This is a genomic window from Pseudomonas sp. KUIN-1 (genome assembly GCF_009176725.1).
Taxonomy (GTDB): Bacteria; Pseudomonadota; Gammaproteobacteria; order Pseudomonadales; family Pseudomonadaceae; genus Aquipseudomonas; species Aquipseudomonas fragariae.
The window spans coordinates 340,670-456,012 of record NZ_AP020337.1; the positions used below are offsets into that span (position 1 = coordinate 340,670).

Here is a 115,343-nt window from a genome sequence, read left to right on the forward strand (position 1 = left end):
TCGCTGTTCACTCAGCAGACCGTCGATTCCATGAGCAGCGCCGAAGCGAAGGAAAACATTCGTCAGGAAGCGCTCAAGCAGGTTCAGCGCGTCATGAACGATGAAGAAGGCAAGCCGATTGTCGAAGACTTGCTGTTCAATAACTTCATCGTTCAATAACGGCCGTCAGCGCAATGCCAGGATCGCCGCCCATTGTTCGGCGGTCACCGGCATGAACGAGAGCCGGCTGCCTTTTTGTACCAGAGGCAGTTGCTCCAGCTGGCTTTGTTGCTTGAGATAACCCAGCCCCAGCACGTGTTTGAAGATATCCACGAACTCGACGTCGATGGCACTCCACGGATTCTTTTCCTCCGTGGCCTTGGCGTCGTGATAGTGGCTCTGGGGATCCAGCGCCGTGGGGTCCGGATAAGCTGACCTGGCGACTTTGCCGATACCGGCGATGCCCGGTTCGGGGCAACTGGAGTGATAGAAAAAGAACTTGTCGCCCTCTGCCATGGTTCTCAGAAAATTGCGCGCCTGATAGTTGCGCACTCCGTCCCAGCGCGCTTTGCCCAGTCGTTGCAGGTCGCTGATCGAGAATTCATCAGGCTCGGACTTCATCAGCCAATAGGCCATTGTGCTCACTCCACAGACAAAAGGTTCACGGTGTTTCGAACAGTTTGATGACAAACCGACAATCGGTTCGCGCCACTATTTGCGTACTGGTTCACGTTACCGCAAAATGCCGCCCTTCAAAGTTCCACGCTGTTGCACGGCCTACACAAAACCGATGCTGACATCGTATTGATTTGCCTAAGGAGGGCAGTCAATGAAACGCAAGCCTGATTTACTCTGGATTCTGGTTATTCTGTTTGGCTTGGGTGTCGTGACAACCGGTTATGCACAGAGCTTGTGGTCCACCAAGGACGACGCTCCCGTCGAGATCACTCAGCAGCAGCAAAAAGTCCCCGGCAGGCATTGAGCCCTGCCTGTACTCTGATCGTTGATGGCCTTGTTGGCTGAACGATCAGAGAGTCTGCGTCACATACCAGCCTTTATCCGATAGCGTGCCGTGCAGCGGTACATCCCAACTGGCCTGCGCCAGTCGATCCACTTTCTGACATTCATGAGCCAGCCCGAGTAACAGCGGTTTGCGCCAGGTCTTTCTGCGCGCCAGGTACGCCAGGCTGCGGTCGTAGAAACCTCCGCCCATGCCCAGGCGACCGCCTTCATCATCGAAACCCACCAACGGCATCAGGATCAGGTCGAGCGCCCAGATAGTGCGTTGCCTTGCCCGGTCGATGCGCGGCTCGGGGATGCGGAAACGGTTGGGGATGAATGTCTCGCCGGGACGCACACGCTGAAAAACCATGCGGGTGCGCGGCCAGGCATTGAGCACCGGCAGATACGTTGCCTTGCCGCGGCGCTGTGCTTCGCGCAGCAACAGCCGCGGGTCGATCTCGCCATCCATCGGCAGGTACAGCGAAACATGTCGTGCACGCCGAAACAGCGGGTGCTGCGCGAGTTGACGGTAAATATCCCGTGCGGCTGCGCGTTGCTGGCTTTGACTCAGGGCTTTGCGTGCCTTGCGTAGCTGGCGGCGCAATTGTGGACGTGTGAGTGATTGGGCGCTGATCATGAGCAGGAGGTCATGCAGGCTGATCCGGAAAGGAGGTTGAAGCCGGAGCGGGGTCGTCGTTGCCAGACAACAGGGCTGGCAACTGACCGAATATGGACTCCCCGACGAACCGCTGTCGGTTTAGCCCTTGAACCCGAAAGTTCAAGGTGGAGATTGCAGGAGGTTTTAAGGCTTTCCGTCGAGCGGACATGCACACCAACCCCAACGTGCAACCCCCGTGGTTGTGCGTATCGGCTCAGGGACATGACCGACTGGCAAGCACTCCAGGGAGCAGCGCGAGTATACAGAAATGCCCCGCAATAATCAGCCCCGAGTTGAATCCGGTGTGCCGGGCGTGTCTGTCGCCAGCACCAGATCGACCTTGTCGAGCAGATCGCGGACCTGTTCGCGGGTCGAACCGCTGGTCTGTACGTCAGGCAGATGTTCCTTGTGCAGCAGGTCGTGAGTGATGTTCAGGGCAGCCATCACGGCGATGCGATCCGCACCGATGACTTTGCCGCTGCTGCGGATCTCACGCATCTTGCCATCCAGGTAGCGGGCGGCGCTGACCAGGTTGGTGCGCTCTTCCTGAGGGCAGATGATCGAATATTCCTTGTCCAGGATCTGAACGGTAACGCTGTTGCCATTGCTCATGAGTCTTGCTCCAGGGCTTTAAGGCGCGAAATCATTGACTCGACCTTCTGCCGGGCGATTTCGTTTTTTTCAATCAGTTGGGCACGTTCCTCGCGCCAGGTCTTTTCCTGAGCTAATAAGAGTGCGTTTTGGCCTTTAAGTTGCTCGGCATACTTCAGGAGCAGCTCCACACGTTTCATCAGCGCTTGCAGGTCGGTGTCTTCCATTGTTTTCCACTGAATACTTTCTGATGAATGGCAGGGGGAGCGATGCTTGTGCTCAAGCTCGAACCGCCGTCCGGGTGATCTTGTCGCGCGGATAGTCTAGGATACAAGGCCTTCATTCTAGACATTGCGCCGTTTGGCGACTAGCTACCCATGCCCATTCAGAATTCTCCGTACAAAGCGTTCGCCACTCTGCTCAACAGTGGCGGTCACCAGGTATCTCCTGCCGAGCTGCATGGCCTGTTGCTGGGGCGCAGTTGCGCAGCTGCCGGTTTCGACTACGAAGGCTGGTTCGCCGACGCGTCGCAACTGCTGGAAACCGAGCCGCAAGCCAATATCCGTCAGGCCCTCATCGGCCTGCAAGAGATGGTCAAGGGCGAGCTCACCGGCGACGACATGACCGTCGTGCTGTTGCTGCCGGGCGACGATGAGCCGCTGACCGAGCGTGCTGCTGCGCTGGGCCAATGGTGTCAGGGATTTTTGATGGGCTTCGGTCTGAACATTGGTGACAAGCCGCTGGGCACCGAGGCCAAGGCTGTTCTGGAGGATCTGGCGGCGATTGCCCAGGTTCAGGACGCGCTGGAAGAGTCCGAAGACGGCGAAACCGACTACATGGAAGTCATGGAGTACATGCGTGTAGCGCCGCTGCTGCTGTTCACTGAATTCAACGAGCCGTCCGCGCCGCAACCCAAGCCTTCCCTGCACTGATAGCCGATCACTGCGACACCGGCCAGCGCTTGCCACAGCGCGAGCCGGTGGACTCCATCAGGACGCCCGCTGCCCATGATTCAGATCCCGAAGTCCGAGTACGCCCGCCGCCGCAAGGCTCTGATGGCTCAGATGGAGCCGGACAGCATTGCCATCCTGCCCGCCGCTGCGGTTGCCATTCGCAATCGTGACGTCGAGCACGTCTATCGGCAGGACAGCGACTTTCAGTACCTGAGCGGCTTTCCCGAGCCGGAAGCGGTGGTGGTGCTGATCCCCGGTCGTGAATACGGTGAGTACGTATTGTTCTGCCGCGAGCGCAACCCCGAGCGCGAGCTGTGGGAAGGCCTTCGCGCGGGGCAGGAAGGCGCGATCCGCGAGTACGGTGCGGACGATGCGTTCCCCATCAATGACATCGATGAAATCCTGCCCGGCCTGATCGAAGGCCGGGATCGGGTGTATTCAGCGATGGGCAGCAATCCCGAATTCGACCGGCACCTGATGGACTGGATCAACGTGATTCGCTCCAAGGCGCACCTCGGTGCCCAGCCGCCCAAGGAGTTTGTGGCGCTGGACCATCTGTTGCACGATATGCGCCTGTACAAGTCCGCCGCGGAAATCAAAGTCATGCGTTGCGCGGCGGATATTTCCGCGCGGGCCCATGTGCGGGCGATGCAGGCCTGCCGCGCGGGGTTGCATGAGTTCAGTCTGGAAGCCGAACTGGACTACGAGTTCCGCAAGGGCGGTTCGAAGATGCCTGCCTATGGCTCGATCGTCGCCTCGGGTCGCAACGGTTGCATCCTGCATTACCAGCAGAACGACGCGGTGCTCAGGGACGGTGATCTGGTGTTGATCGACGCGGGCTGCGAAATCGACTGCTATGCCAGCGACATCACCCGTACCTTCCCGGTGAACGGCAGGTTTTCCCCCGAACAGAAAGCCATCTACGAGCTGGTGCTCAAGTCCCAGCAGGCGGCCTTCGCGGCCATCGGGCCTGACAAACACTGGAACCAGGCACACGAGGCGACGGTCAAGGTGATTACCGCCGGGCTGGTCGAGCTGGGCCTGCTGCGCGGCGATGTCGGCGAGCTGATCGAAAGCGAGGCCTACAAGATGTTTTACATGCACCGTGCCGGGCACTGGCTGGGCATGGATGTGCATGACGTCGGCGAATACAAGGTCGGCGGCGAGTGGCGCGTACTGGAGGTTGGCATGACGCTGACCGTTGAACCCGGGATTTACATATCCCCCGACAACCTGGACGTCGCGAAGAAATGGCGAGGTATTGGTGTGCGAATCGAGGATGACGTGGTTGTGACCAGGCAGGGGTGTGAAATTCTGTCCGGCGGCGTGCCCAAGACCGTCGCCGAGATCGAGGCGCTGATGGCGGCTGCACAGGAACAGGTCGTATGAGCCGCTTCAATATCGCCATCGTCGGCGGCGGATTGGTCGGTGCAAGCCTTGCGCTGTCGCTGCAGGCCGGTGCCAAGGCGCGCGGCTGGAAAATCGTGCTCATCGAGCCCTTCGCGCCGGGTGAAGCCTGGCAGCCCAGCTACGATGCGCGTTCTTCGGCACTGTCGTTCGGCTCGCGACGCATCTATGAACGGCTTGGCCTCTGGCAGCAGATTTCCCGACGCGCCGAGCCGATCCTGCAAATCCAGGTGTCGGACCGGGGTCGCTTCGGCGCCACTCGCCTGTCTGCGATCGAAGAGGGCGTTCCGGCGCTTGGCTATGTAGTCGAAAACGCCTGGCTCGGTCAGGCTCTGTGGGCCGGGCTGGACCGTGATGTGGTCAGTTGGCGTGTGCCGGCCGAGGTCAAACACATGCAGCCATTGGCCGATGGTTATCGCCTGAGCCTCAGTGACGACAGCGAACTGGACTGCGACCTGGCCGTGCTGGCCGACGGTGGCCGTTCCAGTCTGCGCGAACAGTTGGGTATCGGGGTGCGGCAACGGCCTTACGACCAGCATGCGCTGATTGCCAATATCACGCCGAGCGAAGCTCACTGCGGGCAGGCGTTTGAACGTTTTACCGAAGACGGGCCGATGGCGCTGCTGCCATTGCCGGATAACCGCTGTGCGTTGGTCTGGACACGTCCGGGCAACGATACCCAGCGTCTGGCCGAGCTGGACGACCGCAGTTTTCTGGAAGAGCTGCAGGGCGTGTTTGGCTATCGCCTGGGCACGCTGCGTCAGGTAGGTGCCCGGCATGTCTACCCCTTGGCACTGATCGAAGCCGAAGAGCAGGTGCGCTCGCATCTGGTGATCCTGGGCAACGCGGCGCACAGTCTGCATCCGGTCGCCGGGCAGGGGTTCAATCTGTCCTTGCGCGACGCCGATGCACTGGCCGAGACGCTGCTGGACAGCGACGCGCCGCCCGGTGCGCTGCCGACGCTGCAGCTCTACCGTGAGCGCCAGCGCCAGGATCAGCAATTGACCGTGGGCTTTTCCGACAAGGTGACGCGCCTGTTCGGCAGCTCCCGGTCGGCGGTTGCCACCGGGCGTAACGTCGGGTTGCTCGGCCTGGACCTGCTGCCTGCCGCCAAGCGCTGGTTTGCCCGCCAGGCCATGGGGTTGGGGACTCGATCCGATGTGTGAATCACCCACTTTAAACACAGGGCTTCGGCCGCAAGCGAGAACGGTTTGACCATGGAAACGCGCGCAGATGTGCTGATTGTCGGAGCCGGAATGGTCGGCAGTGCCCTTGCCTTGGCATTGCAGGACAGCGGCCTTGATGTGCTGGTGGTCGACGGTGGACCGCTGAGCGTCGAACCGTTTGATCAGCAGTCGAGCTTCGAGCCGCGGGTCAGCGCCTTGTCGGCGGCCAGCCAGCGAATCCTCCAGCGGCTGGGCGTGTGGGAAGGCATCGCAGCCCGGCGCATCAGCCCGTATGCGCATATGCAGGTCTGGGACGGCAGCGGCACCGGGCAGATTCACTTCTCGGCCTCCAGCGTGCATGCCGACGTGCTCGGTCACATCATCGAGAATCGTGTGGTGCAGGACGCGTTGCTCGACCGTCTGCATGCCAGCGACATCGGCCTGCTGGCCAATGCGCGGCTTGAACAGATGCGTCACTCCGGCGATGACTGGCTGCTGACTCTGGCTGATGGCCGTCAGCTGCGCGCACCGCTGGTGGTGGCTGCCGACGGTGCCAATTCCGCCGTGCGCCGCCTGACTGAAACGCCGACGCGTGAATGGGATTACCTGCATCACGCGATCGTCACCAGCGTGCGCACCGCCGATCCCCACAGGAAAACCGCCTGGCAGCGTTTCACCGATGACGGGCCGCTGGCCTTTCTGCCGCTGGAGCGCGAGGGCGAGCACTGGTGTTCCATCGTCTGGTCAGTCACACCTGCCGAAGCCGAGCGCCTGATGGTGCTGGAAGATGACCTGTTCTGCCGCGAACTGGAGCAGGCATTCGAAGGACGACTGGGCCAGGTGCTGTCTGCCGATAGCCGCCTGTGTGTGCCGCTGCGTCAGCGTCACGCCAAGCGGTACGTTGCCGGAGGATTGGCACTGATTGGTGATGCGGCCCACACCATTCACCCGCTGGCCGGGCAGGGCGTGAACCTCGGTTTTCTCGACGCCGCAGTGCTGGCGGAAGTCCTGACCCATGCCGCAAGGCGCGGCGAGCGCTGGTCTGACCTGCGTGTGCTGGGCCGCTACGAGCGCCGCCGCATGCCGCACAACCTTGCACTGATGGCCGCGATGGAAGGCTTCGAACGCCTGTTCCAGGCCGACCCGCTGCCCTTGCGCTGGTTGCGCAACACCGGCCTGAAAATGGTCAACCGCATGCCCGAAGCCAAGGCGCTGTTCGTCCGCGAGGCACTGGGTTTGTCGGGGGATCTGCCTGAACTGGCGCGGATCGAAGCACGCTAGAAACCAAAACATACCTACGCGGAGCCCAGGCGCGACGGTGTTCTTGAGAGCACTATCGTTCCTCACGCTTCAGCGTCGCGTGACGCTCTACGTCACATAATCAGGATAGGACGCAGAGCGTCCAGAACGGCATACCCACGCGGAGCATGGGTACGATGGTGTTCTTCAGGGCGCGTTACGCTCGCGATCCCCCGGACACCTATCGTTCCTCACGCTCCAGTGGACTGCCCCCAAGAAGTTGGACACCAATCCGACCTAATGGGGGTGTTCAAATGGCCAAGTATTCAGAGCAATTCAAACTCACCGTCGTCAAAGCGTACCTTGAAGGCAACATCGGCTTTCGTAAGGTGGCCAGTCAGTTCTCGATCGATTTCAGCCTGCTTCGACGCTGGGTCGCCAATTACAAGAGCCATGGGCACACAGGCCATCGCAAGCCTGGTCTTCGGTACAGTAAAGCCTTCAAACGCTCAGTGCTTGAGCACAAGCGCGAGCACGGGCTGTCGCTTCGCCAGACCGCAGCGCATTTTGGTATTGGTGATCCTGGCCAAATAGTCATTTGGGAACAGCAGCATTACAGTGACGGTCTAGCCCCGCGTGTTCCCACAAGAAGAAAGCCTGCTGCCATGCCCAAGAAGCCTTATCCCACCGAACCCGTAACCGCTGACGATACGCACAAGACACGCGACCAGTTAATGGCCGAGCTTGAATACCTGCGCATGGAGAACGCTTACCTAAAAAAGTTGGAAGAGTTGAAGGAGCAGCAACGACGGCAAAAGAAAAAGCCCTGATCGTCAAACAACTGAGGAACCGGTTTCCGATGTGCGCCCTTCTGACGCTGGCGGGCCTGGCGCGCAGCACGTTTTACTATCAGGCTCAGGTGCAATCCAGACCCGATCCAGATGCAGCTCTGAAGCAGGAGATAGAGCGTGTTTATCACGAGGAGAGAGGTCTTTATGGGGCTCGGCGTATCACGGCGGTCATTCGCAACTCAGGCACGTTGGTCAACAAGAAGGTTGTGGAGCGATTGATGGCTGAACTGGGCCTGAGATCAGTTGTGCGACCCAAGAAGTACCGCTCCTATAAGGGCACCGTCGGGAAAATTGCGCCGAATTTGCTGGAGCGCAAGTTCACGGCGCAACGCCCGAACCAGAAATGGGTGACCGATGTGACCGAGTTTAAAGTGGCCAATCGAAAGCTGTACCTCTCGCCCGTGATGGACCTGTACAACGGTGAGATCGTGGCGTACGAAGTGTCTACCAGGCCGTGCTTTGAGCTGGTCACCAATATGCTGGACAAGGCTCTCCAGCAGTTGCAGGACGAGCCGAAGCTTGTGATGCACTCGGATCAGGGCTGGCAGTATCAACACGCGCAGTACCGTCAAAAGCTGGCGGTCAAGGGCGTGAAGCAAAGCATGTCGCGTAAGGGAAATTGCCTGGACAATGCCGCAATGGAAAGCTTCTTTGGTACGCTGAAGTCCGAGTTTTTCTATTTGAAACGATTTGAAAGCATAGAAGAGCTGAAGGCAGGTCTGGATGAGTACATCCGCTACTACAACAATGACCGCATCAAGCTGAAGCTAAACGGCTTGAGCCCCGTAAAATACAGGGCTCAGGCGGCGAGCTAAAACTGTCCAACTTTCGGGGGGCAGTCCACAGCGTGGGAATGCCTGTCGTGACGCTCTGCGTCACATAATCAGGAGAGGACGCAGAGCGTCCAGAACGGCATACCCACGCGGAGCATGGGTACGATGGTGTTCTTCAGAGCACGTTACGCTCGCGATCCCCCGGACACCTATCGTTCCTCACGCTCCAGCGTGGGAATGCCTGTCGTGACGCTCTGCGTCACATAATCAGGAGAGGACGCAGAGCGTCCAGAACGGCATACCCACGCGGAGCATGGGCACGATGGTGTTCTTCAGGGCGCGTTACGCCCGCGATCCCCCGGACACCTATCGTTCCTCACGCTCCAGCGTGGGAATGCCTGTCGTGACGCTCTGCGTCACATAATCAGTAGAGGACGCAAAGCGTCCAGAACGGCATACCCACGCGGAGCATGGGTACGATAGGCGTTGTTCTTGAGAGCACCATCGTTCCTTACGCTCCAGCGTGGGAATGCCCTTCGTGACGCTCCGCGTCACCCATCTGCGCAGCGCCGCTTGATCAAGAGTGGACGCTGAGCATGGGCACGATGGTGTGCCCCCCATCAGCGCACCACGCCGCTACGGTACTGTTCCGGTGTCAGCCCGGTCCAGCGTTTGAAGGCGCGGCTCAGGCAGTCGGTGTCGGAAAAACCCAGCAGGTAGGCGATTTCGCTCAGCGAGCTTTGCTGATCGTTCATGTGCAGCAGCGCCAGGTTCTGGCGGCATTGGTTGAGCAGCAGGTCATAGCAGCAGCCCTCGTCCGCCAGATGACGCTGCAGGCTGCGCGTGCTCAGGTGCAGGGCTTCGGCGATGCTGTGGGCGGTGGGCTCGCCGTCCGGCAGCAGGGTTTCGATGGCCGAGCGTACGCGCTGCTCCCAGATCAGTGACGGTAACGGATCCCCTTGGGATTCCTGGCCGTTCAGCTGCACCGGGCCGTCATCCAGGTGGCTGTCGAATTGATCACCGTCAAACTCCAGCAAGTTCTCCTGCGCCGCAAACATGACCGGTGAGCGAAACAGGTCGTGCCAGGGCCGCGGGTCGTCGGGTGCCGGACGCTGCAGGTGCACGGCAAGCGGCGCATAGCCCCGGCCTAACCGATTGCGGCAGGTGCGTACGTAAATGGCGGCAAATGCATCGAGCAGCTCATGCACCGGTGACTGACAGGAGGGCGGCGTGCCGAAGCGAAATTCATAACGCTCGCCGACTGTCCTGAAGTCCAGCTCCAGAGAGTCCTCGGCCATCGAGCGGTAACGTACGATGCGCTCGAAAACTTCGCGTAGCGAACCGCTGGCGACCAGCGTATAGCCCAGCGCATGAAACGCTGTCGGGCTGACAAAGCGTGAAACACGCAAACCCAGCGCCGGATCAAGGCTGGCTTGCACTGCCCGTTGCCAAAGCGCAGCGGCGACATCCGGCGAGAATTGCGCACCGGGTTCACTGAGCAAATTCAGGTCTATGCCCGCGCTCTGGCACAACGCATCGCTGTCCATACCCAGGGCAGTAAGCTGCTTGCGCAGCGCGGGGGTCCAGCTGGCGAGACTGCTTGGCTCGGGCATGCGCACGCCTCTTCCTGACATGAGGTGACTTCAGCATCAGGCCAGTGCCGGCAGGGCCTCTCCGGACAACTCCCTTGCCTGACGCCGCCTTCAAGAATGAGAGCATTTGTGACAGTTGTGCAAGTGCCAGGACGCATTTCTTGCCGTCTCGCAGAAAATATCCCGCGCTGTAACCGCTGAGCGATGCCCTATAGGCGCAAACGAGCTGCGTACAGACGCTGATTGCAAAGTCGTCGTATGACGCGAAAATGCATCTCCCATTCTCAATGCTCCCCTGACCCATTGCTGAAGCAGGTCATAGCGTTTCTGTCATTTGACACCGGAATGGCAAATGACTATAAGTTCACTATGTTGTACGACAACATAAGACTCGAAAAAAATTACAACCACAAAAATAATTCAAAGAGTAACAACCTCATGACCAGTCTGAATTCTCAGGCCATAAAAGCATGCTTCTCGCACGGAAAATCTGTTTTTACACATGATCGTCGGCAGAAAGCGCCTAAAAGTCTTCTGAAGAAAACGTAATCTGAAGTTACACAAAACCAGCCGCCTCACGGCCTTGGCCGCGGGACGCTCATCGCCAATCTAAAAATAAACAGGGTGAAGAGATGAAGATAAAAGGCATTCGTTGGTGGATGGTGGGGCTGGTCACGGCCGGCCTGGTGGTCAACTACCTGGCACGCAACACACTGTCCGTCGCAGCTCCGACGCTCATGAGCGAGCTGAGCATTTCCACCGAGCAGTACGCGCACATCGTGGTCGCCTGGCAACTGTGCTACGCCATCATGCAACCTGTGGCGGGCTACATCATTGATGCGATCGGCACCAAGATGGGCTTTGCGATTTTCGCCATCGCCTGGTCTGCCGCCTGCGCTGCTGCCGCCTTCGCAACCGGCTGGCAGAGTCTGGCGATCTTCCGCGGCATGCTCGGCCTGACCGAAGCCGCGGGGCTTCCGGCCGGCGTCAAGGCGACCACTGAATGGTTTCCGGCCAAGGAGCGCTCGGTCGCCATCGGCTGGTTCAACATCGGTTCGTCGTTCGGCGCATTGCTTGCGCCGCCGCTGGTGGTCTGGGCCATTCTGCAGAGTGGCTGGGAGCTGGCGTTTCTGATTGTCGGCGGTCTGGGCATTGTGTGGAGCGGCCTGTGGCTGCTGCTGTACAAACACCCGCGCGATCAGAAGCGTCTGGGCGATGCCGAACGTGACTACATCCTCAGCGGCCAGGAAGCGCGTCTGAAGGACGCACCTGCCCAGAAAGGCAGCTGGAAGCGACTGTTCAAAAACCGTAATTTCTACGCGATTGCCTCGGCGCGAATCCTCTCCGAGCCTGCCTGGCAGACCTTCAATGCGTGGATTCCGCTGTACCTGATGACCGAGCGCCACATGAACATCAAGGAAGTCGCGATGTTCGCCTGGCTGCCGTTTCTGGCGGCTGACATCGGCTGCGTACTGGGCGGCTACCTCAGCCCGCTGTTCCACAAGTACTGCAAGGTGTCGCTGTTCACCTCGCGCAAGATGGTCATGCTGTTCGGCTGCTCCTGCATGATCGGGCCAGCGTGCATCGGGCTGGTCGAAAGTCCCTACACCGCTATTGCCTTGTTGTGCATCGGTGGTTTTGCTCACCAGACCCTGTCGGGCGCGCTGTATTCGATCACCTCGGATTCATTCGGCAAAAACGAGGTGGCTACGGCGACCGGGATGGGCGGAATGTTCGGCTTTTTCGGGGCGGCGGCATTCACCATGGTGTTCGGCGTGCTGGTCACCAAAATCGGCTACAGCCCGCTGTTCGTGGTGCTGGCGATTTTCGACATCGTCGCTGCGATTGTGGTGTGGAACGTTGCCCGTGAAGTCCCGCAGCATGACGACACAGTGCCGTTGACTGCGGACGAGCAGGGTCCGCGTACTGTGCCTGCAACCTGAGGCCGTCGTAATCCTGTAACGAAGTGCGGATAATCTTTGCCCTGAAAGTGATTTTTATTAGAGGCCGTTCCTCGAAGGCAGGGAGTGGCCTCTTTTTTTGTCTGTCAGCTGATATTCGTTTTGGGAATTAATAAATAGCTTCTTATTCCTTAGCGAATATAACTTCCATCCCTATACTCGTCTCATGAACGCATACATGCAGGAGGCGAATCCATGCATAACGAGTCGATCCGGTATCTGATCGTGCCAGGCTGGCAAGGGTCTCCTGACGATCATTGGCAGACCCACTGGCAGAACAGCCTGCCCAACAGCACGCGCGTGGAGCAGGCCGACTGGCTCAAGCCACGTCGTGAAGACTGGGTGGGTGAGTTGCAACGCACGATTGCCGCGCATGACACGCCAGTGATCCTGATCGCGCACAGCCTGGGTTGCGTCACGGTCGCGCACTGGGCTCGACTCGCGCCGCTGGAAACCTTGCGTCAGGTGCAGGGCGCACTGCTGGTGGCACCGGCCGACGTCGAGCGTCCGAATTGCCCGCCTGCATTGCGTAATTTCGCGCCGATCCCTACTGATCTATTGCCGTTTCCGACGCAGATCGTCAGCTCTGACAACGACCCTGCGGTCAGCTCCCAGCGTGCCATGGAGATGGCGCGTCATTGGGGCGCCGAGCTAGGTTTTTTGAGTCAGGCCGGGCATATCAACGTCAAGTCTGGCCATCAACGCTGGGAGCAGGGCTTCGCTTACCTGTACCGCCTGCAAAACCGTCTGGAGCAACACGCGCGTCGTCGTGCATGACCGGGCAGCTTGTTTATCGGACTCATCGGGTCCCGTCTTTTTAAACGCTTGAGCCATCGCAAGGGCTCAGGCGGGAGTGTGTCATGAGCCTTCACGAAAACTTCGGCCAGCCGCTGCTGACCTTTCCCGATGCGGAAAAAAGCCCACTGAGCATTCGCGCCAAGGCGCTGGTGTTCATCGATCCACGCTCGCGCCGGTTGCGTGAAGAAATGGAGCAACTGGCTCCCCGTTCTCTTCCGGTACTGATCCGTGGCGAGTCCGGGACCGGCAAGGAATTGCTGGCCCGGCACATTCATCGCGGCAGTGATCGCTCGGGTTTGTTCGTTTCAGTGAACTGCGGTGCCATCAGCCCTACATACGCCGATGCCGAATTGTTCGGCTATGCCGCCGGAGCCCACAGTGGGACGGTCAGCAGCCGCGCGGGATGGTTCGGTTCGGCCAATGGCGGCACCTTGTACCTGGACGAGATCGGCGACCTGCCGTTGCCGATCCAGGTCAAGCTGCTGGCGGCCCTTGAAAATCACGAAGTCACGCGAGTGGGCGCGCAGCAGCCGAGCCCGGTCGATGTGCGTCTGGTCGCCGCCACCAGTATCGATCTGGCGCAGGCCGTGGCTGCCGGGAAATTCCACGAGCGTCTTTATCATTACCTGAGCGAGGGCCGCCTCGATCTGCCTGCATTGCGCGAGCAGCCGGGCAACATCCTGCCGTTGGCCGAATATTTTGTCGGGATCTACAGCCAGCGTCTGAACCTGCCGGTGCAACTGATCAGCGAGGAGGCGCAGCGGACGCTGGAGGCCCACAGCTGGCCCGGCAATACCCGTGAACTGGAGAACGTCATTCACTTCGCCCTGCTGGTCAGCAGCGGTGATGAAATTCGCGCACAGGATATCAATCTGCCGGACATCGCCGATCCGTTGACGCTGATCGAGCGCCAGACGCAGCTATTGCTCAACGGTAGTGATGGCAGGCAGCTTTCCGCGCTCAGGCAATTGCTTGAAACAGTCACCTCGGAGCTGGCGCGGCTACCTGCTTGAGCGCGTCCCGGCGCGGTCTTGATGAGGTACAGTAGCTTCTGGTGCAAAAAAGCATAAGCACTCGATTAAAAAGTATTTTATCGGAATATAAAACACCGGTAATGTCAGCATGATGTCGCAGGGTTCGGATAGCTGTGGCAAATCATTGAATAATAAGGTGTCATTTTCTGGATGACGCTCTCGGATTTCGTTAAGGACATTGCATGAAAAAGACGTTTTTGCTGACCGCTCTGGCGGCTGTGTTCTCCATTGGCCTGGCTCACGCAGGTGAAAAGCTGGTCGTCGGCGCAACGCCCGTACCGCATGCGGAAATCCTCAAACTGATCCAGCCGACGCTGGCCAAGGAAGGTGTGGACCTGGAAATCAAGGTCTTCACTGACTACGTACAACCCAACGTCCAGTTGAGCGAGAAGCGTCTGGATGCCAACTACTTCCAGACCAAGCCTTACCTGGATGGCTTCAACAAGGGTAAAGGCACCAACCTGGTAACCGGCGTTGGCGTGCATGTCGAACCGTTCGGCGGCTACTCGAAAAAGTACAAGAGCGTGAAAGATCTGCCTGAAGGCGCAACCATTGCCATTCCGAACGAAGGCAGCAACGCCGGGCGTGCGCTGATCCTGTTGGACAAGAACGGCCTGATCACCCTGAAGGATCCGAAAAACGCACTGTCCACGCCGAAAGACATCGCCAGCAACCCGAAGAATTTCAAGTTCCGCGAACTGGAGTCGGCTGTACTGCCACGCGCCTTGAGCCAGGTTGACCTCGCGCTGATCAATACCAACTACGCGCTGGAAGCCAAGCTCAATCCGAAGAAAGACGCGCTGATCATCGAGGGTTCGGATTCGCCGTACGTGAACTTCCTCGTGACCCGCGAAGACAACGCCCACACCGACGCCATCGAGAAACTGTCGAAAGCGCTGACCAGCCAGGAAGTGAAAGACTTCATCAACAAGAAGTACGACGGCGCGGTACTGCCTGCGTTCTGACCCACTGACTCTCGTTCCTCCAACTATCATGCGACGCTCCGCGTCGCATGCCGTTCTGAACGCTCCGCGTCCGATCCTGAATGTGCGACGCTGCACAGATTTGTGACGCAGAGCGTCACCCAAGGCATTCCCACGCTGGAGCGTGAGGAACGATAACCTCAACTATCGTGCGACGCTCTTCGTCTCCCCACAATTCCCCGTCATAAGCTCCCCCGAAAATGCTTTCTCGACAAAACGTGTCGAGTCCGGCAGTGAGCCATTCACTGCGCCGGAGTGATCCAGTTGCGGGTAGTAATGCCATTCGATGCGGTCGCCTGCCCTGCACGCGTCCTTGACCAGCGCGATCTGGCTGCGAACAGGTGAGATGACATCCTTGCCCCCGGTACCGATAAATACCGGAATGTCCGACTTTACCGTCGGGTAGTCCGAATGGCGATTGACCTGATCCAGTGCTTTCTCGGGTGAACGTTTGAAACTGTTGTTGAACGTCAGTCCATCCGCGACCACCTTGCGCTCGATGGCTTGCAGGCATTCACGCTGGCTGGTTTCAAACGCGGGCTTCGCGCGGTCGCTCAGGTAATCGGCGGGATGCAGCAACGGGTTGATCAGCGCGGCGGTACTCAATCGCAACAGGTTGTAGGCCAGCGACGGCGAGACCTGATCGCGGAAGTTATCCGATCCCGTATGTTTCTCATGCAATTGAGCCATCGGATACGGCGTCCCGGTCGCAACCACGCCGACAATATTCAGCTCCGGTGCGTAAGTCTTCTTGTAGACCGCCGTCGCAAACGCCGCACGACCGCCCTGCGACTGACCAAACACAACAACCCGCGAAGACAGATTGAAATCCGCCCTCTGAACTGCACGAATGCTGTCCAGAACGCCGTAAGCCAGCGGGCTGCTCAGCCCGAACGGATGCAGCCCCGGCGTCCCCAGTCCCTCATAGTCAGTGGCCACAATCGCGTAACCGCGCCCGAGCCATTCATTCAGATAGCGCGTGTCGCGACCACTGCGCCCGGCAAAAGAAGGCGCGCAGACATCCGCACTACCAACCGTGCCATGCGCCCACGCCATCAACGGCCATCCACCCTTCGGCGGCGTGCCCTTGGGAGTAAACAGTGCGCCGGAGACTACGACTGGCTGGTTGTTGAGCCCATCGGTGGAGGTATACAAAATACGGACATTCTGGCTAGCATTATCAAGGCTCTGAATGGGCGTCAGTGGCTCGGCGCGCAGCATCCGTCCGGGCGTTGACGGCACTTTATCTGTCCATGCGTAAAACGCGGGAACACCGCCTTCGCCTGGCTGGGTAGCGCCGACAGTTTTCGCGCTAGTGCCTGGTGCTCCGCTACAGCCTGTGAGCAGAGCTATCAGCAAGGCGACCAGAGCGGTCGAGGATCCTGGCGACGAGTACATGAATATTTCTCCGCGCGTTCACAGGAGAGGGCGTATCAGTGTCTTCGATAGTAAGCCGATTGAAGTACCCGCGTCACTGAGTGCAGCAGGTTCAGTGCATGAATCGAGCGATGTGAGCAAGCCCGCTATTCTATTCGTACTTTTGAACTAAGACCCTCATATGGATGAATCCTGTCATTCGTCGTTGACAAAATACCGGATCCAATACCTTGATTTTTCTTGACAGGAAATGGGGTTGGGTGTAAATATTTTGCCCGCTGCAATCCGTTTATTAGGCTGTTAAAAATGGATGCGACACGACTCATAATAAAATGGATTTTAAATGATGCCCTATTGTCTTGATCGCCATCTTCTATTCGCGACAGCGCTTCAAAGTCCATAATCTCATTGCTGGTATTTACAGGTCGCGCCGGTAGCGCGAAACAATGTGTTGTACATTGACCTCTAAAATAGGCAGGGAGTTACTATGAGAGTAGTGGACAGTTCCGTTCTGAAAAAGTGGTACGACAGCGAGTACAGTGCGTGCAGTAGTGGTACTTTGTTTGGCGAGTTAAGGGAGGAGTTAAAACGGTTTTTATCAAACTTGCCTGATGGTCCTGGTGACGTGCTGGAGCTTGGCTGCGGAGACGGTCGCAACCTCGCGGCTTTGGCGATTAAAGGCTACAGCCTTAGCGGCGTGGACATGGTTGACAGCACGGTACATAGCCGCCAGCTCAATCCATGGCTAAAGGACATGAATTTTCAGCAAGCGAATATCCTGAACTACACACCCGCACCTGAAGGTTACGACGTACTGGTGTGTTCTGAAGTGCTCCACTTTTTCACTAAAGATGAGCTTCAACAGGTCATGCCGAAAATAATCGGTGCAGTGAAACCCGGCGGGTATATCGTTCTGGACTTGTTGTCCGACTTGACTCGTTTCTTTCAAGCCACGGGAGAGCCGTTTATCTGGGATAAAGAAGCCGGGCTGTCCATCCAGGACAGCGAAGGCTTTTTTGATCGATGGCTTAGTGGCTTCGATATTGTTGATTTCAGTCACTTTTTTGATAATCAAAGTTGGCCACTTACCGACTCCGTCAGCCTGCCAGTAGAGCCTTATACATGGCAAGGTACTTATGTGTCGGTGTGTGCTAAAAAACGTAAGTAATGCCAGGGATGTTTCGCTTAAAAGGAAGTTAAACGATGCAGTTGTTTCATCAGGTTATCGCAGATAACGCCCGTAGATATCCGACCAAGCCGGCCATTATTCTAGACGGGCAGGCGACTTCTTATCGGGAATTGCAACAGCGGGTAGATGACATCGCGTCGTTGCTTGCAACGCTCGGTATCCTCCCTGGCGACCGTGTAGGTCTCTACGCGCCGATCTCCATTGACCTGATCGCAAGCTATCTGGGTATGCTGCAAGCCGGAGTGATCACCGCTGCGACTCATCACACCCTCAGCCGTACCAAGCTGATTCATCAACTCAAGCATTCCGGTGCCCGGGTGCTGATCACCGACTGCACTGATGATTTGCCTGACTTGATCAATGAGGCCGGTCTCGAGCTTGTTTTGCTCACTGTCCCGATTCCAACAGCAATACCTGGGGTTATTCAACTTGCCGAGGCTGTCTCGGGGTACCGCGATGAAGTGAGCGCCGTAGCCTCATTATTGACCGATGACCCTGAACGCCCCACATCGATATTTTATACCTCGGGGTCGACCTTCAATCCGAAAGGCGTACTCGTCAATCACCGCATCATGTTGGCGGCCAGCAGTCGGGTCACTGCTTACCTGGGTAACGAAGCCGATGACCGAATCCTCAGCTACTCAACACTGGCATCGGACTACGGCGTCTATAACGTAATGATGCCGTTGTACGCAGGGGCTACCAGTGTCATTGAGAGCCGGCCTGCAGGTAGCGCAGAAGAAGTACTCGCGGTCGTCGAACGCGAGGCGGTGACCGCAATGCATGTCTTTCCTCCGGTATTTTGCCTGCTGGCCAATGCCGGACCCGAGTGGCAGGCACGGGTACCTGGCTTGCGTTATATCTCCAGCAGCGGACAGGCCCTTCATAGCCGTCACATTCAGCGCATTCGCCAGGCGCTGCCTCAGGTGCAGATTTTCTCCAACTACGGACTCACTGAATGCAAGCGCGTGAGCTACCTGCCCCCCGAGGAAATTGATCGTCGGCCAACGTCTGTAGGCAAACCTCTGCCCGGTGTCAGTCTGTACTTGCTGGACGAGCATGACCGGGTGATCGACCAGCCTGGGCAGGTTGGCGAGTTGCTGGTGACAAGCGACTACCTGATGCTTGAGTACTGGGACATGCCTGAAGCGAACGCCAGAGCCTTTGTTCACAATGCTTTCGGTCACTCGCGGCTGTACCGCACGGGCGATCTGTTCAAGCAGGACGCAGAGGGCTATCTCTACTATGTTGCCCGCAAGGACGACGTATTTGCGCGCAATATCTGGAACGTGAACCCACGGGAGATCGAGCAGTGTCTGGCTTCGCACCCGGCGGTTGCCGAGGTGCTGGTGGTGCCGGTCGCTGACGAGTCGGCCGGGCATGTGCCCAAGGCGTGCATCGTGCTTGATAGCGACCACCGTCAGACCAGCGGACAAACGCTGATCGACTATTGCAAGGCGCATCTGGATTGGCACATGGTCCCGACTCAGTGCGTGTTTCTTGAGGCTCTGCCAAAAACCGATTCGGGCAAGTTTTCCGCCAAAGGACTGATCTGATAGAAGGAGCTATGCCATGAAGACGTTACTCCAGCCAAATGTCGACACGCCCCTCGACCGTGACCTGCAACAGAGTGCGATGCTGAAACTTGCAGGACACTTCCACAGTCTGGCAACAGGTGCCACTCAAGTGCCCTTGCAGTCCCTGGACAGTCATCTACGATGCGATATCCAGGACCCGCAGGTCCTTGATTACCACGATCGACTCATCTCGGGTGCCGGGCCATTATTTTCCCACTTTCTGGCCAGCGTGCCCTACATCCTTGAGGAACTGGCCAGAGTCGGCGTTGCGCTGGCCCGTTTTGCTCAGCTAAATAGCAGGGAAACAGGCCAAACCTTCAGCCTGTTTGAAGTGGACGCCTTTGACGGAAGTAACGGCCGCGCACTCGCGGGTCATTCGCATGGCTTGATTCAAAGCTTTACGTCCTCTCCGAACGCGGCCAATCAGATTACCTTCAATCGGCATGCCGACCCGGCGTTGTCGTTGTTCTTTGCGCAGTCGGTGTTCAAGGTAACAGGCGCTCTGTTGGCGACCCCCGAATACGATCGCTTCAGGGGGGGATTCGACTTCATCTATGAGATGGCCGCATTCCAGTTCTATACCCGTGACCGCGTTGGCCAGATTTCCCACATCAAGCAGTTTCTGAAGCCGGGCGGCCTGGTATTTTTTCTGGAGAAGCTCGATCACCCCGATCCGGAAGAATACCTTTTGCGGGAGCGGATCAAGGATGAGCAGTTCAAGACCCGCTACTTCAGTGAAGAAGAGATACGCTGGAAGCGCCAGCAGATGCTCGAATACATGCAAAACGGTCAAGTCACGCTGGAAGCGCTGGTGAGCGCTCTTTGCGCTCGCTTCAAATGTGTGCACCTGCTATGGAGCAGCAGCAACTTCTGTGAGTTCGTTGCCTCGGACGACCCGCAACAGTTAGAACAGTTTCTGGATCTACTGGGCCCGACAGTCCAGCCAGCGGATTTTTGCTTTGAACGTTCGCGTCTTGGCGCCATAGCTCCTTCGCAAAAAGGTGTTGTGGAGTTTGGCGATGCTTGAGCCTGCCGAGCAAGCGTTCCAGCGCAACGTAGTGTCCTTGATGTGTCAGCGGGCGGTCGCGTATCTGCCTTTGTGGCGAGAGCGGGCTGCTGTGGCCGAAACAAATCGCCGGCTGAGCAGTAGCACATTCGACGAACTGTTTACCGAAGGCTGGCTGGATCTGGTGTCGCCACGCGCGCCTGTCACAGGTACGGGTCACTGGCCCACTCTGGTAGAAAGCGCACGGATTGCGGCTCGGGCGTGTGCCTCCACAGGCTGGATGCTGGCGTTGGTGGGTGGTCACGGCTCAATCGCCCGGCGACTGCCCCCCGCCTGCGTAGACCAGCTTTACAGCCATGGCCCACGACAGTTGTTCGCTTCAGCATCTACCAGTACCGATAGCCTGCTGTCCTTTGAACCAGAAGGTGTTCGGGTTGACGGGCGCTGGCGCTTCAGTTCGGGCATTGAGGATGCTACCTGGTTAATGCTCAACGCCCCCTGCGCTGACCACCCTGAAGCCGCTTGCACCCCGCGCTTTCTGGTGCTGGTCGCCGCCAACGAAGTGGAGAGGCTTCACAATTGGGACAGCTGCGGTATGGCGGCAACCGGTTCTCACGACGTGCTGCTCCGGCGGTTGTTGGTGCCGCATGACCGCGTCTTCGCGCTGCATGAAGTGTTTGCGCAGGACCCGCTTGCATTGGCGTGCGACTACATCGACAGGTTGCCCCTCGTGCCCTATCTGACCACCTCGATCATTGGCCCGCTACTGGGCTGTGCAGAGGGTGCTCTTGCCGCGTTTGTAGCGGCCTTCAACAGTTCATCGGCGGTAAGTGATCCCCGGATCGCCGAACAGGCTGCACACTCGGCCGCACAGCTCTACAGCGTCGAGCTGTTGTATGACTCGTTGATCTCCCGGCTGCACGAGGCGGGACTCAGTGACCGGGTTCTGGACGCAGCGCAATTGTTGCAGCTCAAGCGCGACCGCGCCTATCTGGCGCAACAATGCGTGCAGGCCGTGCACCGGTTAGTGGAAAGGCTCGGTGCGTCTTCCTTGGTTGCCAGTAACCCGCTTCAGCGTCACTGGCGTGATATCCAGGCGATGGCCGCGCACCGAGACGTGACCTGGAACGAAACGATGCAGGCCTGTGGCGACGCGATTCTGCGGCCTGCCACTGACAACGCTCAAAAGAATTGAGTTTTTTCCCGTCGGCCACCTCAGAGAGGTTTCACATGTTTGTTCGCAACAAAACCGATGTCGAGAACACCCCTTATTTCGTCGAATGGGGCGCCGGAACCAGTCACCGTCTGCTCACTGAACGTGATGCTATGGGCTTTACGCTGTGCCACACCATTGTCCGCGCGGGCACAGAGTCGCTCTTGCATTACCGCAATCACCTTGAGGCGTGCTATTGCATTGGAGGTGAAGGCGAAGTCGAGGACATGCAAGGCAACGTATTTCCGATCCGGCCTGGGGATGTGTATGTGCTTGACCAGCACGATCGGCACTTTCTGCGCGGAGGCAAGGAGCAGGACCTGATACTGGTCAGCGTCTTCAATCCGCCTTTGCGTGGGGACGAGCGACATAACCTCAATGACGGTACGGGATCCGCTTACTAATGTTTCTTCTGGCCGCTATGCCACACCGCTTACTGACAGGAGTTCTCCATGCGTAAGGATTACCTCGCTTTTTTTATCTCGCTTTTTCTATCGAGACTGGCGGACCAGATCCTGTTGTTTATCGTGCCGCTGGTGGTATTCCAGACCACCAACAGCGCTTCATGGGCCGGGCTGGCGTTTTTCGTCGAATCGCTGCCGAGGTTTCTCGCGTTTCCGTTGTGCGGTGCCCTCTGCGACAAATACCCGCCAGTCAAAATTCTGCATATCAGCCAGATCTACCGGGCATCGCTGTGCGTGCTGGCGATGGTGCTCTACGCCATCTTTGGCGGTATCGGATGGCTGGTGGTGTTATCGGCACTGTGCGGGGTGCTGACCACGCAAGGCATCATGGCGCGCGAAGTGCTCATGCCGTATATCTTTCAGCACTACAGCTACACCAGAACGCTGTCCTATTCCCAGATCGCCGACCAGTCAGGGCTGGTTCTCGGGCCCTTGGTCGCGGCACTGATGCTTGAAGTGTGGGCCTGGCACTGGGTGGTGCTGTTGACCGCCGGCCTTTTTCTGCTGGCAGACCTGAGCATGCTCGCGTGGCAACGTCTCAGCCGTATCACGCTTGAGGTGTTCGAGCAGCATCAGGACATCTGGCTGCAGCCATTGCGGATTGCCTTCGGGCACATCCGCAGCCTCGCGGAATTGAAAAAGATCATCACGCTGGCGGTAGGCGTCAACCTGATCGTCGGTGTCACGCTGGCGACCTCGGCAGCCATGGTGATCGGTGAGTACAGCGCCGGCAAAGACAGCTATGCCGGGCTGCAGGCGGCGGGCGCGGTGACGACCATCGTGATCCTGTTCTTCCTGGCCCGCGTGGCTCTGCCTATGCGCGTGCTGGGTGGCGTCGGCTTTTCGATGATCGCGACCGGGGCATTCATCAGCGCCCTGAGCCCGAACCTGATTGGCTATGCGTTGGGGTTCCTGTTGATCGTCGGTTTCGACAAGATGTTCAACGTCTACATGCGCACCCTCCGGCAGCGGGTGATACCGCCTCAGGACTTCGGCAAGACGGTGGGCGTGATCACGTTGCTCAACAACCTGTCGCAGCCTCTGGCGGGTTTGCTGGTGGCCCTGCTCGCGGCGCCCTTGGGCATTCGCCAGGTCATCCTGATGCTGGCCGTGCTGACGAGCGTTATCGGAGCGGGTGCCCTGTGGTGGTTTGCAAAGGCACGCAGCCCTTTCCCGACCTCGATTGTTGAGGCTGATCGGGAGGCCGGGAAATGAAAACGAGAGAGCTGGAGTTGGATGAAGTCGAGGGTCAACGCAAGAGCGCTCAGACCCCCTGATAACTTCGGCAGGCTGCTCTCCGCCCCTACAGAGAGCCGCCGCTTCAGCCTTAAAACGCCAACGTCACCCGAGCATTCAGCGACTGATCCGATGCGTCGTTGCTCACCTGACCGTCATAGCTCAGGCCCACGCTCAAGGTATCGCTCAACCCCAGGTCGACACCTGCGCCGAGCACGGCTGCGCTGCGGGCGATGGGGGCGCCGGAGAGTTCGAAGGTGCTGCCGCCGCTGAAGGCCGAGCGGCTTTCCGGGGTGACGTCGCCGTAGGTGCGACGCCAGCCCAGTGTGGCGTTGGGTTTGATCACGACGTTGCCAGCGCTCAAGTGAGTCGCTGCACGCAGGCCCAGGGTGCTGAAGGTGATGTGGTTGTCCTGGGATTTGTTCTGCAGGCTGATGGCGTTGCTGTTCTCGTCGAAGGCGTCGGTGTCCAGGCGTACGTGTGCCAGGTTGGCGAAGGGTTCAAGCTGTGCGTTGCCCATTTCCAGGGTGTAGCCCAGTTCGCCGAAGACCTGATTGGTCGCTGCCTTGTAGTCTTCCTTGAAGTGCTCGGACGAGCCCGGCAGGTCCAGCGTGCGCTTGGCGGTCAGCTCATGCCAGGTGCGTACCGCGCCGAGGCGCAGGCCCAGTTGGCCCCATTTCGCGCCGCCGTAGACACCCAGGTGGTAGTTGTCGCTGTCGGTCGAGCCGGACGCGTGGCGCAGGTCGAAGCTGCTGTTGCTGAAGCCGGCCAATGCACCCACACGCCAGGTGTCGTCGAGCGGTACGTCGGCGCCGAACAGCAGGCCGCTGGTGCGGGTTTCGAGGCCCGAGGCGTCACTGCTGCTGTCGGTCTGACCGGTCGCGCCGATGGCCTGGCTCCACACCACACCGCGCGAGGCATCACCGGCCAGGGTTTGCGTGGTGCTGCCGAATGCCTGTGCGAATTGCGCTTGTTGCATGCGAGCATTCATGGCATTGCGCACCAGCCGACTGTCTTCGATCAGTGCAGATTGGGTCGATGCATGCAGCTCGTTGGACAGCGCGCTGAACGTGGCCTGCGCCGTCGAGGCGTCGTCCTGCACCACCTGACGCCACAGCGCATTGCCTGCCCCCGCGCTGTCCAGACCCTGTGCGACCGCCTTGGCATTGCGCGTGGTCGCCAGGCTGGCGAAGGTTTGTGCGTTGCGATCCAGTGTCAGGCCGACATCGGTCGCGGTGTAGTTCAACGTCGGAGTAAGGAACGCGAAGTTGGTTTGCACGGCGGCAAATGCACCGCTCACGCCACCGGCTGCGGAGAGGATCGAATAACGGCTCGCGGCCAGCCAGTTACCGCCTTCAACCAGTGACAGCGTGCTGTTATTGATCGTCGCGCGACCGCTGGCGACGATGCGGTCGGCTTTGCCACTGGCGTCCGACTCGACCTGATAGACCGAACCCTGAGCCAGGTTGACGTCACCGTTGACGTTCAGTTGCCCGACCGAATTACCCGGCGCGACCACGCCGCCCTGAGCGACGTTGATGCCGCCGACGGTGCCGTTGCCACCCAGCGTCGCGCCTTGCTGCACGCTGACGATGGAGTTACCGAGGTTGCCATTCACTGCCAGGCGACCGGCCTGCACGGTCGTCGCGCCGGACAGGCTGCTGTTGCCGGTCAGGTTCAGTGAACCGACGCCGCGCTTGATCAGCGCGCCGGTGCCCGTGAGGGTGTTGGCGAGGGTGTCGTTGGTGGACTGATCGACCACCAGCGTTGCGTTGTCGGTGATCGTGCCGCTGCCGAAGGCCTGGGCATGGCCGGTCAGGGTGCCGCCGTTGATCAGCGTGCCGCCCGAGTAGGTGTTGTTGCCGGTCAGGATCAGGTTGCCCGTACCGTTCTTGATCAGCGCACCGCTGCCGCTGATGTCGTTGCGCCAGGCGTCGATGGCGTTATAGCCGCCCAGGCTGGCGTTCATGTTGACGGTGACGTTGGAATTGAACGCGCCGTAGCCATCGCCTGCGGCATACAGGTTCAGGCGACCGTAGCCACCTGACTGATCGATCACTGCATAGCCCGATGACAGTTCAGTGGTCGCCAGAATCTCGCGACGCTGGCTGGCGTCGAGGTACGGGAAGCGTGTTTCCAGCAGCACTTCCGCGTTGGTCGGCACGACCGGGGCCAGGTTGGTCGGGCCGACCGGGTCGAAGCCGTAGGTCATGCGCGCGGTGTACAGCGCCTTGTCCTGCGCGTGCTGGGACGTGCGGTCGGTGGCCGGGTCGATGGCCGTCATGCAATTGTTGACGTCGCCGCCGCACTGAGCGGTGAAGTAGGCCAGCGCCTGTGCGCGAGCATCGGCGCGCAATTGCGTGTTGGCGGAATTGGACAGGTTGTCGATGGCGAAATAGGTCGCCGTAATACGCCCGCCCATCACGTCGAAGGGCGAGTGCATGCCCGCTTCGATGCGGTTGTCGCCGATTTCCGAAGCACGCAGCATCAACTCGCTGAACCGCTCGGGGATCGCGTAGGCCAAGGCGTAGGCTGACAGGTAAGCGGCGTTGGTGTGACCGCTGGGGAAACCCGAGTCACTGGCCGGCGTGGTGCTTTCGGCCGGGCGCAGGGAGGGCGCGACGACGAATGCCAGGCTCTGTCCGTCGAGGCTCTGCCGCCATGGTCGTGGATACAGATAGTGGGACTTGGCCGGAGTCGTGGAGGCATCGTTGCGCACCGCGCCGACCAGATCGACCACCTTGCCCAGCGCCGAAGACGAACTGCCTGCGCCATTGCCCTTGTCGTCGTACCTGACGGTTTTGTTGCTGTCGTCGAATTGCGTGATCGTTGTGAACGCGCCCGCGCCGGCTTTATAAGCATCGCTCAGCGAGCCCAGGCCGCTGATGGCGCTGTAGCTCTGGTCGCGGCGGTCATCGAAGTAGGCAGCGGTTTCCTGCGCCAGCGTGCGCGAGTTGGCGCGGTCGACCACGATCTGCAGGTTGCGCCGAAGCAGGCTCTGACCCAGCGCGGTGGGCGTGCCGGTGTCCCAGGTTGCACCGGCTGTCCACAGGGTGTTGAACCCGGAGAGCAGGTCCACACCGTTTATACGATTGTCATTGGCACGGCTCGCTGCCTGAACCGAGACGGCAAGCAGCGACAGTATCAATGACGACACCATTACATGGGCAACCGGTTTATTGGATCGCATAGCGGGCGCTTCACTCAGGTCGAATAAGGCGCCGACCCTAGCAAGGCGGTCTTACACTTGGATGTATCTGTCGTGACACATTTATGCTGGCTGAAGCTACACAGCGAAGCAGTGAAAAATTCAGCACTATCGATATTCCTTAACGGTATTTAAATTCTCTTTCTTATATCTATAGAGTTTCTTCTTTCAGTCACACAGTCCTGGAGTCGGAGTTCTCATGCCAGCAGCCTCCCTCGCTTCATCGTCCGCTCAACCGGCTTCGCAATCGTTCGAAGTGCGTCCATTCACCGAAAAGGTGGGCGCGGAAATCGTTGGGCTGGATCTGTCCAGGCCGTTGAACGATGCCGACTTCGCTCGTTTGCATCAGGCACATCTGGACCATCATGTGGTGGTGTTTCGCGATCAGCAGATCACGCCGCAACAGCAGATCGATTTCAGCCGGCGCTTCGGGGTGCTGCAGATCCATGTGCTCAAGCAGTTTCTGTTGGCCAACCACCCGGAAATCCTGATCGTCTCCAACATTGTCGAGAACGATAAGCCTGTGGGCCTGGGCGATGCCGGTAAATACTGGCATTCGGACCTGTCATACAAAGAGTTGCCGAGCCTGGGCTCGATGCTTTACGCCCAGGAGTTGCCGAGTGAAGGCGGCGATACGCTGTTTGCAGACATGCACCTGGCATGGGAAACGTTGCCGCAACACCTGCGCGATGCCGTCGAGGGGCGTTCAGCGGTGCACAGTTACACCGCACGCTACGCCGAGGGCCATAACGCCGCCAACTGGCGTCCGACCCTGACCGCCGAGCAACTGGCGCAGGTAGTTGAAGTCAGCCATCCGATCGTTCGCACTCACCCTGAAAACGGGCGCAAGGCACTGTTTGTCAGCGAGGGTTTCACTACACGCATCCTCGGTCTGCCGGAAGACGAGAGCCGTCAGATTCTCAACGAGATTTATGCTCACAGCGTGAAGCCCGAGCACATTTATCGGCACCAGTGGCGGGCCAACGACATGGTGTTCTGGGACAACCGTTCCCTGATCCACCTGGCTGCCGGCTGCCCGGCGCATCTGCGCCGCAAACTGCATCGCACGACCATTCAAGGCACCGCGCCATTTTGATCCAGGAGAGCCGTTCATGAATGCTGTCGCGCAAGGCCACACGGCCAGCACCAGCACCCAAGCGCAGCCGGCTGCTCAGCCCAGCGCTGAAGCCTTGTTGCAAGTTCGCGGCGTCAGCCTCGAATACCGCACGCCAGAGCGGGTGGTGCGGGCGACGCACCAAGTCAGTTTCGAAGTCGATCCGGCCGATCGTTTCGTGCTGCTCGGCCCATCCGGTTGCGGCAAGTCGACGCTGCTCAAGGCGGTGGCCGGTTTCATCGAGCCCAGTGAGGGCGAGATTCGTCTGGCGGGGCAGCAGGTCACCGAGCCTGGCCCGGACCGCATCGTGGTGTTTCAGGAATTCGACCAGCTGCCGCCGTGGAAAACCGTGATCGAGAACGTCATGTTTCCGCTGCTGGCATCACGCACATTGAAGCGCCCCGAAGCGCTGGAGCGCGCACGTTACTACCTGGAAAAGGTCGGCCTCAGTGCGTTTGCCGATGCCTACCCGCACACCTTGTCCGGTGGCATGAAAGCCCGCGTGGCGATTGCCCGGGCTCTGGCCATGCAGCCGAAAATCCTGCTGATGGACGAACCCTTTGCCGCGCTGGATGCACTGACCCGACGCAAGATGCAGGAAGAGCTGCTGGAGCTGTGGGATGACGTGCGCTTTACGCTGCTGTTCGTCACGCACTCCATCGAAGAAGCACTGGTGGTCGGCAACCGCATCCTGCTGCTGTCCCCGCATCCGGGCCGTGTACGGGCGGAAATCAACAGCCATGAATACGACCTGAAAAGCCTCGGCGGTGTCGGTTTTCAGCAAACCGCGCAGCGTATTCATCGGTTGTTGTTCGATGAGGGCGAGGCCGGGCCGGTGGAGCAGGATCTGAATTTTCAGGACATCCGGATCGCTTATTGACTGGCCGCACTGGTACAGGTTTTTGATTCTGGCCGAAGGCCGTAGGAGCGAACTCGTTCGCGAAGACGGTAGTTCAGACAATGCATCTTCTGAGAATGTAACGGCCCATTCGCGAACAAACTCGCTCCACGCCCTGCGAGCAGAATCAAAGGCTAAATAATGAATGCTGTGCGTATTAACGCTTCCCAGAGCGTTCTGTATACGCTTTTTACGACTACCGAGAACCCGAATCATGAGCCTCGCACCTCCCGCTCGCGAAGAATATGAAATCACGCTGGAGCCTTTCACTCAGGAAGACCTGACCCGCGACCTGCCCCTGGCACAGCGCATCTGGCAACTGAGCTGGGTGCGCAAATGCGTCATCATGATCGCCCTGGCGGTGATCTGGGAACTGGCCGCACGTCTGCAGAACAACGACCTGCTGTTGCCGAGCTTTCTACAAACGGCTGCCGCCTTTTATGACGGGCTGATTTCCGGTGAGTTGCCGGGCAAGGTCTGGATCTCCCTGACCGTGCTGATTCAGGGCTACCTGATCGGCATCGTGCTGGCGTTCGCCCTGACCACCCTGGCAGTGTCCACCCAACTGGGCCGCGACCTGCTCAGCACGCTGACTGCGATGTTCAACCCGCTACCGGCCATTGCCCTGCTACCGCTGGCGCTGCTTTGGTTCGGGCTGGGTCAGAACAGCCTGATCTTTGTGCTGGTGCATTCGGTGCTGTGGGCACTGGCGCTCAATACTTACGCGGGCTTTCTGGGTGTCTCGGAAACCCAGCGCATGGCCGGGCGCAACTATGGTCTCAAAGGCCTGCGCTTTGTCTGGCACATCCTGATTCCTGCTGCGCTGCCATCGATTCTCGCCGGTCTGAAGATCGGCTGGGCCTTTGCCTGGCGCACGCTGATCGCCGCCGAACTGGTGTTTGGCGCGTCCTCCGGCAAGGGCGGTCTGGGCTGGTACATCTTCCAGAACCGTAACGAGCTGTATACCGACAAGGTCTTCGCAGGCCTGGCAGCGGTGATCCTCATCGGCCTGCTGGTCGAGAACCTGCTGTTCGCCAACATCGAACGCCTGACCGTCAAACGCTGGGGCATGCAGCGTTGAAACGCCGTCTTTTTTTGAATAATCAGGGTGAGAACCACATGAAAACTGCATTTCAACGCCCGGCACTGAGTGTGTTGGCGGCGACGCTTGGCTTGTTTGGCGCGCTGCTCAGCGGCGGTGCCCAGGCTGAAGGCAAGATCAGCATCGCTCAGCAATTCGGCATTGGCTACCTGATCCTCGACGTGGTGCGCGATCAGAAACTGATCGAGAAACACGGCAAGGAGCAGGGCCTCGACATCAAGGTCGACTGGAACAGCATCTCCGGTGCCACGGCGATGAACGAAGCGTTGCTGGCCGGCGCACTGGATGTGGTGTCGGCAGGCGTGCCGCCGATGCTGACCGTCTGGGACCGCACCAAGGGCAAGCAGAACGTCAAGGCGATTGCCTCGCTGGGTTCGATGCCCAACTACCTGCTGACCAACAACCCCAACGTCAAGACCCTCAAGGACTTCACCGACAAGGACCGCATCGCTGTTCCGGCTGCGGGCGTTGGCTTCCAGTCGCGCACGTTGCAGATCGAGACCGCCAAGCTGTTCGGTAACGACAACTACAAGAAATTCGACAACATCTCGGTCAGCCTCGCGCACCCGGATGCGACTTCCGCGCTGATTGCCGGTGGCTCGGAAATCAACTCGCACTTCTCCAGCCCGCCGTTCCAGTACCAGGAACTGGAGAGCGCCAACGTGCATAAGGTGCTCAGTTCCTATGACGTGCTGGGCGGCCAGGCGACGTTCAACGTGCTCTACACCACCGAGAAATTTCACGACGAAAACCCCAAGACCTACAAGGCGTTCTACGATGCGCTGGCCGAAGCCGAGAAGATCATCAAGGCCGACAAGCCCGCTGCCGCGCAGACCTACATCCGCGTCGAGCAATCGAAGCTGCCGTTGCCACTGGTAGAGAAAATCGTCGCCGACCCGGAAATCGACTTCACCGTCACGCCGCAGCGCACCTTCATCTACGCCGAGAAACTGCATGAGCTGGGTGTGTTGAAAAACAAGGCGGCGAGCTGGAAGGATTTCTTCTTCGAAGAAGCGCACGGCACCGAGGGCAGTTGATCGGCGCGGTTTGCGGATGACGCGGAGCGTCACGAACGGCATTCCCACGCAGAGTGGTGTGACCCCCGAAGGTTGGATGCAACCTTTGGAGGCGTCATGGGTAAATATACAGAGCAGGCAAAACTCGCAGCCGTGAAAGAGTATTGTGCCGGCAAGGCAGGTTTGAGGGATGTTGCGCATCGCCACGATGTGGACTTTTCCTGCCTTCGTCAGTGGGTCGCGGCTTATCAGATCCACGGCCCAGCCGCTCTTAAAGAGAAAAGGCGACAGCGTTACAGTGACGAATTCAAGCTAGCTGTTTTGAAGCGCATGCATGATGAGCGATTATCACTGCGCCAGACAGCGGCCTTGTTCGATATCCGTCAGTTCGGCATCATCAATCTATGGCAGCGCCTTTTTGACGAAGGTGCTCTTAACGCATCCTCAAAGCCCCCTAAGAAAGTTGGACGCCCAAGAAAGATGACGACGCCCCTTCCCCCTGTGAACTCCGCTCCGATCAACGATGAATCGCGCTCGCGTGACGAGTTGCTTGCCGAGGTGAAGCAACTGCGGATGGAGGTCGATTATCTAAAAAAGCTCGATGCCTTGGTTCAGAAGAAGCAACGAATAGCGCAGCAGAAAAAGCGCAAATCGTGATGGAACTGAGGCCTTTACATCCTCTGGACGGCCTGCTGAAGTTTGCCGGTCTGGCACGCAGCACTTTTTACTATCAACAAAAGGTACTGCTGGCAGATGACAAATACGCCGGGCTGAAAGACCTGATTCAGGCAACTTTCTACGAGCACAAGGGCCGGTATGGCTATCGTCGCATCACGGCAGCTTTGCGCAGGGCGGGCCATCTTGTGAACCACAAGACGGTGCAGAAACTAATGGGGCAGCTAGGCCTGAAGAGCCTGATACGCGTGAAGAAATACCGTTCCTACAAAGGCGAAACAGGCAAGGCCGCGCCTAACCTGCTAAAGCGTGATTTCAAAGCGCAATACCTTAACCAGAAATGGGCCACCGACGTGACCGAATTCAAAGTAGGAGGCCAGAAACTCTATCTGTCGCCGATCATGGATCTGTACAGCGGCGAAATCATTTCCTATGCGATTGCCAGGCGCCCGCTGTACTCCATGGTCGACGAAATGCTTGAAGGAGCATTTAAGCGGCTTGGACCGCATGAAAAGCCGATTTTGCATTCCGACCAGGGCTGGCAATATCGGATGCCTATTTACCAGCGACTGCTCAATGAGAATTCGATCGCAGCCAGCATGTCGCGCAAGGGTAACTGCTACGACAACGCGGCTATTGAGAGCTTTTTTAGCACGCTGAAATCCGAATTTTTCTACCTGAACAAATTTAACGATCTGGATGAGCTTCAAGCGGGTATCGAAGAGTACATTGAGTATTACAATCACTCACGCATAAAACTGAAGCTTAACGGCCTGAGTCCTGTGGAATACAGAATGCAGGCCGCCAAGGCAGCGTAGGTGGATAATTGTCCAACCTTCGGGGGTCACACCAGAGCGTGAGGAACGATAAGTGATCTCGGGAACGCCATCGTACCCATGCTCCGCGTGGGTATGGATTTCCGGACGCTCTGCGTCCTCCTGAATGTATGACGCGGAGCGTCATGAAGAGCATTCCCACGCAGAGCGTGAGGAACGATAAGTGATCTCCCGGGCGCCTATCGTTCCTCACGCTCCAGCGTGGGAATGCTGTTCTGGACGCTCTGCGTCCTCTTCTCGAAGAATCAGGTTACTTCCGCTCACGAAAAACCTGTCCTGCAGGACCTTTCTTTCAGTCTTTTCTCTTTCCTGCGTATGACCTTTCCTAGAAAATCCCGGGCCCTTGCGCCTGCCAAGTCTGCACTCTAGGCTGCGTCGGTCGCTGATTTTTCCAGCGATCGGGTTTAGCAGCCTGTTTGTGGATGACAAGTGGCGCAAGTGCCGTTTATGGCGGCTTTGCGTGGGGCACCTTCGGGTGCGCCGGTTGCTTGCGCTTGTTCCACACCGGTCTGCTAACCCGCGTCAAAGTCGCCACCCTTGTTTGTTTAGCAGCAGGCATCTGGTGGTCTTGTCAGCTAAAGGAATAAGCGATGATCAACTCAACCCCGTCCCCGCCGCTCCCCAACTCTCTGGAAGACTCTCTGATACAGGTCAGCGACATACTGCGCTGTGCCTCTGCCACCGCGTATGAAACCGGTGACAACCTCGATGGCCTGAAACGCGATCTGGCATTCTCGGTGGTGCATCTGATCAATATGGCCAAGGCCGAGCTGGAGCGCTCGCTGGAATGTGTTCAGAACCCTGACAGCCCTGATGAAACCTAGCAGTTCTACGAGTAGCCGCTAAGGTTCAGTTAACGCATTGTGTGCTTGAAGAGGCCTGCCTCGCTGAAAGACCACTCCGGTTACTCGTCATGCGCCAGCAAACCACTCCATGCCGGTACCGCTACGACGCGCTGGACCGGCTCGCGACTCGCACGCCTGTGGGAGGGTCCATTGCCCGTTCGTTCTATCAGTCCGACACGCTGGCCAGCGAGATTCAGGGTGCAGAACACCTTCGCTTCCTGCATCACGATCGCCAGTTGCTCGCTACGCAGTCAGCGCTCGCCACGTTGTTGATCGGCTCGGACCAACAGCACAGCGTGCTCCACACCGTATCGGCCGGCTTGCCTGCCGCTATCGCCTACACCCCCTATGGGCATCGGCAAGCGCTGAACCCGCTGCCAGGCTTCAACGGTGAGCGACCTGACCCGTTGACCGGTCATTATCTGTTGGGCAATGGTTATCGCGCCTACAACCCCGTTCTGATGCGCTTCAACAGCCCTGACAGCCTGAGTCCGTTTGGCAACGGCGGAGTCAATGCGTATGGCTATTGTGCGGGTGACCCGGTCAATCGATCCGATCCTACGGGACATGGACTCATTGATGATGTGCAGACGTACATCTACCTTGGCACAGCCCTTGTTACCGGCGTTTTTGGCCTTCTGACGGCTCGTTCGTCTATAAAGGCTGTGATAAAGGGAGTGAAGCTGGATCCCGAAGCAAACGCTGTCGATAATGTCCTCTCCCAGACTTCCGCGCTCAGAAGACCGGCGACCACGGTGGAAAAAGTCTCGGCAGCCATTGGTGTCGGAGCGCTGATTGCCAGTGCGACATGGACCGCCTCTTATATTGCAGGTAAGTTCGAGCGTGATTCACTGGCAGCTCGTACGCTGAGAAGCGTTGCTATAGTTGTTGTTGTCCCTGTCGTCGGGCTTCGTGGCTGGACGTATTATCGTTCCAGACTTCCCGCGCGAGCTGCGAAAAAAGCTTCGATATTGGAGCAGAGCGCCGTACGTCGGTCTAATAGCATTGGATCCTCACGTTCAAGTATTCGAAGTGGTGGTCCAGAGATTGAAGACACTTCTCTTTGAACATCCTTTTTGCGCTCTGCATAAACCCGGTCGCTGACAGTTCTGCCAGTAGACCTGCATCCCGACTCGGGTCACGCTGAAGCTCTGACTTCGTCATCATCAAGGAACGATAATGGCCATCCTCTGCAGGTACACCTACGACCCGCTGGACCGTGTGTCCACATTGACCCCTTTGGCTCAGGCCGTCTTCAACCGGTTCTACAACGGCGAACAACTGATGACCGAGTTGCAGGGCGGCAGGCAAAGAACCTGTGTCCGCGCAGGCGGCCAGCTGCTGGCGCAACAGCTTCGGGAGGGCGATGAGGTCGTGACGACGATGATCGCCGGCGACCGTAACAATAGCGTTCTGCACGCGAGCGAAGCCGGGCAACAATCTGACGTTGTCTATACGCCATTCGGGCATCATCAAGCCGTGCAGGCTAGTGCAGAGCTACCCGGTTTCAACGGCGAGCAGCCTGACCCGCTGACCGGCCATTACCTGCTCGGCAATGGCTATCGCGCCTACAACCCGGTTTTGATGCGCTTCAACAGTCCGGACAGCATGAGCCCGTTTGGCAAGGGCGGGTTGAATGCGTATGCGTATTGTGTGGGCGATCCGGTCAATCGGGTTGATCCGACGGGGCATTTCTCGGCGTTGGCTGCTTTGATATCAGGCATTGTACTTAGTGCTGCCGGAGCAGGCGCAATAGCGACGGCTGCCGGGCTCAAGGATTCGGACAGTACGCTCGGTACCACGCTCACCGTCGTCGGGAGCATCTCTTTGATGGCCGGCTTGGGGGCATTTGCTACGACGGGTTTCAAGTTAAAACAGACGAGCGTCAAGTTAAAACAAATGAGAGCCAAGGCTAAAGAACTCGAGAGCGCTGAAAGCAGGTTTAAAAAAGATTTAGCTGGCCCGGCATCCACTATAAATCGATCGAGTAGTGGCAGTAAGAAAACTTCGGCTGACTTGAGTAAAAAGTGGAGAGAGTATGAGGTCGAGAAGTCTCATAGTCCAGGTGTGGAAGGTATTGTTTCTCAAATACAAAAATCTGATTTATTGATGGTTGAAGGTAAGATTTATTATGCGGCTGGTCACAGGGTGCATAAACTCCGTTCAGTGCTTGGTGTCATGAAGAAGAATGGCGATAGGGTGGATTTTTTTCGTGTGCGTGGAGTCGACGAAGTACTCGATATTGAAAGTTATGATGTCCGAAATAGTTAAAAATAGCAGTCTTGAGAGTGGCTGCATAAAAAGTGTATGTGCGCACTGTGGGTGCCATTCCTGATGAATGGGCTTGCTTGCATATAAAAGTAAGCTTGCTTGTTTGCTTTGTCGGTATCGTGCGCCAGCCAAAAATAAGGGCTCAGATTCTCGGTAATGTGTCGGGTGCCGGTCAGCTTTCATGGGCAAGTTTACCCTCATGGCGATGTTGCCGGGTCTGTACCTGCAATTTTTGAATCAGCTCCGAATACCTGCCTGGCTTATTTCAAGGCAGGTCCTCTTTTCAAATCCGTGCAAATAGCCCCCCAATGAACCCTCCCTCTCGCACACGGTCGCATACTCACGCTATTCTCTCGCCCGGATCACGCCCATACCTGGCAGTCGCACAAGGAGTCTGCATGCCCGTTCGTATTTCAAGACTGGTTACGTTCGGTCTGGCTGCTGCATTGGCGGCGCTGGCCGGTTGTGGTGAGGAGAAACCGGCGGCGCCCGAACTGCCCAGGGTTTATGTGCAGACGGTAAAAAGTGCCGACTTCGCCGCCAGTGTCGCTCTGACCGGTGATGTTCAGGCGCGGGTGCAGACCCGCCTGTCTTTCCGGGTCAATGGCAAGATCATTCAGCGTAACGTCGATGTGGGCGACCGGGTCACTGCCCGGCAGGTGCTGGCGCGGCTCGATCCGAAGGATCTGCAGACCAATGTCGATTCGGCCGCTGCTGCTGTGGCGGCCGAGCAGGCCCGCGTGAGCCAGTCCCGCGCTGCGTTTGTCCGTCAGCAAAAGCTGCTGCCCAAGGGTTATACCAGTCGCAGCGAATATGACTCGGCCCAGGCCGCCGTGCGTGGCAGCGAGAGCTCGTTGAAAGCGGCGCAGGCGCAACTGGCCAATGCTCGCGAGCAACTGGGTTATACCGCTCTGGTCGCTGACGCTCCGGGTGTGATCACCGCGCGTCAGGCTGAAGTCGGGCAAGTGGTGCAGGCCACCATGCCGATTTTCGATCTGGCGCGCGACGGTGATCGCGATGCGGTGTTCAATGTCTACGAGTCGCTGTTCGTTCAGCCGCCGACCAATCAGGCCGTGCAGGTCACGTTGCTCGATAACCCGAACATCAAGGTCAGCGGCAAAGTGCGCGAAGTGACCCCGGCGGTGTCGGCGCAGACCGGTACCTTGCAGATCAAGATTGCCCTGGACCCGCTGCCTGAAGGCATGGACCTGGGCTCGGTGGTCAGCGTGGCGCTGAGCGCACCGGCCAACGCCAGTGTCGAGTTGCCTTGGGCGGCGCTGACCAAGGACCTCGGCGAACAGTTGGGCAAGCCTGCCGTATGGGTGGTGGACGAGCAGGGCAAGGTCAATCTGCGCAAGGTCACCGTTACCCGTTACCTGACGTCCAAAGTCATCATTGGCGACGGGCTCAAGAGTGGAGAGAAAGTTGTGGTGGCAGGCGGACAGTTGTTACACCCGGACATGCAGGTCGACATTGCCGAACAGCCCAAACCACAGAATGCACAGGTGCAGCCATGAAGCGTCGGTCATGTCTGTTGCTGGGCAGCCTGCTGTTGAGCGGCGTTTTATTGAGTGGCTGTGGCAAGGATGAAGCACCTCCCGAGCCGGTGCGTCCCGTCGTGTTTGTCGAAGTCCGGCCTGAGTCGAATCAGGATTTCGGGCGTTTCGCCGGCAATATCCAGGCGCGTTATCAAAGTGTGCTGGGCTTCCGTGTCGCGGGGCGCATTGCCCGGCGCGATGTTGACGTAGGCGCTGAAGTCAAGAAAGGCGACTTGCTGGCAACCCTCGATCCGACCGATCAGCAGAACACGGTGCGTGCCCGGCAGGGCGACCTGGCCAATGTTCAGGCGCAGTTGATCAACGCCCAGGCCAATGCTCGGCGCCAGCAGGAGCTGTTCGATCGCGGCGTCGGTGCCCAGGCGCAACTGGACATCGCCCTGACCGACCTGAAGACCGCCAGCTCGTCGCAGGAGCAGGCCAAAGCCGCGGCTCAACAGGCCCGCGACCAATTAAGCTACAGCGAGCTGCGCAGTGATCACGATGCGGTGGTTACCGAGTGGAAAGTCGAAGCCGGACAGGTGGTGACAGCTGGTCAGGAAGTCGTGACCCTGGCGCGGCCGGACATCAAGGAAGCGGTGATCGACCTGCCCGATACATTGGCCGACCAGTTACCGTCCGACGTGGTATTCACCGTCGCCAGTCAGCTCAATCCGGAAGTGAACACCACCGCCACCATTCGCGAAATCGAGCCCCAGGCCGACCGCACCACACGTACGCGCCGTGCGCGTCTGTCGCTGGCGCAAACGCCAGCGGCGTTCCGGCTGGGCACGGCCATCAGCGTGACGCTCAGCTCGACCATCACGCCGCGCATGCGTCTGCCGATCAATGCCCTGCAGGAAGTCGATGGCAAACGCCAGGTCTGGATCGTCGACTCGCAGAGCCAGACGGTGAACCCCAGAGCGGTGACTATTGCCAGCCGTGACAGCGACTCCTTCGTGCTGACCGATGGCGTCAAAGCGGGTGAAAAAGTGGTGAGCGCGGGCGTTAACAGCCTCAAGCCGGGCCAGAAAGTCAAAGTCGATGAGGAAAGCCCGCGATGAAAGGGAATTTCAATTTATCCGAGTGGGCCATCAAGCATCAGTCGTTCGTCTGGTATCTGATGTTCGTCGCGCTGTTGATGGGCGTGTTTTCCTACATGAAGCTGGGGCGCGAGGAAGACCCGTCCTTCACCATCAAGACCATGATTATCCAGACCCGCTGGCCGGGCGCGACGGTGGACGAGACCCTCGAGCAGGTCACCGACCGCATCGAGAAGAAGCTCGAAGAGCTGGACTCGCTGGACTACGTGAAGAGCTATACCCGACCGGGCGAGTCCACGGTCTTTGTGTACCTGCGTGACACCACCAGTGCCAAGGCGATACCGGAGATCTGGTATCAGGTGCGCAAGAAGGTCGATGACATCCGTGGCCAGTTCCCGCAGGGGCTGCAAGGCCCGTCGTTCAACGACGAGTTCGGCGATGTGTACGGCTCGATCTATGCGTTTACCGCAGACGGTTTCTCGATGCGTCAGTTGCGTGACTACGTCGAGAAGGTTCGCGCCGACATCCGCGACGTGCCCGGCCTGGGCAAGGTCGAGATGATCGGTCAGCAGGACGAAGTGGTGTACCTGAACTTCTCGACACGCAAACTCGCGGCACTGGGCATCGACCAGAGCCAGGTGGTGCAAAGCCTGCAATCGCAGAACGCGGTGACGCCTGCCGGGGTGATCGAAGCCGGGCCGGAGCGGATTTCGGTACGCACCTCCGGGCAGTTCGCTTCCGAGAAGGATCTGGCTGCAGTCAATCTGCGCATCAATGACCGTTTTTACCGTCTGAGCGACATTGCTGACATCACCCGTGGCTACACCGATCCGCCCAAGCCGCTGTTCCGCTTCGATGGCAAACCGGCGATCGGCCTGGCCATCGCGATGCAGAAGGGCGGCAATATCCAGTCGTTCGGCAAGGCGCTGCATGAACGTATGGACTCTACGACGGCGGAGCTGCCAGTCGGCATTGGCGTGCACAAGGTGTCGGATCAGGCCGAAGTGGTGAACAAGGCCGTGGGCGGCTTCACCAGCGCGTTGTTCGAGGCGGTGATTATCGTGCTGTTGGTCAGCTTCGTCAGCCTCGGGTTTCGCGCGGGGTTGGTGGTCGCGTGCTCGATTCCGCTGGTACTGGCGATGGTGTTTGTGTTCATGGAATACAGCGGCATCACCATGCAACGGATTTCCCTCGGCGCGCTGATCATCGCCCTCGGCCTGTTGGTGGATGACGCCATGATTACCGTGGAAATGATGGTCACACGGCTGGAAATGGGGGAATCCAAGGAGCAGGCCGCGACGTACGCCTACACCTCGACCGCGTTCCCGATGCTCACCGGTACGCTGGTGACCGTGGCCGGCTTTGTGCCGATCGGTCTGAACAACAGCTCGGCGGGGGAATACACCTTCACGCTGTTTGCCGTGATTGCCGTGGCGATGCTGGTGTCGTGGGTGGTTGCCGTGTTGTTTGCGCCGGTGATCGGCGTGCATATCCTGAGCGCCAACATCAAACCCAAATCCGAAGAACCGGGGCGCATAGGCCGGGCATTCAACGGCAGCATGCTTTGGGCCATGCGTCATCGCTGGCTGGCGATTGCCATCACGGTAGGGTTGTTCGCCGCGTCGCTGTTCTCCATGCAGTTCGTGCAGAACCAGTTCTTCCCGTCTTCGGACCGCCCGGAAATTCTGGTCGACCTGAACCTGCCGCAGAACGCCTCGATCAACGAGACGCGCAAGGTGGTGGATCGTTTTGAAGCGAGCCTCAATGACGATCCGGACATCGAGCGCTGGAGCACCTACATCGGCCAGGGTGCGTTGCGTTTTTACCTGCCACTCGATCAGCAACTGGAAAATCCGTTCTACGCCCAGCTGGTCATTGTCAGCAAAGGCCTGGAAGAGCGCGGCGCGTTGACTGCCCGTCTGCAAAAGCGCCTGCGTGATGACTTCGTCGGCATCGGGTCGTATGTGCAGGCGCTGGAAATGGGCCCGCCGGTGGGTCGTCCGTTGCAGTATCGCGTCAGCGGCGAGAACATCGACAAGGTGCGTCAGCACGCTATCGAACTGGCCACGCTGCTCGACCACAACCCGCATGTAGGCGAAGTGATCTACGACTGGAACGAGCCGGGCAAGGTGCTGCGCATCGACATCAACCAGGACAAGGCCCGGCAGTTGGGTCTGTCGTCCGAGGACGTCGCCAAGCTGATGAACAGCGTGGTCAGCGGCTCTACCGTGACTCAGGTGCGTGATGACATCTACCTGATCAACGTGGTCGGCCGTGCTGAAGACGCCGAGCGGGGTACGCCGGAAACCCTGCAGAACCTGCAAATCGTGACACCGACCGGCACGTCGATCCCGCTGCTGGCGTTTGCCACCGTCGGTTACGAGCTGGAGCAGCCATTGGTCTGGCGCCGCGATCGAAAGCCGACCATCACTGTGAAAGGCGCCGTCCGCGACGCGATTCAGCCGACTGATCTGGTCAAGCAGTTGCAACCGGAAATCGACAAGTTTGCCGCGGGTCTGCCGGTCGGCTACAAGGTTGCAACCGGCGGTACGGTCGAAGAAAGCAGCAAGGCACAGGGGCCGATTGCCAGCGTTGCGCCGCTGATGCTGTTCCTCATGGCGACTTTCCTGATGATTCAGTTGCACAGCATTCAGAAGATGTTCCTGGTGGCCAGTGTCGCGCCCCTCGGCCTGATAGGCGTGGTGCTTGCGCTGATCCCGACGGGGACGCCGCTGGGGTTCGTGGCGATTCTCGGGGTGCTGGCGCTGATCGGCATCATCATCCGCAACTCGGTGATTCTGGTGACCCAGATCGATGCCTATGAGAAAAGTGGTTATCTGCCGTGGGACGCCGTGGTCGAAGCCACCGAGCATCGCCGTCGTCCGATCCTGCTGACCGCGGCTGCGGCCAGCCTGGGCATGATTCCAATCGCCCGTGAGGTGTTCTGGGGGCCGATGGCCTACGCCATGATCGGCGGCATCATCATCGCCACGCTGCTGACCCTGCTGTTCCTGCCCGCGTTGTACGTGGCCTGGTACCGCATCAAGGAGCCGACCGACGAACAGCGTCGCGAAGCGGCTGACAAGGATGGCGGCGAGCACGCGCAGCCGGCGCATTGAGTCTGGCGTGCCCTGCCGCCTGTGACAGGGGGCAGGGCTGCTGACGCGGTAATCAGTCGTTTCCGTCGGCGTCTTCGGCGTCGATCATGGACAGGCTGAGATTGGCGAACCGTACAGGGCCGTACGGTGAGGCCAGTCTTGAGTTTGAAAATGCGAGGATAAAAGCTTCTGACGGAGCCGATACGTTCAGGAAGAAGTCATCAAGCAATTCTCCGAACTTGATATCGCCGGAAATGTGTTCCCATTTGTGGGTTGCGAGGCCGATGACCGGGGATAGATTCATCGCGCCTTCCTGATTGTAGCCACCCACGGCTATAACAAAAAGTACCTCATCTATGCGCAGGTCTGCGCTCATCACATCGAATTCGATATGCAGGGTCTTCGCCCGCAGATCGACGATGGACTGGCTGATTGCCACTCCAATGTTCAGTTTAATGCTTTGACCTGCGCCTTCCCCCATGGGCTTGAAGTCTGGCTCAAAGTCCTCCGGTGTTACCCAGTGGGCAAGGCCGTCGCTGAAGTCGCCGTTCTGCACATATTCATTCGCCATGATCAGTTCCTTTGATCGGTTGATGTCAGGTCCATTGTCAGCCGTATGCAAGTACTGCTGTGCAACGATGCTAAAGCTTGCGTGGCCAGGGCGATACTGTCAGAAGTAACAGCACACCGGCTTCACAACGCCGGACATCACTGACGCCGCCAGACACTCGCCAGCCATGGTTGCTGCTCCCTCGGCAGCCCGGCGGGACGGTAGTAGTGCTCCAGTTCGACAAAGCCGGCTTCGGTCAGCAATTTTCGCCATGATTCCAGGTCGTGATAAGCGCCGTAACGTTCGCCGTTCCAGCCTTCCTGATTCTCACCGCGCGGATTGGAGCTGAACAGCACGCCGCCCGGTTTGAGCGTGGCATGCAACTGACGCAGGACGCGCGGCAGCTCCTGTTTGGGGATGTGGAATAACACTGCGTTGGCGAAGAGGCCATCGAAGCGGCCTTGCGGCAGGTCGAGTTCGAGGAAGTTTTGCTGCAACACTTCGCAGCCGGTCTCGGCGCGGGCCATCTCGGCGAAACGTTCGGAGCCGTCGAGCCCGACCGCCACATGGCCCATCGCGGTAAACGCCTTCAGATCACGCCCCGGCCCGCAGCCGAAGTCGAGAATCTGCCAGGGTGTCGGTCCTTCGATATGGCGCAGCAGCGCGTCGATATTCTGGCTGACATCGTGGTCGCGGGTGCCTGCGCGGAAGTCGTCGGCCACGCTGTTGTAGTTGCCGAGCGTCGCGGCGGTGATCTGCGCAAGGGTCTGTGGGTCGAGTTTCATCAAGGGCGGTCCGGTAAGGGAAGACCGCCAATATACCCTCGCTGCGTGGCGGCTGCTCAGCGCCTGTCGAAGCTGCGTGCCAATCGGTCGCCGCCCAGCTGCACCAGCGCGACGACCGCAACCAGCAAGACGATCACGGTCAGCATCACCTGCGTGTCGAAGCGCTGATAGCCATAGCGATAGGCAATATCGCCCAACCCGCCTGCGCCGATGGCACCGGCCATGGCCGATGAATTGATCATCGTCACCAGCGTGATGGTAAAGCCGCCGACGATGCCGGGCCGCGCTTCCGGCAGCAGCACGTGCCAGATGATGTGCCAGCGACGACAGCCCATCGCCTGCGCCGCCTCGACCAAACCATGATCGACCTCGCGCAGGCTCACTTCGGCGATCCGCGCAAAGAACGGCGTGGCGGCAATGGTCAGCGGCACGACGGCTGCCCAGACCCCATAGGTGGTGCCGACAATCATCCGGGTGAACGGAATCAGTGCGACCATCAGGATCAAGAACGGAATCGAGCGAAACAGGTTCACGAAGCCGCCCAGCACGCGGTTGATCCCCGGTGCTGCGTAGATGCCGCCTTTGGAACTGGTCACCAGAATCACCGCCAGCGGGATGCCCAGCAGCAGTGCGATCAATGACGACACACCGACCATCAGGAAGGTGTCGAGGGTGCCTTGCAGCAAGCGATCAACCCACATAACCCAATACCTCCGCGCGTGGCGCCAGTGTGCGGGCGCGCGCCAGTAGCTCGTCCCGACTGTGTGGCGAGCCGGCAACCGACAGAATGAGATGCCCGATGGCCCGGTCCTGAATGCGCTCGACGCCGCCTTGCAGCAACTCCACCTTGCCGCCCAGTGCCGTGAACAGCGCCGCCAGATCCGGCCCTTCAGCGCTGACGCCGGTGAAATGCACGTCCAGCAGCAGGGCCGCATCGGGTCGTTGCGGCTGATCGCTCAGGCGCTCGGCCCACTCTTTCGGCAGTCCGGTTTGCAGCGGCGCCAGCAGGGTTTTGCTGACGTCGTGCTGCGGGTCGCCAAACACCTGCCATACCGGCCCCTGCTCGACGATTCGTCCCTGTTCCAGCACCACGACGCGGTGACAGATATCACGGATGACCGCCATTTCATGGGTGATCAGCACGATGGTCAGGCCCAGGCGCTGGTTGATCTCGCGCAGCAGGCCGAGGATCGACTGGGTGGTTTCCGGGTCCAGTGCCGAAGTGGCTTCGTCGCACAACAGAATCGCCGGGTCGTGCACCAGCGCGCGAGCGATGCCGACACGCTGTTTCTGCCCGCCGGACAGTTGCGCGGGATACGCCTTGTGCTTGTCCTGCAACCCCACCAGCTCCAGCAACTGCGCGACCTTGCGCGCGCGTTGCTCCCTGGGCACGCCGGCGACCTTGAGCGGCAGCTCGACGTTCTGCCAGACGTTCTTGGCCGACATCAGGTTGAAGTGCTGGAAGATCATGCCGATGCGTCGGCGCAGCTCCACCAGCTTGTCTTCGTCGAACTCACCGATGTCCACCTGATCGATCAATACGCGACCGTTGCTCGGTTGCTCCAGGCGATTGATGGTGCGGATCAACGAGGATTTGCCTGCGCCGCTGCGGCCGATGATGCCGAAGATCTCGCCGTGCTGGACGGCCAGATCGATATTGCCCAGCGCCTCCACCGGGCCTTGCTTGCCGTGATAGGTCTTGCCCAGGTTGATGAAGCGCACATGCGCGCGATTCAACTCCGGATGCAGCTCGGCCTGTTGCGCCCGTTGACCTGCGCCCGTTGTGTCGAGTGGCCGTTGGCGTTGCGCGGTTGCGGTCATTCTTTCCACCCGGCCTGGTAAAGCTTGCCGTTGACCTTGTCCAGTGAGGCGCGGACGACCGGCGAGTGCTGATAAATGTCGACGAATTTCGCCAGACGCGGATCATCCTTGTGGTCAGGCTTGATCACGAACTGGATCACGTATTCCGGGTGATCCAGACCGTCGAACAGGATCGCCGAGTCGGCGGAAAAGGTCTTGGCCAGACGGATGTAGGCGGGGTAGCCCTGCACCAGATCGGCATCGTCGTAGGCTCGCACCAGTTGCACGGCTTCGACCTGAATGAGCTTGAGTTTTTTCGGGTTGGCGGTGATGTCTTCCTCGGTGGCCTTGTAGCCGACACCTTCCTTGAGCGTGATCAGCCCGGCCTTGGCCAACAGTTGCAGGCCGCGTCCGCTGTTGATCGGGTCATTGGCGATGGCCACTGTAGCGCCGGTCGGCAGTTCGTCGAAGCGCTTGTACTTCTTCGAGTACAGACCCACGTTGTTGATGATTCCCGGGGCGTAGGGCACCAGGCCGAACCCGGCGGCTTCGTTGGCATTGGTCAGAAACGGGATGTGCTGAAAGTAGTTCACGTCGATATCGCCAGCAGCGAGGCTGACGTTGGGCGCGATCCAGTCGGTGAACTCTACCAGCTCGACCTTCAGGCCCTGCCTGGCGGCTTCTTCGACAGCGGCTTCCAGCGGTATGGCGAAAGCTGCCGTGGTGCCGACCTTCAGGGGTTTGTCGTCGGCGTAAGCGGTCAGGGTCAACAGGCCGAGGGCCAGTGCAGCGAGTGTTTTGCTCATGATGCGGTCCTTTTAAAAATCCCTAAGTCTCGTCCCCACGCCTTGTGCTTATCGCTCCCACAAGACCTGTGTACAACGCCAAGCGCTTCAGCGTGGGGGCGCATGTCGTCATCAAATACGGCGGCGTGCCGTCCCCGCAGCACATCGGTCCTGTGGGAGCGAGCTTGCTCGCGAATAGGCCAGTGCAGCCACAGAAAACAGGGCGTCTGGACAATCGCTTTCGCGAGCAAGCTCGCTCCCACAAAATTTGTGTACAACGCCAAGCGCTTCAGCGTGGGGGCGCATGTCGTCATCAAATACGGCGGCGTGCCGTCCCCGCAGCACATCGGTCCTGTGGGAGCGAGCTTGCTCGCGAATAGGCCAGTGCAGACACAAAAAACAGGGCGTCTGGACAATCGCTTTCGCGAGCAAGCTCGCTCCCACAAAGCCTGTGTACAACGCCAAGCGCTTCAGCGTGGGGGCGCATGTCGTCATCAACTACGCCGGTGTGCCGCCCCCGCAGCGCATCGCTCCCACAAAGCCTGTGTACAACGCCAAGCGCTTCAGCGTGGGGCGCATGTCTTCATCAAATATGTCGGTGTGCAGCCCCGGCATGCCGTTGCGGTAAACGGTCGGTGCCTTGCGGAAACAGTTTTTTGCGCAAGCTGCCCTCCTGGTAAGCGGTTTTGTATGAGCCCCGGCGTTGCAGCTCCGGGATCACCAGGTCAATGAAGTCCTCGTAACTTTCCGGGGTGACGATGCGGGTCAGGTTGAAGCCGTCCAGGCCGGTTTCCTCGATCCACGATTCGAGCTCGTCGGCGACCTGTTTGGGCGAGCCGATCAAGGTGATGTAACGGCCGCCCAAGGCGTGCTGGTCGAGCAGTTTCTGGCGCGTCCAGTCGTTGTTTTTCAGGTTTTTGGTCGCGGACTGAATGGCGTTGTTTTTCACGTACTGAATGGGTTCGTCCAGTTCGTACTGAGAAAAATCGATGCCCGTAGAAGCAGCGAAGTGCGCCACGCCGGCTTCGGCGCTGGCATGGCGGCGGTATTCGGCGTGTTTCTCCCGAGCCAGTGCTTCGGTGGCCGCGACGATCACGTTCAGGCCCATGAACACCTTGATGTCCTCCGGGTTGCGCCCGGCCTGCACGGCACTGGCGCGCACCTTGTCGACCTGCTCGCGGGTCGCGGCCTTGTTCTGACCGCTGATGAACACACACTCGGCGTTCTGTCCGGCAAACTGCAGGCCGCGCTCCGAGCTGCCAGCCTGAAACAGCACCGGCGTGCGTTGCGGCGACGGTTCGCAGAGGTGATAACCCTCGACCTGATAGAACTCGCCCTGATGCCGGACCTTGTGGACCTTGCCTGGCTGGGCGTAGACGCGTTGCTCGCGGTCGTTGATCACGGCATCGTCTTCCCAGCTGCCTTCCCAGAGCTTGTACAGCACCTCCAGGTACTCGTCGGCCTGATCGTAACGGCGGTCATGTTCGTTCTGCTCGCTGAGGCCCATGGCCCGCGCTGCGCTGTCGAGGTAACCGGTGACGATGTTCCAGCCCACCCGGCCACGGCTCAGGTGATCCAGTGTCGACATGCGCCTGGCGAACAGATAGGGCGCGTCGTAGGTCAGGTTGGCGGTCAGGCCGAAGCCCAGGTGTCTGGTGACCCCGGCCATGGCCGAGACCAGCAGCAGCGGGTCGTTGACCGGTAACTGGATCGCCTCCTTGAGGGTGACGTCCACCGAGTTCTGATAGACGTCATACACGCCCACGATGTCGGCGATGAACAGGCCGTCGAACAGCCCGCGTTCCAGCAGTTTTGCCAGCTCAGTCCAGTATTCCAGGCTGTTGAATTGCGTCGAGGTGTCGCGTGGATGGGTCCACAGGCCATGGTTGATATGGCCGATGCAGTTCATGTTGAACGCATTGAGGAGGATCTTTTTACGCGCCATCAGATCGTTCCCCGCAGGGGCGGGTTAGTCTCATTGAGGTAGTAATTGCCGATGGCGTGAAACTTCCAGCGCACCGGGTCATGCAGCGTATGCACGCGCGCATTGCGCCAGTGGCGATCCAGGCCGTGTTCCGCCAGTGTGGATTGACTGCCCGCCAGCTCGAACAGCGTGCTGCCGGCTGCCAGGGAAATCTCCGTGCTGATGGCGCGCGCTTCGGCCACGGCTATCGAGGCGGCGGCGACGGTCTCGGCATTGCTGTCGGCCTGAGCGACATCCAGAAATTCCCCGGCGCGCTCGAGCAGTGCTTCGGCGGCATGCAGGCGAATACCCAGCTTGCCGAAGCTGTGCAGGGTCAGCGGGTCGTCCACGGCCTTTTCGATGCCCGAATCGATCCACGGCCGGGTACGCGTCTGGACGAACGTCAGGGCGTCCTCGAAGGCCGCTCGGGCAATGCCGGTGTCGATCGCAGCGTGGAGAATCTGCGCCAGCGGCCCGACCGTGGTAGGGCGCTGGAAGGCGCTCTGGAACGGCACCACATCGTTGGCGCTGACATACACATTGTCGAACACCACCGAGCCACTGCCGGTGGTGCGCTGCCCGAAACCGCTCCAGTCGTCGATGACGCTCAGCCCCTCGCTGTCGTGCGGCACGAACACCAGTTGCTGCACACCTTCATCGTCAATCACCGAGGTGGGGATACGTTGCGCATACAGCGCGCCGGTGGCGTAGAACTTGCGGCCGTTGATGCGATAACCGTCCCCGTCGCGGCTCAGGCGAGTGGTGCGGTCATGTGCGGTTCTGGTCCCCAGTTCGGCCAGCGCATTGCCGAAGCGTAAGCCCGCCAGTGCCTCGGCGTACAAGCGCGCCTGTTGCTGCGGACTGCCGTTCACACGCAGCACTTCCAGAGCGTAAAAATGGTTTTGTGGAATCTGACCCAGCGAGCCATCGGCTTCGGAAATCAGCTGGATCACCTTGGCCAGGGTGACATTGGAAACACCTGCGCCGCCGAACGCTTGCGGCACACTGATGCCCCACAGACCGGACTGGCTGAACAGGTCGAGTTCGGCATGCGGCAAACGGCGCTCGCGATCGCGTTGCGCGCTGTCGGTTTTCAATTGCAGGGCCAGTTCGCGGGCTATATGCAGGGCCTGAGCGTCACTGGTGATCAGCGCTGCGTTATCGCGCGCTTTTGGGTTGGAACTCATGAAGGGGTTTCTCCAGTGGTCTGGTTCAGATCCAGGAATGGCGAGCAGGCAGGGTGCCGTTCAAATGCCAGGTGCCGACCGCGTGGTATTTCCAGCGCACCGGGTCATGCAGGGTGTGGACGCGCGCGTTGCGCCAGTGGCGGTCGAGATTGAACTCGGCCAGGGTCGCGCGGCTGCCGGCCAGTTCGAACAGCTTCTCGCTGGCCAGCAGCGAGATTTCGGTAGTCAGTACCTTGGCCCGCGCGACCGCGATGGAGGCGCGGGCTGCCGAGTGCTCATCGATGGGCGCAGCGCTGATCTCGTCGAGCTCCTGACCCGCCTTGCGCAGCAGCGCTTCTGCCGCGTGCAGTTCGAGTTTCAGCTTGCCGATGTCGGCAATCACGTAGAGGTCATCGCTGGCGCGCTCGACATTGGCGTCGACCCACGGGCGGGATTTCTCGCGTACAAAGGCAATCGCATCGTCGATGGCGCCGCGCGCAATACCCGCGTCGATTGCGGCCTGGATCAGTTGCGAAACGGCGCCCTGAATGTTCGGCGTCAGGGACAGGCGCCAGTTATCGACCACCAGCCCGGCGTCCACCGGCACGTTGTCGAGCAGCACCGTGCCGCTTGCGGTTGTGCGCTGGCCAAAGCCCGACCAGTCATCAACGATGCGCAGGCCCGGTGTGCCGCGCTCGATGAAGGCCATGATCTGCCGGCCTTGATCATCCAGCGCCTTGACTGCGACCCAATGCGCGAACAGCGCGCCGGTGGAATAGAACTTCTGTCCGGTAATGGCAAGGCGGTCGCCATTGGCGGTGATCCGCGCCTTGAGTTCCAGCGTGTTTTTGGTGCCACGCTCAGGGCCTGCATTGCCGATGCGCCAACCGTCCAGCACGCTCTGGAACAGCGCTTTCTTCTGCTGCTCGGTGGCGCTGCTCTGCAGCAGGTGCAGAATGCCGAACTGGTTTTGCGGAATTTGTCCCAGTGCCGGGTCGGCAGCAGAAATGATCCTGAAAACTTCGGCTACCGTGACGAACGATACTTGCGGGCCGCCGTACGCGCGCGGGATGGAAATACTGCCCAGTCCGCTACGGGTGAACTGTTCGATTTCAGCCCATGGCAAGGCGCGTTGTCTGTCGCGATTGGCGGCGTTGACCTGCGCGGCCGCGGCCAGTTCATGGGCTGCTGCAATGGCTTGCGCGTCGTTTTGCAACACGCTGGCCTTCAGCAGGCGGGGTGCAACGTCAGGCTCTTGTGGAGCCTCGACGCTGTGGGCCGTTACCGTCGCCGGATCAGACTCGCGTCGCTCACCGTCAATCGATACGACCCTGGGTTTATCCACAGGGGTAGTTGTGAAAGGGACCATCGGAACCTCGTAGCAGTAGGCCGCATCAGGTGCGGCTGGAAAACATCACGATGTCCGGTGGTCCGGTGTATATACCCTAAGCGTGTATAAAAGTTTTTAAAACGTGCTTTTTGGAATAAGCATAGACAGTTATTGTCAATTGCCACTGCCCGTTCGTGTACTCACCTTGCGTCACGCAAGATGTAAGACGCCTGCGCAGAACCAAGTACGGATGAAACACGGCGGATGCCTGAGCGACGTTGAACTTTCTTACACGCCTGGCCAATGTTTAATACAGGTAATGAGCGTGAATGAATAACGCTTCGTTTTTAGAGTGATCCGTGCGGTGCTGTCTATCAAACAGTATCGTTAGCGAAGCGGTGTGTTCGACGTGCCGTCCTCAGGCATTCAATGCCCCAGCGGTTGGATCCTTATTATACGGGGTGGTGCCCAGAGCGAGTTGTTGCCTACCCGGTCGATCACACAGTAACTCACTTCCAGCCGTTGCTCGTCTCCGCCTTCGCGTATCAACTCAGGCGGTACAACCAAATCGACCGGCTCACCGATATCGTCGGCGGTGAGCGGCGGCAGGTCCATGCGCAGATCGCCCCAACGTATGGTGATCTCGTCGTGAACAGCCATGTTCAGATAAGGCTCGATGGTCATCGGCAAGCCGCCTTCCAGGTGTCTGCGCGACAGGCCGTGGCGTATGACCGATGGCGCAACATAGAGCGGCGCCAGCCCCTGGTTTTCTTCCGTGCTGGCGCTGACCAGCAGCCCTCCCGGGGCGTCCAGCTTGACCCATAGCTTGCGGCAGGGCGAGGTGACGGGCACTCCGCCGATCTTCATGACCCGGTAGTAGGTTCTCGCCTTGCCATTCTGCAGAAAGCTTTCCGGCACACGTAGGACGACAGGCTTGCCGACGTCAGATGCCTTCAAAATTGTTGACGCGACGTAACAGCCGTCCCAAAACAGTTCGATCAGATCGCCCTCTTCCATGCTGCCGTAGGGGTCCACATGAACGACGAGTTGAGAGGCGTTCCTCACGCCTATGCCATGTCGGCTGGCCAGCGGAACAGCAGGGATCGGCAAGCTCATAGGGCTGGCTTTGCAAGTGTTTTGACTCATGTCGGGGTGCTCCTGATAATCAATAGTTCAAGTAAAGATTCGTCATAAGTTGTCATGTTCAAGTAATAAAATGTGCGGTTCAGGCAGGAGGATAAGTACCTTAAATATCCAAGTTATGGCAAACATTACAAACGGTATGAAATGCGTGCTTGAAACTTTGCGGTCTCACTGGAATGAGTGAAGTCAGTGAGCTAATGGGCTTTGCGGGCACTTGTCAATGTGCGAAGTGCATTTGAGGGTTGTTTACTTGAAAACCGGAGACTTCCTACGCTGTATGTTTGGAACCGTTGACTCCTCACTAAACAACCGTCCTACCACAAAGTATCAATGGCAGCAGGCCGTAACCGACAGGACAACGCACGGAAGGGAAAGTCTGGCAAGACGGGCACGCAGCGGCGCAGCCGGCTACGAATCAAGGTGCAGAACGGGCGTACGCTAATTTTATTATTTCGATGATTTTTCGGAAAATTACGCGGGAATTCAGCAAGGATATTGAACGATTAATCCTTCCAGAAATGTAAGAAAAAAGCAGCGCCGCTGAATGGACGCTGCTTTTTGCGCAGGCTGATCGTCCTGATCAGGAGCGGGTACGCTCGAGAAACTGCCTTGTGCGTTCTTCTTTCGGGTTGGCGAACAGCGCTTTGGCTTCGCCTTGCTCCACGATCACTCCCTTGTCGATGAAGATCACCCGGTTGGCAACCTCCCGCGCAAAGCTCATCTCGTGAGTGACGATGACCATGGTGCGCTTCTCTTCAGCCAGAGCGCGGATGGTCGTCAGCACCTCACCGACCAGCTCCGGGTCCAGGGCCGAGGTCGGCTCGTCGAACAGGATCACTTGCGGCTCCATCGCCAGCGCCCGTGCAATCGCCACACGCTGTTGCTGCCCGCCGGACAGGCGTCGCGGGTAAGCGTCTTCCTTGCCGCTCAGGCCGACCTTGGCGAGCAGCTTTCTGCCCAGCGCCTCGGCGGCTTCACGGGCCACCTTCTTGACCACCACCGGGCCTTCGATGACATTTTCCAGAGCGGTGCGATGCGGAAACAGATTGAAGTTCTGAAAGACGAACCCGACCTGCTGACGCAACTGGCGGATCAAACCCTGTTGCTGGTTCATGGAACGGGTGCCATCGATCTCGATATCACCGACCTTGATCCTCCCGCTGTCAGGCGTTTCAAGCAGATTCAGGCAGCGCAGCAGGGTGGTCTTGCCCGAGCCGCTGGGCCCGATGATGGCCACGACTTCCCCGGCTTCGATACGCAGATCGATGCCCTTGAGCACCTGATTGCCCTTGAATGCCTTGGTGAGTTTTTCAACCACTATCATGTGTCAGGTCTCCAGATCGTGCCGGTTGACCCTGGCTTCCAGCTTGTTTTGCAGGTGCGAGAGCGCCGTGGCAAGGATCCAGTAGATCAGTGCAGCGGCCAGGTACATGGTGAAAATTTCGAAGGTGCGTGCGGTGATCAACTGCGCCTGACGGAACAGCTCTGGCACCTGGATGGTGGCTGCCAGCGCCGTGTCCTTGACCAGCGAGATGAAGCTGTTGCCCAGCGGCGGCAATGCGGTGCGTGCGGCCTGCGGGAGGATCGCCCGACGCATGGTCTGCCAGCGGGTCATGCCGATACTGGCCGCTGCCTCCCACTGGCCGCGCTCCACGGAACTGATGGCCGCGCGCAGGATTTCACAGGCGTAGGCGGCCATATTCAGGGAAAAACCGATCAGTGCAGCGCTCAGCGGCTCAAGCTGGATACCCAGCTCCGGCAGGCCGTAATAAATCACGAACAGCTGCACCAGCAAGGGCGTGCCGCGAAAGAACGACACGTAGATGCGTGCTATCCAGTTCACCGGTTTGATGCGCGAAAGGCGCATCAATGCCAGGCCGAAGCCCAGCAGCAAACCGAAAAACATCCCGCCAAGACTGAGGAATACCGTGTAGTACGCGCCCTTGAGCAGGAAGGGCGCGGAGTCCAGCGCGAGCTGAAGGCTCTCTTCAATCATTGGGTGACATCAGCATTGAAGTACTTTTCCGACAGCTTCTTCAGCGTGCCGTCGGCACGCAGTTTGTCGATGGCCTTGTCGATGGCCGCCAGCAATTCAGGCTCGCCTTTACGCAGGGCAATACCCGATGCCTGGCGGGAAAATGCTTCGCCTGCCGGGACGAGTTTGTTTTTTGTCTTGGCAGCCATTTCCAGGGCGGCCAGACGGTCAACGAGGATCGCATCGATACGACCTACGCTCAGGTCCTGGATCTTGCTCGGGTCATCGTCATAGGTTTTGACGATTGCGTCCGGAACGTTCGCCTTGAGCCATTCCTCGTAGTTGGTGCCCAGACCCACGCCCACCTTCTTGCCGCTCAGGTCTTTGGCAGACTTGATGGTGTCTGCGTTCTTCTTCAGAACCAGCGCCTGGATGCCGGAAATGGTGTAGGGCTCGGAGAAGTCGTACTTCTTCTTGCGCTCGTCGGAGATGGTCACCTGGTTGATCACCACGTCCAGACGCTTGGAGTCCAGAGCGGCCAGGATGCCATCCCACTTCGACGGCTGGATCTTGGCCTTGACACCCAGTTCCTTGGCCAGCGCTTCGGAAAACTCGACTTCGAAGCCGGTGAGCTTGCCGCTCTCATCCACAAAGCTGAACGGTGGGTAAGTGCCTTCCAGGCCGACATTGAGCGTACCGCTGTCCTTGATTTTCTGCAGTTGCTCGCCAGCCATGGCTTGCCCGGCGATACCGGCACTGAGCATCAAGCCCATTGCCGAAAAAAGAAACGTACGACGAATAGCGGAAATGTTCATGCGAGCCCCTGGTTGGTATGGAAGTGTCTGGCCATTTTCTGACCCGACTCAAGCAACTTCGTGCTGATTATTCAGCTTTTTTCAGGCAGTTAGGTCAGGTGTAAGGTTAAGCGTTGTGCTCTGCCGGGCGCGACTATATAGCCATCTGCTTATGAGGAAAAATAACAAAAAAAGTTATTTCCCCTCCACAAAAGCATAAAGGACCCGTTGGCTAGAACGTCACTGGTCGAACGCATCCGGATAGGCAAACAGCGCTGGCGCACCGCCGGTGTGCAGGAAGATCAGCGGGCCGTCGTTGAAGCGTTGACGGCCGATGCCATCGAGCAGACCGGACATGGCCTTGCCGGTGTAGACCGGGTCAAGCAACAGTCCTTCGTGGCTGGCCACCAGCTTGATGGCTGACAGCGTACCGGCGTTCGGTTCACCGTATCGCGGGGCGAAATACTCATCCCACAGTTCGACCTTGAAGTGTTCAGGCAGCGCAACGCCGAGCAACTCTGCGGTGCGCTCGGCCAGGCCCTGGACCTTGGGCAGCTGTGCTTCTTCACTGCGCGACACAGTCACACCGATGACCGGCAATTGCGGCAGCTCGTGAGCCAGTGCCAACGCCAGGCCGCTGTGCGTGCCGGCACTGCCGGAGGCCAGAACGACAGCCGCAAACTCGATGCCGGTCTGCTTGATCTGCTCGGCCAGTTCCAGCCCGGCGCGCACATAACCCAGCGCACCCACCGGGCTTGAGCCTCCGATGGGGACCAGATAAGGCTTTTTGCCACTGGAGCGCAGGCGTGCAGCCAGGGCATGCAGTTGTTCGTCAGCGTTGTCGAGGTTTTCCACCAGCTCTACCTTGGCATCGAACAGTTCGAGCAGCAGGCGATTGCCGTTTTTCAGGTAGCTGGGGTCTTCGGTGCCGATGGGATTTTCCAGTAGCGCCACACAGCCAAGGCCCAGACGCGCGGCCAGGGCAGCGGTCTGACGGACATGGTTGGACTGGATGGCACCGGCGGTGATCAGTGTATCGGCACCCTGGGCCAGCGCATCGGCGGCCAGGTACTCGAGTTTGCGCACTTTGTTGCCGCCCAGGGCCAGCGTTGTGGTGTCATCCCGCTTGATGTAGATATCACGATCTGCCCAGATCGACAGGCGCTCGAGCTTTTCCAGAGCCGTTGGCGCGCTGATCAGGTCCAGGCGATTGAAGCGGGCAAGCTGATGTTTGATCATGGTGGTCGATAAGCCGTGTAAAGAGTCACCGGACTATAGGCAGACGTTTCTCGCACGGCAACTTATCTGTGCGCACGGCGCTCTTCGCGTATTCCGACAGAAATTGTTGTTTTTTTCGTCTGAATGTTTGCCGTAGAGTGGTAATAGCAGCGGCCCGTACTGTCGGTCGCCACCCTTCACATCAAGGAGAGTCAAGCGTGAGCGATATTCCAGAAGCGTCCGCCGACGGCCGCTCCAGCCACTGGCAGTTGCAGCGCATCGTCAGCCAGTTGCGTGGCGCGCGTGAAGACTGGCGGGCTCGCAACAGGCGGGTGAGCGGTGAACACGGTGGACGTGAGCTGCCTTCGCGTGCGGCCATGGGCGAGATTCTTGAAGCCTTGAGCGGTGCTCTGTTCCCGATGCGCCTGGGCCCTGTGGACCTGCGTGAGGAAAGCGAGGACTTCTATGTCGGCCATACGCTGGATGTGGCGCTCAACGCGCTGCTGGCTCAGGCCCGGCTTGAATTGCGCTACGTGGCCCATCAGCAGGGCGGTGACCTGAAGAGCATCGATGCGCGGGCGCTCGAGCTGATTCAGGGTTTCGCCATGGCCCTGCCGGGTATTCGTCTGTTGCTGGACACCGACGTGCTGGCTGCCTATCACGGTGACCCAGCGGCGCGCAGTGTCGATGAAGTGCTGCTGTGCTATCCCGGCATTCTGGCGGTGATCCACCATCGTCTGGCGCATTATCTGTATCGCGCCGGTTTGCCGTTGCTGGCGCGTATCAGCTCGGAAATCGCCCATTCTGCGACCGGTATCGATATTCATCCGGGCGCGCAGATCGGCCCGAGCTTCTTTATCGATCACGGGACAGGCGTGGTGATTGGCGAAACCGCGATCATCGGCGAGCGGGTGCGGATCTATCAGGCCGTGACCCTGGGCGCCAAGCGCTTCCCCTCAGACGAGGACGGCCAGTTGCAGAAAGGCCATGCACGGCATCCGATCGTTGAAGACGACGTGGTGATCTACGCTGGCGCGACGATTCTGGGGCGCATCACCATCGGCAAAGGTTCGACCATCGGCGGCAATGTCTGGCTGACGCGCAGCGTACCGGCAGACTGCAACCTGACCCAGGCCAACCTGCTGCAACAGGACGACTGCAGCCGCAAGTAGGCTGCTTTCGCGTCAGATCACCTTCACCGCCCGGCCGATGAACTGAATCGGCCCGGTGGGTTTGCCGATGGGCGAGCCGGTGGATTTCTCCAGTGTCAGCTCGAACAACTGGTTGGGTTGCAGCGGCGGCAGTTTATCCAGCGGCACATGCAGGCTTTGCCCCGGTTTGACCAGCCCAAGCGAAACCGGGCCTTGCCAGTCGTCACCCTTGGTCCAGAACTCCAGTGCCTTGTCGGTCGGAACCTCGAACACGCCCAGCGGGATAAGCTGTATTTCCTGCGAATTACTGGCCTGCACGACCCAGCCAGGCGCCTTGTCCTGCGGCCCTACGAGAACCACCAGATACGACGGTTGCGCCGGTGCGCGGGTCAGCAGCGTCATGCCCAATACCAGCGAAGCAGCCAGGCCGGCCCCGGCGAGGCCGCGCCAGATCGACAGGTTGTCCCACCAGCGCACGCGCGGTCGTTGCGGCGTGCTGGCAGGCGCGGCCATGTCCAGCAGGTTACGTTCGATGCGATCCCACAGGCCAGGCGAGGGCGTTACCGGTTCGGCCAGTCCGGTCAGGGGCTGCAGACGCTGTTCCCAGGCATCGACGGCGGCCCGCAGGTCGGGCTCGCGCGACAGGCGACGCTGTACGTCGAGCCGCTTCTGCCCCGAGAGGGTGCCGAGTACATACTCGCCAGCCAGCTCGTGAATGTTGTCGTCTAAAGGCCGGGTCATCCCATGCACTCCCGCAAAGCCGTCAGGCTGCGCTTGATCCAGGCTTTGACCGTACCCAATGGCGCGCCAATTTTCTGCGCGATTTCCTGATGCGAATAACCGTCTACGTAAGCGTGAAAAATACAGTTGCGTCTTACCGGCTCCAGTTGCTCCAGGCATGACGTGATCCGTCCTGGATTGACCTGCCAATCGAAGGCATCGCCGATTTCCTGCCAGCCTTCCAGTGTCGCCTGTTCATGATGATCTTCACTGCCGTCGTCTTCGACACGCACCTCGCGAGTCGTGTTGCGCAACGTGTTGAGCGCCAGGTGGCGAGTCACGCTGAAGATCCAGCCACGTGCCGAACCACGCGAGGCATCGAAGCTGGCCGCGTGGGACCAGATTTTCAGGAACGCGTCATGCACGATGTCCTCGGCCAGTGCGCGGTCACGCACCAAGCGCTGAGCGACACCGAGCAGTCGGGCGCTTTCCTGTTGATAGAGACGCTGCAAGGCCTGTTTTTCACCGCGAGCGCAGGCCTGCAACGTCGCTTCGTAATCAAAGAGAGATTCGTGCGAAGACAAGATGATCCGCCATCAATGGAAGACTACTGCCTCGTTGACATCACGAGGCTCCCGCGCAGCAGCATAGCCTACTGTTGCACGGTCACCTGATTAAGCGCATTGATCAGCCGGCAGTCCAGAACAGGTAATCAGCCTGATACTTGACCACTTCCTTCGCGCCCTTGTTGCTCTCTGCGCAGGCTTTGGCCGGGGCAACGCCGCCTTTCAGGGCTACACGCTGAATGTAGGTGACGCCGGTCATTGCGCCCTTGCCTTCAGCCGGGTTGGCCTTGACCAGCTGATACGGCAGGTTGCCAGCGCTCGAAGGGGCCACGGCGACTTGAGTGCCGGTTATTTTGGAACCGTCTTTGGCTTCCCAGGTAGCAGGCGGGCCGTAGTAGGTGCCGACCTGTTTGCCGCTCTTGTCGTTGAGCACTGCTTTGGGGCCGACGAACGCCCACTCCATTTCGTTGGGCATGTTGGCCTTGGCGCGGCACTCGTAGGTGATCTCGCCAACCCCGGTGGTTTGCATGCCGACCTTGTTGCCAGCCGGCACACGGACGCTTTCGGGGAGGTCGGTCTGAGCCATGGCAACGGACGACAGGCAAGTGAAGGCCAGAGTAGTACCAGCAAGGCAGAGCAAGCGTTTTGCGTTCATGCAGAAATCTCCAGAAGGTTTAACCGCGCTCAGCAACTCGAAGTGGCTGCTGAATGTACTACCCGCGAGAAACCCGTCTGGATGCAGTGATTTGAAAATATTTTTTCAGGGCCTGCTGAAACGGCTGCGCAGCAACACAATTCCGGCAATTGCGGCCAGCCCCGAGCCGATCAGTACGCCGACCTTCACCTCGTCGATCAGGTGTTGCGAGCCGGGGAACGCCAGGTTGCCGATGAACAGGCTCATGGTGAAACCGATGCCGCACAGCATCGCCACGCCGTACAGTTGCACCCAGTTGCTGCCTTCCGGCAATACCGCCAGCCCGGCGCGGATGGCCAGCACGGCGGCGAGAAACACGCCGATCTGCTTGCCCACGAACAGCCCCAGCGCAACGCCCAGCGGCACAGGATCGACCAGATTGCCCAGAGTAATGCCAGCCAGCGACACGCCAGCGTTGGCAAAACCAAAGATCGGCACCACGGCGAAGGCCACCCAGTAGTGCATCTTTTCTTCGAGGAACAGCAGTGGCGAGCGGGCTTCTTCCTCGGGCTTGCCCATCGGGATGCACAGCGCCAGGGCGACACCGGCCAGCGTGGCGTGTACGCCCGATTGCAGGACGAAGAACCACAGCAGCGCGCCAAGCAGCAGATAGGGCAGCAAACGACGCACGTTCAAACGGTTCATGACGATCAGCACCGCCAGTGTCACGAAGGCGGCGGCCAGCATCGGCAGGTTCAGACCGGAGCTGTAAAAGAAGGCGATGATGGTCACGGCACCCAGATCGTCGAGGATCGCAAGTGCGGCCAGAAAGACCTTCAGCGAGGTCGGCACCCGATTGCCGAGCAGCGACAGCACGCCGAGGGCGAAGGCGATGTCGGTGGCTGCCGGGATCGCCCAGCCGCTCAGGGTCTGCGGATTACCCCAATTGATCACGATGTAGATCAGCGCCGGCACCAGCATGCCGCCGGCCGCCGCAAAGCCGGGCAGGGCACGTTGCCCCCAGCTCGCCAGACCACCGGCGAGGACTTCACGCTTGATCTCCAGGCCGACCATCAGGAAGAAGATCGCCATCAGCCCGTCGTTGATCCACAGCTCGACCGAGAGACCCAGCCAGACGCTGTGCAGGATCGAGAAATAGCCGGCAGAAAGCGGCGAGTTGGCAACGATCAAGGCCGCCAGCGCAGCCGCCATCAACACGATGCCGCCGGCCGATTCGGAGGCGAGGAAGCGGGCGAGGATGGCAATGCCTCTGGGCGTTTCCCGGTTCGGAACTTGAGTCATGGTCGTCCTTGAACGCAAAGCTGTTTTTATAAAGTGTGCAGACAGGCGCTTACTGGCCTGTGGCGGTAAGCTCGATCAGGCAGCAACGGCTGGCGCGCGGTGATTGCAGTTCGACTTCAAGCAGACCGCCAGCGTTGTCCACTTGAGCGCAATCGTGTTTGCCGAGGATTTCCCACGGCTGACTGTCGACGCTGATCGCCACTTGCTCGGCCATGCTGAACAGCACCAGAGTACTGGCTGAACTGAACAGGCGTTGCGGGTGACGCACGTCTATCCAGTGCAAGCGTGCAGTGTAGCGGTGTGGGGCGTAGATCAGGTTGAAATCGCGAATCGGCCCGTCCAGCAAGGTGCAATTGACCTGACTGTCACCGCTGAATGCAAACGGGTCCGATGGCAGCAGCGGGCGACTGCTGAGGCCATCCACGTCCAGCGTCATGCCCGCGCCCTGCAGGACGGTGATGATGCGCTGATAACCGGCGAACACCGAAAAACCGCCCGAGGTTTCGATGTCGGCAATCGACAGCCGCCAGCCGAAACCGTCCAGGTCCTGGCCTGCGTCGCGAGCGATCTCTTCAGTGCTGCCTCCGCCGTTCTTCCACGGCATGCGCGGGTAGTCTGCGGCGCGCAAAATGCGGGTCTGGCTCATTTGGTAAAGCGTCCTTCCAGGCGATGGCGGGAGCCGGGGTGGATCAGGCGCGCAGCGGTGACCGGCTGACGACCTGACCAGGTACGGCGGCGAATCAGCAGGCAGGGTTCTCCCGCCTCAATCTGCAACAGCCTGCATTCATCGGCTTCGGCGAGAATCGCCTCGACCACGTGCTCGCCTTCGGTGAGTGGCGCAACCTGCGACAGGTAGGCGTAAGGCGTCTGCAGGGTGAAGTCCTGCCGGAGGTAGTCCGGAGCGACCTGGGCGTTCACGAAGCGGTCCTCGATCTGCACTGGAATGTCGTTCTCGTAATGCACGATCAGCGAGTGGAAGACCCGCTGGCCTTCGCGCATGTCCAGCGCCAGGGCGCGTTCGGAGCCAGCGGCTTCCTCCTTGAGGACCATGACCTTACAGGTGTGGCGATGACCGCGTGCGGCGATCTCGTCGGCAATGTTGTGCACTTCGAACAGCGCCGACTGGCTCTTGGGCTCGGCGACAAAGGTGCCGACGCCCTGCATGCGCACCAGCAGGCCCTCGGCGGTCAGCTCGCGCAGTGCCCGGTTTATGGTCATGCGGCTAAAACCCAGTTGCGTCACCAGCTCGCTTTCCGACGGCACACGATGGTGCGGCGGCCAGGTGCCGTTCTGGATCTGCAAGGCGATCATCTGTTTCACGCGGGCGTACAAGGGTGCGGGACTTTCGCCCATCTGGGCTGCCAGGGAAGAAGCGGCGGGCGGAGTCGACACGTGGGAGTCCTTGTTGTTCGAGACGGTGTTTTCGAGAGCATTCAGACGCTGCAAAGCGCTCACGCTAACCATTAACCTGCTGCTCGGCAAGCATGCAGAAGGTTTACCGGTCGCTTAAACGTCTGTATATGTATATACAAATTACAGTGATGAGGTGTGAAGTCAATGTCAGCCTTCTTTGCCGAGCGCGCGTTACTCCCCGACGGCTGGGCCCGCAATGTGCGTCTGGAGGTCGGTCAGGACGGTATTTTGACCCGCGTCGAAGCCAATGCTGATCAGCAGGGCGCCGAGAAGGTCAGCGGGCCTTTGCTGCCTGGCATGCCGAACCTGCATTCCCACGCGTTCCAGCGTGCGATGGCCGGGCTGGCGGAAGTGGCGGGCAACCCCAATGACAGTTTCTGGACCTGGCGCGACCTCATGTATCGCCTGGTGGGGCGCATCAGCCCGCAGCAACTGGGCGTTATCGCTCGCCAGCTGTACATCGAGATGCTCAAGGGCGGCTACACCTCGGTTGCCGAATTTCATTACGTGCATCAGGACAGCGATGGCAAGCCCTACGCCGACCCTGCCGAGCTCGCGCTGCAGATCAGCCAGGCGGCCGCTTCGGTCGGTATCGGCCTGACCTTGCTGCCGGTGCTGTACAGCCATTCCGGCTTTGGCGGGCAGGCTCCCAACGAGGGCCAGCGGCGTTTTATCCACAGCATCGACAGCTATCTGGATCTGCAGGCTCGTCTGCGTCCGGTTCTGGCAGCTCAGCCTGCCCAGCAGCCGGGGCTATGCTTCCACTCGCTGCGTGCGGTGACGCCGCAGCAGATAAGCCAGGTGCTGGCGGCCAGCGACCGGCAGTGTCCGGTGCACATTCATATCGCGGAACAGCAGAAGGAAGTCGATGACTGCCTGAGCTGGAGTGGTCGACGTCCGTTGCAATGGCTGTATGAAAACGCCCCTGTGGATAACCGCTGGTGCCTGGTCCATGCGACTCATGCCGAGGCGGATGAAGTGGCTTTGATGGCGCAAAGCGGCGCGGTGGCCGGGCTTTGCCTGACCACCGAGGCCAACCTGGGTGACGGGATCTTTCCGGCGGTGGACTACATTGCTCAGGGCGGTCGCTGGGGGATCGGTTCGGACAGTCACGTCTCGCTCAGCGTGGTCGAAGAACTGCGCTGGCTGGAATACGGCCAGCGCCTGCGCGATCAGCGCCGCAACCGGCTGTATCGCAGCGATCAACCCATGGTTGGCCGCACGTTATACGACGCTGCGCTTGCCGGTGGCGCGCAGGCGTTGGGGCAGCAGATTGGAACGCTGCAAGTGGGTCACCGTGCCGACTGGCTGGTGCTCGATGGCAACGACCCGTACATTGCCATGGCCTCGGACGACGCCATCCTCAACCGCTGGCTGTTCGCCGGCAGCGACCGGCAGATCCGCGACGTGGCGGTCAATGGGCGATGGGTCATACGCGAAGGGCGACACGCCGCAGAAGAACAAAGCAACCGCGAGTTCGCGCAGGTGTTGAGGGCGTTGCTGGGCTGATGCAAGGGAGGACGCAGAGCACTCGGCGTTATTCACGAGTCCGCTTCTGATTCTGGCCGAAGGCCGTGGGAGCGAACTTGTTTGCGAAGGGGGCGGAAAGCGTTCTGAAATTTATCGTTCGAACGACCGTCTTCGCGAACAAGTTCGCTCCTACCGGGCTTAGCCAGAATCCCGATTCGGTTACTTCTCGCCCTTGCCAATCTTCGAGTCATCCTCGCGCCAGATCAGGCGTGAGGTGTCGTAGCCTTGCTGGCGGGCCTTGCTGAGCATGTCTTCCCTGACCGAGGCAGACACGGTCGGTGTACGCGACAACAGCCACAGGTATTTGCGATCCGGGTTGCCGACCACGGCGGTGCGGTAGCCTTCGCTGACGTCCAGAATCCAGTAATCACCCTTGGCAACGCTCGGCAGCAGGCGCGAGAACCAGTTGTCGAACACAACCCACAGCTTGTCGGTCTTGCCCGGAACCTGCGGCGAGGCGGTGCCCGTTGCTTCTTCCCACTTGCCTTCAATCGTGCGGCAGCGGTTGGTCACCGCGATGTTGCCGTCATCCTTGAGCGTATAACGCGCCTCGGACTGAGCGCACTTGCGCTGGAAGAACATCGGCAGACGCGCGATCTCGTACCAGGTGCCCTGGTACTGCTTGAGGTCGACGCTGTCGACAGTCTTTGGCTCGAGGTTGTCAGCCGAGTGGGCAAAACCGATGGCCAGGAAGCTGGCCATGACACAAATTCCAAAACGTACCAGTACCTTGATCATGTGTTATTTCAGACCCTGGCCCGAGAACAGCACAACCTTGTCCGCTGCGTACTGCACGCTGATAAAGGTGTTCTGGTCGCCCCAGGTGCAGCTCGACATGCCCAGCGCACCGGAACATTCCGTCGGGCTGCCGAGCAAGGACTCGACTTGAGCCTTGGGCATGCCAGCGGACAGTTTGGAATAGTTTTCCTGAGTGATCTTGCTGCAGGCAGCCAGCAGGACGCAGAACGAGAGTAACGCGACAGAACGCAAGGACATGGATGTAGCTCCTGAACGGAAGGGGGTCGCGTCGCAGTGCAAGCCGGTGCAGTCTGGCGCTGGCGCAGTACCGCAAGCTTAGAAGAGAAAAACGGAATCTGGTTCCCGGACGGCGCAAGGATTTATGCCGTGGATCAGATAGTCGGCCCGCAGAAGGGGCCGGCGGAATGGCGGATTGCCCGTTTTTCCGAGTATTGGCTCACGCGCTGGTGATCGAGCATGGCCCGATCACCAGCGGTGCAGAAGACGTCTTACGCCTTGTGATACGCGGTGGCGCGCTCGACTTCTTCCTTGGAACCCAGGTACACCGCTACGCGCTGGTGCAGGCCTTCGGGCTGAATGTCGAGAATGCGCTGATGGCCATCAGTGGACGCGCCGCCAGCCTGTTCGACCAGGAAGGACATCGGGTTGGCTTCGTACATCAGGCGCAGTTTACCCGGCTTGGAAGGCTCGCGGCTGTCGCGCGGGTACATGAACAGGCCGCCACGGGTCAGGATACGGTGCACGTCGGCCACCATCGCCGCGACCCAGCGCATGTTGTAGTTCTTTTTCAGCGGACCGTCTTCACCGGCCAGCAGCTCGCTCACGTAGCGCTGTACCGGGGCTTCCCAGTGGCGCTGGTTGGACATGTTGACCGCGAACTCCTGAGTGGACTCCGGGATGGTGATGTCTTCGTGGGTCAGCACGAAGCTGCCCATTTCACGGTCCAGGGTGAAGCCTTTCACGCCATCGCCCAGGGTCAGGACCAGCATGGTTTGCGGGCCGTAGATGGCGTAACCGGCGGCGACCTGTTCGGTGCCTGGCTGCAGGAAGGCCTTTTCATTCAGCGCTTCGTTCTGGCTCAGGTATTCGTTCGGGCAGCGCAGTACCGAGAAGATGGTGCCTACCGGTGCGTTGATGTCGATGTTCGACGAGCCGTCCAGCGGGTCGAAAACCAGCAGGTAGGCACCCTTCGGGTATTTGCCCGGGATCTGGTAGGCGTTGTCCATTTCTTCGGACGCCATGCCGGCCAGGTGACCGCCCCACTCGTTGGCTTCGAGCAGAATCTCGTTGGAGATCACATCAAGCTTTTTCTGCACTTCGCCCTGCACGTTTTCGGTGCCCATGCTGCCCAGTACGCCGCCCAGCGCGCCTTTGGAGACGGCGTGGCTGATTTCCTTGCATGCGCGCGCCACAACTTCGATCAGGAAGCGCAGATCGGCAGGGGTGTTGTTGCTGCGAGTCTGCTCAATCAAGTAACGACTTAGTGTGACGCGGGACATGGATAGCTCCGAAAATAGGGGGTATGAAAACCTGCGCAGTTTAACGCGAGTGGCGACGTAATACTGCTATGAGACTGGCTTAAGACTGTTTCAGTTCAGATGTCAGGCGAAGCACGCCTGACAGGCCGCCTGTTTCAGCGTTTTGCAGCGCGCAGCGTGCTGAACGCCATCCAGCCCAGAAACACCACGCCAAGCAGCAGTACGGCCCAAAGCCCCAGGCGTTTGAAGTCAGTACCTTGTGGCACGGCGATCGGCGCTGCGGCCATGTTGGCCACGGTTGCCGTGGCCGGGCTCGCTGTGCCGAGAGTCGCGAGCTTTTCCGCGCTCAGGTCAGGAATCAGCGTGGCCAGCGACAGGTTGGCAGCCTTGACGCTCGGGTTGCCGATCGCCAGGGTGAATGGTCCGTCACCGCGAGCCAGGAACACCACTTCCGTGGCAGGCACGGCCACACTCAACTGCGGTGCTTCATTGCCCAGCCCGCCGCCGCGATCATCCACCACCAGCTTGAGCTGTTGAACGATGCGCCCGGACAATTGCAACTGGTCCTGCAGGACATCGCTGTTGTTCTGCGATAGCCGGTACAGCAGGCCGCTGCTGATCGGCTGCCAGGGCTGTCCGGCATCGAGCCGGCCGTAGAGCGTCGCCGGTGCCAGGCTGTTGGGCTGGGCAATGTCGATCTTGACGCGGCCTATCGGCAAGCCGGTCGGCAGTTGCCAGACATACTCGTTGGGGCTTTCGACGCTGCCCTGGACCGGTGGCGACCAGGTCAGTGGCGAGGCCGGCGTGCCGCTGCTGGCACTCAGCAGGTGCGCAGAGATCAGCAGCGGCGCACTGTGCGGGGACCGCCACAGCAGGCGCAGATAGCGGGCGCTCTGGCCGGGCAGGCCGACTTCGCGCTGTTCGACCACTTCGTCGGCAAACGACAGCCGTGCAACCTGGCCCTCGCCCCAGTTGCGCCAGTGCTGCAGGTCATCACTGGCTTCGATGCTGAAATTCTGGAAGCCCTCACGCTCGGTGCTCCAGTCGATAACCAGCTGTTCCAGTGGCGCCTTGATTGCGCTGGTGTCCAGCAGCCAGCCGCGCAGCACTTCTTCGCCCGCTTCGATATCGCTTTGTGGCTGCACCTCGATCACGCTGCCGTTGCTGGAGCGCTCGATACGGATGACCGGTGCGGTGTCGCCTGCCTCCTGTGTGCTGTACAGGGCAAACCAGTTGACCTCGATCGGCGTCGGCTCCTGTTCGGGGGCGGGCTGGCGCGGCCTGATCGAATAAGCCTGCGGCTGGCCCTCGGCATTGAACACGCGTACATCGCTCAGATCGGTCTGCCGGGCATTCAGCTGGACGGCAAGCGGCAACTCGATGCGATACCACGGCCCTTGGCCGCTCAGGCTCAGCGGCGTCTGGCTGGCAAAGTCCGCCGGTTTGTCCTGGGCGAGGGCGGTTATCGCCGTGCACAAGGCCAGGCCAAGCACGGCGATCTTCATGGCAGGATGACTCAAGAACGGTTTCCTCATAGCGTTTCCGGTGCGGCAGTCGAGCCTGGGCCGGGTTCTTCACCGACCTCTGTGACAGAGTGTTTCGGCGGTAACGGTGCGAAATATCCCACCACCAATAGCAAAATACCAACACCGATGAACGATACGATGCGCTCCATGCCGCCGCGATTGCTCAGCTCGACGAAGAACAGCTTGATCACCACCACTCCGATCAACGCTGCGCCGCCCAGCCACAGCTGGCGGTTGGCGCGCATGTGACCGCCGATCGTCAAGGCCAGTGCCATCAGCTGATCGCGCTGTCCAGCGGATTGGCTTTTGCTGTCGTGGCTGGCTGGAGGCTCTGTGGGGCGGGCTCGACTGGCGTTGCTGCCTGTGGCTGCTCGTCCGGGAGATCCCAGATCAGCTCGGGACCGTCGGTGGGTGCTTCGATAATGATCGCATCGAGTGGAAGCGGTGCAGGGTCCTGCGCAGGCGGCACGCCGGGCGCGGACTGACGTTCAAGTGCGCTCAGGCGCTGCTGAAGGACATCGAGGGATTCACGGGTTGCGAGCAGTTGCTGCAGCTGATCGGCGGATTGCCTGTCAAGCAGGCGCACGCGAATGCCGGCCCATACGGCCCAGCCCATGACTGCGCCAATCAGCGCACCTGCCCACTCGTCATAACTCAGCGAGTAGCCTAGTGCCGTGCCGCCCACCACCAGACAAATCCAAAGCACGCGACGATATCCTTTTCGGTGTGTGAAGGTTCATCAGGCGCAGTATATAGGGGCCGTCGGACATCGCTTGTAATGTTTTGAGCGGTACACAGGGTTGGTTATGTAACGCGCAAGTGCCGACACCTGCGCGAAGTCTGGTGGAATTCTGAGTAACAGGCAGAACACAGGTCAGTGTGGGTGTGACCGGGGTTGTGGTCCGCATTGCTTGAGAAGGCGCTGTTTCCAGCGCCTTCTTTCTGAGGCAGTGCCGGCCTCTTCGCGAGCAAGCTCGCTCCCACAGAGTCTGTGAGTCTGTTCAGGCTATGACGTCACTCCAGCGCCTTCCAGATGTCTCCGGCGTACTCGCGGATGGTCCGGTCCGAGGAGAACCAGCCCATGCGTGCGGTGTTGAGGACCGCCGAGCGCCACCATTCCTTGGAGTCGTGCCAGCGCTCTTCGACCTTGGCCTGGGCCGCCCAGTACGAGTCGAAGTCAGCGCAGACCAGGAAGCGGTCATACGCCAGCAACTGGTCGATCAGACCCACGTAACGGTTCGGATCATCCGGCGAGAACACACCGCCACGGATCGCCTGCAGCACATCGTTCAAGCGTCCGGAAGCGGCCACGTCGTCATGCGCGCTGAACTCACCTGCCTGCTTGCGGGCTTCGACCTGTTGCGAAGACATGCCGAAGATGAACATGTGCTCCAGCCCGACCTGCTCGCTCATTTCCACGTTGGCACCGTCCAGCGTACCGATGGTCAGTGCGCCGTTGAGGCCGAACTTCATGTTGCTGGTCCCGGACGCTTCCAGGCCTGCGGTGGATATCTGCTCGGACAGGTCGGCCGCCGGAATGATGCTCTCCGCCAGGCTGACGTTGTAGTTGGGCATGAACACCACTTTCAGCAGACCGCGTACGGTCGGATCGTTGTTCACGGTCCGCGCGATATCGTTGGTCAGCTTGATGATCAGTTTGGCCGAGTGATAGCTGGCCGCCGCCTTGCCGGCGAAGATCTTCACCCGTGGCACCCAATCGGTCCCCGGCTCAGCCCGAATGGCCTGATACAGGGCGACGGTGTGGAACAGGTTCAGCAACTGGCGCTTGTACTCGTGGATGCGCTTGACCTGAACGTCGAACATCGCGGCAGGATTGACGGCAATGCCCAAGCGCTCGTGAATGATCGCGGCCAGCGCACGCTTGCTGTGCAGGCGTTGATCGGCCATCTGCTTGCGGAACGACGACTTCTCGGCGAACGGCTCGAGCTCTTTGAGGCGCGTCTCGGCGTTGTCCAGAACATCCTCGCCGAGCGACTCGACAAGCATCTCGGTCAGTTTCGGGTTGGCCTGGAACAGCCAGCGGCGGAAGGTGATGCCGTTGGTCTTGTTGTTGATCCGCTCCGGATAGATCTTGTGCAGCTCGGCGAATACGGTCTTGCGCATCAGTTGGGTGTGCAGCGCCGAAACGCCGTTGACGCTGTGCGAGCCGAGGAAGGCCAGGTTGCCCATGCGTACCCGACGACCGTTGTCTTCTTCGATCAGCGATACCGCGCGCAGCACGTTGACGTCGTCGACACCCTTGGCGCGCAGTGTGTCGATGTGCTGCGCGTTGATCAGGTAGATGATCTGCATGTGGCGCGGCAGCATCCGCTCCATCAGACCGACCGACCAGGTCTCCAGTGCTTCAGGCAACAGAGTGTGGTTGGTGTAGCCGAGGGTGCCGACGGTGATTTTCCACGCGGTGTCCCACGGGATGTTGTGGTTGTCGATCAACTGACGCATCAGCTCGGCCACGGCGATCGAGGGGTGCGTATCGTTCATCTGAATCGCCGCGTGCTCGGACAGATCCGTCAGTGTGGCGTGCTGGTTCAGATGGCGGCGCAGCAAGTCCTGCAGCGACGCGGAAACGAAAAAGTATTCCTGACGCAGACGCAGTTCCTGACCGGCTTCGGTCGCATCGTTCGGGTAAAGCACGCGGGAAATACTTTCGGCGCGCACCACTTCGGCCACGGCGCCGAAGTGATCACCGGCGTTGAAGCGTTCCAGGTGCAGGTCTTCTACCGCACGGGCGCGCCACAGGCGCAGGGTGTTGACGCTCTTGCCGCGCCAGCCCACCACCGGGGTGTCATAGGCGATGGCCCGAACGGTCTCGCCCGGACGCCATACCTGACGCGAATCGCCCGCTTCGGTCGGGACGGTGTCGACGCTGCCGCCGAAGCCGATGGAGTACACCACCTCAGGGCGTTCGAATTCCCATGGGTTACCGAAGTCCAGCCAGTTCTCGGTCTGTTCCTGCTGCCAGCCATCGACGATGCCCTGACGAAACAGGCCATGCTCGTAACGAATGCCGTAACCATGACCCGCGATGCCCAGGGTCGACATGCTTTCCATGAAGCACGCGGCCAGACGACCGAGGCCGCCGTTGCCCAGTGCCGCATCCGGTTCAAGCAGGCGGATACGTTCGATGTCCACACCCAGCTCGGTCAAGGCCTCGCGAGCGACTTCGAGCAGGCCCAGGTTACTCAGGCTGTCGTACAGCAGCCTGCCTATCAGGAATTCGAGAGACAGGTAGTAAACGCGTTTCTGAACCTTGCGATAGATCTGCCGCGTATGGTCCATCCAGTGTTCGACCATATGGTCGCGGGCGGCAAGGGCGACAGCTTCAAACCAGTCATGCTCAAACGCATGGTCGGGGTCCTTGCCCACCGAATAGGTGAGTTTGGCGAGCACAGCGGCGCGAAAAGCGGCCACATCAGCGTCACGAACAAGTGGTTCCTGAGACATCGGTAAAACCTCAAGTAGTCTGACGAATGAAAAACGGGATTCTTAGACTGTAGGCGTGTCGTCAATTATTTCCTGAAAAAAAGCGAAATAATTCATGGCATAGCTCTCGCTTCGACCCAGCGCGACAGCTCTGGTTCGCGCACCGTTGAAATTGGCAAAACGCTTGCATCGTTCGTTCCATCCTGATCAATGACGTGCAGCATGCTGATTCTTCGTTTCGGGTTTATGATGCCCCACGGCAGAATAATAGAAGCCTCTGAACTGGACTTATGGAGCACTTATGCAGACTTTGTACCCGCAGATCAAACCCTACGCCCGGCACGATCTGGCCGTGGAACAACCGCATGTGCTTTACGTCGATGAAAGTGGCTCGCCAGAAGGCTTGCCGGTGGTGTTTATCCACGGCGGCCCGGGTTCGGGATGCGATGCGCACAGTCGCTGCTATTTCGATCCCAATCTGTACCGCATCGTCACCTTCGACCAGCGCGGCTGCGGTCGTTCCACACCGCATGCCAGCCTTGAAAACAACACCACCTGGAAACTGGTGGAAGACCTTGAAGCGATTCGTGAGCACCTCGGGATCGACAAATGGGTGTTGTTCGGCGGTTCGTGGGGTTCGACCCTCGCTCTGGCCTATGCACAGACCCATCCTGACCGCGTGCACGCGATGATCCTGCGTGGCGTATTCCTCGCCCGTCAGCAGGAAATCGACTGGTTCTATCAGGCCGGCGCCAGCCGTCTGTTTCCGGACTATTGGCAGGATTATGTCGCGCCGATCCCGCTGGACGAGCGTGACAACATTCTGGCTGCCTTCCACAAGCGACTCACCGGTCCGGACCAGATCGCCCAGATGCACGCTGCCAAGGCCTGGTCGACCTGGGAAGGGCGCTGCGCAACCCTGCGGCCCAATCCGCAAGTGGTCGATCGCTTTGCCGAGCCGCACCGCGCGTTGTCCATCGCGCGCATCGAATGTCACTACTTCATGAACAACGCCTTTCTGGAAGACAACCAGCTGATTCGCGACATGCCGAAGATCGCGCACCTGCCGGCAATCATCGTCCACGGTCGTTACGATGTCATCTGTCCGCTGGATAATGCGTGGGAGCTGCACCAGAACTGGCCTGGCAGTGAACTGCAGGTGATTCGCGAGGCCGGGCATTCGGCAGCCGAGCCGGGTATCGCCGACGCGCTGGTGCGTGCTGCCGCAGAAGTGGCGCGCAATCTGCTCGACCTGCCGCCCGAAGAGGCGTGACAGCAGTCCGGTATTGGTTTTGAGTCTGGAAAGGCATCTATGAAAGGTTTGTTGCAGCGCGTGCGAAGTGCGCGCGTCGAGGTGGGCACCGAGGTCGTGGGCGCCATTGAACAGGGCATATTGGTGTTGGTGGGAATAGAGCCTCAAGACACCCGCGCCAGTGCCGATAAGTTGCTGCACAAGTTGCTCAATTATCGAGTGTTCAGCGATGTTGAGGGCAAGATGAATCTGTCCTTGCGTGAGGTGGGGGGCGGCCTGTTGCTGGTTTCCCAGTTCACGCTGGCTGCGGACACCAAAAGCGGGTTGCGTGCGGGCTTCTCGAAAGCCGCGCCTCCGGCACTGGGCGCCGAGTTGTTCGACTATCTGTTGAGCCAGGCCAGAATCGCGCATCCCACGGTAGCTGCGGGCCAGTTTGGTGCAGACATGCAGGTGCACCTGATAAATGATGGCCCCGTGACATTTTTGTTTGATACATAAGCTACGATTTCACTTTATCCCCCTGAATTCATCTGTCTTGCGGGAATAAATTTCTTTGTCATACCTGATGCGTTGTGGCGCGCGCTACTGGATAATCGCGCGTTGCGGGGATCGACACTGTTGGTCCATTTGGTATGACAAAAGCGGTTCTGACACCTGGTTGGGGAATCATTAAGCCCATTCGGAGTCGGAACAATGCTCGCCAACCCGGCATTGATAGCTGGCCGTTGGTTTTTTCATCTGTTTTTCGGCGAGGGTTGCTCGTGATTGTTAGTCCCTGTGATGCTCCAAAGACACCTGTCAAGCGGTTGCGTAGTGCACTTCTGGCAAGCTCGGCCCTTGTATGCCTGTTCAGTGCAGGTCAACTGTGGGCGTTCAACCTTGATGATGTAGCGGCGAAGGCCAAAGAAATGGCCGGGCAGAAGTTCGAGGCTCCGCGGAGCAATCTGCCGAACGAGCTGCGCGACATGAAGTTCGCCGATTATCAGAAGATCCGCTTCCGTGATGACAAGGCCGAATGGGCGGGTGAGAAGACTCCGTTCAAAGTGTCTTTCTACCACCAGGGCATGCACTTCGATACGCCGGTCAAGATCAACGAAGTGACCGCGACCAGCGTCGACGAGATCAAGTACGACCCGAATCGTTTTGACTTCGGCGATCTGAAGATCGACCCGAAATCCACCGAGAAACTGGGTTATGCCGGTTTCCGTGTCCTGTATCCGATCAACAAGGATGACAAGCAGGACGAAATCATGACCATGCTGGGCGCGAGCTACTTCCGCGTCATCGGCAAGGGTCAGGTTTATGGCCTTTCCGCGCGCGGCATGGCGATCGACACTGCCTCGCCATCCGGTGAAGAATTTCCGCGCTTCAAGGAATTCTGGATCGAGAAGCCAGGCCCGGATGACAACCATCTGGTGATCTTCGCTCTGCTCGACTCGCCGCGTGCCACCGGTGCCTATCAGTTGACCCTGCGTCCGGGTACCAACACCCTGGTTGACGTGAAGTCGCGCATGTTCCTGCGTGACAAGGTCAACAAGCTGGGCGTTGCTCCTCTGACCAGTATGTTCCTGTTCGGCGCCAACCAGCCTTCGCGTGTGCCTAACTACCGTCGTGAACTGCACGATTCCAGCGGTCTGTCGATTCAGGCGGCCAACGGTGAGTGGCTGTGGCGTCCGCTGAACAACCCTAAACATCTGTCCATCAGCAGCTTCTCGGTCGAGAACCCGCGTGGTTTCGGTCTGCTGCAACGTGGCCGCGACTTCAGCCAGTACGAAGACCTGGATGACCGCTACGACAAGCGTCCAAGTGCCTGGATCGAGCCGAAGGGCGATTGGGGTAAAGGGACTGTCGAGCTGGTCGAAATTCCGACTGCCGACGAGACCAACGACAACATCGTAGCTTACTGGAAGCCTGAAACGCTGGCCGAGCCTGGTCAGGAAATGGCGTTCGACTACCGTCTGCACTGGACCATGCAGGAAAACTCGATTCACTCGCCGGATCTGGGCTGGGTCAAGCAGACTCAACGCTCCATCGGTGACGTGCGTCAGTCCAACCTGATCCGTCAGCCGGACGGCAGCCTTGCCTTCCTGGTCGACTTCGTGGGCCCGGTGCTGGCCGCACTGCCGGAAGACAAGACCATTCGCAGCCAGGTGACCACTGACGACAACGTCGAGCTGGTGGAAAACAACCTGCGCTACAACCCGGTCACCAAAGGTTACCGCCTGACCCTGCGTGTCAAGGTCAAGGATTCCAGCAAGCCGACCGAAATGCGCGCCTACCTGTTGCGTGAAATCCCTGCCGAACCGGGCAAGGAACCTGCGCTGCTCGTGGCTGACAAAGCCGAAGAGAAGAAGGCCGCCGCCAAGGAAGCTGCCAAGCCGGCAGTCGCCAAGGAGTCCGCCAACGACCAGGTAGAAATCGCCAAGGCCGACGCACCCAAGCCGGAAGCTGCCAAGCCTGAGACTGCCAAGTCTGAAGCAGGCAAGGCTGACGCAGCAAAAGCTGACGCAGCCAAAGGCAAAGGCGAAGTCGCCAAGGCCGATGCAGGCAAAGCCGACGCATCCAAGGCTGAAGCAGCCAAGGATAAGGACGGTAAGGAAATTCAGCAGCCTGAAACCGAGGCAGCACCCACCCATCCGGAACCGGCCAAGACGTTGCAAGTCATGACCGAGACCTGGAGCTATCAGTTGCCGAGCGATGAGTAATTCTCTACCGGTGCCAATGTCTCTGAACGAGTACCTGGCGCATTTACCGATGAGCGACGAGCAGCGGGCAGAACTTGCCGGCTGCACGACCTTCGCCGAGTTGCATGAGCGACTTTCCGCGCAGCCGGTCACTGACCCTGCCGAGGCCGCTCAGGCTTCGGTGGGTCGCCGTCTGACGCTGACTACCGCAGATCAGCTGGAGGACGCCGAGATGCTCGGCGTCGATGCCAGCGGTCGCCTGTGCCTGAAGGCCACACCACCGATTCGCCGGACCAAGGTCGTGCCAGAGCCATGGCGCACCAACATCCTGGTGCGCGGCTGGCGTCGCCTGACCGGCAAGGGCAACCCGCCCAAGCCCGAGCACGATGATCTGCCGCGGGATCTGCCGAAGGCGCGCTGGCGTACCGTCGGTTCGATCCGTCGCTACATCCTGCTGATCCTCATGCTGGGTCAGACGATCGTGGCTGGCTGGTACATGAAAGGCATTCTGCCGTATCAGGGCTGGTCGCTGGTTTCGCTCGACGAAATCACCCGTCAGACCTTCGTGCAGACCGCCTTGCAGGTCATGCCTTATGCCTTGCAGACCAGTATCCTGTTGTTGTTCGGGATTCTGTTCTGCTGGGTATCGGCCGGTTTCTGGACCGCGCTGATGGGCTTCCTGGAACTGCTCACCGGTCGCGACAAATACCGCATCTCGGGTGCCAGTGCCGGCAACGAGCCGATCGAAAAGGGCGCACGTACTGCGCTGGTCATGCCGATCTGCAACGAAGACGTGCCTCGGGTTTTCGCCGGTCTGCGCGCTACGTTCGAATCGGTAGCGGCCACGGGTGACCTGGATCGTTTCGATTTCTTCGTGCTCAGTGACACCAACGAAACCGACATCGCCGTTGCCGAGCAACAGGCGTGGCTGGACGTGTGCCGCGAGACCAAAGGCTTCGGCAAGATCTTCTACCGTCGCCGTCGCCGTCGCGTAAAACGCAAAAGCGGCAACCTCGACGACTTCTGCCGGCGCTGGGGCGGTGACTACCGCTACATGGTCGTGCTGGACGCCGACAGCGTCATGAGCGGTGAGTGTCTGACCAGTCTGGTTCGCCTGATGGAAGCCACGCCGGACGCCGGTATCATCCAGACCGCGCCACGTGCGTCGGGCATGGACACGCTGTATGCACGCATGCAGCAGTTCGCTACCCGGGTCTATGGTCCGCTGTTCACTGCCGGTCTGCACTTCTGGCAGCTGGGTGAATCCCACTATTGGGGGCACAACGCGATCATCCGCATGAAGCCCTTCATCGAGCACTGCGCCCTGGCGCCGCTGCCCGGCAAAGGCGCATTCGCCGGTGCGATCCTCTCCCACGACTTCGTCGAAGCTGCGCTGATGCGCCGTGCCGGCTGGGGCGTGTGGATTGCCTACGACCTGCCAGGCAGTTACGAAGAGTTGCCGCCTAACCTGCTGGACGAACTCAAGCGTGACCGTCGCTGGTGCCACGGCAACCTGATGAACTTCAGGCTGTTCCTGGTCAAGGGCATGCACCCGGTTCACCGTGCGGTGTTCCTGACCGGTGTGATGTCTTACCTGTCGGCACCGTTGTGGTTCTTCTTCCTCGTGCTGTCCACGGCTTTGCTGGCGGTGAACACGCTGATGGAGCCGACCTACTTCCTTGAACCGCGTCAGCTGTACCCGCTGTGGCCACAATGGCACCCGGAAAAAGCCGTTGCGTTGTTTTCGACCACCATCGTCCTGCTGTTCCTGCCTAAACTGCTCAGCGTCATTCTGATCTGGGCCAAGGGCGCGAAAGGCTTCGGTGGCAAGTTCAAGGTCACCGTTTCGATGCTGCTGGAAATGCTCTTCTCGGTGCTGCTGGCTCCGGTGCGCATGCTGTTCCACACACGCTTCGTACTGGCCGCTTTCCTGGGCTGGGCCGCGACCTGGAACTCGCCGCAGCGCGACGATGATTCCACGCCGTGGATCGAAGCGGTGAAGCGTCATGGTCCGCAAACCCTGCTGGGCGCGTGCTGGGCCTTGCTGGTGTTCTGGTTGAACCCGAGCTTCCTGTGGTGGCTTGCGCCGATCGTGGTGTCGTTGATGCTGTCGATTCCGGTGTCGGTGATTTCCAGCCGTACCAATCTGGGCGTCAAGGCGCGTGACGAGAAGTTCTTCCTGATTCCTGAAGAGTTCGAGCCGCCGCAAGAGCTGATCTCGACGGATCGGTACACCTACGAGAACCGCTGGCATGCGCTGAAGCAGGGCTTCATCCGCGCTGTGGTCGACCCGCGCCAGAACGCCCTGGCCTGCGCCCTGGCGACGTCGCGTCACCGTCAGGCTCAGCCGATTGAAGTGGTGCGTATGGAGCGTGTCGATCAGGCACTCAAGGTCGGTCCGGCAAAACTCGGCAATCAGGAACGCCTGATGCTGCTGAGCGACCCGGTCGCCCTTGGCCGCTTGCACGAGCGCGTCTGGAGCGAAGGTCACGAAGAGTGGCTGGCCGCGTGGAGAGCTTCCATCGAAGCCGATCCACATGCGCCTCTGCTGCCTTTGCAGCCTGAAGGTAAAGCATCGGAGCCGGTCCCGGTCTAAAACCGCCCGGCTACGAAAAGAGCCCCTGACGCTTACCGCGTCAGGGGCTTTTTTATTGGGCTTTGTGGCAAAGACCCACGCAAGCGAGGGGGAGAGGCGAACTTGTTCGCGGCATGTTCGGAAAGCTTGGCGGCCCCTTCGCGGACAAGTCCGCTCCTACGCCCGTTGGGCAGAATCAAAAACGGCCTCCTGCCCGAGGGGTAGGGGCGAACTTGTTCGCGAAGACGGTCTTTCAAGCGATGCATTGTCGGGAAGCTTGACGGCCCCTTCGCGGACAAGTCCTCTCCTACGCCCGTTGGGCAGAATCAAAAACGGCCTCCTGCCCGAGGGGTAGGAGCGAACGTGTTCGCGAAGACGGTCGCTCAGGCGATGCATGTCCGGAAAGCTTGGCGGCCCCTTCGCGGACAAGTCCGCTCCTACGCCCGTTGGGCAGAATCAAAAACGGCCTCCTGCCCGAGGGCTAGGAGCGAACTTGTTCGCGAAGACGGTCTTTCAAGCAATACATTTTCGGAAAGCTTGACGGCACCTTCGCGGACAAGTCCGCTCCTACGCCCGCTGGGCAGAATCAAAAACGGCCTCCTGCCCGAGGGCTAGGAGCGAACTTGTTCGCGAAGACGGTCTTTCAAGCAATACATTTTCGGAAAGCTTAACGGCACCTTCGCGGACAAGTCCGCTCCTACGCCCGTTGGGCAGAATCAAAAACGGCCTCCTGTCCGAGGGGTAGGAGCGAACTTGTTCGCGAAGACGCTCGCTCAGGCGATGCATGTTCGGAAAGCTTAACGGCACCTTCGCGGACAAGTCCGCTCCTACGCCCGTTGGGCAGAATCAAAAACGGCCTCCTGCCCGAGGGGTAGGAGCGAACTTGTTCGCGAAGACGGTCTTTCAAGCGATGCATGTCCGGAAAGCTTGGCGGCCCCTTCGCGGACAAGTCCGCTCCTACGCCCGTTGGGCAGAATCAAAAGCGGCCTCCTGCCCGAGGGGTAGGAGCGAGCTTGTTCGCGAAGACGCTCGCTCAGGCGATGCATGTTCGGGAAGCTTGACGGCCCCTTCGCGGACAAGTCCGCTCCTACGCCCGTTGGGCAGAATCAAAAACGGCCTCCTGCCCGAGGGGTAGGAGCGAACGTGTTCGCGAAGACGGTCGCTCAGGCGATGCATGTCCGGAAAGCTTGACGGCCCCTTCGCGGACAAGTCCGCTCCTACGCCCGTTGGGCAGAATCAAAAACGGCCTCCTGCCCGAGGGGTAGGAGCGAACGTGTTCGCGAAGACGGTCGCTCAGGCGATGCATGTCCGGAAAGCTTGGCGGCCCCTTCGCGGACAAGTCCGCTCCTACGCCCGTTGGGCAGAATCAAAAGCGGCCTCCTGCCCGAGGGGTAGGAGCGAGCTTGTTCGCGAAGACGCTCGCTCAGGCGATGCATGTTCGGGAAGCTTGACGGCCCCTTCGCGGACAAGTCCGCTCCTACGCCCGTTGGGCAGAATCAAAAACGGCCTCCTGCCCGAGGGGTAGGAGCGAACTTGTTCGCGAAGACGGTCGCTCAAGCGATGCATGTCCGGAAAGCTTGACGGCCCCTTCGCGGACAAGTCCGCTCCTACGCCCGTTGGGCAGAATCAAAAACGGCCTCCTGCCCGAGGGGTAGGGGCGAACTTGTTCGCGAAGACGGTCTTTCAAGCGATGCATTGTCGGGAAGCTTGACGGCCCCTTCGCGGACAAGTCCGCTCCTACGCCCGTTGGGCAGAATCAAAAACGGCCTCCTGCCCGAGGGGTAGGAGCGAACTTGTTCGCGAAGACGGTCGCTCAGGCGATGCATGTCCGGAAAGCTTGGCGGCCCCTTCGCGGACAAGTCCGCTCCTACGCCCGTTGGGCAGAATCAAAAGCAGGCTGGTGTATAACGCCAAGCGCTCCAGCGTCGGAATCCTTGCGTCGCAGATCTATCAACCCACCCTGAATTTCCCCACCAGTGTCTGCAGGTGGCTTCCCAGTCTGGCGAGTTCGACGCTGGAGGCGGCGGTTTGTTCGCTGGCTGCGGCGGTTTGTTCGGAGATGTCGCGTACGCTGATGACGTTACGGTTGATCTGTTCGGCGACCACGCTCTGTTCCTCGCTGGCGGTAGCGATCTGTTCGTTCATGTGCTGGATCGTCGCCACGGTGCGGGTGATCTGCTCCAGTGCGCCACCGGCACGACGGCTCAGTTCAACCGTGTTGTCAGTCAGGGTGCGGCTGCTGTCCAGAGTGGTCGCGACCTGTTGTGTGCCGGTTTGCAGGGCGGCGATCAGCTCTTCGATTTCCTCGGTGGATTTTTGCGTGCGCTGCGCCAGACCACGCACTTCATCGGCAACCACCGCGAAGCCGCGCCCGGCCTCTCCCGCGCGGGCTGCTTCAATCGCCGCATTGAGAGCCAGCAGATTGGTCTGCTGTGAAACAGACTTGATCACGTCAAGAACGCCGACGATCTTGTTACTCTCCTGCTTGAGCGCGCTCATCGACTGGGTGGAGTTCAGCACTTCGCGAGCCAGTTGCTCGATCTGCGTGATCGCCTGCCCGACCACTTCATCGCCGCTGCGCGCCTGTTGATCCGCCTGAGCGGCTGCCTGCGAAGCTTCTTGCGCATTGCGCGCGACTTCCTGCACGGTCGCGGCCATTTCATTCATGGCCGCGGCCACCTGATCGGTTTCGTCTTTTTGGCTGGTGACTCCGATGCAGGTCTGTTTGGTCACCGCGGATAACTGTTCGGCCGCGCTGGCGATCTGCGACACGCCCTCGCTGATGCCGCCAACCAGTTCGCGCAGGCTGACGGTCATGGTCTGCATGCTGCCTTGTAACTGACCCATTTCGTCACGGCGTGTGACCGATATGTCCCGGCTCAGATCGCCCTGAGCGATGCGCGCTGCGGCACTGAGTGTCTGCTGCAAAGGCACGGTGATCTGCCGGGTCATGATCCAGGCGGCAAGCAATCCGATCAGCAGTGCCAGACCTGCAACACTGCTCAGCATGGCGCTGGAATTAGCCGCCTCGCTGTCGCGCTGTGCAGTCTGCAGGCGATTCAGCGCGCCGACGGAGTCCAGCAGCGTTTCGCCAAGGCCTTCCATGATTTCCTGATCCGCTTCGGCCTTGGTCTGTATCTGCTTGAACTCGCCAAGCCGTTCGCGATAACTCTGCAGGGCTGCGGTCGCCGGTGTCAGGCCCTGAAGGCTTTCGTTGCCCTGATCCTGAGCGATCTGCCCGATTTCCTTGAGCGCTTCGTCGATGGCCGCAATGGCTGCGCTTTCATCCGCGTCGCGGGTGGTGAAGGTATACGTCTGCACTTGATAACGAGCGGTCTGGACCTGCTGCCTCAGTTGGGAAATATTGGTGAATTCCTCCATCCGCTCGCTGCTGTCCTGTTCCTGGCTGACGCTTTTGAGCACTTCTACCTCAACCTGCGCGATGGCCTGCAAGGCCTGTTCCGAGGTCTGCTCCAGGCGCGTGCGTATCTGGTTGCGGGTCTGTCGGTTGTCGCGAACGTCCGCGAAGGTCTTTTCGATCCTGTTCAGCGTCTCGAACTGCCCGTTGAGCAGCTTGATGGTTGCCTCCTCGTCACTCTGCTTGTGCAGCAGGGTAAGCTGGGCTTTCATTTCATTGAGCTTTTCTGTAACCAGCGCCGTGCTCTCCGGGGTTTTCTGGACGCGGTCGGTGATTCGCTCGGCGCGCAGATCTTTGGTCAGACCGTTGAGCTGGGCGATGTCCGAGAGCGACTCCGAGCGGTCGATCATGGTGTACAGGCCATGCCAGCCCGTCAGTGTGATGATCAGCGTCAATAACAGCACCAGGCCGAAACCCAGGGACAGTTTGAATCTGACGTTCATGTTGCCGAGCGCTTGATTGATCAGTCGGAACATTGGAATCTCCTGCAATGAGCGAACAAAAGCACGTTCCGAACCCGTCGGGACATGCGTTGTGAGCGCATCGGCGTGGCGATTCATTGCGTGACCTGAGAAGGTCGTAGGAGATTTCCGAGCAGGGAGGAGGGGTGAAAGGTGTCACATTTTGTCGGGAAAAATGGCCCGCGCCGAGTGCTGACGCGGGCTGTGTCCTGACAGGTCAGACGGTGAAACGGCTCACCAGCACCTGAAGGTGATTGCCCAGTCTCGCCAGTTCTACACTGGACGCCGCGGTTTCTTCACTGGCTGCAGAGGTCTGTTCGGACACGTCACGGACATTGATGATGCTGCGGTTGATCTCTTCGGCGGTCGCGCTCTGTTCTTCGGCGGCAGCCGCAATCTGCTGGTTCATGGCCTGGATCGACGAGACGGTTTTGGTGATGTTCGCCAGCGATCCGCCGGCCCTGCGGGTCAGTTCCACGCTGCTGGTGCTCAGCTCGCGGCTGCTGTCCATGACGGTGGTTGCCTGTTGTGTGCCGCTTTGCAGGCGGGCAATAAGTGCTTCGATTTCTTCAGTGGATTTTTGCGTGCGTTGCGCCAGGCTGCGCACTTCATCGGCAACCACCGCAAAGCCCCGACCGGCCTCACCGGCGCGTGCTGCCTCGATAGCGGCGTTCAACGCCAGCAGGTTGGTCTGTTCGGCGACCGATTTGATGACGTCCAGCACGCTGCCAATCTTGTCGCTTTCCTGTTTCAACGCGCCCATTGCTTCGCTGGAGTTGCCCACCGCAGAGGCGAGACGTTCGATTTGCGCAATGGCCTCGTTGACCACCCGTTCCCCGTCACGGGCCTGACGGTCTGCCGTCACCGCTGCTTCCGAAGCTTCCTCGGCGTTGCGTGCGACCTCCTGAACGGTCGCCGTCATTTCATGCATGGCAGTAGCGACCTGATCGGTCTCGACCTTCTGGCTGTTGACCCCGGCACTGGTCTGCTCGGTAACCGCCGACAGCTCTTCCGCAGCGCTGGCAATCTGGGTGACGCCATCACGAATCCCGCCGACCAGTTCGCGCAGACTGACCGTCATGCGCTGAATCGTGGCCTGCAGCTTGCCCAGCTCGTCCTTGCGATCAACCTTGAGGTTGCGGCTCAGGTCGCCCGAGGCGACCCGCTCCACTACTTCGAGAGTCTCCTGCAGCGGGGTGGTGATCTGGCGAGTGATGACCCACGCCGCGAGAATGCTCAACACCAGCGCCAGCGCAGTCGCGGCGATGATCATCTGGACCGACTTGGCGCTGTCTGCGTCGCGGCTCTTGTTCTGTCTGGCAATCAGGTCGTTGCTGGTGGCGAGCATGCTGACGCCCAGCGTGGTCATTTTATCCAGTGCGGCCTTGGAGGCGGCCTGGGCATCGCGGTATTTGCCCACAGCCGCGCGGTAGCCATTCAGCCCGGCGATGGCCTGTTGCAGCATGGGCGAATAAGTGGAAGAAATGTCGCCAGCCAGCGTGTTGATCCCGGTCACAGCATCATCGATGGCTTTATTGGCGTCCTTTTCGAAATCGGGACGGCCGCTGTAGGTGTAACCACGTACCTGAAAGCGCGCCTGCTGAATCAGCTTGCTGACGCCGACGATGCCATTGAAGGCGAGGATGTTATCTTCCTTGAGCAGTTCGGCTTCGATCCTGTTGGCCTGATCCACTGCCTTGTCGGCGTTTTCGCCCATCTGGCTGCGGCTGGCTTCGCGGGTATCGATTGCCTTGCTCATGTCCTCGAACGACTGGCGATAGTCGCGAGTGGCCTGAATCTGGACATCCAGCAACTGCAGGTTCTCGGGGGATCGCAGCAGGTTTCTGGCGGTTTGCAGTGCGGCGTCGAGCTCATCGAGTGTACTTCTGACCTTCGCTGCAGTCTCTGCGTTGTACAGCACCTCGTAGCTCATACGGTTGATGCGCAACTGAAGGGTCAGCTCATTGACCTCTGCAATCGCAGTGACACGGTCCCCACGATCGATCAGGGCCTGATTGCTGAACCAGCCGGTGGCTGAAATCATCAGCGTCATCAACAGCACCAGACCAAAGCCGATCGCCAATTTGAGGCTGACACTCGCATTGGCGAGGCTTTTGGATAACCCACGAGACATGATCACTCCTTGACATCTTTTGTCCTAAGTATCCGACTGCATCGGCCAGTTATCGGTTAACTGAAGCGATTGAGTCGACACTGACAGCTTAGAACAAGCGAGCGAGAAGGGCCGTTACAGCGGTTTCGACGCGCAGGATGCGTTCGCCCAGTTGCACGGGCTGCAAACCTGACTGGCGCAACAGATCGATTTCGTACGGTATCCAGCCACCTTCAGGGCCAATGGCCAGTGTGACCGGTTGGGTGACCGCACGTGGGCAGGCCGGGAAATCACCGGGATGGCCGACCAGGGCCAGTGTGTCGAGCGCGATCTGCGGCAAGCGATCTTCAACGAACGGCTTGAAGCGCTTTTCGATCACGATTTCAGGCAGCACCGAATCGCGCGCCTGCTCCAGGCCCAGAATCAGCTGCTCGCGGATGGCTTCGGCCTCGAGAAACGGCGTCTGCCAGAAGCTTTTTTCCACCCTGTAGCTGTTCAGCAGAATGACTTTCGGTACGCCCATGGTCGCAACGGTCTGAAACACCCGGCGTAACATCTTCGGGCGTGGCAACGCCAGCAACAGGGTAAGCGGCAGCTTTGCCGGCGGAGCACTCTGCAGCTCGACACGCAGCTCTGCTTCATGGGGTTCAAGGCGCAGCAGTTGGGCATTGCCCAGCAGGCCATTGACGCGGCCCACACGCAAACTGTCGCCAACCTCTGCGCGGTGCACCTCCTGCATGTGCTTCAGGCGGCGGTCACGCAGGACCACCCGGTCCGCCGCAATGAAATCGGCTTCCTCAAGCAGCAGCAGGTTCACGGAGTGGTCGCGGGCGGCTGATCCTGCTTGTCAGCGTCCTCGGCCTCATCGTCCGGATGTTCGCCACGCTTCTTGATCATCGTGCTGCACAGGACGCCCAGCTCGAAGAGCAGCCACATCGGCACCGCCAGCAGCGTCTGCGAGAAGATGTCCGGCGGCGTGAGGATCATGCCGACCACGAAGCAGCCGATGATCACGTAAGGGCGGATCTTCTTCAGGTACTTGACGTCGACGATGCCGATCCACACCAGCAACACCACGGCCACCGGGATTTCGAAGGCCACGCCAAAGGCGAAGAACAGCGTCATCACGAAGTCCAGGTAGCTGGCGATGTCGGTCATCATCGACACGCCTTCCGGCGTCACGCTGGCGAAGAAGTGGAAAATCAGCGGGAAGACCAGGAAGTAGGCGAACGCCATGCCTGCGTAGAACAGGATGATGCTCGACACCAGCAATGGCACTGCGACACGCTTCTCGTGCTTGTACAGGCCCGGCGCGATGAAGCCCCAGATCTGATGCAGGATGACCGGCATGGACAGAAACAGCGCGACCATCATGGTCAGCTTGAACGGCGTGATGAACGGCGAGGCCACATCGGTGGCGATCATCGTTGCGCCTTCAGGCAGATAGACTCGCAGCGGCGCCGAGACCAGTGTGTAGATCTTCTGCGTGAAGTAGAACAGGCCGGCGAAAATCAGGAAGACTGCCGCAACGCAGCGCAACAGACGTGTACGCAGCTCGGTGAGGTGCGAGATCAGCGGCATTTGCTGATCATTTTCCGGGGTATCAGCGCTCATGGTGCTCGCGGTGGCAATGACGAATCGTGGGCGGGAGGCGTCGGGACCGGTGTGCCGGCGTCAGCCGGTTTCGCGGTTTTCTCCAGCGACAGCTCGGTCTTTGGTGCCGCAGGTTGGGCAGGGCCGATTTCGTGGTGTGCGGCTTGGTTGTGCACGGGGCTTGCAGCTTCGGCCGCAGCGGGCGCTGGCGGCGGGTTTGCCGGCTCCGGGCTGTTCTCGGACGGCTGATTGGGCGCGAACATTTTGCGCGCTTCGTCTTCCATCGAAAGAATATGCTCGTTGTGCAACTGCCGACGAATTTCGTCGGCCCCGATTTCACGTTCAACTTCCTGTTTGATCGCATTGAAGCTGCGCTTCAAGCGGCCGATCCATAAGCCTGCGGTGCGTGCAGCACCCGGCAGGCGCTCGGGACCCAGTACCAGCAAGGCAACCAGGCCGACAAGCAGCAGTTCAGAGAAGCTGATACCGAACATGGGCTTAAACCTGGTCTTTGCGGATCGGCTCGTCGACTTTGTGCGCCTGCGCGTCGATGGTGTGCGGCTGATTCAGCGGCGAGCCCTGTGGGGCTGGCTGGGCCTGCTGGGGTTGAGGTGCAGGCTGTTCGGCAGGCTTGTCGTCGTCATTCATCGCCTTGCGAAAGCCCTTGATCGATTCGCCGACGTCGCTGCCCAGGCCCTTGAGTTTCTTGGTCCCGAAAACCAGTACTACGACGATCAGGATGACGATCCAGTGTTTCCAGTCAAAAATACCCATGAAACAGTCCTCGTAAAAGAGTTCAAGCTTGAAAGGGGAGAGCGTTACTCTGCCGTGCGAGCGGCTTTTTCCGCGTGGCCGGACAAGCCGAATCGGCGGTCCAGTTCATCGAGCACGGCCTGTGGGTGCTGACCCAGCGCGGCGAGCATCACCATGCTGTGAAACCACAGGTCAGCGGTTTCATAAATCACGTCACTGCAATCGCCGCTGACCGCAGCGTCCTTGGCAGCGATGATGGTCTCGATCGACTCTTCGCCGAGCTTTTCCAGAATCTTGTTCAGGCCCTTGTGATACAGGCTTGCGACATAGGAGCTGTCGGCAGCGGCGTCCTTGCGTGATTCCAGCACTTCGGCCAGACGGGACAACGTATCAGTCATGTTCAATGGCCTGCAGGGTAAATAGCATCAGGATCTTTCAGAACCGGGTCTACGGTCTTCCAGCCTGACTTTTCATGCACTCGGTAGAAGCAACTTTCGCGGCCGGTATGGCAAGCGATGCCACCGATCTGCTCGACCATCAGGATAATGACGTCGGCGTCACAGTCCAGGCGCAGTTCATGCAGCTTTTGCACATGACCCGATTCTTCACCTTTGCGCCAGAGTTTGCCACGCGAACGCGACCAATAGATGGCACGGTTCTCGGCCGCGGTCAGGCTCAGGGCCTCGCGGTTCATCCAGGCCATCATCAATACCCGGCCGGTCTTGTGATCCTGAGCGATTGCAGGCACCAGACCGTCGCTGTTCCAGTGAATCTCGTCCAGCCAGTCTTTCATATCTACTCCGGCAGCCGGCTTTCATGCCCGGCGGATTGAACAGTGTGCCAGCGCCATTCGCTGCTGGCTATCGGCGAACGATCAGATACAGCCCGGCGATCAGCATGATCGCGGCCGGCCACGCGGTGAGCGTCAGCAACTGGGTGGCGGCCTCGCTCATCACCCAGCCCTGTATCGCGCCGCCGACCAGTAATGCTGCACCGATCAGCCGCAGGACCGGCTCGTCCTTGCGATCGTGCCAAGGGCGTGGCGGGTCCGAGGCGTGCGGGCGGGACATGCGTTCCAGCAGGTCACGGGTCATGCCGGCGATGTGCGGCAATTGCTCGACCTGTGATTGCAGATTGCCCAGCAGGGTTTTCGGGCTGACCCGTTCACGCATCCAGCGCTCCAGATAAGGCTGCGCGGTGCTCCACAGGTCCAGTTCCGGGTACAGCTGACGACCCAGCCCCTCGATGTTGAGCAGGGTCTTTTGCAGCAGAACCAGTTGCGGCTGGACTTCCATATTGAAGCGGCGTGCGGTCTGGAACAGGCGCATCAGCACCTGACCGAAGGAAATATCCTTGAGCGGCTTCTCGAAAATCGGCTCGCAGACCGTGCGGATGGCCGCTTCGAATTCATTGAGCTTGGTCTCTGCCGGCACCCAGCCCGAATCGATGTGCAGTTGCGCAACGCGACGATAATCACGTTTGAAAAAGGCAAACAGGTTACGCGCCAGGTAATCCTGATCTTCCGGGGTCAGGCTGCCGACGATACCGCAGTCGATGGCAATGTACTTCGGCGCCCACGGGTTGACCGTACTGACGAAAATGTTGCCGGGGTGCATATCGGCATGGAAGAAGCTGTCGCGAAAAATCTGCGTGAAGAAGATCTCCACGCCGCGCTCGGCCAGTAATTTCATGTCGGTGCGCTGATCCGCCAGCCCGGCCATGTCGGTGACCTGCAGGCCGTAGATACGCTCCATGACCAGCACTTTCGGCCGGCACCAGTCCCAGTAGACCTGTGGCACGTAAAGCAGGTCGGAGCCTTCGAAGTTGCGTCGCAACTGGCTGGCGTTGGCCGCTTCACGCAGCAGGTCGAGTTCGTCGTAGATGGTCTTTTCATAATCCATCACCACCTGCACCGGATGCAGCAGGCGGGCATCGGCGGAAACGCGCTCGGCGGTGCGGGCGAGAATGAACAGCCATGCCAGGTCCTGACCGATGATCGGCTTGAGGCCGGGGCGTACCACCTTGACCACGACTTCTTCGCCGGTCTTCAGGCAGGCGGCATGCACCTGGGCGACCGAAGCGGACGCCAGCGGCTTCTCGTCGAAGCGGCTGAACACGTCACAGATGCGCGCGCCAAGCTGTTCTTCGATCAGCTTGATCGCCAATTGCTGATCGAACGGCGGCACGCGATCCTGCAGCAGCATCAGCTCGTCGGCGATGTCCTCGGGCAGCAGGTCGCGCCGGGTGGACAGCAGTTGCCCGAACTTGATGAAAATCGGCCCCAGGTCCTGGAGCGCCAGGCGAAAGCGTACGCCACGGCTCAGCTCGGATTTGCGCCGTGGCAGCCAGCGCCAGGGCAGCACGAAACGCAGCGCGAGCATCCACCACGGCAGGGGCAGGGCGAACAACAGGTCATCAAGGCGATAGCGGATAACGACACGTTGAATGCGAAACAGACGGCGGACGGCAAGCAGCTTCATGCGTTATCGCTGGTATTGAGGGAGTGGGCAAGGCGGGCAAAGCGCGCCTCGAGGCGTTCCAGATCGAGTTTGATCTGATCGAGTTCGGCGAATCGTGCTTCGGCTTCGTGTTTGCCTACCAGCGTGCGCGATTCTTCGCTGAGGTAGTCGGTGACGTTCTGGCTGAGGCTGTTGAAGCTTTCCCGCGTCCAGCGCCCGCTGTTGCGCAGGTGGCTGCTGAACAACTGGCTGGCCACCGGGCCGACCCAGTTGGACAGTTCGTGCTCCCAGTCCAGCTCCAGGTCCTGAAGAATGCCGACCAGTTCCAGCAGCGCGCCGCTGTCACCGTCGAGTTCGACGTCCGGGCCGTGCAGCACGGCGGTCTTGTCCTTGCTCAGGGCCAGGCGCACCAGGCTGGACGCCGGCGCACGCAGGGTGCAGTCTGCCTCGGCCGCCCAGTCAGCGGCGAGCAGCAAGCCTTGGTCGCTGGGCAGGATGAACAGCTTCAGGGACGGATCGCGACAGTCCACCGCAATGACACGTCCGGACAGACGCGCCATGCGGGGCAGCGCGGTGCTGTCCAGGCGCAGCACCCGATTGATGCCGTGCTCGATGCTGGCGAGCAGCCCCCGGAGCAACATCAGGGTTTGATACCGCGGTGCAGGGCCACGACGCCGGCAGTCATGTTGTGATAGGTCACTCGGTCAAAACCGGCTTCTACCATCATCGACTTGAGGGTTTCCTGGTTGGGGTGCATGCGGATCGATTCGGCCAGATAGCGGTAGCTTTCCGAATCATTGGTGACCAGCTTGCCCATCAACGGCATGAACGCGAACGAGTAGGCGTCGTAGGCCTTGGACATCAACTTGTTGGTCGGCTTGGAGAACTCCAGCACCAACAGGCGACCACCCGGCTTGAGCACGCGCAGCATGGAACGCAGGGCGTCTTCCTTGTGCGTCACGTTGCGCAGGCCGAACGCGATGGTCACGCAGTCGAAATGGTTGTCCGGGAATGGCAGCTTCTCGGCGTCTGCCTGGACAAACTCGACGTTGCCCGACACACCCAGGTCCAGCAGGCGGTCACGGCCGACCTTGAGCATGGAGGCGTTGATGTCAGCCAGTACCACCTGGCCGGTCGGGCCGACCAGGTTGGAGAATTTGCGGGTCAGATCACCCGTGCCGCCAGCAATGTCCAGCACGCGGTTGCCGGTGCGGACGCCGGACAGCTCGATTGCGAAACGCTTCCACAGGCGATGCATGCCGCCGGACAGCAGGTCGTTCATCAGGTCGTACTTGGCCGCCACCGAATGGAAAACCTCAGCGACTTTTTCTGCCTTCTGGCTTTCCGGTACATTTTTGTAACCGAAGTGAGTCGTAGGTTCGGCATCGCTGCCTTTGCGCTGATCGTTCATATCGCTTCACCGGAATAGAGTGCGGGTCATTCTAATCGCCAAGGCCGGCTTTGTCTTGACAAGGCTCACCTGCAACGCTTTCTTGGATGCGGGCGGGTGTATATAGTTGCGCCGCATTTCATATGACGATCAAGGAAGCCTCTGATGGCCAAGATAACCGTTGAACGCCCGCACGCCCTGGGCCTCGAGAAGGCCCGCAAAAAGGCCGAGCAACTGGTCGAGAAGCTGTCCACCCGATACGGACTGGCCCACGAATGGGCTGGCGATACCGTAAAACTGGAGGGCAAGGGCGCCAAGGGCGAGGTCGAGGTCGAAGAGGCTTTGATCCGCGTCAACATCGAGCTGAACTTCATCCTGTCGGCCATGAGCGGTTCGATCAAGACAGAAGTCGAGCGCGTTCTGGACAAGGCGCTCGCTGCCTGAGTGCCGTATGCAGACCTGCTGATTTTTCTTCGCCGCCGTGTGCCCATGCGCTCTTTTATGCGCGCAAATCGACAGAATCGAGCGTGCTTTCGACCTTCGAGTCGCAAAGGCCTTGAACCGGATCGGTATCGCGTCTAAACATGATGTAGACACGCTCATTGCGAGCCGCCGGTGCTGCATGAGCGTGTCGGGCCGATAAAAGCTCGAACGCTGCGTGCCGAATGACTCGTGCGTTTCACGTCTGGACGATAAGGAGAACAGGATGGCTGGCAAGAAAAAAACCGAAAAAGATGGCAGCTCCTGGATGGGCGAGGTTGAGAAGTACTCTCGTCAGATCTGGCTGGCTGGTTTGGGCGCGTATTCCAAAATCAGCAATGACGGCAGCAAGCTTTTCGAGACGCTGGTGAAGGACGGCGAGAAGGCCGAGAAACTGACCAAGGTCGAAGCGCAGAAGCAGCTCGATGACGTCAAGAACACTAGCAAGTCGGCCAAGTCCCGCGTAGACGACGTGAAAGACCTCGCGGTTGGCAAGTGGAACGAGCTGGAAGAGGCTTTCGACAAGCGTCTGAATGGCGCGATTGCGCGCCTGGGTGTGCCGAGCCGCAGTGAAGTACAGGCGCTGAACAGCAAGGTCGACCAGCTGACCCGGCAGATCGAGCTACTGACGGGCGCGAAAGCCAGACCGGCTGCCTCGCGCACTGTGGCGGCCAAACCGGCAGCGACGAAGAACGCGGCGAAACCGTTGGTCAAGGCTGCGCCCAAGCCTGTCGCCAAGAAAGCAGCGGCCATGCCCGTCGAGGCTGCCAAAAAGCCTGCCGCTACGAGCACCCGCAAAACCAGCACCGCGACCAAAACTGCAGCAGCGAAAAAACCAGCGACAAGAAAGCCGGCGGCCAAACCTGCTACCAAGCCCCCTACGCCGGCCGTGCCGGAAAAACCAGCGATTCAGTCCTGATACTTGGCTGCAACAAAGAAGATAGGACGCAGAGCGTCCAGAACGGCATACCCACGCGGAGCATGGGCACGATGGTGTTCTTACGGACGACTATCGTTCCTCACGCTCCAGCGTGGGAATGCCTTTCGTGACGCTCCGCGTCACAGATCTACGCCGCGCCACCTGCTCAAGGTAGGACGCAGAGCGTCCAGAACGGCATGCCCACGCGGAGCATGGGCACGATGATGTTCTTACGGACGACTATCGTTCCTCACGCTCCAGCGTGGGAATGCCTTTCGTGACGCTCCGCGTCACAGACCAACGCCGCGCCACCTGCTCAAGGGAGGACGCAGAGCGTCCAGAACGGCATGCCCACGCGGAGCATGGGCACGATGATGATCTGGCTGACGACTATCGTTCCTCACGCTCCAGCGTGGGAATGCCTTTCGTGACGCTCCGCGTCACAAATCCGCGCCGCACCACCTGCTCAAGGGAGGACGCAGAGCGTCCAGAACGGCATGCCCACGCGGAGCATGGGCACGATGATGTTCTTGCGGGCACCTATCGTTCCTCACGCTCCAGCGTGGGAATGTATTTCATGACGCTCCGCGTCACAGACCAACGCCGCGCCACCTGCTCAGGGAGGACGCAGAGCGTCCAGAACGGCATGCCCACGCGGAGCATGGGCACGATGGTGTTCATGCGGACACCTGCAGGCGGATCAGAGCATCAGTTTGATGACGTGTTCGGAAGGGTCGCGGGACTTGCCGGCTTTTTCGAGTTCCTGCAGGTAGTCTTCCCACAGCGATGCCTGGCGTGTAGCCAGTTCGTACAGGTATTCCCAGGTAAACAGGCCGCTGTCATGACCGTCATCGAAGGTCAGTTTCAGCGCATATTGCCCGGCGGGCTCGACCTTGGTCAGGCCGACTCCCAGTTTGCCGAATTGCAGGATCGGCCGGCCGTGGCCCTGAACTTCGGCAGAAGGGGAATGCACCCGCAGAAATTCGGCGGGCAAATGGTATTCCTCATCCGGCGCGTATTTCAGCGTCAGGGTCTTGGAGGCCTTGTGCAACTGGATGGCAGTGGGCAGAGCGGGCATGGCTGCAGTCTCGGGTTTTAAGCGTCGGGCAGAAGCAAAAAGCTGCAAGCGTGAACAACCGCTTGCAGCTTGCAGCTAATAGCTTGCAGCTTCAGAGAATATAACGCGACAGGTCTTCGTTTTCTGCCAGGTCACCCAAGTGACTATTGACGTATTCCGCGTCGATCTCGATCGGCGCTGCGTCAGGGCTGATGGCCAGGTCACCGGCGCTGAACGAGACTTCCTCGAGCAGGCGCTCAAGCAGCGTGTGCAGGCGGCGGGCGCCGATGTTCTCGGTCTTCTCGTTGACCTGCCAGGCGATCTCGGCCAGACGCTTGATGCCTTCAGGCTTGAACTCGATCTTCAGGCCTTCGGTCTTGAGCAGCTCGCGGTACTGTTCGGTCAACGACGCATGCGGCTCGCTGAGGATGCGCTCGAAGTCCTGCGGCGACAGCGCCTTGAGTTCGACGCGGATCGGCAGACGGCCTTGCAGCTCGGGGACCAGATCACTCGGCTTGCTCAAATGGAACGCGCCCGAGGCGATAAACAGGATGTGGTCGGTCTTGACCATGCCCAGTTTGGTGTTCACGGTGCAGCCTTCGATCAGCGGCAGCAGGTCGCGCTGCACGCCTTCACGGGACACGTCGACACCGCCCGAATTACCACGCTTGGCCACCTTGTCGATTTCGTCGATGAATACGATGCCGTGTTGTTCGACCGCTTCCAGCGCCTTGGCTTTCAGCTCTTCTTCATTGACCAGGCGGCCAGCTTCTTCTTCGCGTACCAGCTTGAGCGCTTCCTTGACCTTGAGTTTGCGGCTCTTGGTCTTGCCCTTGCCCATGTTGGCAAACAGGCTCTGCAACTGATTGGTCATCTCCTCCATGCCAGGCGGCGCGGAGATATCGACACCAACGGCTTCGTTGATCTCGATCTCGATTTCCTTATCATCCAGCTGGCCTTCGCGCAGACGCTTGCGGAACAGCTGACGGGTATTGGAATCGCTGCTCTGCGCCGGGTCTTCGTTGAAGCCGACCCGGGCCGGCGGCAGCAGGGCGTCGAGAATGCGCTCTTCGGCAGCATCTTCGGCACGGTGACGCACCTTGACGATTTCCTGTTCGCGCAGCAGCTTGATCGCGGCATCGGCCAGATCACGGATGATCGACTCTACATCACGCCCCACATAACCCACTTCGGTGAATTTGGTGGCTTCGACCTTGATGAACGGCGCGTTGGCGAGTTTGGCCAGACGACGGGCGATTTCGGTTTTGCCGACACCGGTCGGACCGATCATCAGAATGTTCTTGGGGGTTACTTCAACACGCAGCTCTTCCGGCAACTGCATGCGGCGCCAGCGATTGCGCAGGGCAATGGCCACGGCGCGCTTGGCATCGTCCTGGCCGATAATATGGCGGTTGAGTTCATGGACGATTTCGCGGGGAGTCATTGACATGGTTATTCACGGTCCTCTGGTACGGTCAAGTCGATGGGGCCGCAAGATGTGCGGCCCGGCAGCGGCTTAGCCGGCGAGGTCCTGCTCCTCAATGGTGATGTTGTGGTTGGTGAACACGCAAATGTCGCCGGCGATATGCAGGGAAGTCTCGGCAATTTCGCGGGCCGACAGGTCGGTCTTGAGCAGCAGGGCGCGTGCCGCGGCCTGAGCGAATGCGCCGCCGGAGCCCATGGCGATCAGTCCGTCCTCGGGCTCGACCACGTCACCGTTGCCGGTGATGATCAGCGAGGCGTCCTTGTTGGCGACGGCCAGCATGGCTTCGAGGCGGCTCAGTGAGCGATCGGTGCGCCAGTCCTTGGCCAGTTCGACGGCTGCACGAACCAGATGCCCCTGGTGTTTTTCCAGTTGGGCCTCGAAGCGTTCGAACAGCGTGAATGCATCGGCGGTCGCGCCAGCGAATCCGGCGATCACTTCACCGTGATACAGGCGGCGTACCTTCTTGGCGTTGCCTTTCATGACGGTGTTGCCCAGAGAAACCTGGCCGTCGCCAGCCATGACGACTTTACCGTGGCGGCGCACTGAAACGATGGTGGTCAAGGGAGAGTCTCCACACTGCGGGGCGAAAATGCCCTGATGCAAACTCATATGGGGGTGTGGGTGAGTATTTCAACCTTGGGGATGAATCGAGGGGAATGACCGTATGATTCTTGTCCCAACCCTATAAGCGGACCGGGCGACGCTTCGTTTGTCCGCGATCTCCCGGTTTTTGTAGCGGACAGAAGGCCGTTTTGATTCTGCCCAACGGGCGTAGGAGCGGACTTGTCCGCGATGGGCTGCGAAGCGGCCCCCAAACAGGCTGCCTCGGCTGGGTCTGATACGCCGATGCGGCTGGTTTTGCTGCCGGTTCCCGGCAGATCGCGGACAAGTCCGCTCCTACGCCCTTCGGGCAGAAGCTCCGTTCTCCGTACTCATCGAAAACACGCGATGAGCACGGAAACAGCGGCGCTTTGGCTAGCGGCTCTGGCGCTGTTGCAACAACAGGTTACTAAATCCGCCGCTTGCCAGTTGTTTCTGGGCAGTGGTCAGTTGTTCGCGGTTGCTGAACGGGCCGACCAGTACGCGATACCAGGTTTCATCCTTGACGGTGCCCGACTCGACGGTAGAGGTCTGGCCCAGCAGGATGATTTGCGCGCGGACTTTCTCGGCGTCAGCCTGTTTGCGGAACGAGCCCGCCTGCAGGAAGAACGTCGTCACCGCTGCCGGCTTGGTGGTCGCAACCGGTGGCGCCGGCGGAGGCGTCAGGCCGCTGAGGGCTGCCTGGGCGCGTGCCGTGTCGATCTTGGCTGCCTGTTCCGGCGAGACCGGTGCTGTCGGTGCCACAGGAGGCGGGGTTTTTTCCGGCACGGCCTCGTTCGGCACGATCACTTCCGATTCCGGCAGCAATGTGTAGAAGTCGTACTTGGGTTTGACCGGCGCCGTAGGGCTTGGCGGTGTCTTGTTCGCTTCGGCGATCTTTGCAGCCTTGGCGTCTGCCCTGACCCGCTTGACGTCATCGCCACCGGGTTCGAGCTTCATCAAAAAGACCACGAATGCGCCCACGGTCAAGCCAATCGCCAGCCACAACCATCCTGGAATCGGCTTCTTCGCGGGTGCCTGGTAACGGCTGGCGCCCCGCTTGGGTGCCGGTTTCTTCTTCGCAACTGCCAACTTACATACGCTCCAGAGTTTCCAGACCCAACAGGTCCAGGCCTTGCTTGAGGGTGCGGCCGGTCAGTGCAGCCAGGCGCAGACGGCTCTGTTGCTGATCGGGGTTTTCCGCACCAAGGATCGGGCAGTTTTCGTAAAAGCTCGAAAACAGACCCGCAAGGTCATACAGGTAAGCACAAAGTACGTGCGGTGTGCCTTTTTCTGCGACGTTGTTCAGTGTTTCGGTGAACTGCGCCAGACGTGCGGCCAGTTCCTGTTCCTGCGGCGCTGCGAGGACGATCTGGCCCTTGCTGGCGTCAAACGCGCTGCCCAGCTTGCGGAACACGCCGGCCACACGGGTGTAGGCGTACAGCAGATAGGGCGCGGTGTTGCCTTCGAAACTGAGCATCTGATCGAAGTTGAAGCTGTAATCGCTGGCGCGGTGCTTGGACAGGTCGGCGTATTTCACCGCACTGATGCCCACGGCCTTGGCAATGCTGCGCAATTCCGCTTCGGCGACTTCCGGGTTCTTTTCCTTGACCAGCGTGTAGGCACGTTCTTCGGCTTCATCAAGCAGGTCGATGAGCTTGACCGTACCGCCATCACGGGTCTTGAACGGGCGGCCGTCGGCGCCGTTCATGGTGCCGAAGCCCATGTGTTCGAGCTGCATGCCGTCATGCACGAAACCGGCGCGGCGCGCCACTTCGAACACCTGCTGGAAGTGCAGGGCCTGACGCTGGTCGACGAAATACAGTACGCGATCGGCCTTGAGCACCTTGCTGCGATAGCGGATCGCTGCCAGGTCGGTGGTGGCATACAGATAACCGCCACCGGCCTTCTGCACGATGACCGGCAACGGCGTGTCATCGGCGGTGCGGAATTCTTCGAGAAACACGCATTGTGCGCCATTGCTCTCGACCAGCAGGCCCGTGGCTTTCAGGTCGTTGACGACATTGGCCAGGTCATCGTTATAGGCGCTTTCGCCCATCACGTCGGCCGGGGTCAGCTTGACGTTGAGGCGCTCGTAGGTCTCCTGGCAGTGCGACAGCGAGATGTCCTTGAAACGCGTCCACAGCGCCAGGCATTCGGCATCGCCGGCCTGCAGCTTGACCACCAGGCCACGGGCACGCTCGGCGAACTCTTCGGACTCGTCAAAGCGCTGCTTGGCGGCGCGGTAGAAGTTTTCCAGGTCGGACAGCTCGTCGCTGGTCGCCGGCTTTTCCTGCAGATAGGCCAGCAGCATGCCGAACTGGGTGCCCCAGTCGCCCACGTGGTTCTGGCGAATGACCGTGTCACCGAGAAACTCGAGAACGTTCGCTACGCCGTCGCCAATAATGGTCGAGCGCAGGTGCCCAACGTGCATTTCCTTGGCCAGATTGGGTGCCGACAGATCGACCACCACGCGCTGTGCAGCGCCCGCCTTGCGGACCGACAGTTTTTCCGGGTCGGCCAAGGCAGCGTCGAGGCGTGCGGCCAGCGCGGCGGTGTTCTGGAAGAAGTTCAGGAAGCCCGGCCCGGCAATTTCGACCTTGCTGATCTGCTCGTCGGCCGGGAGTGCGGCGATCAGTTTTTCAGCCAGATCGCGCGGTTTCATGCCGGCAGGCTTGGCGAGCATCATCGCGATATTGCTGGCGAAGTCGCCGTGCGTCTTGTCGCGGGCGTTTTCCACCTGAATCGCCGGCGTCAGCCCTTCTGGCAAGACGCCCTCGGTGACGAGACGGGTCAGGGCTTGTTGAATCAGCTGGCGAATCGTGTCTTTCATGGTGCTCTCTTCGACCGCAAGCGCGGTGGCGCTTCGATGCGCGGGTGGAAAAACTCCGCATTATCCGTTGCTCAAGCCTGCTTGCCAACGGCGTGACTTAATAAAGATCCACGGGATCCACATCCAGCGACCATCTGACCTGTCGACCGCTGGGCATTTGCTCCAGTGCGAGCAGCCAGGTGGCAAGCAATTTATGCAGTGGCGCGCGGGCGCTGGACTGCACCAGCAGTTGCGCGCGATAACGCCCGGCGCGGCGTTCCATCGGGGCCGGAACCGGGCCCAGCAGCTCTATGCCGCCCAGCGCCATTTGCGCAACCAGTTGCTCGGCATCGCTGCAGGCCTGATCGAGAAAGGCCTCGGCCTGTCCCGGCTTGTGCGCTTCGGCGCGCAGCAGTGCAAGGTGTGAAAACGGTGGCAGACTCGCTGAACGGCGCTCGCTCAAGGCTTGTTCGGCAAAGGCGAAATAACCCTGCTCGGTCAGCTGGATCAGCAACGGATGGTCGGCCAGGTGGGTCTGGATGATCACCTTGCCAGGCTCTTCGGCGCGCCCGGCACGGCCTGCCACCTGCACGATCAGTTGCGCCATGCGCTCGCTGGCGCGGAAGTCGCCGGAAAACAGCCCGCCGTCGGCGTCCAGAATCGAGACCAGCGTGACCCGGGGAAAGTGATGGCCCTTGGCGAGCATTTGCGTGCCGACCAGAATGCACGGCTGACCGCGCTGGATCGTCGTGAACAGCTGGTTCATGGCGTCCTTGCGCGACGTGCTGTCGCGATCGACACGCAGCACGGGGTAGTCCGAAAACAGAATCGCCAGGCGCTCTTCGGCGCGCTCGGTGCCGGCGCCTACCGGGCGCAAATCCACCTTGCCGCACGACGGGCACTGACGCGGTACGCGCTCGACATACCCGCAGTGATGGCAGCGCAGTTCGCCCGAGCGCTGGTGCACGGTCATGCGTGCATCACAGCGTTGGCAGCCGGACATCCAGCCGCAGTCGTGGCACAGCAAAGTTGGCGCAAAGCCGCGACGGTTGAGGAACACCAAAACCTGCTGGCCTGCCGCGAGCGTCTGGCCGATGGCCTGCTGCATGGGCCCGGAGATGCCGCTGTCCAGCGGTCGGCTCTTGACGTCCAGGCGCATAAAGCGTGGCTGTTGTGCGCCGCCCGCGCGCTGATTCAGGCGCAACAGGCCATAGCGGCCGGTGTAGGCGTTGTGCAGGCTTTCCAGGGACGGCGTGGCCGAGCCCAGGACAATCGGAATGTTTTCCTGACGCGCCCGCACCAGTGCCAGATCGCGGGCGTGATAGCGCAGACCTTCCTGCTGTTTATAGGAACCGTCGTGTTCTTCGTCGATGATGATCAGGCCGGGGTTTTTCATCGGCGTGAACAGCGCCGAACGCGTGCCGATGATGATGTCCGCCTCGCCATCGCGAGCCGCCAGCCAGGCGTCCAGCCGTTCGCGGTCGTTGACCGCCGAGTGGACCAGCGCAATGCGCGCATTGAAGCGCTGCTCGAAGCGCGCCAGGGTCTGCGGGCCGAGGTTGATTTCCGGGATCAGCACCAGCGCCTGCTTGCCGGCTTCGAGGGTTTCGCGGATCAGTTGCAGATAGACTTCGGTCTTGCCGCTGCCGGTGACACCTGCCAGCAGAAACGCATGAAAGCTGTCGAATCCGGCGCGGATCGCTTCGTAAGCGGCGCGTTGTTCGGTGTTGAGTGGCAATTCAGGCTGGGCCAGCCAGTGTTCATGGCGTGCGCTGGGCGCATGGCTGCGGACCTCGACGTACACCAGCTCCTTGGCCAGCAACAGGTTGAGGCTGTCCCTGTTAAGCATCAGCTTGCTGAGCAGTTGATGCGCCACTCCGTGCGGGTGCTGGGCAAGGGTGGTCAGGGCTTCGCGCTGCTTGGGCGCGCGGGCGATGCGCGGATCGTCGACGCTGGCGCCCGGGGCCACATGCCAGAAGCGCTCCTGGCGACTTTCGGCCAGTTCGCCCTGACGCAGCAGCACCGGCAAGGCCCAGCTCAGTGTGTCTCCGAGGCTGTGCTGGTAGTACTGCGAGGTCCACAGGCACAGCTTGAACAGCGCGGGCGGCAGCGGCGCTTCGCTGTCGAGCAGGGCGATTGCCGGCTTGAGCTTGTCGGCGGGTACTTCGCTGTGATCGACCACTTCCACCAGAATGCCGATCATTTCCCGACGTCCGAACGGCACTCGCAGACGCATGCCCGGCTGCAAGGCGCTGCGCGACACGCCCGCAGGGGCGCGGTAGTCGAACAGGCGGCGAAGCGGCGAGGGCAGGGCAAGGCGCAGGATGGCGTCGGGCACGCGGTGTTTCCCTGTGGTGATAAGTGATGACGGAGGCGCGATCTTAGCAGACGACCGGTGTGAAGGTTCGCTTGCGTCGTTGCAATTGTCTGGTACTATCCGCAGCCTATTTCCGTGCGGTATTCAACAATAGTGTTGGGTGGCGGCGCGTTAGACCGAGGAAGTACCGATGAAAGCTGATATCCATCCAGTTTACGAAGCCATTGACGCTACCTGCAGCTGCGGCAATGTCATCAAGACCCGTTCCACCCTGGCCGCTCCTCTGAGCCTGGACGTGTGCAACGAGTGCCACCCGTTCTACACCGGCAAGCAGAAGATGCTTGACGTTGGCGGCCGTGTCGACAAGTTCAAATCCCGTTTCGGTGCGTTCGGCGCAACCAAAGCGAAGTAAGACTGGCTGCCCTATGGGCATCTCCAGGCTGCTTGAAAAGGCGCTCCTTGTGGGCGTCTTTTTTATGCCCGCGATTTGGGTGTCCGCTGCGCAGGCCTTCTGCCCCGCACCTGCCTCGTTGCCGATTGCACAGGTGCAGCGTGTGGTCGACGGCGACACGTTAAAGCTGACCGATGGCCGCAGTGTGCGAATGATCGGGCTCAATACGCCTGAAACCGGCAGGAAAGGCCGGTCGGCCGAACCGTTTGCCGAGGCGGCGAAAAAGCGCTTGCAGACGCTGGTGAATGAAAGCGGCGGCAAGGTCAGGCTGCGTATCGGCCAGCAGGGCAAGGATCATTACGGCCGCACGCTGGCCAACGTCTATGACCGTAAGGGCGCCAACCTCGAGGCGCAGTTGCTGAGTGAAGGTCTGGGCTATCTGGTGGCCGTTGCGCCCAATGTCAGGCTGGTCGCTTGCCAGCAGGGCGCGGAGCGTCAGGCACGTGAGGCGCGGCTGGGTGTGTGGCGCAATTCGCCGGTGCAGTCCTCGACCCGGCTGAGCACAGGCGGGTTCGCGATTGTGTCCGGTCAGGTCAGGCGTGTGCAGCGCAATCGCGGCGGTATCTGGATCGAGTTGCAGGGCTCGCTGGTCCTGCGTGTCGCGCCTGCCCACCTGAATGCGTTCGATACGGCGATGCTCCAGCGCCTCGAAGGGCAGCAGGTCGAAGCGCGTGGCTGGGTAGTCGACCGCTCCCGGCGCGCGGGCCTGAAAGCCGGGCAGTCCCGCTGGCTGCTGCCACTGACCCATCCCGCCATGCTGAGCCCTCCCCGCCGTTAGAAGCGCCCTCCAGGCCAGTGATCCGACGAGCGTGACCGAGTGTTCACGTATCAGGCCTCTAAGCTAAAGTCTAAGCCTGTGCCTATTGACAGCAGTGACTGGCCAGTCTTGTTAGGACTATGCATCTTGCGTATCCTCGGCGGTCCGTCTGTCCCACAGTAAAAAAAGCGGAATCCAATACATGTCAGATCTGAAAACTGCCGCGCTCGAATACCATGCCAATCCTCGTCCGGGGAAGCTGAGCGTCGAACTCACCAAGCCGACCGCAACCGCTCGTGACCTGGCTCTGGCCTACAGCCCTGGCGTTGCTGAACCCGTGCGTGAAATTGCCCGTGACCCCGAGCTGGCTTACAAGTACACCGGCAAAGGCAATCTGGTAGCAGTTATTTCTGATGGCACCGCGATTCTCGGCCTCGGCGATCTGGGGCCATTGGCTTCCAAGCCGGTCATGGAAGGTAAGGGCGTTCTGTTCAAGCGCTTCGCCGGTATCGACGTTTTCGATATCGAAGTCGATTCCGAAAGCCCGCAGGCGTTCATCGACACCGTCAAGCGTATCTCCATCACCTTCGGTGGCATCAACCTGGAAGACATCAAGGCGCCTGAGTGCTTTGAAATCGAGAAGGCGCTGATCGAACAGTGCGACATCCCGGTTTTCCATGATGACCAGCACGGCACCGCTATCGTGACGGCGGCCGGCATGATCAACGCACTGGAAATCGTCGGCAAGACCCTCGAATCGGCGAAGATCGTCTGCCTGGGCGCTGGCGCTGCAGCCATCTCCTGCATGAAGCTGCTGGTGAGCATGGGCGCGAAGATCGAAAACATCTTCATGGTCGACCGTACCGGCGTTATCCACTCCGGCCGTACCGACCTGAACCAGTACAAGGCTGCATTCGCTCACGCTACCGAGAAGCGCTCGCTGACCGATGCACTGGATGGCGCTGACGTATTCGTAGGCCTGTCCGGCCCTAACCTGCTGAGCGCTGAAAACCTCAAGCTGATGGCCAAGGACCCGATCGTGTTCGCTTGCTCGAACCCTGATCCGGAAATCTCCCCGGAACTGGCTCACGCCACGCGCAGCGATGTGATCATGGCCACTGGCCGTTCGGACTACCCGAACCAGGTCAACAACGTGCTGGGCTTCCCGTTCATCTTCCGCGGTGCTCTGGACGTTCGCGCCAAGCGCATCAACGAAGAAATGAAAATCGCTGCGGCCAACGCCTTGCGCGAACTGGCCAAGCTGCCTGTGCCACAGGAAGTCAGCGACGCCTACGGCGGCATCAAACTGGAATTCGGTCGTGAGTACATCATCCCGAAACCAATGGATACGCGCCTGCTGGGCCTGATCGCCGATGCAGTGGCCAAGGCCGCCATCGAAAGCGGCGTTGCCACCCTGCCTTATCCGAAGCACTACCCGCTGACCAGCGTGGATGACGTGTTCAAGGGCTGATCCCTGAGCCAATAAAAAACCCCTGCAGCGATGCAGGGGTTTTTTTATGCCTTGGATACCCTGCACTTGTGGGGCATTTTCAGGGATTGAACTGGCCTCTTCGCGAGCAAGCTCGCTCCCACAAGTGCGGTGTATACCTGACCGGCAGGCGGGGCAGCGGGGAGATAACTGCCCCTGAAGATTTTATGGCGTGTGAAGATCTTGTGGGAGCGAGCTTGCTCGCGAAGAGGCCGGTATGCGAGGCTGCGTGCCAAGGGCAAGTGCGCGAAAGTGGCCCTGGTGGCCTGCATGCGGGTGTTGCTGATACGCCTGAACGCCATGGTGCGCGACGGAACACCATGGCGTGATCATGCGGTTTGAATGGGGGCGGGCTTTGCCTGCCATCGCGGAATCTATCCGCGATGGCATTATAAAATGCCCATTCATCGGGGGATGATGAAAGACAGTTGGCTCCCACGGGACCTGCGTATAACCGTCAGGGCGGAGCATGGGCAGGATGGTGATCTGACTGACGACTATCGTTCCTCACGCTCCAGCGTGGCAATGCCTTTCGTGACGCTCCGTGTCACAAGCCCGCGCAGTGCTATCAGAACAAATCGATCGGCGCTGACTCATCCGCTGGCAACGGACTGCCCGGTGCACTGCTGCCGCCCAGTTCGTTGACGCTTGGTGGTGTGTCTTCGCTTTTGAACAGCTCGAAGAATGCGTTCGGCGTGCTTGGCGTAGCGGCGCGGCCACTCAATGGGTCGACGCGCAGGCTGAGAATGCCTGGCGGTTCGGCCTGCTGATGCGGTGGCTTGTCCTTGAGCGCGGCGCTCATGTAGTCCATCCAGATCGGCAGCGAGACCGTCCCGCCGAATTCGTGACGGCCAAGGCTTTCAGGCTGATCGAAACCACTCCACACCGTCGTCACGTAGTCTGCGTTATACCCGGAGAACCAGGCATCCTTGGAATCGTTGGTGGTACCGGTCTTGCCGGCGATGTCCGGTCTGTTCATGGACAGCGCGCGGCGCCCGGTGCCGCGCTTGATCACGTCCTGCAGCATGCTGTTCAGAATGTACGTGGTGCGGCCATCGACAATGCGCTCGGCAACGGCAGGCGCTTGCGGCTGGGCGGGTGCGCCCGGTGGACCCGCAACGACGCTCGGGCTGTCATGTACCGCAAAGGTCGAAGTATTGGGCGCGGTGTTGACGTCATTGGCCGGAACGCTTGGCGGGTTGGCGACAAACAGGGTCTGGCCGTCACGGTTCTCGATGGTCTGGATCAGATAAGGACTGACCTTGTAACCGCCGTTGGCGAAGGTTGCCCAGCCGGTGGCGATTTCCATCGGGGTCAGTGTCGCCGTACCCAGTGCCAGCGACAGGTTGCGCGGCAAGTCCTGCTTGGAGAAGCCGAAGCGGGTGATGTAGTCGATGGTGCTGTCGATGCCGAGGGCCTGAAGCAAGCGGATCGATACCAGGTTACGAGACTTGTACAGCGCCTCGCGCAGGCGGATTGGCCCGAGGAAGGTGTTGGTGTCATTTTTCGGACGCCATACCTTGTCCAGGTATTCGTCGACAAAGACGATAGGCGCGTCGTTCACCAGGCTGGAAGCGGTGTAACCGTTATCCAGCGCAGCGCTGTAGATGAACGGCTTGAAGCTGGAGCCCGGTTGACGTTTGGCCTGCATGGCACGGTTGTAGTTGCTCTGCTCGAACGCGAAGCCGCCGACCAGCGCACGAATGGCACCGTTCTGCGGATCAAGCGATACCAGTGCGCTCTGCGCGACGGGAATTTGACTGAATTTCAGCGAGCCATCGTCCTGGCGCAGCAGACGAACCAGGTCGCCGACCTTGGCAACGTCACCCGGCTGCTTCGGATTGGCGCCCAGGCTGTTGGTATTCAGGTAAGGCCGCGCCCACTTCATGGTGGCCCAGTCTACGGTTTCTTCCTTCTCGCCGTTGTGGGTCAGAACGCGCAGACCGGTCTTGTCGACCTGGGTCACGATGCCGGGCTCGAGGCCGTTGATCATGCGCTGCCTGGTCAGTTCCTGTACCCAGTTGGCGCGGGTCATGCCCGGGAATCGGCTTTCCGGACCACGGTAGCCGTGGCGCTGGTCGTAATCGATCAAGCCTTGCTGGATGGACTTGTTGGCGTGTTCCTGAAGGTCGCTCGGCACCGTCGTGGTGACGCGGAAGCCTTCTGTGTAGGCCTCGCTGCCATAGCGGCCGACCATTTCTGCCCGCGCCATTTCAGCGATGTACGGCGCATTCACTTCCGGCGTCGGCACGTGATAGCTGGCGTTGAGCGGTTCGTTCAGCGCTGCCTGGTAAGCGGCCTGGTCGATCTTGCCCAGACGATACATGCGGCCGAGGATCCAGTCGCGACGTTCCTTGGCACGGGTCGGGTTGGCCAACGGGTTGAAGCGTGACGGTGCCTTGGGCAGACCGGCAATCATGGCCATTTGCGCAAGGCTTACATCGCGAATCGATTTGCCATAGTAGACTTGCGCCGCTGCCTCGATCCCGTAGGCGCGGTTACCCGGATAAATCTTGTTGACGTACAGCTCGAGAATCTCGTCCTTGGTAAGTTGGCGCTCGATTTGCAAGGCCAACAGGATCTCGGTGGTTTTGCGCGAAAAGCTGCGCTCGCTGGTCAGGAAGAAGTTTTTCGCGACCTGCATGGTGATGGTACTGCCGCCTGACTGAATATGGCCGCTCTTGACCAGTTGAGTGGCGGCGCGCATCAGGCTGCCCGGGTCGACGCCGTAGTGGTTGGCGAAGTTGTCGTCTTCGGCCGACAGCAGTGCGTTGATGAAATTGGGCGGGATTTCCGCGAAGCGAATCGGCGTGCGGCGCATTTCACCGAACTCGGCAATCAGCTTGCCGTCGCTGGTGAACACGCGCAGGGGGATTTGCAGTTGAATGCTTCGCAGCGCGTCAACGGAGGGCAGGGTCGGGCTCAGGTAAAGAAACGCGCCGCTCAGGCCAAGCAACAGCGAGCAGAATACCGCGACGAGGGACCACCAGAAAAACTTCAGCAGGCGTATCAAGGCTTTTGGATTTCCAGAAAAAATAATGGGTTAAGCGCAGGCATTTACAAATGAACATGCCTTGAAGCTTTGTTAAATGAAAAAAACGCTGGGCATTATAAGCATTTTTCGTCCCCACGCGTGATTTGCGCTACTGTCAAGGCTGTCGACAGTGACGTTGGCCCGAAATAACTCCGTAAGTGACGGAAACTCATAGGAATCAGGTTGTGTTCGAACTCTTCAGTAAGAAGGCCAACACCCTTCTAGGGATCGATATTAGCTCCACCTCGGTAAAACTCCTGGAATTGAGTCGTTCCGGCACCCGTTACAAGGTCGAGTCTTACGCAGTAGAGCCGTTGCCGGCCAACGCTGTCGTCGAAAAGAACATTGCCGAACTCGAAGGGGTCGGGCAGGCGTTGTCTCGCGTGCTCGCCAAGGCCAAGACCAGCGTCAAGAACGTGGCGGTTGCCGTGGCCGGTTCGGCGGTGATCACCAAGACCATCGAGATGGACGCCGGTCTTTCCGACGATGACATGGAAAACCAGCTCAAGCTTGAAGCTGACCAGTACATCCCCTATCCGCTGGAAGAAGTCGCCATCGATTTCGAAGTGCAGGGCTATTCGGTGCGCAATCCCGAACGCGTCGAGGTGTTGCTGGCTGCCTGCCGCAAGGAGAACGTCGAAGTGCGCGAGGCAGCCCTGGCGCTGGCCGGGCTGACCGCGCGCGTGGTCGATGTCGAGGCCTACGCCCTCGAGCGCTCGTTCGGACTGCTGGCCGCGCAACTGGGCAACGGTCATGACGAGCTGACGGTGGCCGTGGTCGATATAGGCGCCACCATGACCACCCTGAGCGTGCTGCATCATGGCCGGATCATTTATACCCGCGAGCAGCTGTTTGGCGGGCGCCAGCTGACTGACGAAATTCAGCGCCGCTACGGGCTCTCCATGGAGGAAGCCGGGCTTGCCAAGAAGCAGGGCGGCTTGCCCGACGACTACGTCAGCGAGGTGCTCGACCCCTTCAAGGAAGCGCTGGTGCAGCAGGTTTCCCGCTCCCTGCAGTTCTTCTTTGCGGCCGGTCAATACAACTCCGTGGATCACATCATGCTGGCAGGCGGCACGGCTTCGATTTCAGGGCTGGAGCATCTGATCCAGCGGCGCATCGGCACTCCGACCATGGTCGCCAACCCGTTTGCCGACATGGCCCTGAGTTCCAAGGTCAATGCCGGCGCCCTGGCCAGTGATGCGCCGGCGCTGATGATCGCGTGTGGCCTGGCGTTGAGGAGTTTCGACTGATGGCGCGGATCAACTTATTACCGTGGCGCGAAGAGCTTCGCGAAGAACGAAAGAAACGCTTCCTGACTGCCTTGGTCGGCGTGTTGGTGGTATCAGTCGGCATTCTGTTTCTGATCGATCGGTACGTCAGCAACGCCCTCGAGCATCAGATGGCACGCAATGCGTTTCTGCAGACACAGATTGCCCAGCTCGATATCCGCATCAAGGAGATCAGCGACCTCAAGGCCCGTCGCAAGCAACTGCTCGAGCGCATGAAGATCATTCAGGACCTGCAAGGCAACCGCCCGATCACCGGGCGCGTCTTCGATCAACTGGCGCGGACCCTGCCGGATGGCGTCTATTACTCGCAGGTCAAAATGACCGACAAGCTGATCGCCATCAATGGTGCTGCCGAGTCGAACAACCGGGTTTCCGACCTGATGCGTAATCTTGAAGCTTCCGACTGGCTGGAAGCGCCGAGCCTGACCGAGGTCAAGGCCACGACCGCCGGTGCTGTGGATCAGGCCAACGTCTTTCAGTTGACCGTACGCCAGACGCAGCCACCGGTTGCCGCTGCCGCAGGAGCCAAGCCATGAATATGTCCGAATGGCTGGAAGGGCTGCGCAAGGTCGATCTGAGCGAACTGGACCTGAACAATCTCGGTTCATGGCCTGCGGCGATCAAGGCCATTGCCGGGGTGCTGGTCGCGGTCATGATTTTCGCTCTGGGCTATTTCTTCTTTATCCAGGATCTGGAAACCCAGCTGGAAAGCGCGCAGGGCAGCGAGGTGACGCTCAAGGAGCAGTTCTCCAACAAGGCCTTCCAGGCGGCCAACCTCGAGCCGTACAAGAAGCAGATGGAAGAAATGGAAAACACCTTCGGTGCCCTGCTGCGGCAATTGCCCAGCGACACCGAAGTGCCTGGGCTGCTTGAGGACATCACCCGCACCGGACTGGGAAGCGGGCTCGAGTTCGAGGAAATCAAGCTGCTGCCCGAGGCGGCCCAGCAGTTCTACATCGAGCTGCCGATACAGATCACCGTGGTCGGTGGTTATCACGACCTGGCGACCTTCGTCAGCGGCGTCGCCAGCCTGCCGCGCATCGTCACGCTGCATGATTTCGAGATCAAGCCGGTCGATCCCAAGGTGCCGACCAAGTTGCGCATGAGCATTCTGGCCAAGACCTACCGCTACAACGATGAAGGGCTGAAGAAATGAGGGCGGCGCGATTGCTGTGCGTCAGTGTGGTTCTGGCAGGGCTGGCCGGTTGCGGTAATGACAATGATTTTGCCGATCTTTCTGAATTCATGGATCAGGCCAGAGCCCGCCCGAGTGGCAACATCGAGCCGCTGCCCAAGTTTCGGCCGTATGAGGCGTTCACCTACAACGCCTCCACGCTGCGCAGTCCCTTTCAGCCGCCGGTCAAGATCGACCTGCTCAACCGCCAGAAGGGGTCACGGCTGGTGGCGCCGGACGAACACCGGGTCAAACAGTTCCTTGAAGGCTTCAATATCGAGTCGTTCGAGATGGTCGGCACGATGGGCAACGAGTCAGGGACATTTGCCCTGCTGCGCGGTGCCGGAGGTGTTCATCGCGTCAAGGTGGGCGATTATCTGGGGCGTAACAACGGCCGGGTAGTGTCGATCGGCGACGCGCAGGTTGATGTCATCGAAATTGTTCCTGATGGAGAGGGGGCGTGGCTGGAAAGGCCGCGCACGATCGCCCTCAAAGAACGCTCATGAAGTGGGCAAGGCCAAGTATGCACAGTAGCGCTCAACGGAAATTGATCATGACCCGGATTCTCTCGATTATCGGCGTGTCGTTATGCATCGCGATGCTGTCGCCGGTTCTCCAGGCTGCCAACCTCAAGACCCTGGATGTCGCCGCCCTGCCGGGTGACCGCATCGAGCTGAAGCTGGCATTCGACGCCCCGGTGCCTGCACCGCGCGGTTACACCACCTCGCAACCGGCGCGCATTGCGCTGGACCTGCCGGGTGTTACCAGCCAGCTGGCGACCAAAAGTCGTGACCTGGGCACCGGCAATGCGCGCAGTGTGGTCGTGGTACAGGCTCAGGACCGTACCCGGGTGATCATCAACCTGACCACGCTTTCGCCGTACAGCTCCCGCGTCGATGGCAACAACCTGTTCGTGGTCATCGGCCAGGGTGCCGGCGCCGCGCAAGCCTCCCAGCCGACTACCGCGATGGGCGCGCAACGGGTCGCGGTGCCACCGCCCACACCGGCATCCGCCAAGCCGTTCATCCCCGCTGGCGTCAAGGCCATCAGGAATGTCGACTTTCAGCGTGGCGAGCTGGGTGAAGGCAATGTGGTCATTGACCTGAGCAACCCCAGCATTGCCCCGGATATTCAGGAGCAGGGCGGCAAGATCCGCGTGGACTTCGCCAAGACCCAGCTGCCCGAACCGCTGCGCGTCCGCCTGGACGTCAAGGACTTCGCCACGCCGGTGCAGTTCGTCAGTGCTTCGGCGACAGGTGACAAGGCCAGCATTCTGATCGAGCCGTCGGGCGCCTTCGACTACTCGGCGTTCCAGACCGAAAACAAGCTGACGATCAGCGTGCGCCCATTGACCAACGAGGATCTGGACCGCCGCGCTGCCGACAAGCCGGTGTACACCGGTGAAAAGCTGTCGCTGAACTTCCAGGACATCGATGTGCGTTCGGTGCTGCAGCTGATTGCCGACTTCACCAACCTCAATCTGGTGGCCAGTGATACGGTCCAGGGCGGTATCACCCTGCGTCTGCAGAATGTGCCATGGGATCAGGCGCTGGATCTGGTGCTGAAAACCAAGGGCCTGGACAAGCGCAAGGTTGGCAACGTTCTGCTGGTCGCACCGGCTGATGAAATTGCCGCCCGCGAGCGTCAGGAGCTGGAGTCACTCAAACAGATCGCCGAGCTGGCGCCCCTGCGCCGCGAACTGCTGCAGGTCAATTACGCCAAGGCAGCCGACATCGCCAAGCTGTTCCAGTCCGTGACCAGCGCCGAGTCCAAGGCCGACGAGCGCGGCTCGATCACGGTGGACGACCGGACCAACAACATCATTGCCTACCAGACCCAGGAACGACTCGACGAACTGCGTCGTATCGTGTCGCAACTGGACATCCCGGTACGCCAGGTGATGATCGAGGCGCGCATCGTCGAGGCCAACGTCGATTACAACAAGCAGCTCGGGGTACGCTGGGGCGGGTCTACCAACACCAGCGGCAGCGGCAAATGGACAACCTACGGGCTGGATAATAACGGCGACGAGGCCGGTAACACTGGCAGCAGTGTGACCTCCAACGTGCCGTTCGTGGACCTGGGCGCTGCTGATGCGACGACCGGCATAGGCCTGGGCTTCGTGACCAACAACACGCTGCTGGACCTTGAGCTGAGTGCCATGGAGAAAACCGGTAACGGTGAAATCGTCTCCCAGCCCAAGGTGGTCACTTCCGACAAGGAAACCGCCAAGATCCTCAAGGGCACGGAGATCCCGTACCAGGAATCCAGCTCCAGCGGTGCGACCACCGTGAGCTTCAAGGAAGCTTCCCTGTCGCTTGAAGTGACGCCGCAGATCACGCCGGACAACCGCATCATCATGGAAGTGAAGGTCACCAAGGACGAGCCGGACTATCTGAATGCGGTACTGGGCGTACCGCCCATCAAGAAGAACGAGGTCAACGCCAAGGTGCTGATTTCCGACGGCGAAACCATCGTCATCGGTGGTGTGTTCTCGAATACGCAAAGTAAAGTTGTCGATAAAGTGCCATTTCTTGGCGATGTACCGTATCTTGGCCGGCTTTTCAGGCGCGATGTGGTATCCGAGTCCAAATCCGAGCTGTTGGTATTTTTGACTCCGCGTATCATGAACAACCAGGCGATTTCTGTGAGTCGTTGATTTTGTGCGAAATTTAATACTTGTGGGGCCGATGGGTGCTGGCAAGAGCACCATCGGCCGTTTGCTTGCCAAAGAATTGCGACTGCCGTTCAAGGATTCCGACAAGGAAATCGAGCTGCGTACGGGCGCCAATATTCCCTGGATCTTCGACAAAGAAGGCGAACCGGGTTTTCGTGATCGCGAGCAGGCCATGATTGCCGAGCTGTGCGCCGCCGATGGCGTGGTTCTGGCGACCGGCGGTGGTGCGGTCATGCGCAGCGAAAATCGCCATGCACTGCGCGCCGGCGGGCGCGTGGTTTATCTGCACGCCTCGATCGAGCAACAGGTGGGGCGCACCGCGCGTGATCGCAATCGGCCTTTGCTGCGTACCGCCGATCCTGCCCGGGTACTGAGCGAGTTGCTGGCCATCCGTGACCCGTTTTATCGGGAAATCGCCGATATCGTGATTGAAACCGATGAGCGGCCGCCCCGAATGGTGGTTCTTGAGATACTGGCGCGACTGGCAGAGCTTCCTCCCCGTTAAAGCGCAGGCGAAAATGCGCTATTCTCGACGCCCGGAAAACAGCGACGGTGCATGGCCTTGCGTCATGACCTGCTGAAGCACACACCGTCCAATCGGTAATCAATGTGGGGACACATGCAGACACTTAAGGTCGAGCTTGGTGAGCGTAGCTACCCGATCCATATTGGCGAAGGCCTGCTGGATCAGCCAGAGCTCCTGACCCCGCATATCGTCGGGCGTCAGGTGGCTATCGTTTCCAACACGACAGTGGCACCGCTGTACCTGGAACGCCTGACGCAAACCCTGGCCGGTTACAACGTTCTGCCGATTGTTCTGCCCGATGGCGAGGCGTTCAAGAACTGGGAGACCCTGCAGACCATTTTCGATGGCCTGCTGACCGCCCGTCATGATCGTCGTACCACGGTCATCGCCCTGGGTGGCGGGGTGATCGGCGACATGGCCGGGTTCGCTGCCGCCTGCTATCAGCGTGGCGTGAACTTCATCCAGATCCCGACCACGCTGCTGTCTCAGGTGGACTCGTCGGTCGGCGGCAAGACCGGCATCAACCACCCGCTGGGCAAGAACATGGTCGGTGCCTTCTATCAGCCGAGTGTGGTGCTGATCGATACCGCCTCGCTCAATACTCTGCCCGAGCGCGAGCTGTCCGCCGGGCTGGCGGAAGTCATCAAGTACGGCCTGATCTGCGACGAACCCTTTCTGACCTGGCTCGAAGAGCACGTCGATGCACTGCGCGGGCTGGACCAGGCGGCGCTGACCGTGGCCATCGAACGTTCCTGCGCCGCCAAGGCGCTGGTGGTCGGCGCCGATGAGCGCGAGTCCGGTGTTCGTGCGACATTGAACCTGGGTCACACATTCGGGCACGCCATCGAGACGCATATGGGCTATGGTGTCTGGCTGCATGGCGAGGCGGTTGCTGCCGGTACGGTCATGGCGCTGGAAATGTCCTCGCGCCTGGGCTGGATCAGCACGCAGGAGCGGGATCGCGGCATTCGCCTGTTTCAGCGTGCCGGGCTGCCGGTCGTGCCGCCGCAGGACATGACGCAAGACAATTTCCTCGAACACATGGCGATCGACAAGAAAGTCATCGACGGTCGCTTGCGTCTGGTGCTGTTGCGCCGGATGGGTGAAGCGGTTATCACGGACGAATATCCAAAAGAAGTATTACAGGCCACTCTGGTTGCGGATTATCGCGCCCTGGTGGATCAGCTCAGAGGTTAACGGAAACCCCATGACTAGTTTGCATGCCGACGAGGCCTTCCTCGGCCATTATCAGTTGAGTCATGACCCCTTTGCGGCGCGGGTACCTGGCTTCAAATTCTTTCCTGCCCAACGCAAGCCTGTGCTGGGTCAGCTTCATCATCTGGCGCGCTACAGCCAGTTGCTGCTGGCGGTCACCGGGCCTCAGGGCAGCGGCAAGACCCTGCTGCGCCAGGCGTTGGTGGCGAGTACCAACAAGCAGTCGGTGCAAAGTGTCGTGATTTCTGCGCGCGGTGCCGGCGATGCTGCGGGCGTGCTGCAGCAGGTCGCGCAGGCGCTGAGCGTCGCCCAGGCTGAAATGCAGTCGATCCTGTCGCAGGTCGTGCAGCTCGGGCTGACCGGTCAGGAAGTCTACCTGCTGGTTGACGATGCGGAACAACTTGGCGATTCGGCGCTCGAAGCGTTGCTGGGTCTTGCTGCGGGAACGCCTGAAGGGCGTCCGCATGTATTCCTGTTCGGAGAGCCATCGCTGCTCGATCGTCTCGATCAGATGTGTGCCGACCTGCAGGGCGATGTCGAAGGCGAACGCTTTCACGTCATCGAGCTGCAACCCTATACGGAAGAGGAAACCCGGGAGTATCTGGCTCAGCGTCTGGAGGGTGCAGGGCAGGGAATCGCGTTGTTCACCGCCGACCAGATCACCGATATTCATGAACAGTCCGATGGCTGGCCTGGCGCAATCAACCAGGTAGCCCGCGATTCAATGATCGAGGCGATGATCGCGAGTCGTTCCGCGGTCAAGCGTCCAAGTGTGGGGTTCAAAATGCCGAAAAAACACGTATTGGCCTTGGGTGCCGTTGTCATAGTGGCCGTGGCAGCAGCCGTGCTGATCCCGGGTCGCGGCGACAAGACGGGTACACCCGCCAATGCCCCGGCTTCCGCTCAGGCGCAGCTGCCGCTGGGCGAAGGCAAGCCAACTGCTCAACAATCGAACAACGGCAGCCCGGCCATCGAATTCGCTGGCAATTCCCAGCCGATGCCGTTGCCGATGAATGGCAACCAACCGGTGATGCGCGGTCCTCTGGCCGAAGCCGCCGGTTCCAGTGATTCCGACGAAGACGCCGTGCCGACAGGTTCGCCTGCCCAGCCGCCGACCGTGACCACTACTGCGCCTCCAGCCGGTGTTCCGGCAGGTCAGGCCGCAGCGCAGACGCCTCGTTCGTCCATCCCTGCGCCGACACCTGCACCTGCACCTGCGCCAGCGGCCAAGCCGGCACCTGCGCAGACTCAGGTTGCTACGGCCAAGCCTGCCCCGGCTCCGGCTGCCAAACCGGCTGAAAAACCGGCAGCGGCCGCCGCCAAACCGGCTGCCGGCGGTAGCTGGTACAGCAGCCAGGCTCCAAGCCACTACGTGGTGCAGATTCTCGGCACCAGCTCCGAAGCGACGGCCCAGGCCTACGTTGCAGAGCAGGGTGGCGAGTATCGTTATTTCAAGAAAACCCTGCAGGGCAAGCCGCTGTACGTTGTGACGTACGGCAACTTTCCTGACCGCGCTGCCGCCCTGGCAGCCATCAAGGTATTGCCAGCCAAGGTTCAGGCTGGTAAACCTTGGCCTCGTACTGTCGCCAGCGTCCAACAAGAGCTCGGCGCCACTCGTTGAAGTCGCAGCGGCCCTACCCGGGCCGTTTGCCGACCTGCCTGACTTAACCCGCCTGCGCGCGCGGCCTATCGGCCCGCGCCTTGCGGCGTCTGCGTTACAAGCGCCTTACAGTCTCCCGTCGCGTCAGTCAGATTCATGAAGAAATACTTTGACTAGCACAGCGACCCGTTTTAAAACTTTCATAATTGCGACATTGATTATCAGCCAGTCGTCGTTAAATTTGTGAGCCCTTGTGTCGCTGTGTACAATGACCTCCGTTTTGCCTGTCCGAAGCTGGCGCACGTTCGGCGTGACAGGCAATTGGTTGAATTAAAAGGAAATTTGCCTCGCATAGAGGCAGCCTGGTGAGAAAGTGTCTATGAAAGCAGGTCTGTACCAACCAGATGAATTCAAGGATAACTGCGGCTTCGGCCTGATCGCTCATATGCAGGGCGAGCCCAGTCATCACCTGTTGCAGACGGCCGTTCAGGCCCTGACCTGCATGACCCACCGTGGCGGTATCAACGCCGACGGCAAGACCGGCGACGGTTGCGGTCTGTTGATTCAGAAGCCCGATGGCTTCCTGCGTGCGATTGCCAAGCAACACTTCGACGTCGATCTGCCCCGCCAATATGCTGTGGGCATGGTGTTCCTCAATCAGGACGACGCCAAGGCCGACGCCGCACGCGAAAACATGAACCGTGAAATCCTCGCCGAAGGCCTGGATCTTGTGGGCTGGCGTCAGGTGCCGATCGATACCAGCGTTCTGGGTCGCCTGGCGCTGGAGCGCCTGCCGAAAATCGAGCAGGTATTCATTGGCGGTGAGGGCCTGAGCGATCAGGAATTCGCCATCAAACTGTTCAGTGCGCGTCGCCGCTCGTCGGTGTCCAACGCCGCCGATACCGATCACTACATCTGCAGCTTTTCGCACAAGACCATCATTTATAAAGGCCTGATGATGCCGGCCGACCTCACGGCCTTCTTCCCGGACCTGAGCGACGAGCGTCTGCAGACCGCTATCTGCGTGTTCCACCAGCGCTTTTCCACCAATACCCTGCCGAAATGGCCGCTGGCGCAGCCGTTCCGTTTCCTCGCCCACAACGGCGAGATCAACACCATCACCGGCAACCGCAACTGGGCACAGGCGCGGCGCACCAAGTTCACCAACGATCTGATGGACCTGGACGAGCTGGGCCCGCTGGTCAACCGCGTGGGTTCTGACTCGTCGAGCATGGACAACATGCTCGAACTGATGGTCACCGGCGGCATCGACCTGTTCCGTGGCGTGCGCATGATCATTCCGCCTGCGTGGCAGAACGTCGAGACCATGGACCCGGATCTGCGGGCGTTCTATGAGTACAACTCCATGCACATGGAGCCGTGGGACGGCCCTGCGGGCGTGGTCATGACCGAAGGTCGTCATGCGGTCTGCCTGCTCGACCGCAACGGCCTGCGCCCGGCGCGCTGGGTCACGACCAGGAACGGCTACATCACCCTGGCGTCGGAAATCGGCGTGTGGGATTACAAACCCGAAGATGTCATCGCCAAGGGCCGTGTCGGTCCGGGGCAGATCTTTGCCGTGGACACCGAAACCGGTCAGATCCTCGACACCGATGCCATCGACAACCGCCTCAAGTCGCGTCATCCGTACAAGCAATGGCTGCGCAAGAATGCCCTGCGCATTCAGGCCACCATGGAAGACAACGACCATGGTTCGGCTTTTTACGACAGCGAGCAGCTCAAGCAGTACATGAAGATGTACCAGGTCACGTTCGAAGAGCGTGATCAGGTGCTGCGTCCGCTGGGCGAGCAGGGCCAGGAAGCCGTAGGCTCGATGGGGGATGACACGCCAATGGCCGTGCTGTCGCGTCGTGTACGCTCGCCTTACGATTACTTCCGTCAGCAATTCGCGCAGGTGACCAACCCGCCGATCGACCCGCTGCGCGAAGCCATCGTCATGTCGCTGGAAATCTGCCTCGGTGCCGAGCGCAATATTTTCCAGGAGTCGCCGGAGCACGCCTCGCGCGTGATCCTCAGCTCGCCGGTCATTTCGCCAGCCAAATGGCGCTCGCTGATGAACCTGGAGCGTCCAGGGTTCGAACGCCATATCATTGACCTGAACTACGATGAAAGCCTGGGCCTTGAAGCCGCTGTGCGCAACGTTGCCGATCAGGCCGAAGAGGCCGTGCGTGCCGGTCATACGCTGATCGTGCTGAGCGACCGACACATTGCGCCGGGCAAGCTGCCGGTGCACGCCTCGCTGGCGGTCGGCGCGGTTCACCACCGTCTGACCGAACAGGGTCTGCGCTGCGACAGCAACATCCTGGTCGAAACCGCGACGGCGCGTGACCCGCACCATTTCGCCGTGTTGATCGGCTTCGGCGCCTCGGCGGTCTATCCGTTCCTGGCCTACGAAGTGCTGGGCGACCTGATCCGTACCGGCGAAGTGCTGGGCGATCTGTACGAAGTCTTCAAGAACTACCGCAAAGGCATCACCAAGGGCCTGCTCAAGATCCTCTCGAAGATGGGCATCTCGACCGTTGCGTCCTACCGTGGCGCACAGTTGTTCGAAGCCATCGGTCTGTCCGAGGAAGTCTGCGACATGAGCTTCCGCGGCGTGCCGAGCCGCCTGAAGGGCGCGCGCTTCGTCGACATCGAAGCCGAACAGAAGGCGCTGGCCGCCGAAGCCTGGAGCCCGCGCAAGCCGATCCAGCAAGGCGGCCTGCTCAAGTTCGTGTTTGGTGGCGAATACCATGCCTACAACCCGGACGTGGTCAGCACCCTGCAGGCTGCCGTGCAGCAGGGTGACTACAGCAAGTTCAAGGAATATACCTCGCTGGTGGACCAGCGTCCGGTGTCGATGATTCGTGACCTGCTGCAGGTCAGGACAATCGATCAGCCGCTGAACATCGACGAAATCGAGCCGCTGAGCGAAATCCTCAAGCGCTTCGACTCGGCCGGTATTTCTCTGGGTGCCTTGTCGCCCGAGGCCCACGAAGCGCTGGCCGAGGCGATGAACCGCCTGGGCGCGCGCTCCAACTCCGGTGAGGGTGGCGAAGACCCGGCCCGTTACGGCACGGTGCGCAGCTCCAAGATCAAGCAGATTGCGACGGGCCGCTTTGGCGTCACGCCCGAGTATCTGGTCAATGCCGACGTGCTGCAGATCAAGGTCGCGCAGGGCGCCAAGCCGGGCGAGGGCGGGCAACTGCCGGGCGGCAAGGTCAATGGCCTGATCGCCAAGCTGCGCTATGCAGTACCGGGCGTGACGCTGATTTCGCCGCCGCCGCACCACGACATCTATTCCATCGAAGACTTGTCGCAGCTGATTTTTGACCTGAAGCAGGTCAACCCGGCGGCGCTGGTGTCGGTCAAGCTGGTGGCAGAAGCGGGCGTCGGCACCATTGCCGCCGGTGTCGCCAAGGCCTACGCCGACCTGATCACCATTTCCGGTTACGACGGCGGCACCGGTGCATCGCCGCTGACCTCGATCAAATATGCCGGCGCACCGTGGGAGCTGGGGCTGGCCGAAACCCACCAGACCCTGCGTGGCAACGACCTGCGCGGCAAGGTTCGGGTACAGACCGACGGTGGTCTGAAAACCGGCCTGGACGTGATCAAGGCTGCCATTCTCGGGGCCGAAAGCTTCGGTTTCGGCACCGCGCCGATGATCGCGCTGGGCTGCAAATACCTGCGTATCTGCCACCTGAACAACTGCGCCACCGGCGTTGCAACTCAGAACGAAAAGCTGCGCAAGGACCACTACATCGGCACCGTCGACATGGTGATCAACTTCTTCACCTACGTGGCAGAAGAAACCCGCGAGTGGCTGGCCAGGCTGGGTGTTCGCTCGCTGGAAGAGCTGATCGGCCGTACCGACCTGCTGGACATCCTGCCGGGCGAAACCGAGAAGCAGCAACATCTGGACCTGACACCATTACTGGGCAGCGACCATATTCCGGCCGACAAACCGCAGTTCAGCCAGGTGGATCGCAACCCGCCGTTCGACAAGGGCTTGCTGGCCGAGAAGATGGTGGAGATGGCCAAGCCGGCCATCGAGTCGC

98 protein-coding genes, 1 other RNA gene and 5 pseudogenes (2 of these 104 running past the window's edge) are annotated in these 115,343 nt (G+C 60.0%); 50 read left to right on the forward strand and 54 right to left on the reverse strand.

The window, feature by feature from the left end:
- Positions 1 to 159: the 3' end of a flagellar basal body-associated protein FliL gene (locus KUIN1_RS01675; RefSeq protein WP_003403230.1), read on the forward strand. It extends 249 nt beyond the left edge of the window; 159 of the gene's 408 nt are visible here — the last part of the coding sequence; its start codon lies off the left edge, out of view; the stop codon is at positions 157 to 159.
- Positions 160 to 165: 6 nt separating this feature from the next.
- On the opposite strand, the gene KUIN1_RS01680 is transcribed toward KUIN1_RS01675, so the two are convergent.
- On the reverse strand, positions 166 to 615 hold the full coding sequence (locus KUIN1_RS01680) for an EVE domain-containing protein (RefSeq protein WP_152091791.1): 450 nt from the start codon (positions 613 to 615) through the stop codon (positions 166 to 168).
- Between the two features lie 193 nt (positions 616 to 808).
- Between KUIN1_RS01680 and KUIN1_RS01685 the strand changes: the two genes are divergently transcribed.
- Positions 809 to 961: a hypothetical protein gene (locus KUIN1_RS01685; protein WP_003317333.1), complete on the forward strand. Its 153-nt coding sequence runs from the start codon at positions 809 to 811 to the stop codon at positions 959 to 961.
- A gap of 45 nt (positions 962 to 1,006) precedes the next feature.
- Here KUIN1_RS01685 and KUIN1_RS01690 read toward each other — a convergent pair whose 3' ends face one another.
- From KUIN1_RS01690 to KUIN1_RS01705, 4 genes are all read right to left on the reverse strand, one after another.
- Positions 1,007 to 1,618 (reverse strand): 5-formyltetrahydrofolate cyclo-ligase, encoded by a 612-nt coding sequence (locus KUIN1_RS01690; RefSeq protein ID WP_116887013.1) that lies wholly within the window; start codon positions 1,616 to 1,618, stop codon positions 1,007 to 1,009.
- A gap of 94 nt (positions 1,619 to 1,712) precedes the next feature.
- Positions 1,713 to 1,891, reverse strand: a non-coding RNA gene (ssrS, locus tag KUIN1_RS01695) — 6S RNA.
- Positions 1,892 to 1,921: 30 nt separating this feature from the next.
- On the reverse strand, positions 1,922 to 2,251 hold the full coding sequence (locus KUIN1_RS01700) for a cell division protein ZapA (protein ID WP_003317331.1): 330 nt from the start codon (positions 2,249 to 2,251) through the stop codon (positions 1,922 to 1,924).
- Positions 2,248 to 2,457, reverse strand: coding sequence for a TIGR02449 family protein (locus tag KUIN1_RS01705; RefSeq protein WP_002551573.1), 210 nt, complete (start codon positions 2,455 to 2,457; stop codon positions 2,248 to 2,250). Before KUIN1_RS01705 ends, KUIN1_RS01700 begins: the two co-directional genes overlap by 4 nt.
- Positions 2,458 to 2,607: 150 nt before the next feature.
- Between KUIN1_RS01705 and KUIN1_RS01710 the strand changes: the two genes are divergently transcribed.
- The 5 genes from KUIN1_RS01710 to KUIN1_RS01730 all read left to right on the forward strand — a co-directional run bounded on the left by KUIN1_RS01710 (position 2,608) and on the right by KUIN1_RS01730 (position 8,661).
- Positions 2,608 to 3,162, forward strand: coding sequence for a YecA/YgfB family protein (locus KUIN1_RS01710; RefSeq protein ID WP_024641261.1), 555 nt, complete (start codon positions 2,608 to 2,610; stop codon positions 3,160 to 3,162).
- A gap of 75 nt (positions 3,163 to 3,237) precedes the next feature.
- On the forward strand, positions 3,238 to 4,572 hold the full coding sequence (gene pepP, locus KUIN1_RS01715; RefSeq protein ID WP_024640253.1) for a Xaa-Pro aminopeptidase: 1,335 nt from the start codon (positions 3,238 to 3,240) through the stop codon (positions 4,570 to 4,572).
- The gene (gene ubiH, locus KUIN1_RS01720; protein ID WP_011266319.1) at positions 4,569 to 5,756 is read left to right on the forward strand and encodes a 2-octaprenyl-6-methoxyphenyl hydroxylase; all 1,188 of its coding nucleotides are present in this window, start codon (positions 4,569 to 4,571) and stop codon (positions 5,754 to 5,756) included. Before pepP ends, ubiH begins: the two co-directional genes overlap by 4 nt.
- A 51-nt stretch (positions 5,757 to 5,807) precedes the next feature.
- Positions 5,808 to 7,037 (forward strand): 2-octaprenyl-3-methyl-6-methoxy-1,4-benzoquinol hydroxylase, encoded by a 1,230-nt coding sequence (locus tag KUIN1_RS01725; protein WP_011266320.1) that lies wholly within the window; start codon positions 5,808 to 5,810, stop codon positions 7,035 to 7,037.
- Positions 7,038 to 7,309: 272 nt separating this feature from the next.
- Positions 7,310 to 8,661 (forward strand): IS3 family transposase gene (locus tag KUIN1_RS01730; RefSeq protein WP_096127119.1). Its coding sequence is split into 2 segments (ribosomal slippage): positions 7,310 to 7,769 and positions 7,769 to 8,661, totalling 1,353 coding nucleotides; the frame shifts between segments, so codons are not numbered across the junction.
- Between the two features lie 578 nt (positions 8,662 to 9,239).
- On the opposite strand, the gene KUIN1_RS01755 is transcribed toward KUIN1_RS01730, so the two are convergent.
- Positions 9,240 to 10,232 carry an AraC family transcriptional regulator gene (locus tag KUIN1_RS01755; RefSeq protein WP_152091792.1) on the reverse strand — a complete coding sequence of 331 codons (993 nt, stop codon included), beginning with the start codon at positions 10,230 to 10,232 and terminating at the stop codon, positions 9,240 to 9,242.
- A 638-nt stretch (positions 10,233 to 10,870) separates the two neighbouring features.
- Here KUIN1_RS01755 and KUIN1_RS01760 point away from each other — a divergent pair.
- The 4 genes from KUIN1_RS01760 (at position 10,871) to KUIN1_RS01775 (ending at position 14,969) form a co-directional block, all read left to right on the forward strand.
- Positions 10,871 to 12,154, forward strand: a complete 1,284-nt coding sequence (locus KUIN1_RS01760) for an MFS transporter (protein ID WP_057457430.1) — start codon at positions 10,871 to 10,873, stop codon at positions 12,152 to 12,154.
- A 213-nt stretch (positions 12,155 to 12,367) separates the two neighbouring features.
- On the forward strand, positions 12,368 to 12,949 hold the full coding sequence (locus tag KUIN1_RS01765) for an alpha/beta hydrolase (protein WP_011266323.1): 582 nt from the start codon (positions 12,368 to 12,370) through the stop codon (positions 12,947 to 12,949).
- 83 nt (positions 12,950 to 13,032) lie between these two features.
- Positions 13,033 to 13,983: a sigma 54-interacting transcriptional regulator gene (locus KUIN1_RS01770; RefSeq protein ID WP_024639271.1), complete on the forward strand. Its 951-nt coding sequence runs from the start codon at positions 13,033 to 13,035 to the stop codon at positions 13,981 to 13,983.
- 203 nt (positions 13,984 to 14,186) lie between these two features.
- Positions 14,187 to 14,969, forward strand: a complete 783-nt coding sequence (locus KUIN1_RS01775; protein WP_003403204.1) for a MetQ/NlpA family ABC transporter substrate-binding protein — start codon at positions 14,187 to 14,189, stop codon at positions 14,967 to 14,969.
- A gap of 162 nt (positions 14,970 to 15,131) precedes the next feature.
- On the opposite strand, the gene KUIN1_RS01785 is transcribed toward KUIN1_RS01775, so the two are convergent.
- Positions 15,132 to 16,385, reverse strand: a complete 1,254-nt coding sequence (locus tag KUIN1_RS01785) for a lipase family protein (RefSeq protein WP_032655436.1) — start codon at positions 16,383 to 16,385, stop codon at positions 15,132 to 15,134.
- A 466-nt stretch (positions 16,386 to 16,851) separates the two neighbouring features.
- Between KUIN1_RS01785 and KUIN1_RS01795 the strand changes: the two genes are divergently transcribed.
- From KUIN1_RS01795 to KUIN1_RS01820, 6 genes are read left to right on the forward strand one after another with little or no spacing between them, the layout of a single operon-like run.
- Entirely contained in the window at positions 16,852 to 17,532 is a 681-nt protein-coding gene (locus tag KUIN1_RS01795; protein ID WP_152091793.1) for a class I SAM-dependent methyltransferase, read from the forward strand.
- Between the two features lie 35 nt (positions 17,533 to 17,567).
- Entirely contained in the window at positions 17,568 to 19,109 is a 1,542-nt protein-coding gene (locus tag KUIN1_RS01800; protein WP_003403196.1) for a class I adenylate-forming enzyme family protein, read from the forward strand.
- A 16-nt stretch (positions 19,110 to 19,125) separates the two neighbouring features.
- Positions 19,126 to 20,157 (forward strand): hypothetical protein, encoded by a 1,032-nt coding sequence (locus KUIN1_RS01805; RefSeq protein ID WP_003403194.1) that lies wholly within the window; start codon positions 19,126 to 19,128, stop codon positions 20,155 to 20,157.
- Positions 20,150 to 21,331, forward strand: a complete 1,182-nt coding sequence (locus tag KUIN1_RS01810) for an acyl-CoA dehydrogenase family protein (protein ID WP_152091794.1) — start codon at positions 20,150 to 20,152, stop codon at positions 21,329 to 21,331. Before KUIN1_RS01805 ends, KUIN1_RS01810 begins: the two co-directional genes overlap by 8 nt.
- Before the next feature lie 35 nt (positions 21,332 to 21,366).
- Complete coding sequence (locus KUIN1_RS01815) at positions 21,367 to 21,753, forward strand: ectoine synthase (RefSeq protein ID WP_003403190.1); 387 nt, start codon at positions 21,367 to 21,369, stop codon at positions 21,751 to 21,753.
- A gap of 48 nt (positions 21,754 to 21,801) precedes the next feature.
- The gene (locus tag KUIN1_RS01820) at positions 21,802 to 23,028 is read left to right on the forward strand and encodes an MFS transporter (RefSeq protein WP_024659621.1); all 1,227 of its coding nucleotides are present in this window, start codon (positions 21,802 to 21,804) and stop codon (positions 23,026 to 23,028) included.
- Between the two features lie 112 nt (positions 23,029 to 23,140).
- On the opposite strand, the gene KUIN1_RS01825 is transcribed toward KUIN1_RS01820, so the two are convergent.
- Positions 23,141 to 26,239 (reverse strand): autotransporter domain-containing protein, encoded by a 3,099-nt coding sequence (locus KUIN1_RS01825; protein ID WP_152091795.1) that lies wholly within the window; start codon positions 26,237 to 26,239, stop codon positions 23,141 to 23,143.
- Between the two features lie 217 nt (positions 26,240 to 26,456).
- On the opposite strand from KUIN1_RS01825, the gene KUIN1_RS01830 reads away from it, so the two are divergent.
- The 11 genes from KUIN1_RS01830 to KUIN1_RS01885 all read left to right on the forward strand — a co-directional run bounded on the left by KUIN1_RS01830 (position 26,457) and on the right by KUIN1_RS01885 (position 40,711).
- On the forward strand, positions 26,457 to 27,353 hold the full coding sequence (locus KUIN1_RS01830; protein WP_152091796.1) for a TauD/TfdA dioxygenase family protein: 897 nt from the start codon (positions 26,457 to 26,459) through the stop codon (positions 27,351 to 27,353).
- A 16-nt stretch (positions 27,354 to 27,369) separates the two neighbouring features.
- Positions 27,370 to 28,251, forward strand: a complete 882-nt coding sequence (locus KUIN1_RS01835; RefSeq protein WP_152091797.1) for an ABC transporter ATP-binding protein — start codon at positions 27,370 to 27,372, stop codon at positions 28,249 to 28,251.
- 232 nt (positions 28,252 to 28,483) lie between these two features.
- The gene (locus KUIN1_RS01840; protein WP_032655458.1) at positions 28,484 to 29,350 is read left to right on the forward strand and encodes an ABC transporter permease; all 867 of its coding nucleotides are present in this window, start codon (positions 28,484 to 28,486) and stop codon (positions 29,348 to 29,350) included.
- Between the two features lie 38 nt (positions 29,351 to 29,388).
- On the forward strand, positions 29,389 to 30,408 hold the full coding sequence (locus KUIN1_RS01845) for an ABC transporter substrate-binding protein (protein WP_116830728.1): 1,020 nt from the start codon (positions 29,389 to 29,391) through the stop codon (positions 30,406 to 30,408).
- Between the two features lie 96 nt (positions 30,409 to 30,504).
- A protein-coding gene (locus tag KUIN1_RS01850; RefSeq protein WP_152091779.1) for an IS3-like element ISPsy9 family transposase occupies positions 30,505 to 31,880 on the forward strand; the annotation gives its coding sequence in 2 pieces (ribosomal slippage) (positions 30,505 to 30,976 and positions 30,976 to 31,880; 1,377 coding nt in all).
- A gap of 608 nt (positions 31,881 to 32,488) precedes the next feature.
- Positions 32,489 to 32,722, forward strand: coding sequence for a DUF6124 family protein (locus tag KUIN1_RS01860; protein ID WP_024641568.1), 234 nt, complete (start codon positions 32,489 to 32,491; stop codon positions 32,720 to 32,722).
- Between the two features lie 89 nt (positions 32,723 to 32,811).
- On the forward strand, positions 32,812 to 33,810 hold the full coding sequence (locus KUIN1_RS01865; protein ID WP_116886675.1) for an RHS repeat-associated core domain-containing protein: 999 nt from the start codon (positions 32,812 to 32,814) through the stop codon (positions 33,808 to 33,810).
- Positions 33,811 to 33,922: 112 nt separating this feature from the next.
- Positions 33,923 to 35,014, forward strand: coding sequence for an RHS repeat-associated core domain-containing protein (locus KUIN1_RS27870; protein ID WP_232060012.1), 1,092 nt, complete (start codon positions 33,923 to 33,925; stop codon positions 35,012 to 35,014).
- Positions 35,015 to 35,412: 398 nt separating this feature from the next.
- Entirely contained in the window at positions 35,413 to 36,531 is a 1,119-nt protein-coding gene (locus KUIN1_RS01875) for an efflux RND transporter periplasmic adaptor subunit (RefSeq protein ID WP_011266337.1), read from the forward strand.
- Complete coding sequence (locus KUIN1_RS01880; protein ID WP_024639257.1) at positions 36,528 to 37,613, forward strand: efflux RND transporter periplasmic adaptor subunit; 1,086 nt, start codon at positions 36,528 to 36,530, stop codon at positions 37,611 to 37,613. The genes KUIN1_RS01875 and KUIN1_RS01880 overlap by 4 nt, the downstream gene beginning before the upstream one ends.
- Positions 37,610 to 40,711: an efflux RND transporter permease subunit gene (locus KUIN1_RS01885; RefSeq protein ID WP_152091798.1), complete on the forward strand. Its 3,102-nt coding sequence runs from the start codon at positions 37,610 to 37,612 to the stop codon at positions 40,709 to 40,711. The genes KUIN1_RS01880 and KUIN1_RS01885 overlap by 4 nt, the downstream gene beginning before the upstream one ends.
- 52 nt (positions 40,712 to 40,763) lie before the next feature.
- On the opposite strand, the gene KUIN1_RS01890 is transcribed toward KUIN1_RS01885, so the two are convergent.
- The 13 genes from KUIN1_RS01890 to KUIN1_RS01955 all read right to left on the reverse strand — a co-directional run bounded on the left by KUIN1_RS01890 (position 40,764) and on the right by KUIN1_RS01955 (position 54,220).
- Complete coding sequence (locus KUIN1_RS01890) at positions 40,764 to 41,261, reverse strand: hypothetical protein (protein WP_103359484.1); 498 nt, start codon at positions 41,259 to 41,261, stop codon at positions 40,764 to 40,766.
- Between the two features lie 137 nt (positions 41,262 to 41,398).
- Positions 41,399 to 42,025 (reverse strand): class I SAM-dependent methyltransferase, encoded by a 627-nt coding sequence (locus KUIN1_RS01895; protein WP_024661045.1) that lies wholly within the window; start codon positions 42,023 to 42,025, stop codon positions 41,399 to 41,401.
- A 56-nt stretch (positions 42,026 to 42,081) separates the two neighbouring features.
- Positions 42,082 to 42,726 (reverse strand): methionine ABC transporter permease, encoded by a 645-nt coding sequence (locus KUIN1_RS01900; RefSeq protein ID WP_003403166.1) that lies wholly within the window; start codon positions 42,724 to 42,726, stop codon positions 42,082 to 42,084.
- On the reverse strand, positions 42,716 to 43,846 hold the full coding sequence (locus tag KUIN1_RS01905) for a methionine ABC transporter ATP-binding protein (RefSeq protein WP_096126641.1): 1,131 nt from the start codon (positions 43,844 to 43,846) through the stop codon (positions 42,716 to 42,718). Before KUIN1_RS01905 ends, KUIN1_RS01900 begins: the two co-directional genes overlap by 11 nt.
- Entirely contained in the window at positions 43,843 to 44,631 is a 789-nt protein-coding gene (locus KUIN1_RS01910; RefSeq protein WP_152091799.1) for a MetQ/NlpA family ABC transporter substrate-binding protein, read from the reverse strand. The genes KUIN1_RS01905 and KUIN1_RS01910 overlap by 4 nt, the downstream gene beginning before the upstream one ends.
- A gap of 565 nt (positions 44,632 to 45,196) precedes the next feature.
- Entirely contained in the window at positions 45,197 to 46,555 is a 1,359-nt protein-coding gene (locus KUIN1_RS01920) for an LLM class flavin-dependent oxidoreductase (protein WP_032655488.1), read from the reverse strand.
- Positions 46,555 to 47,760, reverse strand: coding sequence for an SfnB family sulfur acquisition oxidoreductase (locus KUIN1_RS01925; protein WP_024640800.1), 1,206 nt, complete (start codon positions 47,758 to 47,760; stop codon positions 46,555 to 46,557). Before KUIN1_RS01925 ends, KUIN1_RS01920 begins: the two co-directional genes overlap by 1 nt.
- A 25-nt stretch (positions 47,761 to 47,785) precedes the next feature.
- Complete coding sequence (locus KUIN1_RS01930) at positions 47,786 to 48,958, reverse strand: SfnB family sulfur acquisition oxidoreductase (protein WP_024639248.1); 1,173 nt, start codon at positions 48,956 to 48,958, stop codon at positions 47,786 to 47,788.
- Positions 48,959 to 49,495: 537 nt separating this feature from the next.
- On the reverse strand, positions 49,496 to 50,215 hold the full coding sequence (locus KUIN1_RS01935; protein WP_003403135.1) for a hypothetical protein: 720 nt from the start codon (positions 50,213 to 50,215) through the stop codon (positions 49,496 to 49,498).
- Positions 50,216 to 50,792: 577 nt separating this feature from the next.
- On the reverse strand, positions 50,793 to 51,536 hold the full coding sequence (gene tcyN, locus KUIN1_RS01940; protein WP_024639247.1) for an L-cystine ABC transporter ATP-binding protein TcyN: 744 nt from the start codon (positions 51,534 to 51,536) through the stop codon (positions 50,793 to 50,795).
- A gap of 3 nt (positions 51,537 to 51,539) precedes the next feature.
- Complete coding sequence (tcyL, locus tag KUIN1_RS01945) at positions 51,540 to 52,208, reverse strand: cystine ABC transporter permease (protein WP_003403129.1); 669 nt, start codon at positions 52,206 to 52,208, stop codon at positions 51,540 to 51,542.
- A complete protein-coding gene (tcyJ, locus tag KUIN1_RS01950; RefSeq protein WP_024640802.1) occupies positions 52,205 to 53,002 on the reverse strand; it encodes a cystine ABC transporter substrate-binding protein in 798 nt (265 codons plus the stop codon). Before tcyJ ends, tcyL begins: the two co-directional genes overlap by 4 nt.
- A gap of 219 nt (positions 53,003 to 53,221) precedes the next feature.
- On the reverse strand, positions 53,222 to 54,220 hold the full coding sequence (locus tag KUIN1_RS01955) for a D-cysteine desulfhydrase (protein WP_011266349.1): 999 nt from the start codon (positions 54,218 to 54,220) through the stop codon (positions 53,222 to 53,224).
- Positions 54,221 to 54,417: 197 nt separating this feature from the next.
- On the opposite strand from KUIN1_RS01955, the gene epsC reads away from it, so the two are divergent.
- Complete coding sequence (epsC, locus tag KUIN1_RS01960) at positions 54,418 to 55,371, forward strand: serine O-acetyltransferase EpsC (protein ID WP_003414200.1); 954 nt, start codon at positions 54,418 to 54,420, stop codon at positions 55,369 to 55,371.
- Between the two features lie 12 nt (positions 55,372 to 55,383).
- On the opposite strand, the gene KUIN1_RS01965 is transcribed toward epsC, so the two are convergent.
- The 6 genes from KUIN1_RS01965 to hutC all read right to left on the reverse strand — a co-directional run bounded on the left by KUIN1_RS01965 (position 55,384) and on the right by hutC (position 59,925).
- On the reverse strand, positions 55,384 to 56,091 hold the full coding sequence (locus KUIN1_RS01965; protein WP_011266350.1) for an anti-sigma factor: 708 nt from the start codon (positions 56,089 to 56,091) through the stop codon (positions 55,384 to 55,386).
- Positions 56,088 to 56,654, reverse strand: coding sequence for a sigma-70 family RNA polymerase sigma factor (locus KUIN1_RS01970; protein WP_011266351.1), 567 nt, complete (start codon positions 56,652 to 56,654; stop codon positions 56,088 to 56,090). The genes KUIN1_RS01965 and KUIN1_RS01970 overlap by 4 nt, the downstream gene beginning before the upstream one ends.
- Before the next feature lie 103 nt (positions 56,655 to 56,757).
- Positions 56,758 to 57,291: a DUF3455 domain-containing protein gene (locus tag KUIN1_RS01975; protein WP_058823040.1), complete on the reverse strand. Its 534-nt coding sequence runs from the start codon at positions 57,289 to 57,291 to the stop codon at positions 56,758 to 56,760.
- A 105-nt stretch (positions 57,292 to 57,396) separates the two neighbouring features.
- Positions 57,397 to 58,572: a Na+/H+ antiporter NhaA gene (gene nhaA, locus KUIN1_RS01980; protein ID WP_024652661.1), complete on the reverse strand. Its 1,176-nt coding sequence runs from the start codon at positions 58,570 to 58,572 to the stop codon at positions 57,397 to 57,399.
- Between the two features lie 49 nt (positions 58,573 to 58,621).
- Positions 58,622 to 59,218: a HutD/Ves family protein gene (locus KUIN1_RS01985; protein WP_024639243.1), complete on the reverse strand. Its 597-nt coding sequence runs from the start codon at positions 59,216 to 59,218 to the stop codon at positions 58,622 to 58,624.
- Positions 59,215 to 59,925: a histidine utilization repressor gene (gene hutC, locus KUIN1_RS01990; protein ID WP_161420743.1), complete on the reverse strand. Its 711-nt coding sequence runs from the start codon at positions 59,923 to 59,925 to the stop codon at positions 59,215 to 59,217. The genes KUIN1_RS01985 and hutC overlap by 4 nt, the downstream gene beginning before the upstream one ends.
- 204 nt (positions 59,926 to 60,129) lie before the next feature.
- Between hutC and KUIN1_RS01995 the strand changes: the two genes are divergently transcribed.
- Complete coding sequence (locus tag KUIN1_RS01995) at positions 60,130 to 61,494, forward strand: formimidoylglutamate deiminase (protein WP_116886672.1); 1,365 nt, start codon at positions 60,130 to 60,132, stop codon at positions 61,492 to 61,494.
- Between the two features lie 180 nt (positions 61,495 to 61,674).
- Here KUIN1_RS01995 and KUIN1_RS02000 read toward each other — a convergent pair whose 3' ends face one another.
- From KUIN1_RS02000 to KUIN1_RS02030, 7 genes and pseudogenes are all read right to left on the reverse strand, one after another.
- A complete protein-coding gene (locus tag KUIN1_RS02000; RefSeq protein WP_003304589.1) occupies positions 61,675 to 62,253 on the reverse strand; it encodes a lipocalin family protein in 579 nt (192 codons plus the stop codon).
- 3 nt (positions 62,254 to 62,256) lie between these two features.
- Positions 62,257 to 62,511, reverse strand: a complete 255-nt coding sequence (bamE, locus tag KUIN1_RS02005; RefSeq protein ID WP_003403102.1) for an outer membrane protein assembly factor BamE domain-containing protein — start codon at positions 62,509 to 62,511, stop codon at positions 62,257 to 62,259.
- A gap of 251 nt (positions 62,512 to 62,762) precedes the next feature.
- Positions 62,763 to 63,773 carry a class 1 fructose-bisphosphatase gene (locus KUIN1_RS02010; protein WP_003341445.1) on the reverse strand — a complete coding sequence of 337 codons (1,011 nt, stop codon included), beginning with the start codon at positions 63,771 to 63,773 and terminating at the stop codon, positions 62,763 to 62,765.
- 134 nt (positions 63,774 to 63,907) lie between these two features.
- Complete coding sequence (locus tag KUIN1_RS02015) at positions 63,908 to 65,257, reverse strand: DUF3999 domain-containing protein (RefSeq protein WP_024639242.1); 1,350 nt, start codon at positions 65,255 to 65,257, stop codon at positions 63,908 to 63,910.
- A gap of 26 nt (positions 65,258 to 65,283) precedes the next feature.
- Positions 65,284 to 65,556, reverse strand: a pseudogene (locus KUIN1_RS28445) (DUF2339 domain-containing protein); the annotation flags it as partial.
- Positions 65,556 to 65,984: pseudogene (locus KUIN1_RS28450) on the reverse strand (DUF2339 domain-containing protein); the annotation flags it as partial. The pseudogenes KUIN1_RS28450 and KUIN1_RS28445, both read right to left, overlap by 1 nt.
- A gap of 308 nt (positions 65,985 to 66,292) precedes the next feature.
- Positions 66,293 to 68,743, reverse strand: a complete 2,451-nt coding sequence (locus KUIN1_RS02030; protein WP_003403097.1) for a glycogen/starch/alpha-glucan phosphorylase — start codon at positions 68,741 to 68,743, stop codon at positions 66,293 to 66,295.
- A 280-nt stretch (positions 68,744 to 69,023) separates the two neighbouring features.
- Between KUIN1_RS02030 and pip the strand changes: the two genes are divergently transcribed.
- The 4 genes from pip (at position 69,024) to mdoH (ending at position 75,254) form a co-directional block, all read left to right on the forward strand.
- Complete coding sequence (pip, locus tag KUIN1_RS02035; protein WP_003414210.1) at positions 69,024 to 69,995, forward strand: prolyl aminopeptidase; 972 nt, start codon at positions 69,024 to 69,026, stop codon at positions 69,993 to 69,995.
- 39 nt (positions 69,996 to 70,034) lie between these two features.
- Positions 70,035 to 70,472, forward strand: coding sequence for a D-aminoacyl-tRNA deacylase (gene dtd / locus KUIN1_RS02040; protein WP_011266358.1), 438 nt, complete (start codon positions 70,035 to 70,037; stop codon positions 70,470 to 70,472).
- 263 nt (positions 70,473 to 70,735) lie between these two features.
- A complete protein-coding gene (locus KUIN1_RS02045; RefSeq protein ID WP_116886680.1) occupies positions 70,736 to 72,679 on the forward strand; it encodes a glucan biosynthesis protein G in 1,944 nt (647 codons plus the stop codon).
- The gene (mdoH, locus tag KUIN1_RS02050; RefSeq protein WP_011266360.1) at positions 72,672 to 75,254 is read left to right on the forward strand and encodes a glucans biosynthesis glucosyltransferase MdoH; all 2,583 of its coding nucleotides are present in this window, start codon (positions 72,672 to 72,674) and stop codon (positions 75,252 to 75,254) included. Before KUIN1_RS02045 ends, mdoH begins: the two co-directional genes overlap by 8 nt.
- A gap of 1,929 nt (positions 75,255 to 77,183) precedes the next feature.
- On the opposite strand, the gene KUIN1_RS28455 is transcribed toward mdoH, so the two are convergent.
- From KUIN1_RS28455 to ubiE, 12 genes and pseudogenes are all read right to left on the reverse strand, one after another.
- Positions 77,184 to 78,059 (reverse strand): methyl-accepting chemotaxis protein, encoded by an 876-nt coding sequence (locus KUIN1_RS28455; RefSeq protein ID WP_430624555.1) that lies wholly within the window; start codon positions 78,057 to 78,059, stop codon positions 77,184 to 77,186.
- Positions 78,042 to 79,211, reverse strand: a pseudogene (locus KUIN1_RS28460) (methyl-accepting chemotaxis protein); the annotation flags it as partial. The pseudogene KUIN1_RS28460 and the gene KUIN1_RS28455, both read right to left, overlap by 18 nt.
- 118 nt (positions 79,212 to 79,329) lie before the next feature.
- The gene (locus KUIN1_RS02075; protein ID WP_430758753.1) at positions 79,330 to 81,165 is read right to left on the reverse strand and encodes a methyl-accepting chemotaxis protein; all 1,836 of its coding nucleotides are present in this window, start codon (positions 81,163 to 81,165) and stop codon (positions 79,330 to 79,332) included.
- Positions 81,166 to 81,334: 169 nt separating this feature from the next.
- Positions 81,335 to 82,042 carry a 16S rRNA (uracil(1498)-N(3))-methyltransferase gene (locus KUIN1_RS02080; RefSeq protein ID WP_024650698.1) on the reverse strand — a complete coding sequence of 236 codons (708 nt, stop codon included), beginning with the start codon at positions 82,040 to 82,042 and terminating at the stop codon, positions 81,335 to 81,337.
- Positions 82,039 to 82,839, reverse strand: a complete 801-nt coding sequence (gene tatC / locus KUIN1_RS02085; protein ID WP_011266364.1) for a twin-arginine translocase subunit TatC — start codon at positions 82,837 to 82,839, stop codon at positions 82,039 to 82,041. The genes KUIN1_RS02080 and tatC overlap by 4 nt, the downstream gene beginning before the upstream one ends.
- Complete coding sequence (gene tatB / locus KUIN1_RS02090) at positions 82,836 to 83,312, reverse strand: Sec-independent protein translocase protein TatB (protein ID WP_103360062.1); 477 nt, start codon at positions 83,310 to 83,312, stop codon at positions 82,836 to 82,838. The genes tatC and tatB overlap by 4 nt, the downstream gene beginning before the upstream one ends.
- A 4-nt stretch (positions 83,313 to 83,316) precedes the next feature.
- Positions 83,317 to 83,592, reverse strand: coding sequence for a twin-arginine translocase TatA/TatE family subunit (locus tag KUIN1_RS02095; RefSeq protein ID WP_003316632.1), 276 nt, complete (start codon positions 83,590 to 83,592; stop codon positions 83,317 to 83,319).
- 44 nt (positions 83,593 to 83,636) lie between these two features.
- Positions 83,637 to 83,969 carry a phosphoribosyl-ATP diphosphatase gene (locus KUIN1_RS02100; RefSeq protein WP_002551631.1) on the reverse strand — a complete coding sequence of 111 codons (333 nt, stop codon included), beginning with the start codon at positions 83,967 to 83,969 and terminating at the stop codon, positions 83,637 to 83,639.
- A gap of 2 nt (positions 83,970 to 83,971) precedes the next feature.
- On the reverse strand, positions 83,972 to 84,364 hold the full coding sequence (gene hisI, locus KUIN1_RS02105; protein ID WP_116886868.1) for a phosphoribosyl-AMP cyclohydrolase: 393 nt from the start codon (positions 84,362 to 84,364) through the stop codon (positions 83,972 to 83,974).
- Positions 84,365 to 84,431: 67 nt separating this feature from the next.
- A complete protein-coding gene (ubiB, locus tag KUIN1_RS02110; RefSeq protein ID WP_003316635.1) occupies positions 84,432 to 86,051 on the reverse strand; it encodes a ubiquinone biosynthesis regulatory protein kinase UbiB in 1,620 nt (539 codons plus the stop codon).
- Positions 86,048 to 86,671: a ubiquinone biosynthesis accessory factor UbiJ gene (locus tag KUIN1_RS02115; RefSeq protein ID WP_116886867.1), complete on the reverse strand. Its 624-nt coding sequence runs from the start codon at positions 86,669 to 86,671 to the stop codon at positions 86,048 to 86,050. The genes ubiB and KUIN1_RS02115 overlap by 4 nt, the downstream gene beginning before the upstream one ends.
- Positions 86,671 to 87,441 (reverse strand): bifunctional demethylmenaquinone methyltransferase/2-methoxy-6-polyprenyl-1,4-benzoquinol methylase UbiE, encoded by a 771-nt coding sequence (gene ubiE / locus KUIN1_RS02120; RefSeq protein WP_002551635.1) that lies wholly within the window; start codon positions 87,439 to 87,441, stop codon positions 86,671 to 86,673. The genes KUIN1_RS02115 and ubiE overlap by 1 nt, the downstream gene beginning before the upstream one ends.
- A gap of 144 nt (positions 87,442 to 87,585) precedes the next feature.
- Here ubiE and KUIN1_RS02125 point away from each other — a divergent pair, with 144 nt between their 5' ends.
- From KUIN1_RS02125 to KUIN1_RS02135, 3 genes and pseudogenes are all read left to right on the forward strand, one after another.
- Positions 87,586 to 87,864, forward strand: a complete 279-nt coding sequence (locus KUIN1_RS02125) for a polyhydroxyalkanoic acid system family protein (protein WP_011266368.1) — start codon at positions 87,586 to 87,588, stop codon at positions 87,862 to 87,864.
- A gap of 64 nt (positions 87,865 to 87,928) precedes the next feature.
- A pseudogene (locus KUIN1_RS02130) lies at positions 87,929 to 88,063 on the forward strand (phasin family protein); the annotation flags it as partial.
- Positions 88,064 to 88,126: 63 nt separating this feature from the next.
- Positions 88,127 to 88,819, forward strand: a complete 693-nt coding sequence (locus KUIN1_RS02135; RefSeq protein ID WP_116886866.1) for a phasin family protein — start codon at positions 88,127 to 88,129, stop codon at positions 88,817 to 88,819.
- A 540-nt stretch (positions 88,820 to 89,359) separates the two neighbouring features.
- On the opposite strand, the gene KUIN1_RS27805 is transcribed toward KUIN1_RS02135, so the two are convergent.
- From KUIN1_RS27805 to KUIN1_RS02170, 7 genes are all read right to left on the reverse strand, one after another.
- Complete coding sequence (locus tag KUIN1_RS27805) at positions 89,360 to 89,500, reverse strand: hypothetical protein (protein WP_178112638.1); 141 nt, start codon at positions 89,498 to 89,500, stop codon at positions 89,360 to 89,362.
- A 19-nt stretch (positions 89,501 to 89,519) separates the two neighbouring features.
- Entirely contained in the window at positions 89,520 to 89,897 is a 378-nt protein-coding gene (locus KUIN1_RS02145; protein ID WP_003316640.1) for a gamma-butyrobetaine hydroxylase-like domain-containing protein, read from the reverse strand.
- Positions 89,898 to 89,988: 91 nt separating this feature from the next.
- Positions 89,989 to 91,326 (reverse strand): ATP-dependent protease ATPase subunit HslU, encoded by a 1,338-nt coding sequence (gene hslU, locus KUIN1_RS02150; protein WP_003316641.1) that lies wholly within the window; start codon positions 91,324 to 91,326, stop codon positions 89,989 to 89,991.
- A gap of 66 nt (positions 91,327 to 91,392) precedes the next feature.
- Positions 91,393 to 91,923: an ATP-dependent protease subunit HslV gene (hslV, locus tag KUIN1_RS02155; RefSeq protein WP_003392345.1), complete on the reverse strand. Its 531-nt coding sequence runs from the start codon at positions 91,921 to 91,923 to the stop codon at positions 91,393 to 91,395.
- 414 nt (positions 91,924 to 92,337) lie between these two features.
- Positions 92,338 to 93,033 carry an SPOR domain-containing protein gene (locus KUIN1_RS02160; RefSeq protein WP_003403056.1) on the reverse strand — a complete coding sequence of 232 codons (696 nt, stop codon included), beginning with the start codon at positions 93,031 to 93,033 and terminating at the stop codon, positions 92,338 to 92,340.
- A gap of 1 nt (position 93,034) precedes the next feature.
- Positions 93,035 to 94,774, reverse strand: a complete 1,740-nt coding sequence (argS, locus tag KUIN1_RS02165) for an arginine--tRNA ligase (protein ID WP_003403053.1) — start codon at positions 94,772 to 94,774, stop codon at positions 93,035 to 93,037.
- 97 nt (positions 94,775 to 94,871) lie between these two features.
- Positions 94,872 to 97,091, reverse strand: coding sequence for a primosomal protein N' (locus KUIN1_RS02170; RefSeq protein WP_152091802.1), 2,220 nt, complete (start codon positions 97,089 to 97,091; stop codon positions 94,872 to 94,874).
- 169 nt (positions 97,092 to 97,260) lie between these two features.
- Here KUIN1_RS02170 and rpmE point away from each other — a divergent pair, with 169 nt between their 5' ends.
- The 4 genes and pseudogenes from rpmE to KUIN1_RS27875 all read left to right on the forward strand — a co-directional run.
- Positions 97,261 to 97,482 carry a 50S ribosomal protein L31 gene (rpmE, locus tag KUIN1_RS02175; RefSeq protein ID WP_003403048.1) on the forward strand — a complete coding sequence of 74 codons (222 nt, stop codon included), beginning with the start codon at positions 97,261 to 97,263 and terminating at the stop codon, positions 97,480 to 97,482.
- A gap of 13 nt (positions 97,483 to 97,495) precedes the next feature.
- Positions 97,496 to 98,299: a thermonuclease family protein gene (locus tag KUIN1_RS02180; protein ID WP_057457309.1), complete on the forward strand. Its 804-nt coding sequence runs from the start codon at positions 97,496 to 97,498 to the stop codon at positions 98,297 to 98,299.
- A gap of 181 nt (positions 98,300 to 98,480) precedes the next feature.
- Positions 98,481 to 99,749, forward strand: a complete 1,269-nt coding sequence (locus KUIN1_RS02185) for a malic enzyme-like NAD(P)-binding protein (RefSeq protein WP_011266374.1) — start codon at positions 98,481 to 98,483, stop codon at positions 99,747 to 99,749.
- A 225-nt stretch (positions 99,750 to 99,974) separates the two neighbouring features.
- Positions 99,975 to 100,109, forward strand: a pseudogene (locus KUIN1_RS27875) (IS110 family transposase); the annotation flags it as partial.
- A 226-nt stretch (positions 100,110 to 100,335) separates the two neighbouring features.
- On the opposite strand, the gene KUIN1_RS02200 reads toward KUIN1_RS27875, so the two are convergent.
- On the reverse strand, positions 100,336 to 102,777 hold the full coding sequence (locus KUIN1_RS02200) for a penicillin-binding protein 1A (protein WP_442963288.1): 2,442 nt from the start codon (positions 102,775 to 102,777) through the stop codon (positions 100,336 to 100,338).
- Between the two features lie 209 nt (positions 102,778 to 102,986).
- Between KUIN1_RS02200 and KUIN1_RS02205 the strand changes: the two genes are divergently transcribed.
- From KUIN1_RS02205 to gltB, 9 genes are all read left to right on the forward strand, one after another.
- On the forward strand, positions 102,987 to 104,051 hold the full coding sequence (locus tag KUIN1_RS02205) for a pilus assembly protein PilM (protein WP_003403040.1): 1,065 nt from the start codon (positions 102,987 to 102,989) through the stop codon (positions 104,049 to 104,051).
- Complete coding sequence (locus tag KUIN1_RS02210) at positions 104,051 to 104,626, forward strand: PilN domain-containing protein (RefSeq protein WP_003403038.1); 576 nt, start codon at positions 104,051 to 104,053, stop codon at positions 104,624 to 104,626. Before KUIN1_RS02205 ends, KUIN1_RS02210 begins: the two co-directional genes overlap by 1 nt.
- The gene (gene pilO / locus KUIN1_RS02215; RefSeq protein WP_003403037.1) at positions 104,623 to 105,246 is read left to right on the forward strand and encodes a type 4a pilus biogenesis protein PilO; all 624 of its coding nucleotides are present in this window, start codon (positions 104,623 to 104,625) and stop codon (positions 105,244 to 105,246) included. Before KUIN1_RS02210 ends, pilO begins: the two co-directional genes overlap by 4 nt.
- Positions 105,243 to 105,770, forward strand: a complete 528-nt coding sequence (gene pilP, locus KUIN1_RS02220) for a type 4a pilus biogenesis lipoprotein PilP (RefSeq protein WP_024651857.1) — start codon at positions 105,243 to 105,245, stop codon at positions 105,768 to 105,770. The genes pilO and pilP overlap by 4 nt, the downstream gene beginning before the upstream one ends.
- A gap of 47 nt (positions 105,771 to 105,817) precedes the next feature.
- The gene (pilQ, locus tag KUIN1_RS02225; RefSeq protein ID WP_003403035.1) at positions 105,818 to 107,923 is read left to right on the forward strand and encodes a type IV pilus secretin PilQ; all 2,106 of its coding nucleotides are present in this window, start codon (positions 105,818 to 105,820) and stop codon (positions 107,921 to 107,923) included.
- A gap of 4 nt (positions 107,924 to 107,927) precedes the next feature.
- Entirely contained in the window at positions 107,928 to 108,446 is a 519-nt protein-coding gene (gene aroK / locus KUIN1_RS02230) for a shikimate kinase AroK (protein WP_011266378.1), read from the forward strand.
- A 114-nt stretch (positions 108,447 to 108,560) separates the two neighbouring features.
- Positions 108,561 to 109,664, forward strand: coding sequence for a 3-dehydroquinate synthase (aroB, locus tag KUIN1_RS02235; RefSeq protein WP_003403032.1), 1,104 nt, complete (start codon positions 108,561 to 108,563; stop codon positions 109,662 to 109,664).
- A 10-nt stretch (positions 109,665 to 109,674) separates the two neighbouring features.
- Positions 109,675 to 111,303, forward strand: a complete 1,629-nt coding sequence (locus tag KUIN1_RS02240) for an SPOR domain-containing protein (RefSeq protein WP_152091804.1) — start codon at positions 109,675 to 109,677, stop codon at positions 111,301 to 111,303.
- Positions 111,304 to 111,661: 358 nt separating this feature from the next.
- Positions 111,662 to 115,343, forward strand: the 5' portion of a protein-coding gene (gltB, locus tag KUIN1_RS02255; protein WP_060409222.1) for a glutamate synthase large subunit. It continues 764 nt past the right edge of the window; the window shows 3,682 of its 4,446 coding nt (coding positions 1–3,682); the start codon lies at positions 111,662 to 111,664; its stop codon lies off the right edge, out of view.

Coding starts and splice junctions, on each gene's coding strand:
- KUIN1_RS01680 (WP_152091791.1), bottom strand. CDS start 615: ATGGCCTATTGGCTGATGAAGTCCGAGCCTGATGAATTCTCGATCAGC.
- KUIN1_RS01685 (WP_003317333.1), top strand. CDS start 809: ATGAAACGCAAGCCTGATTTACTCTGGATTCTGGTTATTCTGTTTGGC.
- KUIN1_RS01690 (WP_116887013.1), bottom strand. CDS start 1,618: ATGATCAGCGCCCAATCACTCACACGTCCACAATTGCGCCGCCAGCTA.
- KUIN1_RS01700 (WP_003317331.1), bottom strand. CDS start 2,251: ATGAGCAATGGCAACAGCGTTACCGTTCAGATCCTGGACAAGGAATAT.
- KUIN1_RS01705 (WP_002551573.1), bottom strand. CDS start 2,457: ATGGAAGACACCGACCTGCAAGCGCTGATGAAACGTGTGGAGCTGCTC.
- KUIN1_RS01710 (WP_024641261.1), top strand. CDS start 2,608: ATGCCCATTCAGAATTCTCCGTACAAAGCGTTCGCCACTCTGCTCAAC.
- pepP (WP_024640253.1), top strand. CDS start 3,238: ATGATTCAGATCCCGAAGTCCGAGTACGCCCGCCGCCGCAAGGCTCTG.
- ubiH (WP_011266319.1), top strand. CDS start 4,569: ATGAGCCGCTTCAATATCGCCATCGTCGGCGGCGGATTGGTCGGTGCA.
- KUIN1_RS01725 (WP_011266320.1), top strand. CDS start 5,808: ATGGAAACGCGCGCAGATGTGCTGATTGTCGGAGCCGGAATGGTCGGC.
- KUIN1_RS01755 (WP_152091792.1), bottom strand. CDS start 10,232: ATGCCCGAGCCAAGCAGTCTCGCCAGCTGGACCCCCGCGCTGCGCAAG.
- KUIN1_RS01760 (WP_057457430.1), top strand. CDS start 10,871: ATGGTGGGGCTGGTCACGGCCGGCCTGGTGGTCAACTACCTGGCACGC.
- KUIN1_RS01765 (WP_011266323.1), top strand. CDS start 12,368: ATGCATAACGAGTCGATCCGGTATCTGATCGTGCCAGGCTGGCAAGGG.
- KUIN1_RS01770 (WP_024639271.1), top strand. CDS start 13,033: ATGAGCCTTCACGAAAACTTCGGCCAGCCGCTGCTGACCTTTCCCGAT.
- KUIN1_RS01775 (WP_003403204.1), top strand. CDS start 14,187: ATGAAAAAGACGTTTTTGCTGACCGCTCTGGCGGCTGTGTTCTCCATT.
- KUIN1_RS01785 (WP_032655436.1), bottom strand. CDS start 16,385: ATGTACTCGTCGCCAGGATCCTCGACCGCTCTGGTCGCCTTGCTGATA.
- KUIN1_RS01795 (WP_152091793.1), top strand. CDS start 16,852: ATGAGAGTAGTGGACAGTTCCGTTCTGAAAAAGTGGTACGACAGCGAG.
- KUIN1_RS01800 (WP_003403196.1), top strand. CDS start 17,568: ATGCAGTTGTTTCATCAGGTTATCGCAGATAACGCCCGTAGATATCCG.
- KUIN1_RS01805 (WP_003403194.1), top strand. CDS start 19,126: ATGAAGACGTTACTCCAGCCAAATGTCGACACGCCCCTCGACCGTGAC.
- KUIN1_RS01810 (WP_152091794.1), top strand. CDS start 20,150: ATGCTTGAGCCTGCCGAGCAAGCGTTCCAGCGCAACGTAGTGTCCTTG.
- KUIN1_RS01815 (WP_003403190.1), top strand. CDS start 21,367: ATGTTTGTTCGCAACAAAACCGATGTCGAGAACACCCCTTATTTCGTC.
- KUIN1_RS01820 (WP_024659621.1), top strand. CDS start 21,802: ATGCGTAAGGATTACCTCGCTTTTTTTATCTCGCTTTTTCTATCGAGA.
- KUIN1_RS01825 (WP_152091795.1), bottom strand. CDS start 26,239: ATGCGATCCAATAAACCGGTTGCCCATGTAATGGTGTCGTCATTGATA.
- KUIN1_RS01830 (WP_152091796.1), top strand. CDS start 26,457: ATGCCAGCAGCCTCCCTCGCTTCATCGTCCGCTCAACCGGCTTCGCAA.
- KUIN1_RS01835 (WP_152091797.1), top strand. CDS start 27,370: ATGAATGCTGTCGCGCAAGGCCACACGGCCAGCACCAGCACCCAAGCG.
- KUIN1_RS01840 (WP_032655458.1), top strand. CDS start 28,484: ATGAGCCTCGCACCTCCCGCTCGCGAAGAATATGAAATCACGCTGGAG.
- KUIN1_RS01845 (WP_116830728.1), top strand. CDS start 29,389: ATGAAAACTGCATTTCAACGCCCGGCACTGAGTGTGTTGGCGGCGACG.
- KUIN1_RS01860 (WP_024641568.1), top strand. CDS start 32,489: ATGATCAACTCAACCCCGTCCCCGCCGCTCCCCAACTCTCTGGAAGAC.
- KUIN1_RS01865 (WP_116886675.1), top strand. CDS start 32,812: ATGCGCCAGCAAACCACTCCATGCCGGTACCGCTACGACGCGCTGGAC.
- KUIN1_RS27870 (WP_232060012.1), top strand. CDS start 33,923: ATGGCCATCCTCTGCAGGTACACCTACGACCCGCTGGACCGTGTGTCC.
- KUIN1_RS01875 (WP_011266337.1), top strand. CDS start 35,413: ATGCCCGTTCGTATTTCAAGACTGGTTACGTTCGGTCTGGCTGCTGCA.
- KUIN1_RS01880 (WP_024639257.1), top strand. CDS start 36,528: ATGAAGCGTCGGTCATGTCTGTTGCTGGGCAGCCTGCTGTTGAGCGGC.
- KUIN1_RS01885 (WP_152091798.1), top strand. CDS start 37,610: ATGAAAGGGAATTTCAATTTATCCGAGTGGGCCATCAAGCATCAGTCG.
- KUIN1_RS01890 (WP_103359484.1), bottom strand. CDS start 41,261: ATGGCGAATGAATATGTGCAGAACGGCGACTTCAGCGACGGCCTTGCC.
- KUIN1_RS01895 (WP_024661045.1), bottom strand. CDS start 42,025: ATGAAACTCGACCCACAGACCCTTGCGCAGATCACCGCCGCGACGCTC.
- KUIN1_RS01900 (WP_003403166.1), bottom strand. CDS start 42,726: ATGTGGGTTGATCGCTTGCTGCAAGGCACCCTCGACACCTTCCTGATG.
- KUIN1_RS01905 (WP_096126641.1), bottom strand. CDS start 43,846: ATGACCGCAACCGCGCAACGCCAACGGCCACTCGACACAACGGGCGCA.
- KUIN1_RS01910 (WP_152091799.1), bottom strand. CDS start 44,631: ATGAGCAAAACACTCGCTGCACTGGCCCTCGGCCTGTTGACCCTGACC.
- KUIN1_RS01920 (WP_032655488.1), bottom strand. CDS start 46,555: ATGGCGCGTAAAAAGATCCTCCTCAATGCGTTCAACATGAACTGCATC.
- KUIN1_RS01925 (WP_024640800.1), bottom strand. CDS start 47,760: ATGAGTTCCAACCCAAAAGCGCGCGATAACGCAGCGCTGATCACCAGT.
- KUIN1_RS01935 (WP_003403135.1), bottom strand. CDS start 50,215: ATGAGTCAAAACACTTGCAAAGCCAGCCCTATGAGCTTGCCGATCCCT.
- tcyN (WP_024639247.1), bottom strand. CDS start 51,536: ATGATAGTGGTTGAAAAACTCACCAAGGCATTCAAGGGCAATCAGGTG.
- tcyL (WP_003403129.1), bottom strand. CDS start 52,208: ATGATTGAAGAGAGCCTTCAGCTCGCGCTGGACTCCGCGCCCTTCCTG.
- tcyJ (WP_024640802.1), bottom strand. CDS start 53,002: ATGAACATTTCCGCTATTCGTCGTACGTTTCTTTTTTCGGCAATGGGC.
- KUIN1_RS01955 (WP_011266349.1), bottom strand. CDS start 54,220: ATGATCAAACATCAGCTTGCCCGCTTCAATCGCCTGGACCTGATCAGC.
- KUIN1_RS01965 (WP_011266350.1), bottom strand. CDS start 56,091: ATGACCCGGCCTTTAGACGACAACATTCACGAGCTGGCTGGCGAGTAT.
- KUIN1_RS01975 (WP_058823040.1), bottom strand. CDS start 57,291: ATGAACGCAAAACGCTTGCTCTGCCTTGCTGGTACTACTCTGGCCTTC.
- nhaA (WP_024652661.1), bottom strand. CDS start 58,572: ATGACTCAAGTTCCGAACCGGGAAACGCCCAGAGGCATTGCCATCCTC.
- KUIN1_RS01985 (WP_024639243.1), bottom strand. CDS start 59,218: ATGAGCCAGACCCGCATTTTGCGCGCCGCAGACTACCCGCGCATGCCG.
- hutC (WP_161420743.1), bottom strand. CDS start 59,925: ATGGGCGAAAGTCCCGCACCCTTGTACGCCCGCGTGAAACAGATGATC.
- KUIN1_RS01995 (WP_116886672.1), top strand. CDS start 60,130: ATGTCAGCCTTCTTTGCCGAGCGCGCGTTACTCCCCGACGGCTGGGCC.
- KUIN1_RS02000 (WP_003304589.1), bottom strand. CDS start 62,253: ATGATCAAGGTACTGGTACGTTTTGGAATTTGTGTCATGGCCAGCTTC.
- bamE (WP_003403102.1), bottom strand. CDS start 62,511: ATGTCCTTGCGTTCTGTCGCGTTACTCTCGTTCTGCGTCCTGCTGGCT.
- KUIN1_RS02010 (WP_003341445.1), bottom strand. CDS start 63,773: ATGTCCCGCGTCACACTAAGTCGTTACTTGATTGAGCAGACTCGCAGC.
- KUIN1_RS02015 (WP_024639242.1), bottom strand. CDS start 65,257: ATGAAGATCGCCGTGCTTGGCCTGGCCTTGTGCACGGCGATAACCGCC.
- KUIN1_RS02030 (WP_003403097.1), bottom strand. CDS start 68,743: ATGTCTCAGGAACCACTTGTTCGTGACGCTGATGTGGCCGCTTTTCGC.
- pip (WP_003414210.1), top strand. CDS start 69,024: ATGCAGACTTTGTACCCGCAGATCAAACCCTACGCCCGGCACGATCTG.
- dtd (WP_011266358.1), top strand. CDS start 70,035: ATGAAAGGTTTGTTGCAGCGCGTGCGAAGTGCGCGCGTCGAGGTGGGC.
- mdoH (WP_011266360.1), top strand. CDS start 72,672: ATGAGTAATTCTCTACCGGTGCCAATGTCTCTGAACGAGTACCTGGCG.
- KUIN1_RS28455 (WP_430624555.1), bottom strand. CDS start 78,059: ATGCAGACCATGACCGTCAGCCTGCGCGAACTGGTTGGCGGCATCAGC.
- KUIN1_RS02075 (WP_430758753.1), bottom strand. CDS start 81,165: ATGACGCTGATGATTTCAGCCACCGGCTGGTTCAGCAATCAGGCCCTG.
- tatC (WP_011266364.1), bottom strand. CDS start 82,839: ATGAGCGCTGATACCCCGGAAAATGATCAGCAAATGCCGCTGATCTCG.
- tatB (WP_103360062.1), bottom strand. CDS start 83,312: ATGTTCGGTATCAGCTTCTCTGAACTGCTGCTTGTCGGCCTGGTTGCC.
- KUIN1_RS02095 (WP_003316632.1), bottom strand. CDS start 83,592: ATGGGTATTTTTGACTGGAAACACTGGATCGTCATCCTGATCGTCGTA.
- KUIN1_RS02100 (WP_002551631.1), bottom strand. CDS start 83,969: ATGACTGATACGTTGTCCCGTCTGGCCGAAGTGCTGGAATCACGCAAG.
- hisI (WP_116886868.1), bottom strand. CDS start 84,364: ATGAAAGACTGGCTGGACGAGATTCACTGGAACAGCGACGGTCTGGTG.
- ubiB (WP_003316635.1), bottom strand. CDS start 86,051: ATGAAGCTGCTTGCCGTCCGCCGTCTGTTTCGCATTCAACGTGTCGTT.
- KUIN1_RS02115 (WP_116886867.1), bottom strand. CDS start 86,671: ATGTTGCTCCGGGGGCTGCTCGCCAGCATCGAGCACGGCATCAATCGG.
- ubiE (WP_002551635.1), bottom strand. CDS start 87,441: ATGAACGATCAGCGCAAAGGCAGCGATGCCGAACCTACGACTCACTTC.
- KUIN1_RS02125 (WP_011266368.1), top strand. CDS start 87,586: ATGGCCAAGATAACCGTTGAACGCCCGCACGCCCTGGGCCTCGAGAAG.
- KUIN1_RS02135 (WP_116886866.1), top strand. CDS start 88,127: ATGGCTGGCAAGAAAAAAACCGAAAAAGATGGCAGCTCCTGGATGGGC.
- KUIN1_RS27805 (WP_178112638.1), bottom strand. CDS start 89,500: ATGAACACCATCGTGCCCATGCTCCGCGTGGGCATGCCGTTCTGGACG.
- KUIN1_RS02145 (WP_003316640.1), bottom strand. CDS start 89,897: ATGCCCGCTCTGCCCACTGCCATCCAGTTGCACAAGGCCTCCAAGACC.
- hslU (WP_003316641.1), bottom strand. CDS start 91,326: ATGTCAATGACTCCCCGCGAAATCGTCCATGAACTCAACCGCCATATT.
- argS (WP_003403053.1), bottom strand. CDS start 94,774: ATGAAAGACACGATTCGCCAGCTGATTCAACAAGCCCTGACCCGTCTC.
- rpmE (WP_003403048.1), top strand. CDS start 97,261: ATGAAAGCTGATATCCATCCAGTTTACGAAGCCATTGACGCTACCTGC.
- KUIN1_RS02180 (WP_057457309.1), top strand. CDS start 97,496: ATGGGCATCTCCAGGCTGCTTGAAAAGGCGCTCCTTGTGGGCGTCTTT.
- KUIN1_RS02185 (WP_011266374.1), top strand. CDS start 98,481: ATGTCAGATCTGAAAACTGCCGCGCTCGAATACCATGCCAATCCTCGT.
- KUIN1_RS02210 (WP_003403038.1), top strand. CDS start 104,051: ATGGCGCGGATCAACTTATTACCGTGGCGCGAAGAGCTTCGCGAAGAA.
- pilO (WP_003403037.1), top strand. CDS start 104,623: ATGAATATGTCCGAATGGCTGGAAGGGCTGCGCAAGGTCGATCTGAGC.
- pilP (WP_024651857.1), top strand. CDS start 105,243: ATGAGGGCGGCGCGATTGCTGTGCGTCAGTGTGGTTCTGGCAGGGCTG.
- pilQ (WP_003403035.1), top strand. CDS start 105,818: ATGACCCGGATTCTCTCGATTATCGGCGTGTCGTTATGCATCGCGATG.
- aroB (WP_003403032.1), top strand. CDS start 108,561: ATGCAGACACTTAAGGTCGAGCTTGGTGAGCGTAGCTACCCGATCCAT.
- KUIN1_RS02240 (WP_152091804.1), top strand. CDS start 109,675: ATGACTAGTTTGCATGCCGACGAGGCCTTCCTCGGCCATTATCAGTTG.